Annotated in this window: 81 protein-coding genes, 1 tRNA gene and 3 pseudogenes; 33 read left to right on the forward strand and 52 right to left on the reverse strand. The window is 37.4% G+C overall.

Annotated elements, in window-relative coordinates:
• Positions 1 to 20 precede the first annotated feature (20 nt).
• Together tatC and A7A78_RS04590 are read right to left on the reverse strand one after the other, a co-directional pair.
• The gene (gene tatC / locus A7A78_RS04585) at positions 21 to 863 is read right to left on the reverse strand and encodes a twin-arginine translocase subunit TatC (RefSeq protein WP_068761280.1); all 843 of its coding nucleotides are present in this window, start codon (positions 861 to 863) and stop codon (positions 21 to 23) included.
• A complete protein-coding gene (locus A7A78_RS04590) occupies positions 863 to 1,828 on the reverse strand; it encodes a KpsF/GutQ family sugar-phosphate isomerase (protein WP_068761281.1) in 966 nt (321 codons plus the stop codon). The genes tatC and A7A78_RS04590 overlap by 1 nt, the downstream gene beginning before the upstream one ends.
• Before the next feature lie 203 nt (positions 1,829 to 2,031).
• Here A7A78_RS04590 and recQ point away from each other — a divergent pair, with 203 nt between their 5' ends.
• On the forward strand, positions 2,032 to 4,224 hold the full coding sequence (gene recQ / locus A7A78_RS04595) for a DNA helicase RecQ (RefSeq protein ID WP_068761282.1): 2,193 nt from the start codon (positions 2,032 to 2,034) through the stop codon (positions 4,222 to 4,224).
• A gap of 26 nt (positions 4,225 to 4,250) precedes the next feature.
• Here recQ and A7A78_RS04600 read toward each other — a convergent pair whose 3' ends face one another.
• From A7A78_RS04600 to A7A78_RS04640, 9 genes are all read right to left on the reverse strand, one after another.
• Positions 4,251 to 5,309: a nucleoid-associated protein gene (locus A7A78_RS04600; RefSeq protein WP_068761283.1), complete on the reverse strand. Its 1,059-nt coding sequence runs from the start codon at positions 5,307 to 5,309 to the stop codon at positions 4,251 to 4,253.
• A 95-nt stretch (positions 5,310 to 5,404) separates the two neighbouring features.
• On the reverse strand, positions 5,405 to 5,917 hold the full coding sequence (locus tag A7A78_RS04605; RefSeq protein ID WP_068761284.1) for an IS1096 element passenger TnpR family protein: 513 nt from the start codon (positions 5,915 to 5,917) through the stop codon (positions 5,405 to 5,407).
• Between the two features lie 75 nt (positions 5,918 to 5,992).
• Positions 5,993 to 7,006: a COX15/CtaA family protein gene (locus A7A78_RS04610; RefSeq protein WP_068761285.1), complete on the reverse strand. Its 1,014-nt coding sequence runs from the start codon at positions 7,004 to 7,006 to the stop codon at positions 5,993 to 5,995.
• A 12-nt stretch (positions 7,007 to 7,018) separates the two neighbouring features.
• Positions 7,019 to 7,402 carry a hypothetical protein gene (locus A7A78_RS04615; protein ID WP_068761286.1) on the reverse strand — a complete coding sequence of 128 codons (384 nt, stop codon included), beginning with the start codon at positions 7,400 to 7,402 and terminating at the stop codon, positions 7,019 to 7,021.
• Between the two features lie 34 nt (positions 7,403 to 7,436).
• Positions 7,437 to 8,855: a CCA tRNA nucleotidyltransferase gene (locus A7A78_RS04620; protein ID WP_068761287.1), complete on the reverse strand. Its 1,419-nt coding sequence runs from the start codon at positions 8,853 to 8,855 to the stop codon at positions 7,437 to 7,439.
• 2 nt (positions 8,856 to 8,857) lie between these two features.
• Entirely contained in the window at positions 8,858 to 9,418 is a 561-nt protein-coding gene (locus A7A78_RS04625) for an L-threonylcarbamoyladenylate synthase (RefSeq protein ID WP_068761288.1), read from the reverse strand.
• Between the two features lies 1 nt (position 9,419).
• Positions 9,420 to 10,319: a glycosyltransferase family 2 protein gene (locus tag A7A78_RS04630; RefSeq protein ID WP_068761289.1), complete on the reverse strand. Its 900-nt coding sequence runs from the start codon at positions 10,317 to 10,319 to the stop codon at positions 9,420 to 9,422.
• Between the two features lie 94 nt (positions 10,320 to 10,413).
• Positions 10,414 to 11,478: a glycosyltransferase family 4 protein gene (locus A7A78_RS04635; RefSeq protein WP_068761290.1), complete on the reverse strand. Its 1,065-nt coding sequence runs from the start codon at positions 11,476 to 11,478 to the stop codon at positions 10,414 to 10,416.
• Between the two features lie 11 nt (positions 11,479 to 11,489).
• On the reverse strand, positions 11,490 to 12,251 hold the full coding sequence (locus A7A78_RS04640; RefSeq protein ID WP_068761291.1) for a glycosyltransferase family 2 protein: 762 nt from the start codon (positions 12,249 to 12,251) through the stop codon (positions 11,490 to 11,492).
• Between the two features lie 59 nt (positions 12,252 to 12,310).
• Here A7A78_RS04640 and A7A78_RS04645 point away from each other — a divergent pair, with 59 nt between their 5' ends.
• Positions 12,311 to 13,015, forward strand: a complete 705-nt coding sequence (locus A7A78_RS04645; protein WP_068761357.1) for a polysaccharide deacetylase family protein — start codon at positions 12,311 to 12,313, stop codon at positions 13,013 to 13,015.
• Positions 13,016 to 13,104: 89 nt separating this feature from the next.
• Here A7A78_RS04645 and A7A78_RS04650 read toward each other — a convergent pair whose 3' ends face one another.
• The gene (locus A7A78_RS04650) at positions 13,105 to 13,842 is read right to left on the reverse strand and encodes a glycosyltransferase family 2 protein (RefSeq protein WP_068761292.1); all 738 of its coding nucleotides are present in this window, start codon (positions 13,840 to 13,842) and stop codon (positions 13,105 to 13,107) included.
• A 55-nt stretch (positions 13,843 to 13,897) separates the two neighbouring features.
• On the opposite strand from A7A78_RS04650, the gene A7A78_RS04655 reads away from it, so the two are divergent.
• The 3 genes and pseudogenes from A7A78_RS04655 to A7A78_RS04665 form a co-directional block, all read left to right on the forward strand.
• Positions 13,898 to 14,857, forward strand: coding sequence for a class I SAM-dependent methyltransferase (locus A7A78_RS04655; RefSeq protein ID WP_068761293.1), 960 nt, complete (start codon positions 13,898 to 13,900; stop codon positions 14,855 to 14,857).
• A gap of 18 nt (positions 14,858 to 14,875) precedes the next feature.
• A pseudogene (locus A7A78_RS15200) lies at positions 14,876 to 15,694 on the forward strand (glycosyltransferase family 2 protein); the annotation flags it as partial.
• A 33-nt stretch (positions 15,695 to 15,727) separates the two neighbouring features.
• Positions 15,728 to 16,537 (forward strand): annotated as a pseudogene (locus tag A7A78_RS04665) (glycosyltransferase family 2 protein); the annotation flags it as partial.
• A gap of 3 nt (positions 16,538 to 16,540) precedes the next feature.
• On the opposite strand, the gene A7A78_RS04670 reads toward A7A78_RS04665, so the two are convergent.
• Both A7A78_RS04670 and A7A78_RS04675 read right to left on the reverse strand, forming a co-directional pair.
• Entirely contained in the window at positions 16,541 to 17,125 is a 585-nt protein-coding gene (locus A7A78_RS04670) for a class I SAM-dependent methyltransferase (RefSeq protein WP_068761294.1), read from the reverse strand.
• Positions 17,100 to 18,194 carry a glycosyltransferase family 9 protein gene (locus A7A78_RS04675; protein ID WP_068761295.1) on the reverse strand — a complete coding sequence of 365 codons (1,095 nt, stop codon included), beginning with the start codon at positions 18,192 to 18,194 and terminating at the stop codon, positions 17,100 to 17,102. The genes A7A78_RS04670 and A7A78_RS04675 overlap by 26 nt, the downstream gene beginning before the upstream one ends.
• A 48-nt stretch (positions 18,195 to 18,242) precedes the next feature.
• Between A7A78_RS04675 and A7A78_RS04680 the strand changes: the two genes are divergently transcribed.
• Positions 18,243 to 18,995 (forward strand): lipopolysaccharide kinase InaA family protein, encoded by a 753-nt coding sequence (locus tag A7A78_RS04680; protein WP_068761296.1) that lies wholly within the window; start codon positions 18,243 to 18,245, stop codon positions 18,993 to 18,995.
• 281 nt (positions 18,996 to 19,276) lie between these two features.
• Here the strand turns inward: A7A78_RS04680 and A7A78_RS04685 are convergent, their stop codons facing one another.
• Entirely contained in the window at positions 19,277 to 20,092 is an 816-nt protein-coding gene (locus tag A7A78_RS04685; RefSeq protein WP_068761297.1) for a 2,3,4,5-tetrahydropyridine-2,6-dicarboxylate N-succinyltransferase, read from the reverse strand.
• Positions 20,093 to 20,257: 165 nt separating this feature from the next.
• Here A7A78_RS04685 and ruvX point away from each other — a divergent pair, with 165 nt between their 5' ends.
• The 4 genes and pseudogenes from ruvX (at position 20,258) to mazG (ending at position 22,768) form a co-directional block, all read left to right on the forward strand.
• Positions 20,258 to 20,668, forward strand: coding sequence for a Holliday junction resolvase RuvX (gene ruvX / locus A7A78_RS04690; protein ID WP_068761298.1), 411 nt, complete (start codon positions 20,258 to 20,260; stop codon positions 20,666 to 20,668).
• A 4-nt stretch (positions 20,669 to 20,672) separates the two neighbouring features.
• Positions 20,673 to 21,263: a peptide deformylase gene (gene def, locus A7A78_RS04695; RefSeq protein WP_068761299.1), complete on the forward strand. Its 591-nt coding sequence runs from the start codon at positions 20,673 to 20,675 to the stop codon at positions 21,261 to 21,263.
• Between the two features lie 65 nt (positions 21,264 to 21,328).
• Positions 21,329 to 21,748 (forward strand): annotated as a pseudogene (locus A7A78_RS04700) (DUF5606 family protein); the annotation flags it as partial.
• A gap of 243 nt (positions 21,749 to 21,991) precedes the next feature.
• Positions 21,992 to 22,768, forward strand: a complete 777-nt coding sequence (gene mazG, locus A7A78_RS04705; RefSeq protein WP_068761301.1) for a nucleoside triphosphate pyrophosphohydrolase — start codon at positions 21,992 to 21,994, stop codon at positions 22,766 to 22,768.
• 58 nt (positions 22,769 to 22,826) lie between these two features.
• Here mazG and A7A78_RS04710 read toward each other — a convergent pair whose 3' ends face one another.
• From A7A78_RS04710 to A7A78_RS04760, 11 genes are all read right to left on the reverse strand, one after another.
• A complete protein-coding gene (locus A7A78_RS04710; RefSeq protein ID WP_068761302.1) occupies positions 22,827 to 24,965 on the reverse strand; it encodes a DUF349 domain-containing protein in 2,139 nt (712 codons plus the stop codon).
• A 102-nt stretch (positions 24,966 to 25,067) separates the two neighbouring features.
• A complete protein-coding gene (locus tag A7A78_RS04715; RefSeq protein WP_068761303.1) occupies positions 25,068 to 25,799 on the reverse strand; it encodes a shikimate dehydrogenase family protein in 732 nt (243 codons plus the stop codon).
• Complete coding sequence (locus A7A78_RS04720; protein WP_068761304.1) at positions 25,792 to 26,814, reverse strand: DUF368 domain-containing protein; 1,023 nt, start codon at positions 26,812 to 26,814, stop codon at positions 25,792 to 25,794. Before A7A78_RS04720 ends, A7A78_RS04715 begins: the two co-directional genes overlap by 8 nt.
• Positions 26,815 to 26,851: 37 nt before the next feature.
• Positions 26,852 to 27,829 carry a DUF368 domain-containing protein gene (locus A7A78_RS04725; protein WP_068761305.1) on the reverse strand — a complete coding sequence of 326 codons (978 nt, stop codon included), beginning with the start codon at positions 27,827 to 27,829 and terminating at the stop codon, positions 26,852 to 26,854.
• A 35-nt stretch (positions 27,830 to 27,864) separates the two neighbouring features.
• On the reverse strand, positions 27,865 to 29,265 hold the full coding sequence (locus A7A78_RS04730; RefSeq protein WP_068761306.1) for a tetratricopeptide repeat protein: 1,401 nt from the start codon (positions 29,263 to 29,265) through the stop codon (positions 27,865 to 27,867).
• A 146-nt stretch (positions 29,266 to 29,411) separates the two neighbouring features.
• Entirely contained in the window at positions 29,412 to 30,590 is a 1,179-nt protein-coding gene (locus tag A7A78_RS04735) for an aspartate aminotransferase family protein (protein WP_068761307.1), read from the reverse strand.
• 70 nt (positions 30,591 to 30,660) lie between these two features.
• Positions 30,661 to 32,433 carry an OstA-like protein gene (locus A7A78_RS04740; RefSeq protein WP_068761308.1) on the reverse strand — a complete coding sequence of 591 codons (1,773 nt, stop codon included), beginning with the start codon at positions 32,431 to 32,433 and terminating at the stop codon, positions 30,661 to 30,663.
• Positions 32,434 to 32,462: 29 nt separating this feature from the next.
• On the reverse strand, positions 32,463 to 33,734 hold the full coding sequence (locus A7A78_RS04745; protein WP_068761309.1) for an adenylosuccinate synthase: 1,272 nt from the start codon (positions 33,732 to 33,734) through the stop codon (positions 32,463 to 32,465).
• A 6-nt stretch (positions 33,735 to 33,740) separates the two neighbouring features.
• Entirely contained in the window at positions 33,741 to 34,211 is a 471-nt protein-coding gene (locus A7A78_RS04750; protein WP_068761310.1) for a Fur family transcriptional regulator, read from the reverse strand.
• Positions 34,212 to 34,238: 27 nt separating this feature from the next.
• Positions 34,239 to 36,443, reverse strand: coding sequence for a RelA/SpoT family protein (locus A7A78_RS04755; protein ID WP_068761311.1), 2,205 nt, complete (start codon positions 36,441 to 36,443; stop codon positions 34,239 to 34,241).
• Positions 36,444 to 36,574: 131 nt separating this feature from the next.
• Entirely contained in the window at positions 36,575 to 37,012 is a 438-nt protein-coding gene (locus A7A78_RS04760; protein ID WP_068761312.1) for a hypothetical protein, read from the reverse strand.
• Positions 37,013 to 37,152: 140 nt separating this feature from the next.
• Between A7A78_RS04760 and A7A78_RS04765 the strand changes: the two genes are divergently transcribed.
• Together A7A78_RS04765 and A7A78_RS04770 are read left to right on the forward strand one after the other, a co-directional pair.
• The gene (locus A7A78_RS04765; protein WP_068761313.1) at positions 37,153 to 38,541 is read left to right on the forward strand and encodes a M16 family metallopeptidase; all 1,389 of its coding nucleotides are present in this window, start codon (positions 37,153 to 37,155) and stop codon (positions 38,539 to 38,541) included.
• Position 38,542: 1 nt separating this feature from the next.
• Positions 38,543 to 39,928 (forward strand): M16 family metallopeptidase, encoded by a 1,386-nt coding sequence (locus A7A78_RS04770; RefSeq protein ID WP_068761314.1) that lies wholly within the window; start codon positions 38,543 to 38,545, stop codon positions 39,926 to 39,928.
• Positions 39,929 to 40,026: 98 nt separating this feature from the next.
• Here A7A78_RS04770 and A7A78_RS04775 read toward each other — a convergent pair whose 3' ends face one another.
• From A7A78_RS04775 to A7A78_RS04790, 4 genes are read right to left on the reverse strand one after another with little or no spacing between them, the layout of a single operon-like run.
• Positions 40,027 to 40,383, reverse strand: coding sequence for a hypothetical protein (locus A7A78_RS04775; protein WP_068761315.1), 357 nt, complete (start codon positions 40,381 to 40,383; stop codon positions 40,027 to 40,029).
• A gap of 60 nt (positions 40,384 to 40,443) precedes the next feature.
• A complete protein-coding gene (locus A7A78_RS04780) occupies positions 40,444 to 40,848 on the reverse strand; it encodes a hypothetical protein (RefSeq protein ID WP_068761316.1) in 405 nt (134 codons plus the stop codon).
• Positions 40,849 to 40,907: 59 nt separating this feature from the next.
• Complete coding sequence (locus tag A7A78_RS04785; RefSeq protein WP_068761317.1) at positions 40,908 to 42,074, reverse strand: M28 family peptidase; 1,167 nt, start codon at positions 42,072 to 42,074, stop codon at positions 40,908 to 40,910.
• Positions 42,075 to 42,132: 58 nt separating this feature from the next.
• Positions 42,133 to 44,670, reverse strand: a complete 2,538-nt coding sequence (locus A7A78_RS04790; RefSeq protein ID WP_068761318.1) for a DUF559 domain-containing protein — start codon at positions 44,668 to 44,670, stop codon at positions 42,133 to 42,135.
• A gap of 89 nt (positions 44,671 to 44,759) precedes the next feature.
• On the opposite strand from A7A78_RS04790, the gene A7A78_RS04795 reads away from it, so the two are divergent.
• The 5 genes from A7A78_RS04795 (at position 44,760) to A7A78_RS04820 (ending at position 50,656) form a co-directional block, all read left to right on the forward strand.
• Complete coding sequence (locus A7A78_RS04795; RefSeq protein ID WP_068761359.1) at positions 44,760 to 46,808, forward strand: M1 family metallopeptidase; 2,049 nt, start codon at positions 44,760 to 44,762, stop codon at positions 46,806 to 46,808.
• On the forward strand, positions 46,805 to 47,719 hold the full coding sequence (locus tag A7A78_RS04800; protein WP_068761319.1) for a patatin-like phospholipase family protein: 915 nt from the start codon (positions 46,805 to 46,807) through the stop codon (positions 47,717 to 47,719). The genes A7A78_RS04795 and A7A78_RS04800 overlap by 4 nt, the downstream gene beginning before the upstream one ends.
• Before the next feature lie 186 nt (positions 47,720 to 47,905).
• The gene (locus A7A78_RS04805) at positions 47,906 to 48,586 is read left to right on the forward strand and encodes a hypothetical protein (RefSeq protein ID WP_068761320.1); all 681 of its coding nucleotides are present in this window, start codon (positions 47,906 to 47,908) and stop codon (positions 48,584 to 48,586) included.
• Between the two features lie 572 nt (positions 48,587 to 49,158).
• The gene (locus A7A78_RS04815) at positions 49,159 to 49,980 is read left to right on the forward strand and encodes a sensor histidine kinase (RefSeq protein WP_341271716.1); all 822 of its coding nucleotides are present in this window, start codon (positions 49,159 to 49,161) and stop codon (positions 49,978 to 49,980) included.
• Between the two features lie 43 nt (positions 49,981 to 50,023).
• Positions 50,024 to 50,656: a response regulator transcription factor gene (locus tag A7A78_RS04820; protein WP_068761323.1), complete on the forward strand. Its 633-nt coding sequence runs from the start codon at positions 50,024 to 50,026 to the stop codon at positions 50,654 to 50,656.
• A 3-nt stretch (positions 50,657 to 50,659) separates the two neighbouring features.
• On the opposite strand, the gene A7A78_RS04825 is transcribed toward A7A78_RS04820, so the two are convergent.
• From A7A78_RS04825 to A7A78_RS04835, 3 genes are all read right to left on the reverse strand, one after another.
• Positions 50,660 to 51,184, reverse strand: a complete 525-nt coding sequence (locus A7A78_RS04825) for a DUF7935 family protein (RefSeq protein WP_068761324.1) — start codon at positions 51,182 to 51,184, stop codon at positions 50,660 to 50,662.
• A gap of 128 nt (positions 51,185 to 51,312) precedes the next feature.
• Positions 51,313 to 52,929, reverse strand: a complete 1,617-nt coding sequence (locus A7A78_RS04830) for an FMN-binding glutamate synthase family protein (RefSeq protein ID WP_068761325.1) — start codon at positions 52,927 to 52,929, stop codon at positions 51,313 to 51,315.
• A 141-nt stretch (positions 52,930 to 53,070) separates the two neighbouring features.
• Positions 53,071 to 53,535 carry a hypothetical protein gene (locus A7A78_RS04835; protein ID WP_068761326.1) on the reverse strand — a complete coding sequence of 155 codons (465 nt, stop codon included), beginning with the start codon at positions 53,533 to 53,535 and terminating at the stop codon, positions 53,071 to 53,073.
• Positions 53,536 to 53,769: 234 nt separating this feature from the next.
• Here A7A78_RS04835 and A7A78_RS04840 point away from each other — a divergent pair, with 234 nt between their 5' ends.
• The gene (locus tag A7A78_RS04840) at positions 53,770 to 56,088 is read left to right on the forward strand and encodes an ATP-dependent helicase (RefSeq protein ID WP_068761327.1); all 2,319 of its coding nucleotides are present in this window, start codon (positions 53,770 to 53,772) and stop codon (positions 56,086 to 56,088) included.
• A 67-nt stretch (positions 56,089 to 56,155) separates the two neighbouring features.
• On the opposite strand, the gene A7A78_RS04845 is transcribed toward A7A78_RS04840, so the two are convergent.
• The gene (locus A7A78_RS04845; RefSeq protein WP_068761328.1) at positions 56,156 to 57,028 is read right to left on the reverse strand and encodes an alpha/beta hydrolase; all 873 of its coding nucleotides are present in this window, start codon (positions 57,026 to 57,028) and stop codon (positions 56,156 to 56,158) included.
• A gap of 112 nt (positions 57,029 to 57,140) precedes the next feature.
• Here A7A78_RS04845 and A7A78_RS04850 point away from each other — a divergent pair, with 112 nt between their 5' ends.
• Positions 57,141 to 57,758 carry an L-threonylcarbamoyladenylate synthase gene (locus A7A78_RS04850; protein ID WP_068761329.1) on the forward strand — a complete coding sequence of 206 codons (618 nt, stop codon included), beginning with the start codon at positions 57,141 to 57,143 and terminating at the stop codon, positions 57,756 to 57,758.
• A 12-nt stretch (positions 57,759 to 57,770) separates the two neighbouring features.
• Here A7A78_RS04850 and A7A78_RS04855 read toward each other — a convergent pair whose 3' ends face one another.
• The 5 genes from A7A78_RS04855 to A7A78_RS04875 form a co-directional block, all read right to left on the reverse strand.
• Complete coding sequence (locus A7A78_RS04855; protein WP_341271717.1) at positions 57,771 to 58,268, reverse strand: nuclear transport factor 2 family protein; 498 nt, start codon at positions 58,266 to 58,268, stop codon at positions 57,771 to 57,773.
• Positions 58,265 to 58,600 (reverse strand): hypothetical protein, encoded by a 336-nt coding sequence (locus tag A7A78_RS04860; protein ID WP_068761331.1) that lies wholly within the window; start codon positions 58,598 to 58,600, stop codon positions 58,265 to 58,267. The genes A7A78_RS04855 and A7A78_RS04860 overlap by 4 nt, the downstream gene beginning before the upstream one ends.
• 135 nt (positions 58,601 to 58,735) lie before the next feature.
• On the reverse strand, positions 58,736 to 59,596 hold the full coding sequence (locus A7A78_RS04865) for an OmpA/MotB family protein (protein WP_068761332.1): 861 nt from the start codon (positions 59,594 to 59,596) through the stop codon (positions 58,736 to 58,738).
• A gap of 106 nt (positions 59,597 to 59,702) precedes the next feature.
• Positions 59,703 to 60,695 (reverse strand): glycosyltransferase family 2 protein, encoded by a 993-nt coding sequence (locus A7A78_RS04870; RefSeq protein ID WP_068761333.1) that lies wholly within the window; start codon positions 60,693 to 60,695, stop codon positions 59,703 to 59,705.
• A 38-nt stretch (positions 60,696 to 60,733) separates the two neighbouring features.
• On the reverse strand, positions 60,734 to 61,177 hold the full coding sequence (locus A7A78_RS04875) for a type I restriction enzyme HsdR N-terminal domain-containing protein (RefSeq protein WP_068761334.1): 444 nt from the start codon (positions 61,175 to 61,177) through the stop codon (positions 60,734 to 60,736).
• A gap of 72 nt (positions 61,178 to 61,249) precedes the next feature.
• Here A7A78_RS04875 and holA point away from each other — a divergent pair, with 72 nt between their 5' ends.
• Positions 61,250 to 62,254 (forward strand): DNA polymerase III subunit delta, encoded by a 1,005-nt coding sequence (holA, locus tag A7A78_RS04880; RefSeq protein WP_068761335.1) that lies wholly within the window; start codon positions 61,250 to 61,252, stop codon positions 62,252 to 62,254.
• A gap of 32 nt (positions 62,255 to 62,286) precedes the next feature.
• On the opposite strand, the gene A7A78_RS04885 is transcribed toward holA, so the two are convergent.
• On the reverse strand, positions 62,287 to 62,664 hold the full coding sequence (locus A7A78_RS04885) for a DoxX family protein (protein ID WP_068761336.1): 378 nt from the start codon (positions 62,662 to 62,664) through the stop codon (positions 62,287 to 62,289).
• Between the two features lie 119 nt (positions 62,665 to 62,783).
• On the opposite strand from A7A78_RS04885, the gene menA reads away from it, so the two are divergent.
• The 5 genes from menA (at position 62,784) to A7A78_RS04910 (ending at position 67,640) form a co-directional block, all read left to right on the forward strand.
• Positions 62,784 to 63,719, forward strand: coding sequence for a 1,4-dihydroxy-2-naphthoate octaprenyltransferase (menA, locus tag A7A78_RS04890; protein WP_068761337.1), 936 nt, complete (start codon positions 62,784 to 62,786; stop codon positions 63,717 to 63,719).
• A 13-nt stretch (positions 63,720 to 63,732) separates the two neighbouring features.
• Complete coding sequence (locus A7A78_RS04895) at positions 63,733 to 64,413, forward strand: metal-dependent hydrolase (protein WP_068761338.1); 681 nt, start codon at positions 63,733 to 63,735, stop codon at positions 64,411 to 64,413.
• A gap of 93 nt (positions 64,414 to 64,506) precedes the next feature.
• A complete protein-coding gene (locus A7A78_RS04900) occupies positions 64,507 to 65,550 on the forward strand; it encodes an o-succinylbenzoate synthase (RefSeq protein ID WP_068761360.1) in 1,044 nt (347 codons plus the stop codon).
• A gap of 57 nt (positions 65,551 to 65,607) precedes the next feature.
• Positions 65,608 to 66,579 (forward strand): CPBP family intramembrane glutamic endopeptidase, encoded by a 972-nt coding sequence (locus A7A78_RS04905; RefSeq protein ID WP_068761339.1) that lies wholly within the window; start codon positions 65,608 to 65,610, stop codon positions 66,577 to 66,579.
• 8 nt (positions 66,580 to 66,587) lie between these two features.
• The gene (locus A7A78_RS04910) at positions 66,588 to 67,640 is read left to right on the forward strand and encodes an AMP-binding protein (RefSeq protein ID WP_242649251.1); all 1,053 of its coding nucleotides are present in this window, start codon (positions 66,588 to 66,590) and stop codon (positions 67,638 to 67,640) included.
• Positions 67,641 to 67,654: 14 nt separating this feature from the next.
• Here the strand turns inward: A7A78_RS04910 and A7A78_RS04915 are convergent, their stop codons facing one another.
• Positions 67,655 to 67,858 (reverse strand): helix-turn-helix domain-containing protein, encoded by a 204-nt coding sequence (locus tag A7A78_RS04915; protein WP_068761341.1) that lies wholly within the window; start codon positions 67,856 to 67,858, stop codon positions 67,655 to 67,657.
• 3 nt (positions 67,859 to 67,861) lie between these two features.
• Positions 67,862 to 68,416, reverse strand: coding sequence for a DUF2975 domain-containing protein (locus A7A78_RS04920; RefSeq protein WP_068761342.1), 555 nt, complete (start codon positions 68,414 to 68,416; stop codon positions 67,862 to 67,864).
• 221 nt (positions 68,417 to 68,637) lie between these two features.
• Here A7A78_RS04920 and A7A78_RS04925 point away from each other — a divergent pair, with 221 nt between their 5' ends.
• On the forward strand, positions 68,638 to 70,497 hold the full coding sequence (locus A7A78_RS04925; protein ID WP_068761343.1) for a vWA domain-containing protein: 1,860 nt from the start codon (positions 68,638 to 68,640) through the stop codon (positions 70,495 to 70,497).
• Positions 70,498 to 70,611: 114 nt separating this feature from the next.
• Here the strand turns inward: A7A78_RS04925 and A7A78_RS04930 are convergent, their stop codons facing one another.
• Entirely contained in the window at positions 70,612 to 72,255 is a 1,644-nt protein-coding gene (locus A7A78_RS04930) for an acyl-CoA carboxylase subunit beta (RefSeq protein ID WP_068761344.1), read from the reverse strand.
• A 227-nt stretch (positions 72,256 to 72,482) separates the two neighbouring features.
• Between A7A78_RS04930 and A7A78_RS04935 the strand changes: the two genes are divergently transcribed.
• From A7A78_RS04935 to A7A78_RS04945, 3 genes are all read left to right on the forward strand, one after another.
• A complete protein-coding gene (locus tag A7A78_RS04935; protein WP_068761345.1) occupies positions 72,483 to 72,665 on the forward strand; it encodes a CAL67264 family membrane protein in 183 nt (60 codons plus the stop codon).
• 70 nt (positions 72,666 to 72,735) lie between these two features.
• The gene (gene ettA / locus A7A78_RS04940; RefSeq protein WP_068761346.1) at positions 72,736 to 74,427 is read left to right on the forward strand and encodes an energy-dependent translational throttle protein EttA; all 1,692 of its coding nucleotides are present in this window, start codon (positions 72,736 to 72,738) and stop codon (positions 74,425 to 74,427) included.
• A 3-nt stretch (positions 74,428 to 74,430) separates the two neighbouring features.
• The gene (locus tag A7A78_RS04945; RefSeq protein ID WP_068761347.1) at positions 74,431 to 74,874 is read left to right on the forward strand and encodes a hypothetical protein; all 444 of its coding nucleotides are present in this window, start codon (positions 74,431 to 74,433) and stop codon (positions 74,872 to 74,874) included.
• An 82-nt stretch (positions 74,875 to 74,956) separates the two neighbouring features.
• On the opposite strand, the gene A7A78_RS04950 is transcribed toward A7A78_RS04945, so the two are convergent.
• From A7A78_RS04950 to hutI, 7 genes are all read right to left on the reverse strand, one after another.
• Entirely contained in the window at positions 74,957 to 77,515 is a 2,559-nt protein-coding gene (locus A7A78_RS04950; RefSeq protein WP_068761348.1) for a T9SS type A sorting domain-containing protein, read from the reverse strand.
• A 22-nt stretch (positions 77,516 to 77,537) separates the two neighbouring features.
• On the reverse strand, positions 77,538 to 78,338 hold the full coding sequence (locus A7A78_RS04955) for an MBL fold metallo-hydrolase (RefSeq protein WP_068761349.1): 801 nt from the start codon (positions 78,336 to 78,338) through the stop codon (positions 77,538 to 77,540).
• Between the two features lie 60 nt (positions 78,339 to 78,398).
• Positions 78,399 to 79,145: a LytR/AlgR family response regulator transcription factor gene (locus A7A78_RS04960; RefSeq protein WP_068761350.1), complete on the reverse strand. Its 747-nt coding sequence runs from the start codon at positions 79,143 to 79,145 to the stop codon at positions 78,399 to 78,401.
• A 2-nt stretch (positions 79,146 to 79,147) separates the two neighbouring features.
• Positions 79,148 to 82,051, reverse strand: a complete 2,904-nt coding sequence (locus A7A78_RS14855) for a sensor histidine kinase (RefSeq protein ID WP_165593548.1) — start codon at positions 82,049 to 82,051, stop codon at positions 79,148 to 79,150.
• A gap of 131 nt (positions 82,052 to 82,182) precedes the next feature.
• On the reverse strand, positions 82,183 to 82,674 hold the full coding sequence (locus tag A7A78_RS04970; protein ID WP_068761351.1) for a hypothetical protein: 492 nt from the start codon (positions 82,672 to 82,674) through the stop codon (positions 82,183 to 82,185).
• Positions 82,675 to 82,879: 205 nt separating this feature from the next.
• Complete coding sequence (locus A7A78_RS04975; RefSeq protein WP_068761352.1) at positions 82,880 to 83,884, reverse strand: formimidoylglutamase; 1,005 nt, start codon at positions 83,882 to 83,884, stop codon at positions 82,880 to 82,882.
• Positions 83,881 to 85,119, reverse strand: coding sequence for an imidazolonepropionase (hutI, locus tag A7A78_RS04980; protein WP_068761353.1), 1,239 nt, complete (start codon positions 85,117 to 85,119; stop codon positions 83,881 to 83,883). The genes A7A78_RS04975 and hutI overlap by 4 nt, the downstream gene beginning before the upstream one ends.
• 220 nt (positions 85,120 to 85,339) lie before the next feature.
• On the opposite strand from hutI, the gene A7A78_RS04985 reads away from it, so the two are divergent.
• From A7A78_RS04985 to A7A78_RS04995, 3 genes are all read left to right on the forward strand, one after another.
• The gene (locus A7A78_RS04985; protein ID WP_068761362.1) at positions 85,340 to 86,506 is read left to right on the forward strand and encodes a trans-sulfuration enzyme family protein; all 1,167 of its coding nucleotides are present in this window, start codon (positions 85,340 to 85,342) and stop codon (positions 86,504 to 86,506) included.
• Between the two features lie 10 nt (positions 86,507 to 86,516).
• Positions 86,517 to 87,233: a bacillithiol biosynthesis deacetylase BshB1 gene (gene bshB1 / locus A7A78_RS04990; RefSeq protein ID WP_068761363.1), complete on the forward strand. Its 717-nt coding sequence runs from the start codon at positions 86,517 to 86,519 to the stop codon at positions 87,231 to 87,233.
• Positions 87,234 to 87,321: 88 nt separating this feature from the next.
• Positions 87,322 to 87,397: transfer RNA gene (locus tag A7A78_RS04995), tRNA-His, on the forward strand.
• A 66-nt stretch (positions 87,398 to 87,463) separates the two neighbouring features.
• On the opposite strand, the gene A7A78_RS05000 is transcribed toward A7A78_RS04995, so the two are convergent.
• Positions 87,464 to 88,474, reverse strand: coding sequence for a M28 family metallopeptidase (locus A7A78_RS05000; RefSeq protein ID WP_068761354.1), 1,011 nt, complete (start codon positions 88,472 to 88,474; stop codon positions 87,464 to 87,466).
• An 18-nt stretch (positions 88,475 to 88,492) separates the two neighbouring features.
• Positions 88,493 to 88,825 carry a hypothetical protein gene (locus A7A78_RS05005; protein ID WP_068761355.1) on the reverse strand — a complete coding sequence of 111 codons (333 nt, stop codon included), beginning with the start codon at positions 88,823 to 88,825 and terminating at the stop codon, positions 88,493 to 88,495.
• A gap of 142 nt (positions 88,826 to 88,967) precedes the next feature.
• Between A7A78_RS05005 and A7A78_RS05010 the strand changes: the two genes are divergently transcribed.
• Positions 88,968 to 90,353, forward strand: a complete 1,386-nt coding sequence (locus A7A78_RS05010) for an MBL fold metallo-hydrolase (protein WP_068761356.1) — start codon at positions 88,968 to 88,970, stop codon at positions 90,351 to 90,353.
• The last annotated feature ends 46 nt before the right edge of the window (positions 90,354 to 90,399 follow it).

A 90,399-nucleotide genomic window follows, 5' to 3' on the forward strand; every position in this document is an offset into this window, starting at 1 on the left:
CATTGAACATTGAACATTTTCTATTGTCCTTCTTCTTTCTTCTTTCTTCTTTCTTCCCTCAACTGATTCCTAATCACAATTTTTGAAATATAAATACTCACTTCATAAAGAATAAGAATCGGTATGGCAACGATGATCTGACTAACAATATCCGGTGGCGTGATTACTGCCGAAAGTATTAAAACAATAATCAAAGCGAATTTTCTGTATTTCCGAAGTATTTCTGGTGTAACCAAACCAATCTTTGTTAGTATATACATCAATATTGGTAATTCAAAAACGATTCCACAGGCCAATACCGATGTGCGCACCAAGGAAATATAACTGTCCAAATCGAACTGGTTTATAACTTCTTCGCTTACTTGATAATTCCCCAAAAAGTTGATGGATAAAGGGGTTATAAGGTAATACCCAAAAAGAACCCCTAAAAAGAAAAGTACGGAGGCAATCAAAATAAAACCGCGACTAGACTTGCGCTCCTTTTCTCTTAAACCTGGGCTAATAAATCGCCAAAATTCATAAAGAATGTACGGAAAGGCAACAATAATTCCGGCATAGATAGACGTCCACATATGTGCGGAAAACTGTCCAGCCATTGTTCTACTTTGAATTTTAAACGGCATTTCCTGAAAACAAAAGGTATCCATTCCCAAATAGCGTGAGATTTCACAAAACATTGCATATGTAGGAAATTCTGGTTTTGTGGGCCCAAAAATAAGAACATCAAAAATAAAATGTTTGAAAATAAATGCCAAACCAGCTAAAACTACCACAGCAATAGTAGAGCGGATGAGATGCCACCGCAGTTCTTCCAAATGGTCCAAAAAGGACATTTCTTTTTCGGGGGAAGCTGTTTTCTTCATTAAATAATTCCCTCTTTGGTAAGATTGTGAATATGCACAACGCCACTGTATTTGCCTTTATCTTCGGCAAGAATCTGTGTTATGCCATAATTGTCCATCATTTCCATGGCTTCAACTGCCATGGCATTGTTGGCTATTTTTTTTGGATTTTTGGTCATAATATCCTTTGCGGTCAACCCTGCAAAACTATCTGTTCTCGTTAACATACGCCTTAAATCACCATCGGTAATTATCCCTACAATTTCATCGTTTTCAACAACAGCAGTAACTCCGAGCATTTTTTCGGAAATTTCCACAATCACTTTTTTAACATCAGTATCCGGGCTTACTTGTGGTTTTTCATTCAACGAAGTAAGGTTGCTTACCCGCAAATATAATTTTTTCCCCAGAGAACCTCCTGGGTGAAATTTAGCAAAATCCTTGCTGGAAAATCCGCGTAGATCCAGAAGACACATTGCCAAAGCATCGCCAATAACCAATTGTGCGGTAGTACTAGTAGTTGGTGCAAGATTATTGGGGCAAGCTTCTTTTTCAACATAAGCATTCAAAACAAAGTCTGCCTGTTGCCCTAAAAAGGAATCCCGGTTTCCGGTAATGGCTATTAATTTATTGTCAATAGCTTTAATTAGTGGTACAAGCACTTTTATTTCGGGCGTATTTCCACTTTTTGAAATACAGATAACCGTATCGTTTTCCTGAATGGTCCCCAAATCTCCATGAATGGCGTCTGCAGCGTGCATAAAGATTGCAGGCGTGCCGGTAGAGTTTAAAGTGGCCACAATTTTAGTAGCGATATTTGCACTTTTGCCTATTCCGGTAACAATTACCCTTCCCTTGGAATGATAAATAAAATCAACAGCTCCCGCAAATTCATCGTCCACAAGATGGGCGAGGTTTGCAATGGCTTTACTTTCAGTTTCTATGGTGTTTTTCGCTACGGAAATAATTCTGTCTTGCTTGTTCAAAATTTTAATGCTTTTGAATGTTTGTAACTGTTTCAGAAATTAGTATATTTAGAATAGAATTTAACACAATTCAGTAATCTTAATATAGATACCTTTCTTTTTAAGATGCAGTCAACTTAATACGGTTGCAAAATTACAATTGTTAATCTGTAAAACAATGTATTGTTGGCTAAAACTGAATTATCCCTAAAAACCCAAGCAGCGTGGCAGAGATTGACATTTACGCAGCCCTAAAAAAATATTTTGGATTTACCCGCTTTAAAGGCCTACAGGAGGAAGTGGTAAAAAGTATCCTAAACGGTAACAATACCTTTGTTGTTATGCCTACGGGCGGCGGAAAATCTCTTTGTTACCAACTTCCGGCGCTTATGCAGGAAGGTACGGCAATAGTGGTTTCGCCACTTATTGCGTTGATGAAAAACCAAGTGGACGCCCTGCGTTCGCTTTCTTCGGAAGAAGGAATTGCGCATGTACTGAATTCTTCCCTCAACAAAACTGAAGTAAAAAAAGTGAAGAGCGACATCGCCAATGGAGTGACAAAATTGCTCTACGTTGCTCCCGAATCGCTCACCAAGGAAGAGTATGTAGATTTTCTGCAAACCCAAAAAATTTCCTTTATGGCTATTGACGAAGCGCACTGTATCAGTGAGTGGGGGCACGATTTTAGGCCAGAATACCGAAATCTTAAAAGTATTATCCAACGCATAGGTACCGATATCCCTATAATCGGCCTTACCGCTACTGCAACTCCAAAGGTGCAGGAAGATATTCTGAAAAACCTCAATATGCAGGATGCAAATACCTTTAAAGCATCCTTCAACCGCCCAAATCTCTATTATGAAATAAGACCGAAAACCAAAAATGTTGATTCGGATATAATTCGTTTTGTAAAACAGAATGAGGGCAAAAGCGGAATTATTTATTGCTTAAGCCGAAAAAGGGTAGAAGAGCTCGCACAAGCTTTGCAGGTAAACGGAATAAAAGCAGTGCCCTATCACGCCGGTCTCGACGGCAAAACCCGCGTAAAGCACCAAGACATGTTCTTGATGGAAGATGTGGATGTTGTTGTTGCAACCATAGCTTTCGGAATGGGAATTGACAAACCGGACGTTCGTTTTGTAATCCATAACGATATTCCTAAAAGCATTGAAAGCTATTACCAAGAAACCGGACGGGCTGGCCGCGACGGTGGCGAAGGTCATTGCCTAGCTTTTTACAGTTATAAGGATATAGAAAAACTTGAAAAATTTATGAGCGGTAAGCCCGTTGCCGAACAGGAAATTGGCCACGCACTATTACAGGAAGTTGTTGGTTTTGCAGAAACTTCCATGTCCCGAAGAAAATTCATCCTTCATTATTTTGGGGAAGAATTTGATAATGAAACTGGTGATGGCGGGATGATGGACGATAATATGCGCCATCCCAAAAAGAAACATGAAGCCAAAGAAGATGCAAAACATCTTTTGGAAATTGTTTCCAAAACCAATGAACAGTATAAAAGCAAAGAAATAGTAAATGTACTGATAGGGAAAGTAAATGCCTTAATAAAGTCCCATAGAACCGATGTACAGGAATTTTTTGGCTCTGGTTCAGATCACGATGGAGCCTACTGGATGGCATTGCTTCGCCAGCTTTTGGTTGCAGGCTATTTGAAGAAAGATATTGAAACCTATGGCGTAATTCATTTAACTGATGCTGGAAAGAAATTTATTAAATCGCCAGTTTCTTTTATGATGACTGAAGATCATTCCTTTAAAGATGCCAATGATGATGTGATTGTAGGCGCCAATAAAGGGGGTGATGTAGCTGATGAAAATCTTTTCAAACTTTTAAAAGCGGAACTTAAAAAAGTGGCGCACGATTTGGACCTTCCGCCATTTGTAATTTTCCAGGAACCTTCCTTGGAAGATATGGCGCTTAAATATCCAGTAACTATGGAGGAACTTTCCAACGTTCACGGGGTAGGAGAAGGGAAAGCGAAAAAATACGGCAAATCTTTTTTAAAGCTTATACAGGATTATGTTGAAGAAAACGACATAATTAGGCCGGAGGATTTTGTAGTTAAATCTACAGGAAGTAATAGTTCCCTAAAATTATATATCATCCAAAACGTAGACAGAAAACTTGCTTTGCCCGATATTGCCAGTGCAAAAGGACTAGAAATGCCTGAGTTTATAAAGGAAATGGAGGCCATAGTTTACAGTGGCACCAAGTTGAACATAGATTATTGGGTAGATGAAGTATTGGACGAAGACCAACAGGAAGAAATCCACGAATATTTTTTAGAAGCCAAATCTGATAAAATAGAGGAAGCGATGGAGGAATTTGATGGAGATTATGATGAAGAGGAATTGCGGTTATACAGAATAAAATTCATCAGCGAAGTTGGGAATTGACCGTAGAAACCCACGGCCGTGCGTCTCTACGATTTTTGTTCTTTATTGAAATACACTAAATAATAATACATCTGCTTTTCCTCGTCCCAGCCTTTTTCTACAAATTTTTCGGCACTTTCGGGATTGATGAAATCTAGCTTTATTTGAATATTTGTATCCAGATTTATTACATTTTTTATTTTCTTTCGTGCTGCTGTTACAGCAGTATTTGCGATTGGAAATGTGGTTAAATCCTCAATGCTGTATTTTGGTGCTTTTTCACTTTTGTAATGACGAAACTCTGGCAATAAATCTGGATTGTCAATCACTTCATTCATAAAGGCAGTTTCCTCAAAATTGTCGTTTTTCGCGAAATGGTTTACCGCACGGTTCATAAACATCACCTCCTGCTTTTTGTCTTCAGCTGGTAAAACCACATCCTTCGCAAAATCCTGACAAAATTTTAGATACTTTTTTGTGTAGAAATTATCATCAGCAAGTGCTTCAACTCCTAAAAAACTTTCCAACCAATAACGCGCATCATAACGATTGCTATCAACAGAAAGAATTTTATATCCCTGTTCTTTTCCTGAATTGAAAATAATACAGCCTTTGTCCAATTTGTTCAAGCTAACTCCGTGTTGCAACATTGCTTCCAATTGGTTTCCTTCCTCTGCAAACTGAAGAAAATCCTGTTTCAACTCACTCTTAAAAATACCGATGGCGTCCATTTTTACGTTATCCAACTGCACGTTTTCAAGATAGGCAACATAAACTTCGCCGCTTTTTATATGTGGGTGTTCAGATTGATTATAAAGATAAGATGCTATTTTTCTACTCTCTTCATGAATTTCTTGCGGATTGTCAAAAATCTTCGAAGCACTATTAAAAAGTTCGTGAAACTCCAAATCAGCTTCGTGCGAAAATTGAAAATAATTCTCTTCCTTATCACGGAATGGTTTCAGAAAAAACTCTTTCAATAACGGAGTTATTTCATCGTCCATTTTATAAGGTTCCTCAGAAAGAAAAATAGCTTCGTTTCTGCTTTTGTTACCCACTCTGTGAATGGAAAGGGATGCAATGTGGGTATTGAAAAGGTTAATCATATTTGAAATGGGAAGTTAGAAATTAGAAATACGAAATTAGAAATGTGAAATATTTTTTTTTACTGACTACTGACTACTGACTACTGACAACTGAATCAATTCCAGTTTTCATCAAAATCGAGGTTGTCATAATCTTCCGGATCAAGGTCGAATTCTTCATCGAAATCATCTTCTTCAATTTCTTCGGCTATGAATTCCTTTTCGGGAGCTTCCTCGGGAATTTGTCCGTGTGAGTACATTAAGTTTGGATAGATTGTTCCAGTTTCGGCTTCAGCAATATCGGCAAGTTCCACCATAAATGTCCACATATTCAAGAAATCGTAAACGTAAAGTAGTCTGGTGTTTTCTTCATCAACCACATTTTCCAACATAGTTTCGCCCATAATGCGGATGCTTCCGGGCTCGTCACTCACGTCAAATAGTGGTATTTCCTCGTCTTCTTCCCAAAGCTCGTTGCTGGTATAAAAAGAAGCCATTTCCTGCCCATCAAACCCGAAGGCCTGCGTAATGGCATTGTGAAAATCTTCCAAAGTGTTCGAAGCTTCTATTTCGATGTCGCGGAAAACGTCTTCGTGTGTATCGAGGATTATTCTGAAACGGTAAATCATTTTAAAAAAAATTAGGGTGCAAAGTTATTAAAAAGTAGGCAGTATTCAGGTGCAGTTTACATTTTTGATTGTGCATTATTTTGAAAAACGATGCAAAACAAAAGTCATTGCTGCAAGCAGGAAAAATGCAGTTACTTGATGCAGAACTCCTAAAACTACGGGTACTTGCAGGATAAGCGTGAAAATGCCCAAAATAAATTGCACTAAAACCAAAACCAACAATACATTTATCCCGTTTTTCTGCGGAAGGGTAAGCTGTAATTTTCGTGTTTTGTACCAAATGAAAAAGATCATTCCCACCACAACATAAGCCATATATCTATGTACGAATTGTACGCCGCTTTTGCCTTCCACAAAATTTTTCCAAACAGGAACTTGTTCTGTATAAACGGTTTCGTGAATTAATTTTCCTTCATTCATCAACGGCCAGTGGTTGTGAATCCAGCCAGCATCCAGCCCTGCCACGAATGCCCCCCAAATAATTTGGATAAGCAAAATTGCCAATCCAAAACGGATTATATTTCGAATGTGTTTGTTAATTTCCTTTTTAACCGGATACCAAAGATCCATCGCCACCCAAAAGGTGTATGCAAAAGTTATAAAAGCGGTTGTTAAATGCATCGCAAGCCGATAATGGCTTACGTCCGGACGGTCCACCAAGCCGCTTTTCACCATATACCAGCCCAGAAATCCTTGAAATGCGCCCAAGCACATTAAAATTATTGCTTTTTTAATTGTAGGTTTTGTAAGTTGTTTTTTAAGAAGAAAGTAGAAAAATGGAATAATGAAAACCACGCCCAAAAGTCTGCCCAACAGGCGGTGCAACCATTCCCAGAAATAAATATCCTTAAAATCCTGCAAGCTGAAGTGATTGTTGAGCTTTTGATACTCAGGAAATTGTTTGTAATGATTAAACTCTGCAATCCATTGTGTTTCATTCATTGGCGGCAAAGTGCCAGAAATAAGTTTGTAGCTTGAAATGGAAAGCCCAGAATGTGTAAGTCGCGTAATTCCGCCAATTACTACCATTATGAAAATCAGGAAACATCCTGCGAAGAGCCAGTAGATTACTTTTTTGTTGTCTTTCACTTTGGATGAATTTTAATTGAACAGATTATTATATTGTTCTATGTGATGAGGGAATTCTTTATTTAATAAGGTGGAGGGAATACCAGAAATCGTTATTTCATATTCTTGGGTATCCATTCCTGATATTTGATTACCATTTCCCATAATTTCAATTCCATTTTCACTAGTAACTTTTAATTGAGCAATTGACATCGTAGAGATCATTTTATCCTTTGGGAAATCATATACGAGTTCAATTTTATTTTCTAAACAAAATTTTTTAAAAAAATCATATCCGAACTTATCGTCAATCCAAGTAATTTTACCAAATACAACACCCATTGGTACGTCAGCTTTTTCTAGTCTAGAAGTCCCGATGAAAATCTCTTTTAAATATATTTTATAGATTTTATTCACTTTGAAGTAATTTTTAAACTTCTACTTTTAGAATTTAATTAACTGTTTTCAATCCTATCTCTGCTGCTTTTTTAAGCATAAATTCCTTCGCAGCTTCATATTCATTTGGAATTTCACCTTCAAGAATTGCTTCTTTAATGGCATCTTTAATAATACCAATTTCACGTGAAGGTTTTAAGTTGAATGTTTCCATAATTTCCTCACCGGTAACTGGCGGTTGGAAATTCCTAACTTGATCACGTTCTTCAACTTCCACAATTTTATCGCGCACCAATTGAAAATTGGCGTGATATTTTTTAAATTTTTTAGGGTTTTTTGTGGTAATATCTGCTTCACAAAGTGTCATTAAATCTTCAACATTTTCGCCTGCGTCAAAAATCAAACGGCGAACGGCGCTATCAGTAACTTCACTTGCCAAAACGATAGGGCGGGAGCTCATTAAAACCATTTTTTGGACAAATTTCATCTTTTCATTCAAAGGCATTTTTAACCTTTTGAAAAGTTTGTAAACCATTTTTGCGCCTACAAATTCGTGTGCGTGAAAAGTCCAACCCAATTTTTTATCAAATCTCTTTGTTGGCGCTTTTCCAATATCGTGAAGCAATGCAGCCCAACGTAGCCAAAGGTCATCTGTGGCTTTTGAAATATTATCAACCACTTCCAGCGTATGCCAAAAATTGTCTTTATGAGTTTGGCCTTCTTTTTCGTCTATGCCTTGTAACGCAATCAATTCTGGTAAAATAAAGGGTAATAAACCTGTTTTGTGCAACAAGGCAAATCCTTTTGAAGGAACATCCGATAGCAGAATTTTGTTCAGTTCGTCAACAATCCGTTCTTTGGAAATAATTTTTATGCGTTCAGCATTTCTGGTAATTGCTTCCAACGATTCTTTTTCAATTATAAAATCTAACTGTGTTGCAAACCGAATGGCGCGCAGCATGCGCAATGGGTCGTCACTATAGGTAATATTTGGGTCTAAGGGAGTTCGGATTATTTTTTTCTGCAAATCTTCAATTCCGTTGAATGGGTCTAGCAATTCGCCAAAGTTCTCATCGCTAAGGCTTAAAGCCAAAGCATTTATGGTAAAGTCCCTTCGGTTTTGGTCGTCTTCCAAAGTACCGTTTTCCACGGCGGGATTTCTGCTTTCCTCGGAATAGGATTCTTTGCGAGCACCAACAAACTCAAGTTCTATTCCACCACTTTTCAACATCGCTGTTCCGTAGGTTTTAAAGACTGAAACTTTCGGTTTTCCGGGTAATAGTTTTGATACTTCTTCAGCCAAATCAATTCCGCTGCCAACGGCAACTATATCAATGTCTTTCGCATCACCTCTTTTCAAAAGAAAATCGCGCACATAACCGCCAATAACATAGCTTTCCAAGTTTAAATTTTTGGAAGCTTTGAAAATGGTCCTAAAGATTGGATTTTGAAGTGCTGTTGGGTATTGTGGCATTTTTATTGTCTGATTACCTTAACCGAACCATCATTTTTTAACTTGATAATAGCCGAAGGTTTTCCTGATTTTTTTTCGTGGTGCAAATTTACAACATAGTCCACGCCTTCCAAAATTAAAGGGTCTATTTCGGCATAACTTTGCGGGGTATTTTCCCCGGAAATATTTGCCGAAGTAGAAACTAACGGTCTTCGGAATCTCTGAATTAGTTTTTTACAGAATTCATCTTTCGTTACCCGAATGGCGAGAGAATTATCCTCGGCAATAATATTTTCAGCAACCCGTATTGGATCGTCATAAATGATTGTGGTTGGCTTTTTGGCATATTTTAAAATATCATAAGCCACTTCCGGTACGTTTTCAACATATTCATTCAGCATTCTAAAATCGTGCACCAAACAAATCAGCGATTTTTCGTCACTTCGTTGCTTTAGCTTAAAAACTTTGTCCACGGCTTCAGGGTTGGTAGCATCGCAGCCAATCCCCCAAACGGTGTCTGTAGGGTAAAGAATTAGTCCACCTTTCTTTAAAACGGTAATGCAATTTTCAATTTCAGTCTTCATCTTAAAAAGTGATTTTTTGTTTTTGTTTTAAGGATTGCGTTTGGTTATTGCTTTTCAGAATAATGGGCAGCAAATACCATTTTTTGGGTTTCAGTAATAGAGCGATGGACAAATAAATTCTGATAAAAATGTATTTTCCAAAACCGTAATTCTTCCGAAGTACGTATAAATAGGAAATATAACTTTCCCTGTTCATTGCTTTTGAAGTGCCCGTGCTTACGCCTTGATGGTGCAAAATTTGCGCTTCGGGAATCAACCAACTTTCGTAGCCAAATTTTTTAAGGCGATGACAAATGTCCATTTCTTCCCAATACAGAAAAATGTTGGTGTCAAAACCGCCTACTTCCGAAAATGCCTTGCTATCAAAAAAAAGAAATGCGCCGTTTACCCAATTTACTTTTAATGGTTCGGAATATTCCTTTTTGCGTTTTGGGTATAATTCCGGATTGTTTTTTTCGAGGAAACTTCTTCCAAAAAGCAGTCTCCGTATGCCTTTGTTATGATCAAATGAAGCAACAAATCTATTGTTTTCGTCAAAATTTTGAGCAGTTGAAACACCTACTTTTGGATTCGCTTTCATAAATTCCAGCAAAATACTGAGACTATCATTTAGCAGCATCGCGTCGTTATTTAAAAAAAGCAAATAATCAGCTTTTGCAAATTGAGCCCCAAACATATTTCCGCCGCCAAAGCCTGTGTTTATAATACTTCGGTGTAATGAAATGTTGTTTTTTTTCGGAAAGTTTTCTTCAAGAATTTTATATTCTGAAGGTGTTGAATTGTTGTCAACCACGATTATTTGATACTTTATCGCCTCCGAAGTTTTTTCAATCACGGTATTTACGCACTCCAAAGTATATTTTGAAGAGTTGTAATTGATAATGATTACGGCTACATCCATCAAATAAATTTTAATCGCGAAATTTTTCCGACTGATTTTGGCAAAGATACAATTACTGTCTGTGGGAGTTTGCCCAAAGTTTTAATAAAGTTATTTAGAGCAAACTTTTATAAACCTCCAGATATTTTTCAGCAGTGGTTTTCCAGTTGAAACTTTGGGCGCGAGCAGTGTACCAATTTTCATAAAACAGCCTATTATTATTGAATTTTTCCATTCCGTCTTTCAGCATTTTTGCCATATATTCTGGATCGTAATGATTCCAAAAAAAACTGTGTTCGCCGCCAATTTCTGGTAGGGAAGTGTTGTTTGAAAGAAAAACAGGTTTCCCAAAACGCATCGCTTCAATAGGTGGAATTCCGAAACCTTCCCGCAAGGATGGAAAAACAAAGGCTTCGCAATTTTGCAGGTAATATTGTTTGTCCAAATCTGCTATTTTTCCAGTTTGAAAAACCCTGTTTTCAAAACCGTAACGTTTAACCATTTCGGTAAGTTTTTCTGCATAACTGGAAGTATTGCTGCCCGCGAGCACCAAATTATATTCCGGCAGAAAGCGCAACATTTCCACAAGGCTCATAAAATTCTTTCGTTCGCTGAAATCGCCAATGGAAAAAAGATAGGGTTTTTGCGGTAAAAGTGACGGTTTATAGTCCTTCGGAAGTGTGATTTCTGTAATCGTATTTCCGTTATAAATTACATATTCCGGAATGTTGGGAACATCAAAATGTGCGTGTGTATCCTGTTTTGCAAACTCTGAAATATAGGCGATTGCGCTGCTTCTTTTCAATTTTTCGTTGAATTGTTTTTTCAGTTTTTGCTGTAATTCTGGGGAACCTTCCGTAACAAAATGTACATCGTGAACCGTCAATAAATAAGGGATATTGAAGAAGGGTTCAATCTTTATATTTTGGTTCAAACAATGCCAAAGATTGTATTTTTTCTTTATTCGGAAGGGTTTATGGCGGGTTAGCGAATTGTATTTTCGGTATTTGAAAGCAGCTCCGAATTCCTCTTCAAGCTCTGAAATATTTTTCGCATTCAAAACAATCTCGAAATCGTTTTTGGGAAAATCCGCCAACGCTTTTATAAAGTGATAGTTAAACTGGCCAAAGCCCGAATAACGGTTTTTTAAATTGTGCGATTCTAAAAAAACTTGTTTCACTTTACGGATTGTTAATTAATCTTTCTATACAAAAGCCAAAGGTTTACATATCTTTTAAAGACTGAAAACGCACTTACATAAGCGAGAATAAAACCTTCTTTCCCATCTAAAATACCCAATCTGAAAATAAACTGGTTCCAAAATCTATAAAACGGACGGAATAAAAAATGGTAATAGTTTGGCTTCTTTCCTTTTTTATAGAGCATTTGTGCTTGCAACGCACTGTATTGGTGCATTTTGGCGGTGTAATCGTCAAAAGATTTGTAAGTGTGGTGTGGCAGGCTATTCTTTAAATTTTCGGTTTTGCCGTCGGCTTCCAGGGTTTCGTGGACCAAATTTGCATTGTATTGGCAATGGTTTTTATTAAAAAAACGAATTATGTAATCATTCTGCAAACCACTGTATTTAATGCGCTTCCCCATAAAATAGAAATCGCGTTTTACAAAATAGGCAATGGCTTTTGGATTTTTAAATTTTTCTAAAATTTCATCGGTGAGTGCTGGGATAATTTCCTCATCCAAATCAAAAAATGTAACCCAATCGTTTTTCGCCTTTGAAATAGCGAAATTCTTTTGCGCAGAAAAATTGTCAAAAGCCCTTTGGTAAACCGTTACATTTTCGTGTTTTGAGGCCAAATCCACCGTTTCATCGCTGCTGAATGAATCCACAATCACAATTTCATCCGCAAACCAAAGGCTTTTTAAATAGCCTTCAATATTGGCGGCTTCATTGAGCGTGATGGCAAGGGCGGTGATTTTTACAGGGTTTTCCAAAAACAGCTTGTAGTTTGCGTAAAAGTAATAATTTTACAGGTATAAATTTGAAAACCGTTATGGCGAAGCTTCCTATTTTAATGTACCACCACGTTACTGCTGAAAAGGGGAAAGGATTGACCATTTCCGTAGAAAAACTTGAAAAGCAGTTTAAGCATCTGGCTGAAAATGGTTATAAAACCTACCATTTCGGGGAATTGGCAAAACAGAAATCATTGCCAAAAACCAAAAATATCATTATCACTTTTGATGATGGCTATGTGAGCCAAAGGGAATTGGCGCTTCCGCTGCTAAAAAAATATAAATTGAAAGCCACATTTTTTGTCCCTTTAAACTTTTTGGGAAAAACCGATAGTTGGAACACTTCTTCTTTGGAAATAATGACTTCTGAGCAATTAAAAACCCTCGATCCAAAAATTGTTGAACTCGGTTTCCATTCTTTTTATCATAAAAAATACACGGAACTTTCCAATACAGAAATTGAGGAAGATACCCATCTTTGCAAGGAATTTGTTACAGAAAACAAGTTAGACTTTTCACCAGTTTTGGCTTATCCCTACGGTAAATTTCCAAAGGAAAAAATGCTGAATGAAAGCTTTAAAAAAACACTTTCGGAAAACGGAATTAATTTTGGGCTACGCATTGGTAACAGAATAAATCATTTTCCGTTTAAAAAACCTTTTGAAATCCAGCGAATTGACGTGAAGGGAGAGTTTTCAATGTTAAAGTTTCGGCAGAAAATTCGGTTTGGAAAACTTTTTTGAATATACTTTGTCAGGTCAAGCGCAGTCGAGACCTCCTTTGGTGTTCAAATTTATAAGGTTCACGACTGCGCTCGAACAGACACCTATTTCTATTTCATCCCTTTTTGAAGCAGCATCAACTTTACGTAACGTTCAAAAACGCCATAAGCATTCACGGCCGCAACCGTCATTCCAGGAACGCCATCGCGGAAACCACCTTTTAAAATAAAGGAACGGAAAAAGCGATAGGCAGGTTTAAAAAAAAGATGGAACCAAGTAGCTTTTTTACCTTTTTCAAACTGTTGCTGCGCCTGAAACCAAGCATACGATTCTTTTTTTGAAATGTAATTATCTAAGCCTTTATAGGTAAAATGGAGCATTTTGTTTTTCAGTTTTCCAATACTGCCTTCGCATTGAAGTTTTTCGTGAACCGAGCCAGAATATTCCGCACCATCACGTTTTACAAGCCGTAGCACGTCATCACTGTGATGATAGAGAAAACGGTTCATATAAAAATGTGGAAAATTAATTTTATAGCCACCGTGCTTTGGATTTTGAAGCGTTTCCTTTATTTCTGCTTCCAAGGAATGTGTGACACGTTCATCGGCATCCAAAAATAAAATCCAGTCGCCAGTTGCTTCTTTTAACGCGAAATTTTTTTGGTTTGAAAAATTGTCGAATTTTCGTTGTAGAAATTTTGTAGCGTACTTTTTAGCAATTTCAGGGGTTGCATCTGTACTGAAGGAGTCAATAACTATAATTTCATCAGCAAAGGCAACGGAAAACAGCGCATCCTCTATATATGCTTCTTCATTGAAGGTTGGAATAATTACGGAAAGTCTTGCCATTCAAGCAAAATTAGTAAATAACTTTATCTTTGGTGCCTAAAACTATTTTCGCTTTATGGCAAACACTTGCAGAATTTGTGGCAATTCCAAAGAAAACAAAACATTTGTAGCAAAGGAAATGATGTATGGGTTGCGCGAGCAGTTTGAATTTTTTCAATGTTCCAAGTGTGAATGTTTGCAGATTAGCGAATTTCCTTCAGATATGTCTAAATATTATCCGGGGGATTACTACAGTTTTGATACTTATGATGGAAAGAAATTTGAAGGAACAAAAGGTGCCATAAAAAAGAAACAGTACGAATATGCTGCAATTGGCGGTACCATTTATAAAAATACGTTTGCCCATTTAATTGGTAAAAAGGAATATGAAATTTTCAATGAACTTGATGTAACAAAAGAAACAAGCATTCTTGATGTAGGCTGCGGAAATGGCCGAAATTTTCTGTATCCGTTAGCCGAGGTTGGTTTTAAAAATGTAATGGGCTGCGATCCTTATTTAAATGAAACAATTCAATATGAAAATGGCCTAACAATAAAGAAAAGCAGTGTGTTTGATATGGAAGGAACGTTCGATATTATAACCTATCATCACGCCTTTGAACATCTACCAGATCCTTCGGAAAATCTTCAAAAAGTTTACGAACTTCTTTCTCCCGGAGGTGTTTGTATAATCCGTATTCCTACCGTTTCATCATATGCTTGGAAGCATTATGGCGTTAACTGGGTGCAATTGGATGCGCCGCGGCACTTTTTTCTTCACTCCCAAAAAAGTATGCAATTACTTGCGGAAAAGACCAATTTCGATTTGTATAAAATTGAATATGATTCCACTCATTTTCAGTTTAGTGGAAGTGAAAAATATCTTCAAAACATTCCGCTTTCTGCGCCAAAATTGAAAGGATTTTCAAATTCCCTACATCGAAAAACCCAGAATTTCCAGTATGGGCAAAAAGCAAAACAACTGAATAAGGAAGGGCGTGGTGATCAGGCTGCCTTTTATTTACGAAAGAAATAGCTTTATCTTTGCCACACTATGACAGTGATTGATACTTCCATAATAATCAGTACCTACAATTCCTGCGAATGGCTGGAGAAAGTTTTGTATGGTTATAACAATCAAACTTACAGGCATTTTGAGGTTGTAATTGCAGATGACGGCTCCAATGACGAAACGCGACAGTTGCTGAATAGATTGGAGGCCGAAATGTTTTATAAAATCGTCCACGTTTGGCACGAAGATAAAGGTTTCCAAAAATCACAGATTCTCAATAAAGCTATTCTTCAATGCAGTACTGAATATATTATCATGAGCGATGGCGACTGTATTCCGCGAAAGGATTTTGTGGAACAGCACGTTAATTATCGCGAAGAAGGTTATTTTCTTTCAGGCGGTTATTTTATGTTGCCCATTGAAATTTCAAAGGAAATTACCAAAGAAGATATTTATTCTGAAAAATGTTTCGACGTTTCTTGGCTGAAAGAACATGGATTGCAATCTTCTTTTAAAAACAATAAACTGTATTCGGGGCCATTGAAAGCATTTTTGCTTAACTCGTTCACCCCAACAAATGCCAGTTGGAATGGCCACAATGCTTCTGGCTGGAAAAAAGATATTATCGCTATAAATGGTTTTGACGAACGCATGCAATACGGCGGGCAGGATCGTGAACTTGGCGAGCGTTTGATAAATCTGGGTATAAAAAGCAAGCAGATTCGTTATAATGCCGTGGTTTTACATTTGGACCATCCACGTGGGTATAAAAACCAGGATTCCATCAATAAAAATTTGGCAATTCGGAAGCAGACACGCGGGTTAAAGAAAAAATGGACTCCCTTCGGAATTGTTAAAGATGAAGATACAGCTCCATTTGTTTCGGTAATCGTTAGCACATACAATCAACCCGAATGGCTTCAAAAAGCACTTTGGGGTTTTGAGCAGCAATTGGAACGGAATTTTGAGATTATAATCGCTGACGATGGTTCAACTGAAGAAACTAAGAATTTGATTGATGATTTTAAAAAAAAATCATCTTTAAGAATCACCCACGTTTGGCAGGAAGATCACGGTTTTCAAAAAACGAAAATTCTCAATAAGGCCATAAAAGCTTCAAAAGGCGAATATTTAATTTTCACTGATGGCGACTGTATTCCGCGGAATGATTTGGTTTCAACCCATTTGGGCCTTAGTCGTCCGGGCTGTTTTCTTTCCGCTGGATATTTTAAGTTGTCCATGAAAATTTCGAAACAGATTACCAAAAACGATATTGAAACACAACGTTGTTTCAATGCAAAATGGCTTTTAAAACACGGTTTGAAAAAAACCTTTAAGCTGAACAAACTTACTTCCTACGGTTTAAAGGAAGATATTTTGAACACCTTTACACCAACCAGCGCTACATGGGACGGCAATAATGCTTCCGGTTGGCGGAAGGATATACTGGCCGTAAATGGTTTTGACGAACGCATGCAATACGGCGGCGAAGACCGTGAAATGGGGGAGCGGCTTATGAATTTTGGAATTAAGCCGCAACAAATAAGATATAGCACCGTAACCCTCCATTTGGATCACGAACGCGGTTATGTGAAAAAAGAAATGTTTGTGAACAACAAGGCTATTCGGAAAGTTACCAAAAAAGAAAAAAGGGTGTGGACAGACTACGGAATTGTTTCAAAAGTAAAAGCTGCGGTAGATTAAAAACTATATTAGCTTTTTATAAACTCCAATTTTCCAATATCGAAATACTTCGTCGGTTGTAACGGTTATAAAGTCTAATTTTTCAAGCCTGCTGTCTTCATCAAAATATTCCCAACAACCATGGCCTTCACGATAAATTGAGGTTATAATAATGCCTTCTTCCGTTAAATTTGCCAGCATACGGTCCAATACATTTTGTTTTTCGGTTTCGTGAATGTAATAAAACGCTTCGTTGAAAATGATTATATCAAATTTTTGTTTTGGCTTAAATTTTACTGCATCCGCGGCAAGAAATTCAGCCTTGGGCAAATTTTTATTGGACGCTAGTTTTATCGATTCCTTTGAAAAATCCAAACCCAAAAAGTAAGAATAATCTTCTGGCTTCATCCTTTCCGTAAGCAATCCATCGCCACAGCCAATATCCAAAATACTTGGATTTTTAGGCGAAAAGCGAAGTATGAATTCAATTATTTTGTAATAACGGATCGCTTCTATTTCATTCTTTAAACTTTCCCATCTGCCCGTTTTGTATTGCCGGTCCCATCGTTGCTTTCTCCGCCAGTTATGAAATTTGTCCAGTAGATTCATGGTTGGTTTTTTTAAGATGGTGCGCCAAAAACGGCTTTAGTTTAAAAAGTATCATTTCTGGGGTCAATTCTTTGTATAATGAATGCGGATCTTGCTCAATTCGCCTTCTTTCTTCCAAAGTAAAACTGCTGAAAAGATCGGGCTTTTCTTCCAATAAATGTATGGAATCGTGCTGGTCGCCATCCTCAAAACTGCACCAATGCTCTTTGTTCACATAAGGCGAATAAATAGTGAACGTAGGCTTTTCAAGCGCTTTTGTAATGTGAACACTTCCGCCTTCGTTGGAAACCAAAAGGTCACATTGGTTCATCAATTTTATAAATCCGCGGATGGAATCTTCGTAAATATCGAGGTTGATTTGGCTTTTATTTTTGCATATTTCATATACTTTCAACGCTTCTTCTTTTTGATGCGGTGCATAATTGAAAAGAATTGTGCCGTGATAATTTGAAGTGATATAATCAATTATTTGAACCATATATTCATCGGGCATCGATTTTTGGGGCGTGCTGCCCAAAATGCCCAGCATAATCACTGGTTTTTGAAGGGAATCGATTCGGTTGTATTTTTTTTCTTCTTCGGTCAAAAATATTTTTGGCGCGTACTCGGGTTCTTTTAAATCAAAAACCGAAGCAATCATATTTATTCTATCTTCAATAGCTTTACCGCAGTTTTTGGAGCGGTGTTCCAAAAAACTGATTGGGTGTGTGTAAAACGGAAGTTTCAATTCCTTGTGTGCGCGTTTCAGCCCAATTCGGTATTCAGCCTTTGAAAACAGGCAGATCATCCTACTTTGAAACTTTGAATACGGATCAAAAATGATGTCGTATTTTTCCTTTTTTATTTTTGAAATAGTCTGTAAAAGCTTCGGAAATTTCTTTAGTTCCTTTTCTTTTACCGAAATAATATGGTCAATATTCGGGTTGTTTTCCAAAACCCCCGTTGTGTAATCATAAACAAAATAGGTTACTTCGCTTTGCGGAAAAACCTTCTTTATATTGTTGGCAATAACGGAGCTTATGAGCACATCGCCAATTCTTTTGTTTTGTATTACGAGTATTTTCTTCATATAGATTACCTTCGCAAAATACCTTTTTTAAAAGTATCTTTTTTATAAATGCGCGAGAATTTTGTTATCAACCCCAAATATTCCCACTTGGCTGAAAAGCTTAAGGAGGTGCTCCACAATTTTTCCAAAAAAGGGGAATATGTTACCAAAGGCGAGCGCAATGTGATAAAAATGGTACAGCTTGAGGGAATTGCTTTCAATATTAAAAAATTCAAGACTCCGAACGTTTTTCAAGCTTTGGTGTATCAACATATTCGGAAAAGTAAGGCGAAACGCTCTTTTGAATACGCTTCAAAATTGATTGAGCTGGACATAAAAACGCCTTTTCCCGTGGCGTATTTGGAAACATTTTCGGGAGGATTGAAGGAGAGTTTCTACGTGAGCGAACACATTAATTATGATTTTGATTTTCGCGAATTAATACACAACCCAAGATTTAAAAAGCGTAATGAAATTTTAAAGCAGTTTACGAAATTCACGTTTAAGCTTCACGAAAACGGTGTAAACTTTTTGGATCATTCCCCTGGAAATACTCTAATAATGGACAATGGGAATAATAACTACGAATTCTATTTGATTGACTTAAACCGCATGCGTTTTGAACCCATGGATTTCAATACACGGATGCACAACTTCCGTAGACTCTGGCTATCAAAAACGATGATGAAAGTAATGGCGGAGGAATATGCCAAGCTTTACAACAAATCTGTTGATGGAACCTATGCGCTGATGCTGCACTATGGTAGGGCTTTTCAGAAGAAGATTAATAGTAAGAAACTTAGGAGAAGGAAAGCAAATTGACAAATAATGCTTTTATTAAATTAGTATATGTTGATATTTTCTATTTTACTTTTTTTATTATCTATTTATATTTTTCTATCATATTTTTATGAATGGGAACACTCTAAAAAGCATTGGCAGAAAGGCATTCCATATTCCAGATATGATAAAATTTTAGGTATTGTAATGGCTTCAATTCTATTTATTTTATCATTATTTATATTTATGAAAACTTTTTAAAGCTTCACACTTACTTTTTATGATGTTTCTTAGAAATTGATTTATCGAAATAGATATAGTTCTTACACCGCCACCCCATACTCCCGCAAAGCATCGTTCAAAGAAGTTTTAAGATTTGTACTTTCTTTACGCACCCCAATAATCAACGCACATGGCACTTGGAAGTCGCCTGCAGGGAATTTTTTGGTATAACTTCCGGGAATGACCACGGAACGTTCAGGAACGTATCCTTTTATTTCTACTGGGTTTTCACCCGTAACATCAATAATTTTTGTTGAAGCGGTAAGCACAACATTTGCGCCCAAAACCGCTTCTTTACCCACGCGAACGCCTTCAACCACTATGCAACGCGAACCTATAAAAGCACCGTCCTCAATAATAACCGGCGCTGCTTGCAAAGGTTCCAAAACACCGCCAATGCCCACGCCACCGCTTAAATGTACATTTTTACCAATCTGAGCACAACTGCCCACGGTTGCCCAAGTGTCCACCATCGTACCTTCATCTACATAAGCGCCTATGTTTACATAGCTTGGCATTAAGATAACGCCTTTAGAAATATAAGCTCCGTGACGTGCAACTGCATTCGGCACTACGCGAATTCCCTTAGCTTCATAACCTGATTTTAGTGGAATTTTATCGTGATACTCAAAAATACCAGCTTCCAAAGTGCGCATTTTTTGAATGGGGAAGTAGAGCACGATCGCTTTTTTCACCCATTCGTTTACTTGCCAGCCATTAGCCGTTGGTTCTGCGCAACGCAGGGTGCCTTCGTCACAAAGGTTTACCACTTCGCGAATGGCAACGATGGTTTCGGTTTCGGAAAGAAGGGAACGATCTTCCCAGGCTTTTTCAATGGTTTGTTTTAGTTCGGTCATGTTTTTGATACTATTGATTCTGTTGATACTATTGATACTGTGGATGCTATTGTTTTTTATCTTGGCTCTTGGCTCTTACGTCATTCAGCAAATATAAAACCTCAATTCCAAATAACTGCCCATTTGTAGCATACTATTTCCGAAACCCTTATTTTTGCAGTCGGTATGGGAAGAATTTTAGCACTGGATTACGGAAACAAACGCACGGGAATCGCCATTACGGACGAACTGCAGTTGATTGCTTCAGGTTTAACAACGGTTGCTACTTTTGAATTGATGGATTTTTTAAAGAAATATATCGCTTCGGAAAAGGTGGAGTTGGTTTTAGTGGGCGAACCAAAACAGAAAGATGGAACCCATTCCAACATTGAAGAAGAAATTCAGAAATTTTTAAAGAAATTTTCCGAAGTTTTTCCCGACTTAAACGTAAAGCGCGTTGATGAACGTTACACAAGCAAAATGGCTTTTCAGACAATGATTGACAGCGGCTTGAAAAAGAAACAACGACAGAACAAAGCACTGGTTGATGAAATTAGTGCGACGATAATTTTGCAGCAATTTTTATATAATAAATAGATTAATGATACTACCTATTGTGGCTTACGGAGATCCCGTATTGCGAAAAGAAACGGAAGAAATAACCAAAGAATACCCAAATTTGGATGCGGTGCTCGAAAATATGTTTGAAACAATGTATGAAGCACGCGGCATTGGTCTTGCCGCACCGCAGGTAAATATTCCCATTCGCCTGTTTATAGTTGATGCAACCCCATTTGAAGATGACGAAGACCTTTCCGAAGAGGAACAAAAGTTTGTTTCTACTTTTAAAAGAGCTTTCATCAATGCCCGGATTGTTGAGGAATCTGGTGATGAATGGGCTTTTAACGAAGGCTGTTTGAGTATTCCTGACGTGCGCGAGGATGTTTTCCGCAAACCAAACATTGTGATGGAATATGAAGACGAAAATTTCAAAAAACATAAAGAATCTTTCAGCGGAATTGTAGCGCGAATTATTCAGCATGAATATGACCACATTGAAGGTGTTCTCTTTACCGATAAGCTTTCCCCGTTGAAAAAGCGATTGATAAAAGGCAAGTTGGAAAATATTTCCAAAGGAAAAGTGAGCATAGAATACCGGATGAAATTTCCAAATGCAAAAAAGAAACGTTAAGGCGCTTGTTTATATAAACCAAACCAAAGATATTTGCATCCGTTAAAACATTTTAAAAGTAGTTTATGAGTTTAGAAAAAGTGCTTTCCATTGCCGGCAAACCCGGACTTTATAAATTAAAAACCCAGACCCGCGCAGGTTTTCTTGCAGAATCGCTGTTGGACGGAAAAACCATAAACGTAAGTGGGCGCCACAACGTGAGCTTGCTTTCTGAAATTGCTATATACACTTTGACGGAAGAAGTTCCGCTTCGTAAAGTTTTTGAAAAAATTTCTGAAAAAGAAGGCGGGAAAGAAGCCATTGGCCATAAAGCGTCCAAAGAGGAACTTGAAGAGTATTTCTTCGGTGTTATGCCTGATTATGATGAAGATCGCGTGTATGCAAGCGATATTAAAAAAGTGGTGCAATGGTACAATCTGCTTGTAAAAAACGGTATGACCGATTTTTCCGAAGCAAAAGAAGAAACCAAGGAAGAGGAAAAAGAGGGCGGTGAAAAAGCAAAAAAAGCCACTGTTAAAAAAGTAACAGCTCCAAAAGCTGCTGCTCCCAAAACTGCAAATCCGAAAGCTTCCTCAACCAAAAAAGGAGGAGCTACTAAAAATGCAGCTTCCCGCAAAACCTAATATTCAAATTTTAATGAATAATAAAAATCCCGAAAGTTTCTGCTCTCGGGATTTTTTTGTTACTTCCGTTTAAAAAGCGAAAAGCGAAACCTGAAACTTGAAACAATGAAAAATTCCAGAAAAGACCAATTACAAGCTTTCGATAGACTTTTAACCATTATGGACGAACTGCGCGAGCAGTGCCCTTGGGACAAAAGGCAGACCATGGAAACGTTGCGGCATTTAACCATTGAGGAAACCTATGAATTGGGCGACGCTATTCTTGACAATGATTTAAACGAAGTAAAAAAGGAATTGGGCGATGTGTTGTTACACATTGTTTTTTATGCAAAAATAGGCAGTGAAACCAATGATTTTGATATTGCTGATGTATGCAATAATATTTGTAAAAAACTCATTTCCCGCCATCCGCATATTTATGGGGACGTAAAAGTGGCTGACGAGGAAGAAGTGAAACGAAACTGGGAAAATTTAAAGTTAAAAGAAGGGAAAAAAAGTGTTTTGGAAGGCGTTCCAAATTCGTTGCCAGCTTTGGTAAAAGCCAGTAGAATACAGGATAAGGTTGCCGGAGTAGGTTTTGACTGGGAAGAGCCACAACAGGTTTTTGAAAAATTGCAGGAAGAATTGGGTGAACTACAGCACGAAGTAAACGAAAACAATCAGGAAAAGATAGAAGCCGAATTTGGCGATGTGCTTTTCTCGATGATAAACTACGCAAGATTTCTAAAAGTAAATCCCGAAAACGCGTTGGAGCGTACCAATAAAAAATTTATTAAACGTTTTCAGTATTTGGAAGGCAAAGCCATGGAAATGAACAAATCCTTAAAAGATATGACGTTGGCGGAGATGGATGTTTTTTGGAACGAGGCTAAATTACAGTAATCAGTTTTCAGTCGCAGTATGCAGTTCTAAAATCTAAAATCGTAAATCTAAAATCGCTTTAATCCTCCCGAACTTCCTTTATTTTTGAAAGTTTTGCCTTCCAAACTTCAAGCTGCTCTTTTTGGCGTTCAATATTTTTATGGACTTCTTTTACCAATGGATTGTTCTCGTCAACGTGATGGAAAAAGCCCAAATTGTTCTCCAACTGTCTAATTTCATCCTTGGTTTCATCAATCTTTTTCGAAATAAAGAAATGTTCGTTTTGAAGTTTGCGATCATCTTCCCTGTTTACGAGAGTATTCAACTTATTGTCGAATTTTATAAGTTCTGTTTCCTTTTTCCCCAAATCGAGTTTTGAAAATAGACCATCCAATGTCTTGTTGAATTTCTGTTCAATCTGGCGTTTGTTATAAGGAACACGACCAATATTTTTCCAAGAAGTTATATGCTCTTTTATAGCTTTCACATCGGCTTTATGGTCGCCGCTTAATTCAAAAGAAGCTAATTTATCAAGCATTGCTTGTTTGGTTTCAAAATGGACCATCTCTTCTTTGTTGGCCTCATTTTTCTGTGCGTGAAGTCTGTCAAAATAATGATTACAGGCTTTTTTAAACTGTTTCCAAATCTTGTCGCTATCTTTTCTCGGTACGTGCCCAATGTTTTTCCAATCGTCTTGAATTTTTTTCATCAAAGCAGTTGTAGCGTCAAAATCTTCACTGTCCTTGTTTTCTTCGGCAATTTTTATAAGCTCCCTTTTTTTCTCAAGGTTAGTGTACTGTTCCTTTTTCTGGTTTTTATAAAAATTGTTTTTTTGATGGTTAAAATTGCCGGTAGCATCTTTAAAGGCTTTCCAAATTTCTTTGTTGTTTGCACGTGGAACGCGGCCTGTGTTAAAGAAAGTATCGCGAAGTTCCTGTATTTTTTTGATGCCGTTTTGCCAAGCTTGATGGGACGGTTTTATTTCCTCAGTGGTTTTCTTGATTTCTTCAACCAATTGTTTTTTTGTTTCATAATTGATTTCAAAATCCTTTTCAAGACTCTGAAGTTGCTCTTGGCGCTTGTCGTGGATTACCTTAGTCGCATCGCTGAATTTGTCCCAAACTTCATCGCGATATTCCTTTGCAACAGGCCCAATATCTTCTTTCCACATTTTATGCAACATTTGAAGCTCGCGGAATGCTTTGTTTATATCTTCTTCCTGCGTTAGCTCCTCTGCGCGGGTAATAAGTTTTAGCTTGCTATCCAGATTGTGTTTGAAATCTAAATCCCGGAACTCCCTGTTTAAATGCAGAAAATCGTAAAAATTCTCAACGTGATGATGGTAGGTATTCCAAACAGTGTTGTATTTATCGCGCGGAATTGCCCCCGCAACATGCCATTTTTCTTGAATTTCCTTAAAATGCTTATAGGTTGTATTTATATTTTCCTCGGCACTTAAAAGCCCTTTTAACTCTTCAATTAATTCCCAACGTTTATCGAGATTGGATTGTAAATCTTTTTTAAGATTTTTATAATGGTTGTTCCGCTTTTCTTTGTAGTCGAAATAAAGCGAATTGAATTCCTTTTTTAATGGGGTAGTGTAGTGGAAGTCAATAATATTGCCACCTTCCGCAAGAAATTCCTCTTTTTTGTGCTCAAGTTCTTCGTTGAATTTACTGTTAAATTCAGAACGTATCTCTTCAACGTCGTGTTTTAGTTCCTGAATTTTCTTGGTTTTTAGCAATCTTTCAAGCTCTGCAACCAATTCTTTTTCAGAAAGTGTACTGTAGTCTTTTTGTGCCTCATTTTCGTGATCTTCCTCTTCTTCGTCTTCTGAAGATTTCACTTCTTCTTCATCTTCGCCCAGTTCTCCATCGTCATCCGAAGCTTTAGCGGAGGATGGATCGTCATCAGAAGCTTCAATCTTTTCATTTGAAGTTGCCTCAATATTTTCTTTTTCCTTCACAGATTCCTTTTCGGCAAGCATCGCTTCTTCCACGGCGTTTTCTTCAGAAGTGTTTTTTTCTACATCATTCCCAGCTACGCTTTCGTTTTCGATTTCCGAAGCGGAATTTTCTTCCGAAGAATTCTCAACCACGCTTTCGTGTTCAGTTTCGGTTTCGGTTTCGATTTCCGAAGCGGAATTCACATCTTCAGCAGTATCGGTTGTTGGAATTTCTTTTTCGTTTTCTTCCTGCGGCAATTTTTCGTCAGACATTTGTTTCAATGTTTAGGTTCGTTTTTCTTGGAGGGTCAAGATACTAACAACTGCGCAATTGGCAAAGCACACAGCGTTTTTTTGAAAGTTTTTGGGTGAATTTTATGAATTCCAGATTTCCCAAGCTTTTTCTGCTTGTAATTCCAACATTTTCAGTCCGTTGGCTGTTTTTGCCCCTTGAATTTTCCCCTGTTTTAAAAATTCGGTTTCGGCAGGATTGTAAATCAAATCGAATAAAAGATGGTTTTCTGTAATAAACGCATAAGGAATTGGGGGATATTCGTGGATATTTGGAAAGGTTCCCAAGGGCGTGCAATTAACAATTAATAAATGGTTTTCAATTAATGCTTGGTTTAAGGATTGGTAATTAATTGAATTTGAATTATCCTTTCGGCTAACAAACTTAAAATCGAAACCCAAATTTTCCAAAGCATAGGCTATTGCTTTTGAAGCGCCCCCAGAGCCTAAAATAAGCGCGGTTTTTTTCTTTAACGGAAAAAAATTTTCAATCGATTTTTGAAAACCGTAAAAATCTGTATTGAAACCTTTAAGTTTTCCGTTTTCAGAAATTTTGATGGTGTTTACGGCGCCAATTTTTTGGGCAGTTTCATCCAAATCATTTAGAAACCTAATTACTTCTTCTTTGTAGGGAATAGTAACGTTTAACCCTTTTAAATTAGGGGTTTCGGAAATTATTTTTGGGAATTGTTCAATGGAAGGAATATCAAAATTTTCATAGGAATGGAATAGGTTTTCCCTTTCAAATTTTTCGGAAAAATATGTTTTCGAAAAAGAGTAATCTATGTTTTTCCCTATCAACCCGAATTTAGACACGTTGTTTCTTTTTAAAATTATCGTACCAATCCAAGCTCAAAACGATAAAGATGCCAACAATAATAAACACAATGGCTAACGTGGTTTCCATCCCAAACTCTGAAGGAAAAAAACGATTATAGCCTGTAATAATTTCCCTGCCATTGGCATCAAAACGGATTTGGCCCAATGCGTCAAGGGAATATTTTTTTTCTTTCCAAGGCCAAACCACACCCAATGAACCTGCAATAAACCCAATGATTACTGCATAAGTTGCCTTTTTAAAACGCTTTAAAACATACGCCAAAAGATGCGAAAGCGAAACAAGACCAACCAAAGAACCCAAAGAAAAAACGGCCAAGACTTTTAAAAGTTCTATGCGTTCGGGGTCATGAATCCAACTGAAATCCCACTGAAAAATATTTGCAAACGTATCAAAAAGTGCGTTTACCGAATCTACCAAAAGCAAAACATAATTGCCAAAAAGTATCAATATGAAAGAGCCCGAAAGCCCGGGCAGCGTCATTCCCGAAACGCTTATAATTCCGCAGAAAAACACAAAAAAGAGATTGCTGTTTTCCTTCGCGGGTTCCAAAAAACTAATGGCCACACCTGCAATTATTCCGCAAAGAAGATAGGCAACATATTTTCGGTTCCAATCGCCGAAATCTTTTGCTATAAAGTAAATGGAGCCGATTATCATTCCGAAAAAGGCACTCCAAACGTAGAGTTCATAATGTACAATCAGATAATCCAGCAATTTTGAAATGCTAAAATAACTGATTACCATTCCCAAAATCAACAAACTGAGGAATTGACCATTGGTATAACGGTACAAACTTTTATAGCGTCTGCCAATGAGTAGTTTAAAAGCTTTCCTATTTATTTTTTGAAGTGAATAAATAAACTCTTCATAAAATCCTGCAACAAAAGCCACAACTCCGCCTGAAACTCCGGGAACCTTATTGGCTGCGCCCATTCCAAGACCTTTCAGAACGAGCCAAAGTTTATCGGAAAAGGAGCGGTTTTCGTACACTGTTAATTCAGGATTTAAAATTCAAGATTATTCGCTTTTATGTGTTTGGGGTTTTCTTCTTCACTGCAATCATTTCCAACAAGAAAATTGTTAAAAAACCAATGATGGCAAATATTATGGCATATAAAATTTGTGGATTTCCATCGTAATTTTGTGGAAGAATACTTCTTTCAATAAACGGGATTTGTTCCCCAGCGTGGTTCATTCTATACTGCAAAACCTCTTTCCATGGCCATATTTTGTTGAGGGCACCAATCATAAAACCCGTAAGTACAGCAAGTGTTAAATTTTTATGATGCTTAAACATCCAGTTCAAGACTCGCGAAAACATTTTTAAACCTAAAACTGCACCGATTCCAAAAATTAAAAGCTTGCCTAGTGCGCTTAAAAACAACGAGCTGTTTAAAGTGGTAATTCCTTCACCCAATTGGGTTACAATGCCAATAACAGCAGTGTAAGCACCCAAAAGTAAAAGAATGAATGCACCTGAAATTCCCGGAAGTATCATCGCGATTATAGCGATAAAACCAGCTAGAAAAAGAAACCAAGTACTTTCCGGAGACCCGATGGGGTCTGCAATTGTGATTAAGTAAGAAAGCAGGGAAGCGATAATTAATGCGACAATTACACCCAACCTCCAATTAGTTATTTGTTTGCCAACATACACAATACTGGCGATTACCAACCCAAAGAAAAAGGACCAAACCATTATGGGATAGACTTCCAAAAGCCAGGTTATAAGTTTTGCAAGCGAGATGATACTTATAAAAACCCCTGAAAAAAGCGCCAGTAAAAAAGAAAGATTATAATGTTTCCAAGCTTTTGAAAAACCTTCCTTCTTCCAGATTTTGAAGAAGCCTAGATCAATGTTGTGAATGGTTTCAATAAGCTCTTCGTAAATTCCAGAGATGAAGGCAATTGTTCCGCCTGAAACTCCGGGCACAACATCCGCAGCACCCATTGCAAGTCCTTTTGCGGTTACTATTAAATATTGGAGAAAATTTCTTTGAGGCATAGATTTAATTTGCTAAAACCCCAAAAATACAGAAATTAAAGCGAAGGATTTTTGTGCTGCCCTATTATTTCCTTTACGTTTTTCATTTCAAAAACTAAAGGGAAGAGTTCCTCGATTATCATAACATATTCTGGCTCAGATTTTAAGGCATTTTTTAAATGGAAAGCCCCTTTGTCAGTTTCACTCAAAGTATAATATAGTCCAGATAGACGATACTCAACTTCAGCGTTTTCTGGGTAAAATTCCAATGCTTGGTTAAAATTGTTTACGGCAGCTTCATATTCGCCTAAATTGATAAGAATATCACCCCGTGTTAGCCAAGATTCCATTTCATAATTGCCCAATTCCAAGGCTTTTCTGTAGCCAACTTCAGCTTCCTCAAAAAGATTTAACCGGTTGTTTATTTTCGCATATCGTTTCCAATAAAGCACGTTTTCGCTGTCAATATTTATTGCTTTTTCTATATAATAAAGCGCTTTTTGAAATTGTTTGCTTTTATAATAAAAATCGGTAATAGCTATCCAGCCTTTGTCCAGCAGGGAATCTTCTTCTACACATTTTGTAAAAAATTGTATAGCCATTTCAGCATTTCCAAGTTTTTCATAACATTTTCCGATGCGCAACAATGCATAGGAAGTTGGATCGTCCAAGCCTAAAGTGATGGAGTAGCTTTCAATAGCTTCTTCATATTTTTTCATTTTTTCCAGCACCTTTCCTTTTTCAAGGTATGCGCCAATAAAACTATCATCACTAATTATTGCGAAATCAAATGCCGCAAGGGCTTTTTTGTAATCTTTAAGCTCGTAATATTGCTTGCCCACTTGATGCCAAGCTACTTCGCAATAAGGATTTTTGTTTAGAAAATCATTCAAATAATCTATTGCCGCTTCATATTCGTCAAGATATTCGAAGCAGTAAATAATGTTGTAAAGCGCGGAATAATCCTCTTCATCTTCTTCCAAACACTTCATAAAATAGTATTTGGCATTTTCGTAATCTTCTATAAAAAGATACTCCATTCCCAATAATGACAGTACGTCTGCTTCATCATCGGTTATTTCCAGAGCTTGCTCCAAAAGCGTGATGGCTTCTTTGTGTTTATCGCGACGCGAAAAAATGTTTGCTTTTTGAATGTAGATTTCCTCGTTGCTCTGTTCCAATTGGTAGAGTTCGTCCAAGAGTTCATCGGCGATGTCCAATTGGTTTTCAAAAATGTACATTTCTATTTGGAAAAGCTTCAAATTTGTGGAAGACGGATGTTGCTCAAGACCTAACTTTGTAGCCTTTTTGGCCAGTGCAATTTTTCCGTTTTCAAGATAGTGGTGAACTATCTCTTCAAATTCCTCTGAGTCGAAAAAAAGAACGCTGTTGGTTTTCAGCATAGATTCGAATCTTTCCAGCGAGAAGTTGTTATGCTCGTTTGAACTTAATTGCATACGCACGGTTTAACGGTTTCTTCTATTTTAAAGATAATAATGTATAAATAAGTTCAATAGTTATGCCGTCTTTGTTGTTAACGGACTTATCAACAGAAAGGTAGCGCTTAAATTCCTATTAATAAAGGGGTTGCGCGAAATTGACCTCATTTGACTCTATTTAACACGATTTGAAGCAATTTGCATCCTTCTGCAATTTCGTCATTGCTGATTGTTAGTGGTGGTGTAATGCGGAGTGCACGCCCTTCAAAAAGTAGCCAAAAAAGTATCAAGCCTTCCTCTTTGCAAGCGAGGATAACTTGAGAAGCGATTTCAGGAGTTTCCAGCATTGCTGCGAGCATCAAACCTCTTCCGCGTACTTCCTTTATTAACGGATGTTTTAAAAGATTTCTGAAAAGTTTTTCCTTTTCCAGCGTTTGCTGAATAATGTCAGTCTCCGTCAATTCCTGAAGTGTTGCCAAAGCGGCAGCCGCAATCACGGGATTTCCGCCAAAAGTGGTAATATGTCCAAGTTTTGGATTGTCCTGTAACAGGGCCATAACTTCGTGTGAAGCTGTAAAAGCACCAATCGGCAAACCGCCGCCCATTCCTTTTCCCATTACCAAAATATCTGGTACAATTCCGAAATGTTCAAAGGCGAAGAGTTTTCCGGTGCGTCCAAAACCGGGTTGTATTTCGTCCAAAATCAGAAGTGTTCCAGTTTCATCGCAGCGCTGGCGCACTTTTTTTAAATAATCATTTTCCGGCTGGATAAAGCCAGCGCCTCCTTGAATAGTTTCCAAAATAATGGCCGCTGTTTCCGAAGTTATTTTTTGAAGATCTTGCTCATTATTGAAATCTACAGGGAAACAATCCGGTACCAAAGGTTTGAAAGCATTTTTACGCTCCTCAAAGCCCATCACGCTCATAGAGCCCATAGTATTGCCGTGATAAGCATTATTTGCATAAAGAATCTGCGTTCTTCCCGTTGCGCGACGAGCTAGTTTTAATGAACCTTCAATGGCTTCGGTACCACTGTTTACCAAATAAGTGGTGTTTAAATTTTTTGGAAGATTTTCTGAAAGCAACTTTGCCAATTCCACGGCAGGCTCCTGAATATATTCGCCATAAACCATTACGTGCAAATATTTATCAACCTGATTTTTAATAGCTGAAACAACTCGCGGATGGCAATGGCCAAGCGTACAAGCCGAAACACCAGCTACAAAATCCAGATGCTTTTTGCCCGATGTGTCATAAATATAACTTCCTTCGGCGTGCGAAATTTCTAACGCCAAAGGGTGAGGGGTGGTTTGCGCTTGGTATTTGTAGAAATCGTTTTTCATTTAGTTCGCTGTCAGGTTGAGCGCAGTCGAAACCTCAATGAAGTTCTCGACTGCGCTCGAACGGACACTATTAATTATTGTTTGGAAGGGAATCATTTTGTTTCTGCTGAATTGAATCCCGTTTCGCTTCGCTTTCCAAAGTTTCGGGTTGGGGGTCGTCGGGCCTATTTTGCAGATCTTTCGGACTTAATTTTGATTCTTCGGGCAGTTCAATTTCATCTTCGGGAATATCCTCAAAAAATTGTCCTTCGTCTTTTGGAAGTGGTATTCCGGTTATTTTTGGAAGCACGGGGGCGGGTTTCCCTTTAAATAAATCTTCCACTGAATACAATCGTTCCTCGCCCCGCCATTGAAAACCGGGAAGAATCCTCGCGTTTTCCGGAAACATTGATGGCGGATAGAGTTTTCCTTCGGCCTTTTTAATAAAACGGATTCCTGTGATTTGCTGTTCTTCCAAATACATTTGGATGGAACTGGAGCGGGTATTATTTATACCAATTAATTCGTCATTATCATTTCGAGGATAATAAATTACCTGTGCATTTTTATTGATGTTTACAGTGTCCAATTCATTGTTTGTGAAGAGTCCAATGAGCCGTTCGCCCTTTACTTGGTTATATCCAAAACTATCTTTTTGCACCAAAAAAGCATTATTGAAAACTTTGAGGGTGTCAAGTTTATCGGTAATCGTGTCTGAAAGAATGTGGATTGTATCACCGATCATTTGGTTTTCACCGCTCCAAAGCACGGGGTTTCGAAGTAATTTCGTAATTCCGCGTTTTTCATTCACATAAATGGAATCACATTTTCCACTGGTGGGATCGTCACCAACTTTTCCCGGTTTAAAAAGCCTCGCTTTGTAAAAACCTTTCATAATTCTATGTTCCGGCTTTCCAGTAATTTGCAGCGTATCTGCGTGAACATAAATGGAATCATTATCCCGAACGGTAATCGCAACAGCCCGTTTTGTAATAAATACCGAATCTTTTTCCCTAAAAACTTCGGCATAATGGCCCCGAACTACACTTTTATTAATTGTGTCCAAAACCCTAATATTGTTGGTGGCGGAAGCAAAACTTTTGTTTCGGTCAAAATAAATACTATCGCCGTAAAGGGTTCTGTTTTCGTAATCTATTTTTGAGTTTTTCACAAAATAGCCCGTGTCGCCGCGAGTGTCATAATAACCCCGTTCGCAATAAACAGTGCTGGTTTCGCTTACAATTGTGGAAGGGCCGTAAAGATAGGCCGCCCCCGTTTCCGAATAAAAATCGAGTTGGTTGCTGTTTACAACATATTTTGGGTTAACGATTTTTACATTTTGAAGAAACTGATATTTTTTCGTTTCCGCAAAATATCGCCCGGAACGGCTGGTCAAAACGCTCGCCGTGTCACGAACGGTTCCGCCAGTCCTGTAATAGGCTTGCTGTTTTATTCTGTCGAAATAAAGTGTATCCGTTGTAAGGGTTGTTTTTGGCTCGGTTAAAACCACATCGCCGCTGGCAAAGGCAAACTGCGTGTTTCCGTTGTATTCGGCATATTTGCTGTCCATTGAAACAGTGTCGCCCTGCATAATCCTTACTTTTCCGTAGGCTTTTACAAAGTTGCTTTTCAAATAAACAAAAGCTTGATCGCACCACATTTCAATGCCTTCATGGACAATATAAACCTGTCCGGTTTCGTCTTTGGTATAAATGGCAGCGTCTGGGAACTCGGGTCGCAATTCAAGATAACCCGATTGTATATCGACTTTTTGTTTTTCCTGTGCGGAAACATTTATTCCGAAGAAAAGAAAAACGCAAACAACTATGAAAGATGATATTTTCAAAAAAGATTTATTTATCATTAGCAACGAAAATATCAACAAAAAATTGATTACCGATGAATAGTCTGCTTTCTGTCTGGCCCTACGGAAACGATTTTGATTGGCACTTCCAATTCTTTTTCAAGAAAATCGATATAGTCATTCAAAGCCTGTGGCAATTGGGAAGCTTCGCTCATTTTGGTTAAATCTGCCTTCCAGCCTTTCATTTCTGTAAAGATTGGCGTTACGTTTTCGGCTTCAATATTATACGGTAAATGGTGAATTGTTTCGCCTTTGTAATTATATGCAGTACAAACCTTTAATTTTTCAAAACCACTTAAAACATCAGCCTTCATCATTATTAGTTGGGTAACTCCGTTCACTTGAACAGCATATTTTAATGCAACCAAATCCAACCAACCACAACGACGTGGGCGGCCTGTTACGGCTCCAAATTCGTTTCCAACTTTCGCCATTTTTTCACCGTCCTCGTCAAAAAGTTCAGTGGGGAAGGGGCCACTTCCAACACGGGTTGTATATGCTTTAAAAATTCCGAAGACATCTTTTACCTTGTTCGGCGGCACACCCAAACCTGTGCAAGCTCCCGCTGCAGTTGTGTTTGAGGATGTTACAAAAGGATAAGTCCCGAAATCAATATCTAACAATGAACCCTGTGCACCTTCAGCCAAAATAGTTTTTCCATCTTTCTGTGCTTGGTGCAAATATTCCTCGCTATCAATAAAAGTAAGGGTTTTCAATGCCTCAACAGCTGCAAAAAATTCTGCTTCTAAATCTGCCAAATCATATTGAACATCCACATTATAAAAAGCTATCATCGCCTCGTGTTTGTCAGCCAAAGCGCGGTATTTATCCTGCCAATTTTCCAACTCCAAATCGCCAATACGAATTCCGTTTCTACCGGTTTTGTCCATATAAGTTGGACCAATTCCTTTTAAAGTAGAACCGATTTTTGCCTTTCCTTTTGAAGCTTCCGAAGCCGCGTCAAGCAAACGGTGCGTTGGCAAAATAACGTGTGCTTTTCTTGAAACGATTAGGTTTTTCTTAAAATCTATATTGAATTTTTCCAGCGCTTCCAATTCTTTCACAAAAACTACTGGGTCAATAACAACGCCGTTTCCGATAATGTTCACGGAATTTTTGTGAAAAATTCCAGAGGGAATTGTTCTTAAAACGTGTTTTATTCCGTCAAATTCCAAGGTGTGGCCTGCATTTGGACCGCCTTGAAAACGCGCGATTATGTCATAGTTCTTTGTGAGTACGTCAACAATTTTTCCTTTGCCTTCGTCGCCCCATTGTAATCCAAGTAGTAAGTCTACTGCCATAATATTTTAAGAATTGTCCGCCTTAACGTTTTTGGCGGATTTTTTATTTCCGTAGAAATAAAGTGAATGGTTGGTTATTTCAATATCGAAAACTTCTTCGATGGTTTTTTTGATGCTTTGTATTCGGGGGTCGCAAAACTCAATCACTTCTCCGTTGGAAAGGATTACGTGATCGTGGTTGCGGTCAAAATATGATTTTTCGTAATGTGCTTGGTTTTGCCCAAACTGGTGTTTGCGCACCAAACCACATTCCAAAAGCAATTCAATAGTGTTGTAAAGCGTGGCACGGCTAACGCGATAGTTTTTATTCTTCATATTTATATACAACGATTCAATATCGAAATGGTCGTCGTGATCATAAATTTCCTGAAGAATGGCATAGCGTTCCGGCGTTTTACGGTGTCCTTTTTCCTCAAGAAAACCCGTGAAAACGTTCTTTACAATTGCCTGATTGTTTATATCTGTTTTTGAACTCATAATTAAGGTTGCAAAGTTACTCAAATTTTACACTCTGGTAACTTTATCAATTCCGTTTATTTTTTTGATGTTTTCAACCAGGTTATTAAGAATGGATTTGTTTTTTACAACCACCACAATTTTTCCTGTGAAAACACCGTCATTACTGTCAAAGTGAACACTCTTCATATCTATATGAAGGTTGTTTGATATTACTTTTGTAACGCCGTTTACCAAACCTATGGTGTCAATACCCGAAATTTCCAAATTGGCCTTAAACTCCCGCTGCGTAGAATCAATCCATTTGGCAGGCATAATTCTATAACTGTAATTGCTCTGAAGTTGCAGCGCATTCGGGCAATTTGTTTTGTGAACTTTGATGCCTTCGTTAACCGTAACAAAACCAAAAACATCGTCACCCGGAATTGGATTGCAGCAGTTTGCCATTTTATATTCCAGCTTATCCTCGTTTTTCCCAAATACAAGCTGGTCAAACTTTTCGGTTATTTCTTCTTTATGTACATCTTCGGGTTTATCCGGCTTTCGGATTCTGTTTTTGAAGAAACTTATAAATGCATTGCTTCGCGAAGCGGCAAAATCCTTTAGCTTTTGGTTGTCAATAATTCCAGCACCCACGCGATAATATAAATCTAAACTTGTTTTCACTTTAAAAAAAACAACCAGTTGGTTCACCGTACTTTCGTCTAGATTTATTTTTAAAGATTTAAGTTTTCGGGCCAGGATCTGTTTTCCTTCTTCTGCAAGTTGCTTCTTTTCATCTTTAAGGGAAGATTTAATTTTGGAGCGCGCACGTCCTGTTGTGGCATAGTTAAGCCAGTTGGCAGTAGGCTTTGCGTTTTCCGAAGTAATTATTTCCACCTGGTCGCCACTTTTAAGTTCGTGGCTCAAAGGAACCAGTTTTCCGTTCACTTTGGTGCCACGTGTGTGCATCCCGATTTCTGTGTGAATGTGAAAAGCGAAATCCAATGCTGTTGCGCCTTTTGGAAGGGAATACAAATCGCCTTTTGGTGTGAAGACAAAAATCTCCTTTGCGTAAAGGTTCAATTTAAATTCCTCAACAAAATCTACTGCGCTAATTTCTGAATTTTCAAGCGTGTCCTGCAGTTTGTTCAGCCAGTTTTCAAGTCCGCCGTCGTCTTTTTCCTTGTTTTTATATTTGTAATGCGCCGCGAAACCTTTTTCAGCAATTTCGTTCATCCTTTCGCTGCGAATCTGTACTTCAACCCAACGCCCTTTTGGTCCCATTACAGTAATGTGCAAAGCTTCGTAACCAGTTGATTTCGGGGAAGAAATCCAATCGCGAAGGCGTATCGGGTTTGGGCGAAAATGGTCCGTAACAATAGAATAGATTTTCCAAGCGAAGAATTTTTCGTTTTCGGGTGTGCTTTTATAAATAATTCGCACCGCAAATTTGTCATAAACCTCATCAAAGCTCACATTTTGCGCGAGCATTTTTCTGCGGATTGAAAAAATTGATTTTGGTCGGCCTTTTATTTCATATTGTAATTCCTCTGCATCCAATGAATCTTTTATCACTTTGTTAAATGCTTCAATATAGGCGTCCTGCTCTTCCTTGCTTTCCTTTATTCGACTCAAAATATCTCCATAAACTTCCGGTTCGGTGAATTTTAAGCCCAAATCCTCAAGTTCGGTTTTTATGTTGTAAAGCCCTATGCGGTGGGCGAGGGGTGCGTAAATATAAAGCGTTTCCGAAGCTATTTTTCGCTGTTTATCCGGCGGCATGCTGTCCATTGTTTGCATATTGTGCAATCGGTCCGCGATTTTTATGATGATTACACGAATGTCCTCATTCAGCGTAAGCAACATTTTTCGGAAGTTTTCAGCTTGCATCGAAACGTCCTCGGACATATTGATATGGGCAATTTTGGTAAGCCCATCCACAATGCGCATTACCGGAGTGCCGAACATACGTTCAATATCTTCTAAAGAATAGGTTGTGTCCTCAACCACATCGTGCAAAAGCGCAGCGGCGATTGAAGTTGCGTCCAAACCAATCTCTGAGGCTACAATTTTTGCAACGGCAATGGGGTGAAAAATATAGGCCTCGCCACTCTTGCGGCGCTGCTCTTTGTGAGCATCAACGGCAAGGTCAAAAGCACTGCGAATCAGTTTTTTATCTTCCTTGCTAAGGGTGCGATAACTGATCTTTAGCAACTGTTTGTAGTGCTTGGCAATTTCTTTTTTCTCTTCTTCTAGAGCGGCTTCTGTCATAAACCTAAAAGTACTGATAAGTAATTTAATTGGCAAGAAAATTAATGGGGTGGGTTAGGAGGTGGGTCAATTTAAAATGAAGGGAAAGCGAAGTAAAATTTATGAAGAAGATTATTTCTTTTATCCCATTTCTATGTTGGAGAATTTTTTGATTCAATTAAATTTTTAGTCAGAGTCAAAATATATTCTGCGTTAAATTTTTTCATTTCTTTATTCAGTTTATCACAATCTTTCTGTTCTGGTTTTCTTAAATTTAGTTTTTTACAAATTCTATAAATCAATTCAATATCGTCTAAATCCTTAATTCCGTATATTTTATGAATATCATCTTCGGGATAAATTGAGAAATTATTTACGCGAATAAAATCTCGGATTTCGTCATAAACAACTTCAACATGTTGCATATCAAATCCGCTTTTTACAAGTCGGTTTATAAATTCAGTTCGGGTAAGATTTGGTCGACTTATATTTAATTTCTGCAAACGGTTTTTATCACGTTCATTTTGAATATATCCGAGAATAACGAATATAAAAATGATTATTCCAATTATGATTATTGTTATGTTCATAATTTATACTTCTGCTATATATCCGCAATCTACCAAAAAAAGACCTTATGTAATAGTTTAAAATTTCTGTAACATTTTTATCAATAGAAGGTCTATTAGATTACATTATCTTTATTTTTCTTAACAAAAAACCACCATCTATGAAAAACAAACTGCTGCTGCTTTTGTTTTTGGCAACCGGAATTGTTGGGTTTGGCCAAAAAAATAACGCACAAAAATCGAAAACCACGGAGTTTAACGTGCCTGTGGAATATTACAAACTGGACAATGGCCTTAAAGTAGTTCTATCACAGGATAAATCTTCGCCAACGGTTATTGTTGCTGCCTATTACAATATAGGTTTCCGCATTGAACCAAAGAATCGTACGGGTTTTGCGCATCTTTTTGAGCATATGATGTTTCAAGGTTCCCAGAATTTGGGCAAGATGGAATTTATTAAACTTGTTCAACAAAACGGTGGGATTTTAAATGGTTCCACTCGTTTTGATTTTACTAATTATTTTGAAATCGTTCCTTCAAATAAACTGGAAACCATGCTTTGGGCAGAGGCGGACAGAATGAAGGGGCTTGACATTACACAAGATAATCTTACAAATCAACAGGGAGTAGTAAAAAATGAAGTGCGCGTAAATGTTTTAAACCAACCCTACGGCGGTTTCCCGTGGCTTGATATGCCACAGTATGCGAACACCAATTGGTATAACGCCCACAACTTTTACGGGGATTTAAAAGATTTGGACGCTGCAAATTTGGAGGACGTGGAAAGCTTCTTTAAAACCTATTATGCGCCAAACAATGCTGCAATTTCCGTTGTTGGTGACTTTGAAATGGGCGAAGCAAAAGCGTGGATAGAGAAATATTTCGGTGGGATTCCTGCTGTACAGATCCCTGCGAAGCCGGATATTTCTGAACCACGACAGGAAAAGGAAAAAGAGTTCACTAAAAATGATTCTTTGGCAAACAAGCCAGCATTGGCTGTTGCGTATCATATGCCTACGCGAAATACGCCCGAATATTACGCGATGGGTCTTTTGGACCAGATTTTAATCCAAGGTGACAATGCGCTGCTTCAGAAAAAATTGGTGGATGAAAAAGGATATACTTCATACGTGAGTGGAGGCATCAATTATTTGGGGAATATGTTCAATTACAATGGCCCAATGCAACTGATGTTTGACGTAACTTATGATACCGAAACTTCAAAAAAGCAAGTGATGGATGCGGTTGATGAAGTGATTGATGGGCTTTCAACTAAAGTAAACCAAGAAATGATCGATAATGCCATTGTGAAAATGCGCTCGCAATTATATGATGATTTGGGCGGGAATTTTGGTTTTGGCCGTGCTGATTTGCTTTGCAGTTTTGCACTTTTTGACGACGACCCTTCCCGCATAAACACTTTGGAAGACGAATTTAAAAAAGTGACACCGGAAATTGTGAAAAAGACCATTTCAGAATATTTGAGAAAGACAAACCGTACCATTTTGGTAGTAAACCCACTTTTGGCAAACAACGAAAAAACAAACTAAAATGAAAACTTCAATATATACATTTTTAATAGCCTTGTTAATCGCCGTGCCAAGCATCGCGCAAAAACAGGAACCACCAAAGGGCGCTGCCCCAAAAGATTTTAACCTTCCGCAAAAAGAAGTTGTGGATTTTGACAATGGCCTGCAATTGGTTATGGTTCCCTACGGAAGTATCCCGAAAGCAACCATAAGCATCACCTTAAAAACGGGAAATATCAACGAGACCAAAGATCAAGTTTGGCTTGCGGATTTGTTGGGAGATTTGATGAAGGAAGGCAGTACTGCGGATTATTCGGTAAAGGATAAACTTGCCGGAATGGGCGGAAACCTTAATATTGGCGTAAGCTCGCACAACACTTCTTTAAGCGCCAGTGTGCTTTCTGAATTTGCTCCCGATGCTTTAAAAATACTTGCAGATGTTTTGGAAAACCCAAAATTGCCACAAAGCGAATTGGACCGTCTTAAAAATAATATGAAACGAAATCTTACGGTTTCATTGTCCACTCCGGGCTCGCAAGCTAGAAAAGATTTCTTTGCTGAAGTATATCCCAATCATCCCTACGGAAGGCTTTACCCAACTTCGGAACAAGTGGATTCCTATACATTAGAGGATGTAAAATCTTTTTACGATGCCAACTTTGGCGCACAAAGAACAACAATTTACGTAGTAGGGAATTTTGATGCTGAAAAAGTGAAAGCAATTGTAAAAAGCCAACTGGGCGATTGGCGCAAGGGGCCAAAGGAAAATTACCCTATTGCCCAAGCACAATCCAATGGAAAGATAAAAATAATCGATCGTCCCGGTGCGCCGCAATCTACCATTTATTATGGGCTTCCGGTGGCTGACCCTTCAAGCAAGGATTATATTCCGCTGGATGTTATGAACACGCTTTTGGGCGGTTCGTTCGGATCGCGAATAACCAGTAATATTCGTGAAGACAAGGGCTATACTTATTCTCCGGGTAGTGCATTGGTGGCCAATTACAAAAGCGGACTTTGGTATGAAAGTGCCGATGTAACTACCGAATTTACAGGTGCATCCATTGACGAAATTAAAAAGGAAATTGTGCGCTTGCAGACCGAAGCGCCAAGCAAAGCGGAATTGGACGGAATGAAGAATTACAAATCCGGACTTTACGTTTTGCAAAATTCTACGCCTTATGGAATTATCAATCAGTTGAATTTCTTGAATGTCCACAATTTGGATGAATCGTTTTTGGTGAACCAAGTGAAAAACATAAATGCAGTAACCCCGCAACAGGTTCAGGAAATGGCGAAAAAATATATTCAGCCAGATAAAATGACGCTAATCGTGGTGGGCGATAAGGAAAAAATAAAAGACCAAGTAAAGGAAACCATTGCGCAGCCCGCAAAAAAGGAACAATAATTAATTAGTTTGATTTTTGTTAAAAATGAAAAGCCCAACGAGAGTTGGGCTTTTTTTTATTTTCCAGTTAAAAATTAATTTGAGAAGGATTGTTTTGTTTAGTTTGACTCTTCGTTGTCCGAAACAGTGTTTTTCGCTAAAAGTTTATTGGAAACTTTATAGGTCGCGGAATACGAAAGTCCGGGTTGGCGGGATTTAGATGTTAAAAATGCTTTTTTGTACCACTTTGGGTCGGTGGCTTTTTTTTTGAAATCGTCGTGAGCGACAATTTCCGAAACTTTGCCGTTTAACCTTGTTTCAATTTTATAAACTCCAATCCCGAAATGCTCTACGCGTTGAAGAACAGTATCAAAATCTGACTCAGAAAAATAGTGAACGGTGGCTTTGTCAGCTTCTTTATTCAAGTTTTTCAGATCAGTAAATACATTTTTTTCTAAGAATTCTGGTTGTTCCATAGGTTTGTATAAATTTTTTTAAGCTGTTTTTCCTCAGTTTTTTGTTGTGCTTAGTGTTTTTTATTTCATAAATAACTTCACTTCAATATTATCCCTTTCTGATTTTTGAATAGGTTTTAAATTCTCATATTCATCTAAATAGCCAAAAAAGTATAAGCGTTCAGTAATTGTCATACTTTTTACTATTTTTTTAATTAAGTCATTTAGTTTCCAATAATCTGTTTCACATTTTTCTTCTTCCGGATTTTCAGGAAAAGACCAGCCAAATCGTCTGCTTTCATAATTTAAATATTCAATTAGCATTCTATAATTTTCAGGTTTATTTCCCTCAATTTCATTTAAAATTTCAGAAGTTCTATCGATGTGTTCGATTACTTTTTTTGGTAAATCTTCTCTTAATCCAATTTCTTTGATTTTCTCAAAATGGGATTTTAGACTATTTTTTATGTTTTCGAAGTATGTCATTTTACATTAAGCAAAACATGCGATTAAATACAACAATTGCATTCATTCCTATTATATATTTAATTCAAAACAATCTTTTTAGTAACCAAATTCTCACCATTTTTAAAAACTCCTTCATAAATTCCCGCCTGTAAAAAGCTTAAATCCAAAGTATTGTTTTCATTCTTCAATGTAGTTTTATAAACTATTTTTCCCAAAACATCAAAAACTGTGAGCTCAATATTTTCTTCGGGAAATGAGTTTAAATCTATCGTAAATTTTCCGTTCGAAGGATTTGGATAAAAAACAATAGTTGATGCAAAACTGTTTTCCGAAACTCCAAGTGGTTCACGCGCAACCGCAAAATGTAATGCCGAACCCAAAGCACCTTTGGTAACTTCAAAAACATACTCTGGGTCCATATTTTCAATAATATCGTTTGGTGAATGCGGATAGGGCGATTCGTTGGCTTCGTATAAACCGGTAATCACTTCGCCATTATTTTCAAAAGGAATATAATCAGAAGCATAAGCGTTTGAAATTTGGGTCTGCAAATTTGAATACAGCCCAAAACAGTTCGCCATTTCCTGAGTTGCCTGTGCCGATGGGGCATTGTTAGAGCTAGGCGGCGAATCTTCATCACGCTCGCAAACAATAGTATTATTGTTCATTCCAGCAACCCCGCCAACTTCATCTATATTTAAAACCAATTTGATGTCCAAATTTTGTGGGTTTACGGTATGGGTTACGTAATAATCACTGCCAATCAGCCCTTCTTCCTCGCCACTAAAGTGGATAAATTTGATGGAGTATTCGGTATCTACATCTTTCAGCAATCTTGCAAGTTCCAGTATCAGCACGGTTCCGCTACCGTTATCGTTGGCACCGGGACCGTTTATGGTATCGTAATGGCCGTCAATTATTAGAAAGGTATTTGGATAAACACTACCAGTTTTTGTAATGATGATATTGGAAGTTGTTTGCCCAGAAACATTGAAATCCTGTGTTTCAATAGCTGTGTACCCCAGGCTTTGGTAACGTTGAATTATCCAATCTTTGGCGTCTTCAATTTCGCTGCTTCCGGGTTCTTTTACTCCAAAATCAACTAGTGTTTCTAAATCATCGAGAAGGTTAGAGGCGGAAACGTTTTGAACAATTCCATCATAATACGGGTTGTAAACCTGTGAATTGGTACTTAAAAATGTAAAAAGACAAAGTAAAACTGCTAATTTGGGAAATGAATTCATCGAAAAATTTATTTTTTGTGAAAGTATTGCTTTTTGATTGAAAATGGGAAAAATCTGATTATGAAATATAATTCCAAATATTCCGATACTTTACAAGTTGTGCATAGGTATTTTTTATAGGAATATTCTCTTCGGAAGTTAGATTGGGATCTGCCTTTAGGGTTTGCATTGCATAACTTCGGGCAATCTTCAAGATTTCGGAATCTTTTATTATATCAGCGATGCGAAGGTTTAGCACTCCGCTTTGTTGGGTGCCCATCATATCGCCGGGACCGCGGAGTTTTAAATCTACTTCGGCTATTTCAAAACCGTCGCTGGTTCGTACCATGGTTTCCAATCGGGTTTTGGCATCTGCCGAAAGTTTGTGGCTGGTCATTAAAATACAATAACTCTGTTCCGCGCCACGGCCAACCCTTCCACGCAGCTGGTGCAATTGTGATAAGCCGAAACGTTCTGCACTCTCAATAATCATCACGCTGGCATTTGGCACGTTTACGCCAACTTCAATTACGGTTGTGGCAACCATAATTTGTGTTTCGCCTTTAATAAAACGGTTCATTTCATAATCCTTATCGGCAGATTTCATTTGCCCATGAACGATTGAAACTTGATACTTCGGCAAAGGAAATTCGCGCACAATACTTTCGTATCCGTCCATCAAATCTTTGTAATCCATGGTTTCACTTTCCTGTATTAATGGGTACACAATATACACCTGTCTGCCCTTGCTAATTTCGTCTTTTATAAAGCGAAAAACCTTCAGTCTATTTGCGTCAAAACGATGCACGGTTTTGATGTCTTTTCTGCCCGGTGGAAGTTCGTCAATTACGCTAATATCGAGGTCGCCATAAACGCTCATAGCAAGGGTGCGGGGGATGGGGGTGGCGGTCATAACGAGGATGTGTGGCGGAATGGCCCCTCCAACCTCCCCGGAGGGGAGGCTTTTTAAAATAGTTTCAATTGTTTTTAAGGAAGCATCGAGGTTGCCTATTATTTCTTCGTTTGTAAACCGTAGGACTTTATACTTTAGTTCTTTTAAAATCTGGGTTCTTAGTTCATCAGCCTCTTTTTGTTGCGGGTGGTTGTGATATCCTCCATCTACTTCAATAACCAGTTTTTTTTCAAGACACACAAAATCAACAATAAAATCATCAATAACATGCTGTCTTCTAAATTTATAATTAAGTTTTTTGGTTCGTAAACACTCCCATAAAATAGCTTCGGCTTGGGTGGGTTTTTTCTTGTTTTTTTGTTGAAGCTCCTTCAATAATTTGTAGGCAGAGGGTCTGGCCGTCATGTATTTTTTACGCACTTCAGCTTCCTCCCTTTGGGAGGATTGAGGAGGGCTTCCTTTGTGCCATAATTTGCTCCTTTGCTCCACTCCAAAACGATGTTGTTCATCCACAATTGCAAGCCCTAAATTTTTGAATTTTACCTTATCTTCGAGTAGGGCATGGGTGCCAATTAGGATGTCTAATTCGCCATTTTCCAGTTTTTCGTGAATTTCTCGTCTCTTTGAAGTTTTAGTTGATCCAGTTAGCAATTCAATACTGGTGTTCAGTTTATTACATAATTCAACCAATCCATTATAATGCTGTACTGACAAAATTTCAGTCGGCGCCATTAAACAGGCTTGAAAACCGTTGTCAATGGCTATTAACATTGACATTAGCGCTACGATGGTCTTGCCGGAACCTACATCGCCCTGCAAAAGTCGGTTCATCTGTGCGTTGCTGCCCAAATCGTTGCGGATTTCCTTGATGACCCGCTTCTGTGCTTCGGTCAATTCAAAGGGTAAATGTTCCGAAAAAAAGGTGTTGAAATTGTGCCCAATTTTATCAAAAGGATAGCCTTTAATTTTGGATTTATGGATGAGGTTTTTCCGAATTAATTGCAGTTGGATATAGAACAATTCCTCAAATTTTAATCGGTATTGTGCACGTGCTAAATGGGCCTGACTTTTTGGAAAATGTATGTTGAAAAGTGCCTCCTTTTTTGAGACCAATTTTAGCTGTTCCAAAAGTGGTTTTGAGAGTGTTTCGGCGAAGGCATTTTTGCTCTCCAAAAACAGCTGTTGCATCAGACCATTTATTACCCTATTTGTGATACCGCTGTTCCCCAATTTTTCGGTGGAAGGATACACGGGTTGCATGGCAGAACGGATGCTTTTTTCGTGTGCATCCAGCAATTCCATTTCGGGGTGCGGCATTGAGAAGCTGTTGTTGAAATAATTCGTTTTTCCGAATATTACATAGGGAACATTCAACTTTAAATTTTCCCGAATCCATTTTTGGCCTCGAAACCAAACGAGTTCCATCGACCCTGTTTCGTCAATAAAAGTGGCGACCAATCGTTTTCCACGTTTTTGTTCAACCGTTTTTATATGTGTTATTTTCCCAATAATCTGAACTTCGGCATTGGTTTGCTGCAATTGCGCGATTTTATAGTATTGTGTTCTATCGAGATAACGATTCGGAAAAAGATTCAGCAAATCCTGAAAAGTATGGATGCCAAGCTCCTTTTTCAGCAAATCCGCCCGGTTTGGGCCGACGCCTTTTAAGTAATCTATTGGAGTTTGCAGGAAATTGGCATTCATAAAACGAAAATACAAATTTGGTTGCGAGCGGAAAGCATTGGTTGAAAATTTGTAATTTGCTTTCGCTAATTAAATTGCCCTTCACTAAAATGAACAAGTTTCTTATTGCGTTTCTTTTTTCAGGTTTTACGGTATTTGCACAGCAGACTGATGTTGTGGATTTTTTGAAGATTGAAGCTTTAATTAGGCCCGATGTTTTAGAAAAAAAAATAGCAGGGCGATATTTAGCCACATTCGAAGTTTTGAAAGAAACCGATTCAATTTTTTTGGATGCGGTAAATATTATTATCGACGAAATTAAGAGTAAAGAATTCAAAATATCAGCTGATGAAAAGAAGGTTTGGTTTGTTGGCAAATTTGAAAAAGGTAATACTTACGTAGCAGATTTTTATTATGAGATGAAACCAAAGCAAACCCTTTATTTTTTTGAAGATCAAATTTGGACGCAGGGCCAAGGCAAATACACTTCACATTGGTTGCCCAGTATTGATGACATTAACGATAAAATTGAGTTTGATTTACTTCTATTTGCTCCAACTGATAAAGCTGCGATAGCAAATGGAAAATTAATGAATGTGGGCGAGATTCCAGAAGTACGGCATTTCGATATGAAAGAACCCATGTCTAGCTATTTGGTAGCATTTGCCATAGGTGATTTCAACAAAAAAGACCTCGTTTCAAATTCTGGAATTCCAATTGAATTGTATTACAAACCTTCAGATTCTCTAAAAGTAGAACCCACGTATCGCTACAGTAAACAAATTTTTGACTTTTTGGAAAGTGAAATCGGAGTGCCGTATCCGTGGCAAAACTACAAGCAAGTTCCCGTACGGGATTTTCTGTACGCCGGCATGGAAAATACAACCGCCACTTTTTTCTCAGAGGCGTTTGTGGTTGATTCCATAGGTTTTAACGACAGAAACTACGTAAACGTAAACGCCCACGAGCTCGCCCATCAATGGTTTGGCGATATGGTTACCGAAAAAGCAAGTGAGGATCATTGGTTGCAGGAAGGCTTTGCAACCTATTATGCTTTACTGGCTGAAAAAGATATTTTTGGTGAAGATTATTATTACTGGCAATTCTACCAAACCGCAGAGCAATTAAAGGCAATGAGCGATGAAGGAAAAGGCGAATCATTATTAAACCCAAAGGCAAGTTCGCTTACATTTTACCAAAAAGGAGCTTGGGCGCTTCATATTTTGCGGGAAAGGATAGGGGATGAGGCTTTTAAAACGGCAATCAAAAACTATTTGGAAAAATATAAATTCAAAAATGTTTCTACCGATGATTTTTTAAATGAAGTGAAAGTCGTTTCTGCAATTGATATTTCAGATTTTGAGAGGGAATGGTTGCAACAAAGCGCTTTTAAAGGGGAAGAAGCATATCAATCTTTATTGAAATCTGAGTTTATAAAAAAATATTTTGAAATCTCTGCGCTTCGGGCAACGCCTTTGGCAGATAAAAAAATCCAGCTAAAAACCGTGCTGACCTTTCCAAATGATTTTATTGGGCAGGAAGCGGTTTATCAATTGGCGGGCGAGCCGCTCTCTGAAATACTTCCGCTTTATAAAAGCGCTTTTGAGAGTAATAATCTGTATGTTCGACAAGCTGTAGCACTTTCGCTTCAAACCATTCCGAAAGAACTTCAAAAAGAATATGAAAGTCTGCTAAATGACGATTCCTATGTAACGTTGGAATCCGCGCTGTATCAATTATGGATGCAATTTCCAGAGAAAAGAACCCAATATCTCAACAAAACAAAAGGAATTGAGGGTTTTCAGAATAAAAACATTCGACAACTCTGGTTGACGTTGGCTTTGATTACAGAAGATTATGAAAACTCTGAAAAGGAAAATTATTTAAAGGAATTGAAAAATTATACTTCCACAGATTATAGTTTTGAGATCCGTGAAAAGTCTTTTGAATACGTAAACGAGCTTCAACTCTGGGATTTGGAAACGCTTAAAAATTTAGCGGAAGCCTGCGTGCATCCCACGTGGCGCTTCTCAAAACCTTCCAAAGAAATGTTGAATGAACTGCTTCAAAATGAAAAATATTACGAGCAAATAAAGGTTTTGGGCAGACAAGTTTCAGAAAAAGCGGCTAATTATTTAAACTCAATTATAAAGGAATGAGAGCGTTGGTAATTTCGGGCGGAGGAAGTAAGGGCGCGTTTGCGGGCGGCGTGGCGCAGTATTTAATGGAAGAGTTGCATCATAAATATGACCTTTTTGTGGGAACTTCAACGGGTAGTTTGCTTATTTCGCATTTGGCTTTGGATAAGGTTGAGAAAATTAAGGAGGTTTATACTTCGGTTAACCAAAAAAGTATTTTTAACAGTTGCCCGTTTGTGATAAAGGAAGATAAATTCGGCGGAAAACAGATTGGCATTGACCATTATACCGTACTTCTGAATTTTCTGAAAGGGAAAAAAACGTTTGGGGAAAGTTTGAACCTTCGGAAATTGATTGAAAAAACCTTGACCGAGACGGAGTTTAATAATTTGAAAGCTTCCGAGAAGGAAGTGGTGGTAACGGTTTCAAACCTTTCGCTTAACCAAGTGGAGTACAAATCAGTAAATGATTTTGAGTACAAGGATTTTTGTGATTGGATCTGGATTTCTTCAAATTTCACCCCCTTTATGAGCTTGGTTAAAAAAGATGGCTGCGAATATGCTGATGGTGGATTTGGAAGTATGGTTCCCATTGAAGAGGCTATAAACCGTGGCGCAACCCACATTGATGTAATTGTTTTGGAAACTGAGGTTACCTACTACAACCGGCTGCCTTCAAAAAATGTGTTCTCATTGCTAACAAATATGCATAGTTATATGGCAGACCGGATTGAAAAACAAAACATTCGCATTGGGAAATTTGTGGCTGCCAATAAAGATGTTATAATAAACCTGTATTATACGCCAACGGTTTTAACTACCAATTCGTTGATTTTTGATAAAGAAATGATGGGCAAATGGTGGGGACGGGGTTATGAATATGCCAATCAAAAAAACAGTGAGCTGAACGAAATAAAAACGAATGATGTTTAAATTCACCTTTTAGGGGGATTTCCCCCTTTTTTTAAGTGTTTTCCCCTTTTTTTACACAAAATATATTTATAATTATATTAATATCAGCATTTTAAAAGTATCTTCATATTTTACTTTAAAAAGCATGTTTTTAAATTCCTGCTTTTGTAACTACATTTATACCACAACCATAAAAACCAATTCATTATGACTGCAAAAATCACCATTCGTTTAGCATTTTTAAGTTTTATTAGTTTGCTGCTCTTTAGTTGTGAAAACACAACACACACTCCTCCACTTGTGGATCCTCCAAAACAAATAATTTCGACCGAACGGGCTAAAGAAATGTATGATACTTATACAGACCGAAGAGTTTCAATTATTAGCAAATATGAAGATAGCATATCTGCTGATGGTTCAGTTTATACACCCACACGTTATGCCGAGTATGATTTGGAAACAATAAAAAACTATATAGCATACATTGAACAAGAATCAAAAAAAGCAAATGTTGATATTAAAACATTACGCTTTTATCTTTCCGGCTATCCAAAGAGCGATAAATTTCAGAATGGAGATGTGGTGAAATATCCGCGGAGAAATACAATTTTTGTATTGCCAACAATGGAATATGAAGGAAAAAATGTAGGTTTTTCAGTTGAAGAAACAGGTGGAAAATATACTGCAGTGCCAATCAATAGAAATAACCCAATGCAGGATATAAAACAGGAAAAACGTCAAGCTGATTCTACAGGACAAATGAATGAAGCAGGATTTTTTATACCTAACAATACAGCTGCCCAAGGCGGTGGAAGTTCTAGTTTGATTTTGAACGATAGCAGTTTATCACCTCCACCTAGTTCTAATGATTTTGGAAACAATAATTAGAGAATATAATTATTGAAAGCAGTTTTAGAGATATTCCAAAATGTACATATGGCATTGTATGCCATCGTATTTATTTTATCTCTTATAAAATATCCAGTCTATAAAAATACGTCTTTAAAATTTTTGCCACTAATTTTCTTATTAACATTGGTAGCGGAATCTATGGGAATGTTCATTAACAAAGTTTATGAATCTCCGAATAGTGTTATTTACAATATATATTATTTTTTTTATTTTACGTTTTTCTTTTATCTTTTTATGAAGGTCATCAATGTAAAGAAATATAAAAATTATATTAAAATTGGTATTGTAATTTTTTGGCTGTTTTATTTAAGAGATCTGTTTTTTACTGATATTTTTAATGAATCTTTCATAGAATCCTATATTGTTGGAGCCGGTTTGTTGATTTATTGTATCATACTTTATTATATAAGTATTTTACAATCTTCTAAGGTTCTTGTTATAAAAAACGATTTGTTGTTCTGGATTAGCGTTGGCCTATTTTTGTTTTATATTGGGTATCTTCCAATAAAAATAATACGCAGCTGGTTCTATAAAGAAAATAGTTTTTTTTGGATTTTGTTGATAATCCAGTTTTCGCTGGTTATCGTTATGTATTTGTGCTTTTTGACAGGATTTTTATGGATGAAAAAGAAATCATAATAATAGCGGCAATTGCTATTCCAATATCACTTGTAATTATAGTTATTGTGTTGTTTAGCGTATTTGCCCGAAGAAAGAACCGCATGTTGCAGGAACAGGAAGAGGCCAAAAAAGTGTTTGACCGAGAATTGGCAGAATCGCAGATAGAAATTCGGGAAGAAACATTGCGCAATATAAGTTGGGAACTGCACGACAATATTGGCCAATTGATGACACTGGCTAAGATACAGGCCCAAATGGCGCAGGAAAAACCCGAAATGATGACAGAGGTTTCCGAAACCATTGGCACAGGCATTGACGAATTGCGGGCGCTTTCAAAATTGATAAATCCCGAGGCCTTGAAAAGCCTTAGTTTGAAAGAAGCTGTAAGCCTGGAAATTGAACGGTTCAATAGGTTGAAATTTATTGAGGCCAAATTGACCATTAATGGATCGGTGATGCCTATTGAAGCAAATACCCAAATTATTCTTTTTAGGATTTTACAGGAATTTTTTTCAAATACCATAAAACATTCCAAGGCATCCACCTTAAAAGTAGTACTCAATTATTCCGAGGAGGAGTTAAGCATTACTGCGGAAGACAATGGAGTGGGTTTTGATAAAAGTGATGATTTTTTGGGTATTGGATTGAAAAATATGAAAACCCGTGCCCAGCTAATCAATTCAACATTGAGAATAGATTCTGAAGAAGGTAAAGGCACTGCATTGACTTTAAAATACAAATTTGTGTAAAATCAAATCCAAATAATTTAAAATTTTAAAAATAAATTCCAAGATGAACCATTCCGTAGTTGTTGTTGATGACCATTTTTTATTATCCCAAGCAATCGGTGGATTGGTTCAGGAATTTAAAGATTTTGAAGTTTTATATTTATGTAAAAATGGGCAGGAACTTTTGGATAAATTTGAAACCCCTAAAAACGTTCCCGATTTGGTTTTGATGGACATAAAAATGCCTATTTTAAATGGAATAGAAACAACGGAACTTCTTAGAATTAATTATCCAAAAGTAAAAGTACTGGCCCTTTCCATAGAAGAGGATGAGTACACTATTTTAAAAATGCTTCGCGCCGGTGCCAAAGGTTATTTAATGAAAGATACCAAAAAAGACATTCTTGAAGAAGCACTTTTGCAGGTTATGGAAACTGGTCATTATTATACAAATACAGTTTCACAAATATTGATGGAATCTCTGGAAAAGGAGATTGATACAGAGCTAAAGGAAAAAGAGATTGAATTTATAAAACTTGCCTGTACAGATATGAATTACAAGCAAATTTCTGAAGCTATGTTCTGCAGTTACAAAACAGTTGAGGGCTATCGGGATGCACTGTATAAAAAACTGGGAATAAAAAACAGAATAGGGCTTGTTCTCTTTGCCATTCACCATAATATGTTTACGCCATAAAAATTAAAAAAGCTCGCCCACTTCTTTTTTAACGTATGCCAAAGCCTTTTGTGAAGGAGAAACTTCTTCCATAAAATTCTGCAAAAGCCATTCCCTCATCTTGTCAACATTTCCATCTTTTTCGTGCATCGCCCCTTGCCGTATAACGTGTATAGTAGCATTTTTCGCAGCGTTTACCAAATTCCAGCATTCTGGGGTAACATAGATCTGTTGCGTAAGGTTGTGTTCGTATTCCTGCTCAATATTTTTTATCAGTAAATTTTCATAATCGTCTTTTGAATCTGAAAACGGTTTTACTCGAATTAATAATTTGTTTGGATCAATCCGTTCCAAAAACAATGTTATGCGTTCATAAGCCTGCAAACGAAGCGGTAATACCTGCTTTTGCGCTTCTTTTTGAATCAAATATCTGCGGCGGCCTTCTTCATTTGCGGTGTGCCCCTTAAAGAAAAAATAGGCAATTACGCCCACAACAATAGCGGGCAAAAGGTAGGCTAAATAACTAATAACTTGGGTTGCTTCTTCCATTTTTTTTAAGTGTTCAGTGTTCAGTGTTGAGTAATAAATAAAAAGTAATCAGTAATCATTGTCATTAATCAGTATTCAATTTGCTGTAATGCATCCCGCACTCAGCAACTGTCTTCCAGCCTTCAAAATCAATATCGAACCTTGTTTTCTTTTTTCATTGCCTTTACTTCCTTTTTGGCTTCTTTTTCGTGATAATTTCCTCCAAGATGTGGGCAATTGGAAAGTGCTTTCACACTTTTAAAAGGAACAGCACATTTGTGGTACATAAACGATTCTGCTAATGTTTTAATGAGGTTTTTATCACCAACGGTTAAATCTACATCGTCCATCGTAAATTGGCAGGGATGTTCATAACCGCAGGCGTGGGTCATTTCCAAAAGTTCTTTTCTGAAATTTTTAAAGTAGAAATGGGCCCGCACGGATTTATCCTCAATATTTATTCCCCGTTGCAACCATTTATTCTGCGTTGCAACCCCGCTCGGGCATTTGTTTGTATGGCATTGTTGTGCTTGAATACAACCGATGCTCATCATTGCTTCACGAGCCACGTTAACCAAATCGGCACCCATGGAAAAAGCCATGGCCGCTCTTGCGGGAAAGCCTAATTTTCCACTGCCAATAAAAACTATTCTATCGCAGATATCGTGTTTTTTAAAGATTTTATACACTTCCGCAAAACCAAAAAGCCACGGCAATGAAACGTGATCGGCAAAACTTGGTGGCGAGGCCCCAGTTCCGCCTTCACCTCCGTCAATCGTTATGAAATCGGGTCCCTTACCAGTTTCTTTCATAATTTTTGCAAGCTGCTCCCATTCGCCCAAACGGCCCACTGCAGATTTTATTCCCACGGGCAAACCTGTAGCTTCAGCAATACTTTCCACAAATTCAACCAAGCCTTTAACGCCTTCAAAAGCCGAATGGTTTGGTGGGGAAAGCACATCTTTCCCTAAAGGCACGTGCCGTATTTCAGCAATTTCTTCGGTTATTTTTGCTCCCGGCAAAACACCGCCTTTTCCAGGTTTTGCACCTTGGGAAAGTTTTACTTCAATGGCACGCACTTGCGGATTGTCATTCACAAGCTTTACAATTTTTTCCATCGAAAATTCACCGTTTTCATCACGCACGCCAAAATAACCAGTCCCGAAATGAAAAACTACATCAGCACCTGTCTTGTGATAAGGCGAAAGTCCGCCTTCACCGGTATTGTGGTAACAATACGCAAGGCCGCAACCTTTGTTTAAAGATTCCACCGCACGGGCAGATAATGATCCAAAACTCATTGCAGAAACGTTAATTACTGAAGTTGGCCTGTACGGTCTTCTTCTTTTGTGATATCCGCCCATCAATTTGGCACAAGGAACGAAATATGGGTTTTTATAGTTTGGATTGTCTTTTTCAACTTTATATGGAAGAAGTGAATTGTTTATGAAAATATAGTTTGGTTCATAAATGTCTCTGTCGGTTCCAAAACCTTCATAGTTGTTTTCGTTTTTCGCGGAAGCGTAAATCCAGCCGCGCTCAATTCTATTGAAAGGAAGTTCTTCGCGGTTGTTCGCCACAATATACTGCCGAAGCTCCGGCCCAATACTTTCCAGCATATACCGAATGTGCCCGATAATGGGAAAGTTGTGGCTAACCGCATGGCGTTTGTTAAAAAATATGTCGCGAATGGCAACAATTAAAAGGAAAAAAAGAACCCAAGCCCACCAAGGAACTTCTGATAGAAAATCAAGAATTGAATCCATAGAATTTTTTTTATAAAGGTATTTAAAATTATATGGTTTTCGAAAATTGTTTAAAGAACCTTTGGAGAACTTTGGTTTTTAAATACATAAAGAAAAAGCCATACTTTTTAAAAGCAAACAGGCTGAAGCTTATTGACAGTTCTATAATTTTTGATATCCCTTTCTCTTAATAAAATTAAAAAACCTTTTGGGACTTATCCAAATGTTACGAAGACCCCCTAATTCTCCATTTGAGTAATAGTAGGTTATATTTCTATCTTTAATATCTAAAATTATGGTATCTCCTTTTTTCAAGCCACCGGGATGTTCATAAATCTCAGCTTTTCTATTTTTTATTAGACAATAATAGTTTGCTTGCTTATTTCGAGGATCATAATCATCCATATTAGATTTGATAATGTTTACCCGAATAATACCTCTGGCGTGGTATCCTTCCATTTTATTCATAACCTGTTGAATTGAAATAACTGTTCCAACAAGATAAAGGTTTTCAATTCCCTGAAAATCATTAACATCAACAACATTTTGTCCGTCATCTTCAAAAAAATTACAGGAAAGTAGTATCAAAGAAAGAGAATATACAATTAAGATTATTTTATACTTCATTTTGTTATGAATTGATAAAATATTTAGATAATCATAGTTATCCTTTGTTATTTCTTTTTAATGGTTTTATAAAGATATTTAAATTTTTCATGGTTGAAGATGTATGGTTAAAATTAAGGATTATTCTGAAAATTGATATATTACGGAAGAAATGCATTGTTTATAATTTCCCATAAAACCTTTCCCATAAAAGTTTGATAATAGTTATTTTCACAGCTTGAAGAAAATGAAGTTTTGGAAAAATATTTAGAACAACTTAACGATGCCCAGCGTGCGCCAGTGCTGCAAAAAGACGGTGCGATGATCGTTATTGCCGGCGCGGGTTCGGGCAAGACGCGTGTGCTTACTTTTCGTATTGCGTATTTGATGTCGCAGGGAGTTGACCCATTTAATATTTTGGCGCTCACGTTTACAAATAAAGCGGCGCGCGAAATGAAAAACCGTATCTCAAAAATCGTTGGCGCCAGCGAAGCCAAAAATCTTTGGATGGGAACTTTCCACAGTATTTTTGCGAAAATACTTCGCTTCGAAGCTGACAAACTTGGCTATCCTTCCAACTTCACAATTTATGATACACAGGATTCGCAAAGTGTGATTCGCGCCGTGATTAAGGAAATGAATCTCGATAAAGATATTTATAAATACAAGCAGGTTTATTCGCGCATTTCTTCCTATAAAAACAGCTTGATTACCGTAAAGGCGTATTTCAATAATCCAGAATTAATTGAGGCAGATTCAATGGCGAAAATGCCGCGTTTGGGCGACATTTATAAATCGTATGTTGATAAGTGTTTCAAAGCCGGTGCAATGGATTTTGATGATCTTTTGCTGAAAACAAACGAATTGTTAACCCGTTTTCCAGAGGTTTTGGCGAAATACCAAAACCGTTTTCGCTACATTTTGGTGGACGAGTACCAAGATACAAACCACAGCCAATATTTGATTGTGCGTGCGCTTTCAGATAAATTTCAGAATATATGCGTTGTGGGCGATGATGCGCAAAGTATTTACGCTTTCCGCGGAGCGAACATCAACAATATTTTGAATTTTCAAAAGGATTACGAAGAAGTAAAAGTGTTCCGTTTGGAACAAAATTACCGTTCCACCAAAAACATCGTGAATGCCGCAAATAATATCATTGAAAAGAACAAAACCCGACTTGAAAAAGTAGTTTGGACAGCCAATGATGAAGGCGATAAAATCCTCGTAAACCGAACAATGACCGATGGTGACGAAGGGCGTTTTGTAGCGAGTTCCATTTTTGAGAACAAAATGAACCATCAACTTAAAGATGGCGATTTCGCAATTTTATACCGAACCAATGCGCAAAGTCGCGCCATGGAAGATGCGCTTCGGAAGAAAGATATTCCGTATAGAATTTACGGCGGTCTCAGCTTTTATCAGCGAAAGGAAATAAAAGATGTGTTGGCGTATTTACGTTTGGTGTTGAACCCAAAAGACGAAGAAGCGCTGAAACGCGTCATTAATTACCCAGCACGGGGAATTGGCGAAACTACAATTGAACGCTTGATTGTTGCGGCAAATCATTACAATCGTTCAATTTTCGAAGTGATGAAAAACATCGAAAAAATTGATTTGAAAATAAATTCGGGAACCAAAAATAAGCTGCAGGATTTTGTGACGATGATAGAAAGTTTTCAGGTTTTGAATAACAATTACGATGCTTTCACTATAACAGAACACGTTTCAAAGAAAACGGGATTGCTTCAGGAATTAAAAAAAGACGGTACTCCGGAAGGAATTGCCCGAATCGAAAATATTGAGGAATTACTGAATGGGATGCGCGATTTTGTGGAAGAGCAAAAGGAAATTGCGGATGCAACCGGCTCGCTTGCTGAATTTATGGAAGATGTGGCGCTCGCAACCGATTTGGACAACGACAAAGGCGATGATGACCGTGTTGCGCTAATGACCGTTCATTTGGCAAAAGGATTGGAATTTCCGTACGTGTATATTGTTGGGATGGAAGAAGACCTTTTTCCCAGTGGAATGAGTATGAATACCCGCAGCGAATTGGAAGAAGAAAGAAGGCTTTTTTACGTTGCTTTGACGCGTGCCGAAAAGCAGGCTTATTTAACTTACACACAATCGCGATACCGTTGGGGAAAATTGATTGATGCCGAACCAAGCCGTTTTATTGGGGAAATTGACGAAAGCTTTTTGGAGTATTTAACGCCGATTACTGAAAATCGGTATAAACCTTTGCTGGATGCAGATATTTTTGACGATGTAGACCATAGCAAACTCCGTCTTAAAAAACCTGTTGCGGGCAAAGCACCAATGGGCCCAACAGAAGAACAACTGAGAAAATTGCGGAGATTGAAACCCGTAACCAGTGATTCTGATAAAAACTTCAATGCCAAAGATGCCAACTTAAATGTGGGAACAATGGTAGAGCACGTTCGATTTGGAAAGGGAAAAATTCTTAAAATTGAAGGTGTGGGCGCAGACACCAAAGCGGAAATAGATTTTGAAAATGGAGGTTTGAAAAAACTACTGCTCCGTTTTGCAAAACTGAAAGTTGTCAATTAGCGAATTTTTCAATTAGCGGATTAGCTGATCAGTTGCAAATTGACAAATTAACTAATTCGCCAATCCGCTAATTGTCAACTTCCAAATAAGTATCTACATAAGCACTTATCTGTGCTTTCATATCTTCAATATCTACATTTGCCCAATCGCCGTGACCGCCTTCATAAATATTCAAAGTATGGTCTATTTGTGAATTGTCAAGAGCAGAATTTAATGTTGTTGCATTAGAAAGCGGCACCAATGGATCAGCATTTCCGTAGAAAAGTAGGGTAGGGCTACTATTGTTGGAAACACGAAGTGCTGGGCTCAATACTGCTGCATAATTTGTTCCGGGAGGATAGGCATTTTCATCGACCAATGCAGCTATTAAAAATGGAAAATCAGGGTTTTCACTGTAAAAGGGGTCCGTAAAATCTGACGGTCCCACAATGTCACCAACCAATTTTACTTGATCGTCTGTGTCATAAGCATAATCATACATCAAAGAAATATGTGCTCCCGCACTAGCACCAATTAGAGCAAACTCTGGTAAAATGTGCAATTCGTCTTTTTCTGAAGTCAGCTTGTTGATTACAGCGTCCAAATCTAAAAACTGGTTTGGAAATGCAGGCGTATTTATATCTGCGAGCACGTAGTTTATATTCACTATCGCGTGGTCCGGATGCCTAAGTTTGATGTATGGAATCAGAAAATCCATATCTGCTTTATCGCCACCGGTCCAACCTCCGCCGTGAACCAGCACGATTACTTTCGTTTTTTCTGTAGAGCGGTTTTCGGGTAAATAAAGATCATATTTTTCTTGGGCGTTATTTCCGTAGGAAACGTTTAAAAAAGTTTCGGCAGTTAATGGTTGTTCTGGGCTGCTGTCATTATCTTTTGAACAGGAAACGTAACCAAATTGAATTCCGAGGAATAGAATTATAACGAGGAGTTTTTTCATAGAAATTGTTTGTTAAAACTAATAACGGTAAAAAACGCTGTTTATGTTATGTAGTGCCAACGAAGTTGTTAATTCTCTTAAAATGACATATATTTAAAATTAAAATACCGCTATGGCTGAATTCATAAAGATTTACGAAGAAAACCCAAACCCAAAGGAAATTAAAAGGGTTGTGAAGATTCTTCGCGACGGTGGCGTCATTATTTATCCAAGCGATACGGTTTACGCTTTAGGTTGCGATATAAAAAACAATCGCGCAATGGAACGTGTAGCGCAGCTACGTGGCGTGAAACTTGAAAAGGCCAATTTTTCTTTTGTCTGTGAGGATTTAAGCAATCTCAGCGATTATGTGAAGCAAATTGACACACCAACTTTTAAATTATTGAAAAGAAACCTGCCTGGCCCTTATACATTTATTCTTCCCGGGAATAACAACCTGCCCACTGTTTTCAAAAAGAAAAAGGAAGTGGGAATTCGTGTCCCAGACAATTCGATAACACGTGCTATTGTTCAGGAATTGGGAAATCCAATTATTTCAACTTCCATAAAAGATGAAGATGAGGTGATAGAATATACCACAGATCCGGAGCTTATTTTGGAGAAATGGGACAGTTTGGTAGATCTTGTTATTGATGGCGGTTATGGCGGAAACATTCCTTCCACGGTAATTGATTTGACGGGAGCGGAGCCAGTAGTGATTCGTGAAGGTAAGGGTAGCTTAGAGCTTTAGGGTTTATTTAGTTTACTTCTTTTGAAATTCTGAAAGTAGAAATCGGGTTTGTTGGTTAAGTTTTTTCTTGAAAAACGCCGTCCATCCTACCAAAAAACCTTTAAATCCCATTGCTTGTTTAGACCATCGGTACAGGCTGAATTTATCAACGTGGTTTATGATTTTGCCATCCTTGAATTTAAAAGTAGCATTTATTATATTATGGACTTTTCTGCCTGTTTTTGTGAAGGTGTAATAGGCTTCCCAACGCGCTTTTCCCGCTTCGGGCGTGTATTCAATATTTGAGGTTATAACTTTAAAATCTTTTCCTTTTTGTGAATGGCAAAGCATTCGCCACATATTTTTGGCTTCTTCGCCGCGTAAAATTCCAAAAGCGGGATCTTCAAAAGTAATATCGTCATGGTACCATTCCACCATCCGCTCAGCATCTAAATGTGTAAATGCGTCGTAAAACTTTTCAATTATATTTAATTCGTCTTTGCTAATGATTTCAATATTTAAAAGACTTATTTAAGCAAATGCTGAAGACCTCGATAAATGTTTTCTTCAAGAATATCTATTGAACCATCGGTGAGAAACATTTTTTTAATATTCATAAAAAGACGGTCTATTTCGTGCTTGGAATAATTGAAACGCTCTACGGTAGATTGAATTTTTTGAATGCGTTGGTAATCGTTATCCTTATCAAATTCTTTGTGGACTTTTCGGTATTTTTCTTCGCCTACTTTAGATTTTATAAATTCCTTTTCTTCTTTGGTTTCAATAAAATTGGCATTTGCGCAGTATAGTAAAATATATGCTTTCAGTTCTTCGCGGCTCCAATTGGTTTTGAATTCTTCCATATTTTTAAGGTATTATAGCTGGTTTTGTTTTCTAATCTAAGATACGAAAACCTATCCAAAGATTCTTTTGATACTGCCAATAAAAAACCCGGCCTTTTTTGGACCGGGTTCTTTTTATTTTTAAAGCTTTAGAGATTATTTTCCTCCAGCTTCAAGGTTTTTCATTTCCTTTTCAATCATATCATAAAACTGATCGATTTTTGGAAGTACCAATATACGTGTACGTCTGTTGGTAGCTCTGTTTTCAGCAGTAGTATTAGGCACCAACGGTACGTAATCTGCACGACCGGCAGCAACCAAACGCGATGGTGCTACACCAAGTTTTTGCAATTCACGCACAATAGCAGTGGCTCTTTTCACACTCAAATCCCAGTTGTCAAGCAACAAACCATTACTGTAAGGCACGTTATCTGTATGCCCTTCAACCATCGCTTCAAAATCAGGTTTTCCGTTGATTACTTTGGCAACTTTACCTAAAATTTCGCTAGCTCTGTTCGAAATCTGGTAGCTACCGCTTTTGAAAATTACTTTATCAGAAAGTGAAATGTAAACTACTCCTTTTTCAACATTTACTTCAATGTCTGGATCATTTACACCAACTTCTCTTTTAAGACTGGTAACAAGTGCAAGGGTAACACTGTCCTTTTTGTTAAGTGCATCCTGCAAACGAGTAATCTTAAGATCTTTTTCTTTTAAACTTTCCAAAGATTTTTCAAGGTTTGTAGCCCCTTTAGATGTCAACATTGTAAGTTCTTTTGAACTTTGAATAAGGTCTGCGTTTGTTTTTTTCATATCAGCCAAACGCTCTTCCAGTTCTTTAGCTCTTGCTGATGCAGCTGCTCTTTCTGCAAGACAGTCGTTAAGTTTAACGGTTGCTGTGTTCAATAAATCCTGTGTGTTTTTCTGTTTTGCTTCAAGTTCAGCATACTTCTTCTTCGAAACGCAAGAGGTAAATACCAAACCAGAACACATTGCTAGAATCAATAGTTTTTTCATAATTTGTAAGTGTTATATTAGATTGTCTGTTTCAATAATTCTGAACCAAAATTATTAAAATACCATTCAGTCAAGAAACGATTAACAATACTTTAAGTAAATTAAATTAAAGTTCGTTAAAAACTTTTTTATTCTTTATAAAATACTGAAATACAATAGATTTGATTGAAAAGTAAATTAAGTTTGAAGCAAATTTTTTCCTCTTTTGAAGAAATTTTGGAATGAAGCCATAAAAACTGAAGTGCGCTTTCAATACAGCGAAGAAATGTTTTGGTTTTCCCTGTGCCAAAAACTGAAATGCAGCAATGGCGTCCAATACCATTCTTATGAAAATTGCGGTGAAAGCTTTAGTTCCGCTTGCATTTTTCAACAGATTTAAAAGTGAATTCCGGAAGTTGTAGAAAGTTTTTTTAGGGTTTAGAGAAGCCAAGGTTGCGCCACCCACGTGATACACTTTTGAAGTACCAACGTAAAGTATTTTTCCACCTTTAGCCTGTAAACGCCAACAAAGATCTATTTCTTCTTGATGAGCAAAATAATCTTCATCAAGCGCACCGGCTTGCCAAAAAGCATCTGCCTTTACAAAAAGGCAAGCTCCTGATGCCCAAAATATTTCAGAAACATCATTGTATTGTCCTTCATCTTTTTCAACAGTATCGAAAATTCTTCCACGACAAAAGGGATAACCATATTTATCAATAAAACCGCCCGCAGCGCCAGCATATTCAAAATAGTCCTTGTTTTTATAATCTAGTATTTTTGGCTGTGCGGCAACCATGGAAGCGTCTTTTTCAAATTCAGAGATTATTGGTGGCAGCCAGTTTTTGGTCACTTCCACATCGCTGTTCAACAAAACGAAAATATCTTCAGAAAGATTTTTTAAAGCATCATTATAGCCTTTTGCATAGCCGCCATTCACTTTGTTTTGGATGATTTTTACTTTGGGAAAAAATTCTGAAACGTATGAAACCGAAGTATCGGTGGAAGCATTATCTGCCAAATAAATAGTGGCTTCGTGAGAAAATTTCACTACTGAGGGAAGAAATTTTTCCAACAAATCTTTTCCGTTCCAATTCAGGATGACTACAGCTACTTTCACGGGTATAAAGATAGATTTTTGAAGTGTTTTTTCAGGACTTATTTATAATTTGGAATTTCTTTCAAAAAAACATAGCGCTCATTTTCAAAATCCATTTGGCAGTAATAATGTTCCAAACCATTGCTGACCATTAAATATTCAGCTTCCAATGCTAAATTATATCGGGCAATCTGATCAAAAGTAATTTGTGAAATTTCGATTGAGGGCGCTTTGCATTCCACAATTAAAAAAATACTGCCATCATTGTTAAAAACCACGATATCATATCGTTTTACGGTATTGTTAAGCTTTAGCTGTTTTTCAACGTTTATAAGGCTTTTGGGATATTTTTTTTCTTTCAAAAGAAATTGAACAACGTGCAGACGAACCCATTCTTCGGGAGTGAGTACGACGAATTTTTTTCTAATTTCATCAAAAACCAACGTTTTATTTTCGCTACTTTTGAAGCGAAACGAATATTCGGGGAAGTTGAGTTTTTGCATTTACAAATATTCAAAATTTAATATTCAAAATTCAAAATTAAGTTCCTTCAATCTAAAATCGTAAATCGTCCAATGCCGCTCGACAAAGTAAAATCCATAATCACTGATATTAAAAACGGAAACACAAAACCCATCTATTTTTTGATGGGCGAGGAGCCGTATTATATTGACGGCATTTCAAAATATATTGAAGAAAACGTTTTGTCTGAGGAAGAAAAAGGGTTTAATCAAATGGTGCTTTACGGCCGCGACGTTACTGTGGAAGACATTATCAGCAACGCCAAACGCTACCCGATGATGGCGGAAAAGCAGGTGGTGATTGTAAAGGAAGCACAAGATCTTTCGCGAACCATAGAAAATTTGGTTAGTTATGCAGATAATCCGCAGCCCACAACAGTTTTGGTGTTTTGCTACAAATATAAAACGCTGGATAAACGAAAAAAGCTAGCCAAAACGGTTGCAAAGACAGGCGTTCTTTTTGAAAGTAAGAAACTGTATGAAAACCAAGTTCCCGATTGGATAAAGCGTGTTCTTGCTGGAAAAGGCTATACAATTACACCAAAAGCTGCGCAAATGCTGGTTGAGTTTCTTGGGAATGATTTGAGTAAAGTGAACAATGAGTTAGAGAAATTACAACTCATTTTAAAACCCGGTGAACAAATTACACCCCAAATTATTGAAGAGAATATTGGTATAAGTAAGGATTTCAACAATTTTGAACTTCAAAATGCAATAGGCGAAAAGGATATTAAAAAAGCTTTTGCCATTATTCAATATTTTTCGCAGAATCCGAAAAACAATCCATTGGTGATGACGGTAGCTTTGTTGTATAGTTTCTTTTCAAAATTGCTGAAATATCACGCGCTTTCCAATAAGGGGGATGCTGCAAAAGCGTTGGGCGTAAATCCTTATTTCGTAAAAGACTATCAAACCGCAGCCCGAAATTATCCAATGAAAAAGGTGAGTGCCATTATTGCAGCAATCCGTGAAGCGGATATGAAAAGCAAAGGTGTGGGAGCCGCCAATCTTTCGCAAGGCGATTTGCTAAAGGAATTATTGGTAAAAATTTTTAATTGAAATTACTGCTAACTGCAACTGCGACTGAAAACTCATTTTTTATCAACTGAATATTTCCCCGCACCCAACAATGCAATTGCAATAAAACCGATTAAAAAAAGAATTGCTTTTTCTTTGGTTCCTAGTGGATCAGCGGCGTGAACAATAAACGCTGCAATAGCCATTGTAATAATTACTGGAATTGAAGACAGTCGCGTTTTAAATCCAATAACAACTAAAATAGGGAATAGCACTTCGCTTAAAACGGCCAGGACCAATGAAGCGGGTTCGCCAATGCCAATGGGATCTCCAAAGGAAAAATCCCCCGAAAGCATCTTTAAAAGTTTGGGGATTCCGTGGGTCAGCATCATTCCGCCGAAACCCACGCGAAGCAAAAGTAATCCTAGATTGTAATTGGTAGAGTTGTTCATAATTCTCGGTTTTCATTTAAAAGAAACGAATATAGGAAAACAAACTAGATGATGCCACCTGCCAAAAAATTGTTTCCGCTCTTTTTAAAATGTATTTTTACAGCTTCAAAAAAAATTGAATGACAAAAATTAAAGCTTGGGTTGCCGCAGCGAGATTGCGAACGTTACCGCTTTCGGTTTCGGGGATTATTGTTGGAGCTTCTTTTGGAAATTTAGATTCTCTATTTGGGAAATCTTTTACGTGTTGTTTTGGGTGTCCAGCCGTTTGGCAGTCTAGTCTTTTCTGGCTCGCAATATTGGTTACGATCGGCTTTCAAGTGTTATCAAATTTCGCAAACGATTACGGCGATGGCGTTCGTGGAACCGATGCTAAAAGAGAAGGCGAAAAACGAATGGTAGCTTCTGGAATTATTTCTCCGAAGCAGATGAAAATCGGGATGATTATTACTGGAATCATTACTTTCTTTTTGGCTACAATTTTAATTTTCATGGCTTTCGGGAATGAAAACTTTATCATTTCGTTTGTCTTTTTCAACCTCACAATTGTTTCAATAATCGCAGCGGTAAAATATACAGTTGGTAAAAAGGCATACGGATATTCAGGTTTGGGAGATGTTTTTGTGTTTCTGTTCTTCGGATTGTTGAGCGTTTTGGGAAGTTATTATTTGTTCACCCATAATTTACATTGGCTTTTATTGTTACCCGCAATGGCGATTGGATGTTTTAGCACAGCAGTGCTAAACTTAAATAATATGCGCGATATTGAAAATGATGCAGCAACTGGAAAAAACACTTTGGTTGTAAAATTGGGCTCGAAAAAAGCAAAAAAATATCATGTATTTCTATTGCTTTTAGGAATGGTTTGCGCAGTGATTTATACAGTTATAAATTATCGGGAACCTTGGCAATTTGTTTACCTAATTGCTTTTGTTCCTTTCCTCTTAAATATTAAAACCGTTTTTAAAAACAAATCACCAATGCTACTTGATGGCGAATTGAAAAAGGTTGCACTGAGCACTTTTTTCTTTGCAATCTTGTTTAGTATATTTATGTGATAAAAATTGCAATATGAAAATCACTTTTTACGGACAAAATAGTCTTGGCATTGAAATAAAGGGAAAACACATTTTGGTAGATCCTTTCATTTCTGGAAATCCGCTTTCCAAAGAGAAAATTGACATAAACGATTTAAAAGCAGATTTTATCCTTTTAACCCACGCACACCAAGATCACACATTAGATGCCGCAGCTATTGCAAGAAGGACAGGAGCAATAATAGTTAGCAATTATGAAATCGCAAACCATTACGAAGCAAAAGGAATCGAGGTTCACCCAATGAACCACGGTGGAAGTTGGAAGTTCGAATTTGGCAAAGTGAAATATGTACACGCAATCCACACAAGCTCTTTTCCCGATGGCAGTTATGGCGGCCAACCCGGGGGCTTTGTAATTGAAGGCGAACACAAAAACATTTACATTGCCGGCGATACCGCATTAATGATGGATATGAAACTCATCCCCATGCATACAAAACTGGATTTGGCAATACTCCCAATAGGCGATAATTTCACAATGGGAATTGACGATGCAATAATAGCAAGTGATTTCGTGCAATGCGATAAGGTTTTGGGCGTGCATTACGATACTTTCGGTTATATTGAAATTGACCACGAAGAGGCAAAACGCAAGTTTTATGATGCCAATAAGGATTTGATGCTTCTTGAAATTGGGGAATCCATAGAACTTTAAAAATCACAAATCACAAATCACAAATTTCAAAGAGGACATTTTTTGGAATTTGGAATTTGTGATTTGGTGCTTCATTCTTAAACTAACAATATGATGATCGCCACTTTTCAAAAGAACATTCTAAACTTCAAACGTCCCAGCGGAACATCCCGTGGCGTTATGAATTCAAAAGACACCTATTTCCTTATTCTGAAAACTGAAGAAGGTTTCGGAGTGGGCGAGTGTGGCTTACTTCGCGGTTTAAGTATTGATGACCGCCCAGATTACGAAGAAGAACTTGCAGGTGTTTGTGAAAACATAGAATTGGGCGTAACTGAAGTAGATTTATACGAAGCATTACAGGAATTTCCCTCGATACAATTTGGAGTGGAAACGGCTTTTAAATCTTTGCTATCAGAAAATCCGTTCGAATTATTTCCATCGAAATTTACGCGGGGCGAAGCTGCAATCCCAATAAACGGTTTGGTTTGGATGGGCGATAAGGTTTTTATGAAAGAGCAGATTTCAGAAAAACTGAAACAAGGTTTTACATGCATCAAAATGAAAATCGGTGCTATCGATTTCAAAACCGAATTGGAACTTTTAAAATCCATCAGAAAGGAATTTTCAGATTCCGAAGTAGAATTACGCGTAGATGCTAACGGTGCATTTTCCCCAAAAGAAGCTTTGGAAAAACTAAAAGTGCTTTCAGATTTGCAATTACATTCCATTGAACAACCCATAAAACAAGGCCAATGGCAGGAAATGGCGCAGCTTTGTGAAGAAACTCCGCTGCCCATTGCTTTGGATGAAGAACTGATCGGCATTTTTTCGGAAGAAGAAAAAAGTAAATTACTCGATACCATAAAACCACAATTTATAATCCTAAAACCCTCATTGATTGGCGGTTTCCGTGGAAGTGATAGTTGGATAAACCTCGCCGATAAATACAGCGCAGGTTGGTGGATTACTTCCGCTTTGGAAAGCAATGTTGGTTTAAACGCTATTTCGCAATATACCTTCACAAAAAACAGTAAATTGCCGCAAGGTTTGGGCACGGGCAGCCTTTACACAAATAATATTGATAGTCCGCTGGAAGTTTCAAACGGCGAATTAAAATACAACCCGAATAAAGTCTGGAATTTTAATTTTAAATAATTTTCACAAACCACAAACCACAAACCACAAACCACAAACCACAAACAATCAACAAAAATGTACATAAAACAAGCTTTTAAATCCCTGCACGAATGGTGGCGCTATTTGGTTGGTTTTCTTATAATTTTTATCGCTAGTCAAATTGGTTCAATTCCTCTATTAATTGCCGTAATGTTTAAGGTAATGTCCAATGGAGGAAATATAGAATCCATTCAGGATCCAAATGTGATGATGACGGTTCTGGATTCAAACCTCACGCTGTTTTTGATGTTGCTCAGTTTTGCAATAGGTTTATTAGCAATTTATCTTGTTGTGAAATACCTTCACAGACAAACTTTTGTTCAACTTACAACTTCACGTAAAAAAACCGATTGGGGCCGTGTGTTTTTTGGTTTTGGACTTATTACAGTTACAACCTTGGTTGTTACCACATTGGACTATTACAACAATCCACAGGATTATGTGTTGCAATTTGATTTAGTTCCGTTTTTAATTCTCGCAGTGATTGCAATCATTATGATTCCGCTGCAAACCAGTTTTGAGGAATATCTTTTTCGGGGTTATTTGATGCAGGGCATTGGTGTTTTGGCAAAAAATAAATGGCTTCCGTTGATCATTACTTCGGTGGTTTTTGGAGCGCTCCATTTGGCAAATCCAGAGGTAGATAAATTCGGGAATATTATTATGGTTTATTACATCGGAACAGGTTTCTTCCTGGGAATTATGACGCTGATGGACGAAGGAATGGAACTTGCCCTTGGTTTTCACGCAGGAAATAATTTGATTACTGCATTGTTAGTAACGGCAGATTGGACTGTTTTCAAAACAAATTCGGTCTTTAAAGATATTTCAGAACCCTCCGCTGGTTTTGATGTAATTGCACCCGTTTTAATTCTTTATCCTATTTTCTTATTGATTATGGCATGGCGCTATAAATGGCGCGATTGGAGCGGAAAGCTTTTTGGAAAAGTGGAAGAACCTATTGTTTTAACTGAAGAAAAGACATCGAATCCAACTTTTATTGAATAGTGAAACCATTGTTGCATCCCAAATTCAAATTAAACGGCGAAGCATTTCCTTCTGCGGAAAATTTAAAAATTCACGCAAAACATTTAATTGAAAAAGGAAAGGATAATGAAGTTGCCATTGGAAAATTTATTTTGGAATGGTTGGACGAAAATGATTTTATCACGGTAAAAACCTCAGGTTCCACTGGAACTCCCAAAGAAATTAAACTTCAAAAAAAGCATGTTTTCAACAGTGCAAATGCTACGGTTACTTATTTCGATTTAAGGGAAAATACAAAAGCATTGCTGTGTCTTTCTTCGGAATATATAGCCGGAAAAATGATGCTCGTTAGGGGAATGATTGTAGGATGGGATTTGCATACAACCTCCCCCGAAAAAAATCCGCTTGAAAATAGAGACGAAAATTTCAACTTTACGGCGATGGTCCCTTATCAGGTTTTTCATTCTTTGAGAGATTTGCACAAAGTGAAAAAGCTAATCGTTGGAGGCGGAGCTGTTCCTTCGGAATTGGAACAACAACTACAAAAAGTAAATACCCAAGTTTTCGCAACTTACGGAATGACGGAAACTATTAGCCATATTGCGGTTCGTCCTTTAAACGGTAGCGAGAAATCTGCAGTATTTTCTGCGCTTCCGAAGATAAATTTTTCCCAAACTGAAAATGGTTGCCTGCAAATTCATGTTCCAGAAATTTCTGAAGAAACCGTTGCGACAAATGATGTTGTTGAACTGCTTTCACCCACTTCCTTCAAATTTTTGGGAAGAATAGATAACGTAATAAACACCGGTGGCGTAAAAGTGCATCCCGAAGTTATTGAAGAAAAAATTTCCCTTCATTTAAAACAGCCATTCTTTATTGCTTCAGAAAAAGATAATGCTTTGGGCGAACGTGTCATTTTGATAATTGAGAGTGAAAAGCAGTTGCAATTGGAAGATTATTCCGAAGTTTTTGAAATGCTCTCAGCTTATGAAAGGCCTAAAAAGATCTACTCAATTCCGCAATTTTTTTACACGGAAACTAGAAAAATAAAACGGGCTGAGGTCTTGAAAAAGATATTTTGAAATTTGGGAATAAATCATTCCACAAATTCCAAAATATCCCCCGGCTGGCATTCCAAAACCTTGCAAATTGCTTCCAAAGTACTGAACCGTATGGCTTTTGCTTTTCCCGTTTTCAATATGGAAAGGTTGGACAGCGTTAATTCCACTTTTTCGGAAAGTTCATTTAATGACATTTTCCGCTTGGCCATCATTACGTCTAAATTTACAACTATCGGCATGGCTTATATGGTTAGTTCATTATCGTTCTGCATTTCAATTCCACGCTTGAAAATTTGGGAAATCACCAATAAGATTACGCCCATAAAAAACCAAACATCTGGTCCGCCCAATCTCAGATATTCCAGGTCTGGCATTGTTACGCCTTTGGTTGAAAGCCAAGCGGAATATTGCATTCCCATTTTGGAAAAGAGGCCAATCCCAAGCGCTATATAAGCTACCAAAGAAATAAAATTTCTGAATTCTATAGTAAACGGATGGGATAAATCCAGTTTTTTGCCGTGTAAAAGCCTTATGAATAAATAGAATATCAATGCTCTCAAAACCGCAACAATTATCATATAAAATGTGATAACAAGGAAGTAACCCTGGTCAAAATTGTAAAGACTGGAAAGGTCGAGACCGTTCCAATAATTTTCAGCCCCCATGGGATTTAGTACCATTGCATAAAATGTGTTGAAGATAAAACCGCCAGCTTCAATACAAACGCCGATAAAAATTATCCATGAAAGGATATACAAAAATTTTAAAATCTGTTTGGTTCCAATTTTAATTTCCATAATTGATTAAGTTTAAATTCATTTGGCAAATATCAATAATATTTTATTGATAAACAATAAATATTTTATTTTTTTTGATAAATTTATTTTTAAAGGAAAAATCTCTGATAGAAAGCTATTCAACTTTCCCTCACCCAAAAGCTCCGTTCCCTCAATCGTTGTTTTTCAGCCTCGATATGTGAGGTAGTTTTACTTCAAGTTTAACACTAAAACCACACATTATGAAATCACTATTCACACTTTTAGTCGTTGCATTGCTGGGTTTTCAGCTTCATGCACAAACAGTTACTATTTCTGGAAAAGTAACAGATGAAACAAGTCTTCCGTTACCTGGTGCAAATATTATTATAAAAGGAACAGCAACGGGAACCCAAACTGATTTTGATGGAAATTACAGCATCAATGCACAAATCGGACAAACATTGACTTATTCTTATGTTGGCTTTAAAACGAAAGAAGTAAAGATTAAAAATGCTGGCGAAATAATTGTAAGTTTAAAACCTAGTGCCTCTTTAGATGAAGTTGTGGTTACAGGCTATTCCGAAAATAATGACGTCATTCGAAAAGCAATGGGATATGGAATTAGCAGAAATAATAATTACTCTTCTTCAAAAAAAGAAAGAAAACAAAAAAATATAACCCAATCCTACACTCCTGCGCCTATTGTTGGAAATCGTGTTTCCGAAAACGAATCCTACGGCAGAATAAATGAAAATATATTTAAAAGCGTAAGCACAGCGCCACTTTCCACGTTCTCAATTGATGTTGACAAAGCGGGTTACAGCAATCTTCGTCGTATGCTGAACAATGGACAGGAAGTGCCGGAAGATGCCGTAAAAATTGAAGAAATGGTGAATTATTTTACCTACAATTATCCACAGCCAACGGGCAAAGATCCATTTTCAATTACTGCTGACGTTGTAAATTCACCTTGGAACCAAGACGCAAAATTGGTCAGAATTGGATTAAAAGGAAAAGATATTTCTTTGGAAAATGTGCCGCCATCAAACCTTGTTTTCTTGCTTGACGTTTCCGGTTCAATGGAAGATCCCAACAAACTGCCTTTACTAAAAGCAGCGTTGAATGTTTTAGTTGATAGATTGAGGGAAAAGGATAAAGTTTCAATTGTAGTGTATGCGGGCGCGGCTGGCTTGGTTTTGCCCCCAACTTCTGGTGCAGAAAAGCAGAAAATTCGCGATGCAATTGACAATCTTAGCGCAGGCGGTTCAACTGCGGGCGGCGCAGGAATTGAACTGGCTTATAAAATTGCAGCCGAAAATTTCAGTAAAGGTGGAAACAACCGTGTGATTCTAGCTACCGATGGCGATTTCAACGTAGGTTCTTCAAGTGATCGTTCTATGGAAAGTTTGATTGAAGAAAAGCGCAAAACCGGAGTATTTCTAACTTGTCTTGGCTTCGGAATGGGAAATTACAAAGACAGCAAATTGGAAACTCTCGCAGACAAAGGCAATGGAAATCACGCTTATATCGATACAATGCAGGAAGCACAAAAAGTATTGGGTACAGAATTTTTCGGAACGCTTTATACAATCGCAAAAGATGTGAAAATTCAAGTGGAATTCAATCCTGCAAAAGTTCAAGCTTACAGATTGATTGGTTATGAAAATCGTTTGTTGAACGACGAGGATTTTAAAGACGACACCAAAGACGCAGGCGAATTGGGCAGTGGCCACACAGTTACCGCTTTATATGAAATAATTCCTGTGGGCGTAAAAAGCAAATATTTAAAGGATATTGACAATCTTAAATACACAAAACAAACCAATCAAAATTTTACGGATGAAATGCTAACGGTAAAATTCCGCTACAAAGAACCGGATGGCGATGTGAGTAAACTGATTGTAAAAACTGTGAAAGATGAAAATAAATCGATTGAAAATGCAAATGACGATCTAAAGTTTTCAGCAGCGGTGGCTCTTTTCGGAATGCAACTTCGCGATTCTGAATTTATAAATACCAAAAAGAAAGAAGATGTAATTGCGCTCGCCGAAGCAGGAAAAGGGAGCGACAAAGACGGTTACCGCGCTGAGTTTATCAGACTGGTGAAAAGCAGCAAATAAATTTTCAAACTATGTTTTTTGAGGTGGTTTGGTTTTTTTGAGAAGAAGGGCACGAGAGTGCCCTTTTTTATTTTACTATCAACTATCAACTATCAACTATCAACTATCAACAAATTAAACCTGAATAACCCCAAGATTAAAAGGCTTTTCAATAGGAGCGTGGTTTGCAGCTTCAATACCCATTGAAATCCATTTTCGTGTATCCAAAGGATCTATTACTGCGTCTGTCCAAATTCTTGACGCTGCGTAATAGGGAGAAATTTGTCTATCGTATCGGGCTTTTATTTTATTATAAAGTTCGGTTTCTTCCTCTTCGGATATTTCTTTTCCTTGTTTTTTAAGCGAAGCAGTTTCAATTTGAAGCAAAACCTTTGCAGCGCTGTTTCCACTCATAACAGCAAGTTCAGCACTTGGCCACGCAACAATCAATCTTGGATCATACGCTTTTCCGCACATTGCATAATTTCCGGCACCGTAACTGTTGCCAATCACAATCGTGAATTTTGGAACAACACTGTTGCTAACCGCATTCACCATTTTTGCGCCATCCTTTATAATCCCGCCGTGCTCGCTTTTGCTGCCAACCATAAAACCGGTAACATCCTGTAAAAATACCAACGGAATTTTCTTTTGGTTGCAATTTGCAATAAATCGAGTTGCTTTATCAGCGCTATCGCTATAAATCACGCCGCCAAATTGCATTTCGCTAGGCTTTGTTTTTGATTTTGTGGTTTTTACCAAAGTGCGTTGATTGGCAACAATTCCCACGGCCCAACCTTCAATTCTGGCATAACCCGTTAAAATTGTTTGTCCGTAGCCTTCTTTGTATTCTTCAAAATCGCTGTCGTCCACGAGGCGTTTTATAATTTCGCGCATATCGTATTGTTCAGCTCTTGATTTTGGAAGAATTCCGTAGATATCTTCTTGTTTTTCCTTTGGCTTCAATGACTTTTCTCTGTTGAAACCAGCTTTGTCAAAATCGCCAATTTTTGAAATAATGTTCTTTATTTTGTCGAGGGCATCCTTGTCGTCTTTCGCTTTGTAATCGGTAACGCCGCTAACTTCACAATGTGTTGTCGCACCGCCTAATTCCTCGTTATCAATACTTTCGCCAATTGCAGCTTTTACCAAATAACTTCCCGCGAGAAAAATACTTCCAGTTTTGTCAACAATCAAAGCTTCGTCACTCATAATTGGAAGATACGCGCCGCCAGCAACGCAACTGCCCATCACCGCTGCAATCTGGGTGATGCCCATACTGCTCATTACGGCGTTATTCCTAAAAATCCTTCCGAAGTGTTCCTTATCGGGAAAAATTTCATCCTGCATTGGCAAATAAACGCCAGCGCTATCTACCAAATAAATTATAGGCAAACGGTTTTCAATGGAAATTTCCTGTGCGCGAAGATTCTTTTTTGCAGTAATAGGAAACCAAGCGCCCGCTTTCACGGTAGCGTCATTCGCCACAACTATGCACTGTTTTCCTTTCACAAAACCAATTTTTACAACCACACCACCACTGGGGGCACCGCCTTGTTCCTCATACATGTCATCGCCCGCAAAGGCGCCGATTTCAATACTTGGTTTTTTTTCATCCAATAAATAAGCTATGCGCTCTCGGGCGGTAAGTTTGCCTTGGCTATGTTGTTTGTCAATACGTTTTTGCCCGCCGCCTAGTTTTATTTTTGCCAGTCTATTTCTTAAATCTGAAACCAGCAGTTTATTGTGATCTTCGTTTTTGTTGAAGTTTAAATCCATCTAAAAAGTATATTTGCGCTAAAATACAAAATGCTTCAAAGTTTTGGGTTGAAAGTTCAAAGTTTAAAGTTGAAAGCTGATATATTAAAATTATTTGCAATTTCCTTTTCGCTAACTCCTTTAAAAACTATGACATTTTGTTAACGAAAATCTATTTTATAATACCGATATTTGTTTTTGCTCGTAAATTTGCGACTTGAAAAAAATCAACAAAACAAAAATAAATTATGGGAATGAATAAAAACACTGTACTTGCCTGGGCCACATTTATAATGATTGTTGTCGGGGTGGTACTCATTGGGATGGGAGCTTTCCGCTATGACGATGTTGCTGGATGGGGCTTTGCTGCCGTAGGCATTGGTTTCTTTGCCATTGCGTGGGTTTTTAATGCGCTAAAAGGGAGAGTCTAGCTCTTAAACTCCAAAGGTGGAATTCCACATTTATTAAATAACTCAATAACAATTAACTCTTTTTTTAAAAATGTCCGACGATAAAAAAGTAATTTTCTCTATGTCTGGGTTGACCAAAACCTATCAAAGCGCCCAGACTCCTGTACTTAAAAATATATATTTAAGCTTCTTTTACGGTGCCAAAATTGGAATTCTTGGTCTCAATGGAAGTGGTAAATCTACTTTGCTTCGCATAATTGCAGGCGAAGAAAAAAACTATCAAGGCGATGTAGTTTTCGCGCCAGGCTATACAGTTGGCTATCTTGAACAAGAACCAAAATTGGACGAAACCAAAACAGTTTTGGAAGTAGTAAAGGAAGGCGTGCAGGAAGTAGTTGATATTCTTGATGAATACAACAAAATAAACGATATGTTCGGCTTGCCAGAGGTTTATGAAAACCCTGCAAAAATGGACGAATTGATGGAAAAGCAAGCCAAGCTCCAAGATAAAATAGACGCTACAAACGCTTGGGAACTTGATACCAAACTTGAAATTGCAATGGATGCACTTCGAACTCCAGAACCCGACAAATTGATTGGCGTTCTTTCCGGAGGTGAAAAAAGAAGGGTTGCGCTTTGCAGATTACTTCTTAAAGAACCAGATGTATTGTTGCTCGATGAACCAACAAACCACTTGGATGCCGAAAGTGTTCATTGGCTGGAACATCACCTTTCAGAATATAAAGGAACGGTGATTGCCGTAACCCACGATAGATATTTCTTGGACAACGTTGCGGGTTGGATTTTGGAATTGGACAGGGGAGAAGGTATTCCGTGGAAAGGGAATTACTCGTCTTGGTTGGATCAAAAATCGAAGCGATTGGCACAGGAACAAAAAACAGCTGGAAAACGTCAAAAAACTTTGGAGCGAGAGCTTGAGTGGGTTCGTCAAGGAGCAAAAGGAAGACAGACAAAACAGAAAGCGCGTCTTCAGAATTACGATAAACTTTTAAGTCAAGATCAAAAACAACTCGACGAAAAGCTTGAAATATATATCCCGAACGGGCCACGTTTGGGGACAAATGTTATTGAAGCGAAAGGCGTTTCAAAAGCTTTTGGCGATAAATTACTTTATGAAGATTTAAACTTTAAACTTCCGCAAGCGGGAATTGTTGGAATTATTGGGCCGAACGGTGCCGGTAAAACCACTATTTTCAAAATGATTATGGGCGAGGAAACGCCTGATAAAGGTACTTTTGAAGTGGGCGAGACTGCGAAAATTGCTTATGTTGACCAAGCGCATTCAAATATAAATCCCGACAAAACCATTTGGGAAAACTTTAGCGATAGTCAGGAATTGATTATGATGGGCGGTAGGCAAGTGAATTCCCGTGCATATTTGAGCCGATTCAACTTTAGCGGAAGCGAGCAAAATAAAAAAGTTTCGATGCTTTCCGGTGGGGAACGAAACCGTTTGCATTTGGCGATGACTTTAAAGGAAGAAGGAAACGTGCTTTTGCTGGATGAGCCAACGAACGATTTGGACGTAAACACACTTCGTGCTTTGGAAGAAGGTCTTGAAAATTTCGCAGGTTGTGCCGTGGTTATTAGTCACGACCGTTGGTTTTTAGATAGAATCTGTACGCATATTCTTTCTTTCGAAGGAAATAGTGAAGTCTATTATTTTGAAGGTGGTTTCAGTGATTATGAAGAAAATAAAAAGAAACGTTTGGGCGGCGATTTAATGCCAAAACGAATCAAATACAAAAAATTGATACGATAATTTATGTGGAAAAATATATTGATACTTTTATTGGTAATAACCATTTCTTCCTGCGGAAGTAAGAAAAATGTGATTGATGCTTCAAAGGATTCAAAAGAAGTTGTAAATGAAAAGGATGCAAATGTCGCTTATGAAAGCTTGGGAAATGATGTTGCAGAGGTAAAGCTTTATTTAAAAAAGAATGGATCCTTTCAGTTAAACTTCAAAACCCTAGAAGCGCCGGTAGGGCAGGATGATCCAGTAAAATTGGTTTATAAAGGAAACTATACTTCTACTGAAACTGACGGTTGGAAAACATTAACTTTTACCCATCCGGATTTTGTAGCAAATGGAGTTTTTGATTCAAGAAAGGACCAGGGTATTCAAATTATTAGTGATAAAATTGTTAAAATAAATACTGACAAAAACACCCTTTCAATGTGGGGTTTGGTTTGTGAAAAGCAATAAAAATTAAGTTTTAAACTAAAAACCCGATTCAGTTCTTGAATCGGGTTTTTTTATTTCTAAATCATTTTATTTCTAAATCATTTTATTTATTGATTACCAATTTCTTCGTAACAGATTGTTTTCCACTATTCACTTTTACTAAATAAATTCCCGCCGCAATTCCATTTGTTTTTACTGTGATATTTTTATTTGTTCCAAAATTACCGCTAAATAAATTCTTTATTTTTTTCCCCGAAATATCATAAAGTTGAACCGTTCCTTCCGCAGAAAGATTTTGCGAAATAGTAAATTCTGAAGTCGCAGGATTTGGATAAATTTTGATGGAATCTGAAGCCAATTCATTTTCACCCACATTTAAAATATCACTCACGTCATAACTGTGCATTCCTCTTCCAAAAGTTCCCGCATAAAGTGTTTTAGTGGGTTCGTGGAATTTTAAGTCCATAATTACAGTAAACGGAAGATTATTTCCTAAAATAGTCCAATTGGCACCATCGTCTTTGGAATACCAAACGTTTAAATCTGTTGCAACGAATAGTATATTTTCGGCTGGATACGTAATAATATCGTTTACAGGAATGTTGGGAAGATTGGATGAAATATCTGTCCAATTTTGTCCCCCGTCAGTGGTTTTGAATACACGCGGAGTGTAATCTAAATATTTAAACCCGGAAACGGTAACATAAGCAATCATATCATCACTCGGAACCATCGCGATGGAAGTGATATATTGATCTGGCAAGCCAGCGCTAACGTCTGTCCACGTTGTACCGCCGTCAAAAGTTACATTTACGTTTCCGTCGTCGCTTCCTGTGTAAATTACATCAAGATTATTATAGGATGCAGCGATTGCAGTAAGTGTTCCGAAAGCCAAAGAACCGCTAGGGTGAAGGCCGTCTGTTAAATCTGGGCTAATTGCGGTCCAAGAAACCGCTCTACTAGAGGTGTATAATTTGTTACTTCCGTAAAACATCATTTCTGGATTGAAAGGCGAAAGAATAACAGGAGTATTCCAATTTACACGATCGCTTCCACTTATACCGTTAGTTCCATTTTGAAAAGAGCTTCCGCCATTTGTTGAGCGACGAAGGTTACCGTATTGCGATTCTGCGTAAACAAAACTATTATCAATTGGATCTACATTCACGTGAAAACCATCACCCCCAATAATTGAATTCCAATCATTTGCGCTACCTGTAAGTGTGCGTATTGTATTGTTATCTTGAGTTCCACCATAAAGTCTTTCAGGGTGCTGATAATCAACTTCTATATTATAAAATTGGGTAATGGGAAGATTTTCAAAATGCGTCCAACTGTTTCCGCCGTTATTTGAAATATAAGCCCCGCCATCATTTCCGGCGAGCATAAAACTGCTGTTCGTTCGTGAAAAATCTAACGCGTGGTGATCAACGTGCATTCCGTTCAGCGTATTCCAAGATGAGCCGCTATTGGTAGATTTCGCAATGTCAAAACCTACAATATAAACTTCCGAGGAATTTGTTGGGTTTACGCGAACATTTCCAAAATACCAGCCAAAGTTGGCGTCTATTCCGCTCAATGCTCCCGCTGAGGTTACTAAAGTCCAATTATCTCCATTGTCTGTAGATTTATAAAGACCATTGAATTCATTGGTAATTTCATTTGTTGTGAAACGTGCATAAACTGTTGATGGGTCAGATTCTGAGACCGCAATTCCAATACGTCCGGTTTGCGCATTTGGAGCGGGAAGACCGTTGGAAACACCAAGTTCAGTCCAAGTTGTTCCCCCATCCATAGAACGGTGAATTGTGGAAGTTACTCCGCCATAATCACGTTGCCAAGGTTTGCGGGTGCGTTCCCACATTGCTGCGTAAATAATATTTGTATTTGCAACATTCATTGCAACATCAATTGCTGCGGTTGAATCAGTTACAAACAACACCTTTTCCCAATTTGTTCCGCCATTTGTAGTTCTATAAATTCCTCTTTCCACATTTTTACCATACAATTCCCCAGTAGCGGCAGCAAAAACACGATCAGGATTTGTGGGGTCAACTACAATTCGGCCGATGTGGTTGCTTTCGGGCAGACCAACGTTTGTCCAAGTATCACCAGCATCATCACTTCGGTAGATTCCATCGCCAAAATAGGCACCGTCTGTTGCGCTTCCGTTTGCTTCCCCGGTTCCTGCATAAATACGTTGTGCATTTGAAGGGGCAATCGCGATATCTCCAATGGATGGTTTTGTTACTTCATCAAATATAGAAGTCCAGTTTGTACCGCCATCGTAGCTTCTGAAAATCCCACCAGTTGCCGTAGCCACATAAAGATGGTCGTCGTTATCTGGTGCAATCGCAACATCTGTAACGCGTCCACCAGTGTTCAATGGTCCAATAAAAGTCCATTCTCCAGCTGCTTCCGGAGCTCTGTTGGCAAGAATTTGTTTCGATTGGGCAATAGCTTCTTTATAAGCTTCTTTGTTGATGTAGTTATTTGGATAGGCTCGCTGGTTGTACATCCATTCTGCTGGATATTCCATCTTTCCAGTTTCTTTTTCTTCGGAATTTTCTTCCGAACTGTTTTTACAACTTGAAACAAAAAATGCAGAAAAAAGTAAAAGAGCAAGTGTAGATTTAAAGTTGGGCGTGTAGTTTTTCATCATATATATTTAAAAATTTGAGAAATTATTTTTTCGGATACCAATCCAATTGAGTAACCTTAATATCTTGGTTTCCAGTTTCAACCAATGATTTGAATTTGGCAACATCGCTCAGACCTTCCGTACCTCTATAATGATAGGGATAAACGGTTTTTGGTTTGAATGCCAGCACGGCTTCGGCTGCTTTTTCAACGGTCATTGTATAGGGAATATTCATGCAAACAAAGGCTATGTCAATATTTTTAAGATTACGCATTTCGGGAATATCTTCGGTGTCGCCGGAAATGTAAATACGCTTTCCATTTCTTTCAAGCAAATACCCATTTCCTCTTCCTTTTTCGTGAAATTTTAGAGCTTCGGGACGAAGATTGTACATGGGTATTGCCTCAATTGTCATTTCAAAATCGTTGGTAATTTCGCCATTATTAATGACTTGTGTTTTGTTTTGCAGACTTTCAGGCATTTTTTCAAAAACTGCTTTTGGGGCATATATTACGGTGCCATCATTAACAATTGATTCAAGAGTAGGAATATCCATATGGTCACCGTGGATGTCTGTAACCAAAACCATATCTGGCTCTGTATAATCGGAAAATGCTTCTTTTCCGCCCACAGGATCTACATAAATTATGGTTCCATCCCAATTGAGGACCATGCTGGCGTGTTCTATAGGATTAATAATAAAACCTTTTTCAGTTACCGCTGGTCCACGATTTATAACTTGTATTGGCGGATCAGTCGTTGCTTCGAGCTCCGTTTTTTCTGAAGTGTTTTTGCAAGCTGTAAATACGATTGCCAGAAATAAAATGTGTGCTAGATTCTTCATAAAAAAAATTTTAATGAAGATACTAAGAATGCTTTTGTTTTTTAGCCTTTTAAAAGCTTTTTAACTGTTTTTAAAAGTTTTAAGAAAATCTGCTCTTCTATTTCGGGAAACAGGTACTTTATGGTTATTGCTCAAAATTAAAGTTCCTTCGTTGAGGTATTTTTGAATATGGTCTAGGTTTATGAGATGTGATTTGTGAACCAAAAAAAAGTCACTGTTTTTTAAAAGTTTATTGAAATGGCCAATACTGTTTGAACTTAAAATAGATTTTCTGTCATCAAAATGTATTTTGGTATAACCATCAGTACCTTCGCAATGGATTATGGAATCTATTTTTACAAATTCCAGACCCTCTTGGCTGGGAATGACCATTTTTCGATCTTGAAAAGATTGGACGCCCAAGTTTTCGATAAGCAGTTTGTTTTTCTCCAAGGCAGTCTTCGCTTCAATGTTTTTTATAGCCTTTAGCACTGTAGCAATGAGTGATTGGTTATCTACAGGCTTCACCAAATACCCAATAGCGCAATGGTTTAGTGCATCTACAGCATAACTGTCAAAAGCAGTTACGAATATAATTTCAAATGTGGGGTTTGGGATTTTGGCAAGTAGATCAAACCCGCTCATTTCTGGCATCGCTACATCTAAAAATACCAATTGAGGGTTCAATTTCTCAATTAAAGCTAAGCCTTCCACCGGACTTTGGGTTTCGCCAATTACCACAATATTGGTGCAAAAGCGCTCCAGTTTGTTTTTTAGAATAGCTAATGCTTTTCGCTCATCATCTATTAATAAGGCGGTAAAACTCATAATTATAGGGATTGGTTAAAGGTTAGGGTAACACAGGTTCCGGTTTTTTCTATATCTATTTCTGAGCAGTCCTTAATAGAATATTCAATATTCCAATTTGTACTTTGGTTAAGCAACTCAATTCTTTCTTGTAAAACTAAGGAAGAATTTGATCGATAATTTTTTGATGATGTATTGAAAAGTTTTTTCGCTTTAATTACTCCAATTCCGTCATCTTCTACAAGTACTTCATAGGAAGAGTCATTAATAAATATGAACTTAATTGTAACAATTCCACTTTCCTTTTTATGGAATAATCCGTGATTTACGGCATTTTCGACAATGGGCTGCAACAGCATAGAGGGAATGGTTTGTTCTTCAACATCAATTTTTTCCGAAACGACAATATTAAAATTCAATTTTTCTTCAAAGCGTAACTTTTCAATTTCAAGATAATTTTTGAGCAAGCTTAGTTCTTCTTTGATTGTAACAGTTTGTAAACGAGAGTATTCAAAAAACAACCGAATGAGCTGTGAGAATTTTGACAAATAATTTTCGGAAAGTTCCACTTCGTTTCGTTGAATGAAATACTGAATTGCATTTAGTGAGTTGTGAACAAAATGTGGATTCATTTGGCTTCGTAAAGCTTGCAGTTCCAAACCGGCCAATTTTTTTTCGTGCTGTGCTTTTGTTTCTTCTTTTTTTCTGATTCTTGTTTTTAAAATTTTGAAAAATAACCAAAGACAAAAAAGCGCCAATAGTCCAAAGCCAATTTTAGCAATTAAGGTTTGGTACCAAGCAGGAATTACGTGTAAATATTGTTTGGAAATAGTTTCGTTAAAATGCTGATCGGTAGCTTTTACTTCCAGTGTATAGAGTTTTGGTGAAAGATTTGAAAAATTAAGAGTTTTTGTAGTTGTAGAAACCCATTCTTTTTGAATAGGCAATAATCTATATTGATAGGTAATTTGCTTTTGATTTACATAATCAAGCGTTGAAAACGAAATAGTAATTTGATCGCGCTCCCCATTTTTAAAGAATAAAGTGTCGTTTTGTGAATTGAAATATAATTTTGGTTTTTTCTTATAGCTTTTACTATTAATATTTAAAACTGCTAAGCCGTCATCGCTGGCAGTATATAACAAACTATCCTTTATAAAAATATCGTTGGTGTTGTCTTGCCAAAGCCCGTCTGCTGTATAAAAGGCGTCTATAATTTTGGAATCTTCTATATTTTTTTGGTCCAACGCTATTTTTTTCACCCCCTTTTGGGTCGCCAGCCAAAGTACTTTTTCTTTTTTTATAATCCGCTGAATGCTTAAACCATCTGTTTCTTTTAAATGGAAAATTTTTTCAGAATCATTATAAAGATAAACTCCGCGGCCATCTGTGCCCACAAATAAGTAATCATTATCTGGCATTAGCGTTGAAACTGAAACGCTCAACAAGGGATCTTGACTCTTAAACGTTACTATTTTATCACCCACAATTTTGTGCAATCCATCGCTTCCGGCTGTATATAATTGGTTTTTGAAAATCTCGGCAAGTAAAAGCCCATTTTTAAAGACCATAAATTCTGATGGTTCACCCTTGTTTTTATTTAGGATTATAGCGCTATTGGTAACTATGTAATCAAAACCGTTTAGTGTAGCAATATCCTTAATTCCCGCAACTTTATCTCCCGTGCTTTTCAATTTTTCATAGTGTAATGGCTTCAAAAGAGATTGTTCTATTATAAAGGAGTTTCCTGCTGAAATGAAGTATTTAATGTGATTGGCCCTGTTTTTTTTAATTTGATATATCTCTGCATTCTGTTTGGTAAAATGATTTATTTTTTTGAAGTTATCCTCGGAAACCACATATTGGAAAAAGCCGTCATCATTTACGCCCGCATATAGAATACTGTCCATTATATTGATTTTTTGGATCTTTTTATTCTTTAAATAATACTTCGTTTGCTGAATGTTTTTCGGAATCATTGATAGACCATTTGAAAGGTCTGCAATCCAAAGATTTCCATTATTGTCCTTAAAACTCAGCTTGCTCATATCCATCGGGAAGGAATGAGTTTCCTTTAAATTTAATTCATTGTCAAAAATTATAAGATTGCCGGGAATACTTACTTGAATTTTATCTTTTTGGCTCGTACATCTAAAATATTTAACTTCCTCAACGTTCACCAATTCATTAAAAGATTTATAAATAGTGTGATAGGTTTTGAAGTCAATGAACAAAACTCCTTTTCCCATGGCGAAATACCCTATTTGATTGTACAATAGTCCTTGGTTTTCTATCATTTTATTTTCAAATTCCAAGGGAATATTTACCGTTATTTCTTTTTTAAAACTTAAATTCCAATCATAAACCAATAATTTATCCTTTTGAAAAAATAAAATATCATTGGTTTCGGGATTAACAAAAATAGGCATGGATAATTTACTATTATAACCATACTTTTTTTGAATTTCCAATAAATTCATATTAATTGAATCGAGGTTTGAATGATTGAAAAACCCAGCATCAACTATATTGTCCTTATTAAAAGTTTGCACTCCAGATGTTCCATTGAACCACAAACTATCTTTCGATTTATAGATAAATCTAGGCGATATAACTTCATTTTGCTTGGTTGCAAACGTATGTATACTATCATTTTTAATATAACCTTGTCGCTGGCTTTTTGAAAAAAACCAAAGCCTTCCCTTTAAATCAGGCTCCAAAAGCCAAGTGTCGTTGTTGGGCAGGCCGTCTTTTATGGTAAAAACCTTAAATGATTCCCCATCATATTTTACCAAGCCTTGTTTTGTGGCAAACCACATAAAGCCGTCAACGTCTTCTGCTATGTCATAAATATGATTGGTGGGCAGTCCTTGTTTTGTGGTAAAACGTAAAGGTTCCTGGGCAAAGGTAATTGCCCAGGAACTCAAAAAAATAATTATGGTTAGTTTGGCTAGCACATTTAAAGATAGGTTTTCTAATTGTTTTTGGTTGAAATACCCATTAAATAGAAGTTGAAACTTTCAGTCTTAAAGTGGGTATATTTATTTTAATCCAACAATTATAAAAAGGAAGAAACCTCTTTAAGTATTTCTATTGCTGAATCAACCCAACAACCGGCTCTACATGCTCCTCTTCCTCGTATTTTATTACCTTTATCATCTGTATATCTATCAAAACAATTATTGACACAATCAGCGTGTCCTCCATCTCTAGCGAAGATATTATAATCATCGCCCATAGATTTTCGTAAATATGAATCAACTTTTTGAAAATTAGTTTTAAAATCCTTGTAAAATTGAGGATCGATTTTATAATTAAAATTGCTTTCGTCTTTATCATTAAAAGTAACACTTATACTATATGTTTTTCTCGTTTTTTTATTCGTAAATGTTTCCGCAATTATATTTTCACAACCTTGTTCAGAAGAATCATTTTTAAGTGACTCTTTTTTTACCACGCTGTTCTGGTTTAAAGCTTGTCGTGATTTTTTAATTTGGGCATTACAATTTGCAGATAAAACGATTAACATAATTAGAATTAAATTTTTCATATTAATTGAATTTTAAATATTTGCCTACTCTATACACTTTTCGGCTACCGTGTTTGTTAACACAAATATTTAGAATACACTCGATTAATAATATAGCAGATTCACTAACCGCTGATTTCGGTCCACAAACGGTTTGTTTTAATGTATGAAATAAAAAACAGCACGATTTTAAGGCTGTTTTAATTTTTACAATGAAGATTTATATCTATTTGGTAAGGGAATCACTAACCAAATAAGCAATTACTTTACCCACTTGATTCGGAAAAATCCCCGCAGATGGCGATCCTTCACAAATATGAAGATATTTAGCATTCTCAATTTTTGAAAAATAGGAAACAAATTGTCGGGCTTCGGTCAAAGTAAATCCGCTGGGTGAAATGGCGCTGCTTCCCATAAATTCTATAGCGTCCATATCCAGCTCAATTCCAAAGTTATTTTTGCAGCAGAAATTTTCAGAATCTTTCATTGCTTCGGAAAAAGACAGTTTTTGTTTCACCAAAATATCCTCAAAAAGATTGAATTTTACCCTTTCTGAATTTTTTTTAATTGAATTGAAAACCGCTTCCGAAGTATAATTTCTATGGAGTCCGAAGATGAAGTATTTATCCAAAAAACCTTCCTCAAAAGCATACGAAAATCCGTTACCGCTATGACGATGCTCCAAAGCTCGAAAATCTGTATGCGCATCAAAATTGATGCAATTAATACGCTTTTTCAACGCTTCCGAAGTGCCTTTTAAATTCCCAAAACTGTTGTTATGTCCGCCGCCTATGATGATTGGAAACTTACCAGCTTCCACAATTTTTTTTATAACTTCGGAAACTTTGTGGTCAATTTGAGTAACAAGTTCGCCAAGCTTTTCAACTGAATGTGGTTCTTCTTTTGAAATTTCTTTAGCCTGTTTCATTTGGGTTTCGCAATCTATTTCACCCAATAGAATCACGTTTTCAGCGTTCGTTAAATGGTTATGCTGAATATTCAAAAGACTTCCCAAAGCGGCTTCCCAAGCTTTTGAAGTTCCTGCATTTCCATAATTTGCGCGAACGCCAATATCTTCGGGAATTCCTAAAAGCACATATTTTGCAGGGTGATTTTTTAAATTTTCGAGCGTTTCAACAAAGTTTACTTTTTCACCAAATTTGGATTCCCCAGCTCTCTTTTTTATAAAGGAAGCAATGTCTTTTTCTGAATATATTTTCAAAAGACTCATTTTACTTCCTTGCCATTAATGATTACTGAATCTATTAAATTACTACCAAAAGCATAGGGCAAATATCCGTAGGAAGGAATTTCTTTTGTAATGATAAGATTTGCCATTTTCCCTTTGGTAATGCTGCCGTGGGTTTTGCTCAACCCCATTGCGTATGCTCCGTTTATAGTTGCAGCATTTATTGCTTCTTCGGGCGTTAAACGCATTTTTATACAGGCTGTTGCAACCACAAAATTCATATTTCCGCTGGGCGTGGAACCTGGGTTGTAATCTGTGGCGAGCGCCAATGACAAACCTGCATCAATAATTTTTCTGCCCGGCGTGTATGGAATACTCAAGAAGTAAGAGCAGGAGGGAAGTGCCACGGGCATAGTTATACTATTTTTCAATACTTCCAAATCTTCATCGGTCAAAACTTCCAAATGGTCCACGCTTAAAGCGTTGTGTTTTACCGCAGCGGCAATTCCGCCGATACTGTTGAATTGGTTTACGTGAACTTTAGGAATGAGGTTATGTTTTTTTCCTTCGGAAAGAATTCGTTCCATATCTGCAACTGAAAAATAACCCTCTTCGCAGAAAATGTCCACGTAGTCAGCGAGCTTTTCTTCCGCAATTTTTGGAAGCATTTCGTTGCACAACAAATCCAGATAACCGTCTTTATTGCCTTTGTATTCCGTTGGAATTGCGTGCGCACCTAAAAAAGTGGTTTTGATTGTTATGGGATATTCTTCCGAAAGTTTTTTAGCAACGCGTAGCATTTTCAATTCCGCGTCAGTTGTAAGTCCGTAACCACTTTTTATTTCAATGGCACCAGTGCCGAGGCGCATCACTTCTTCCAAACGTGCCGCAGATTGATGATACAAATCTTCTTCTGAAGTTTCTTGCAATTTTTTGGCACTATTTACGATTCCGCCGCCTTTTTCAGCGATTTCTTGATAGCTTAAGCCATTAATTCTATCCACAAATTCCTGTTCCCGATTTCCTGCATAAACTATATGGCTGTGACTATCGCACCACGCTGGCAGCACCATTTTTCCGCTGCAATCCAAAGTCTTAAAACCTTGGTGTGGCCCCATTTTATCCATAGTTCCGTAATCTTCAATCACGCCATGGTTTATAAAAACCCAAGCGTTTTTTAAGGTTGGAAGCACTTTCATTTCTTCTCCGCTGAGTTTTGCGGGGCAGTTTTCACGGACTTGAAGCAATTCTTTTATGTGAGTTAACAGTAATTTCATTTTGAGAATTTAATAGCGATAATTTTTTATAAAGATAGGAAAAGTAAATCCCAATAATGAAATCCCAAATTCCAATTAAAAAGTAAATCCTAATAAATCAATATCGAAAATGTTTGCTTTAAAATTTCCAATCTGAGATTTATTTGGGATTTGGTTTTTGAAATTTGGGATTTTCTTCCCAGTTATTTATACCTTTAAGCACCTTGAAAAATTTTATTTAATGAAATCAAAAAATATAGGAATTAACACCATCTGTACACACATTGGCGAAGTAGAGGACAAGCAATTTAAAGGGGCTGTTTCGCCTTTGTATATGTCTAGTAGCTACGCTTATGAAGATGTTGATGTAAAGCGCTATCCGCGTTATTTCAATACGCCAAACCAAGAGGCGCTTTGTAAAAAAATAGCAATGCTTGAAAAAAGTGAAGCCGGACTTATCTTCGGAAGTGGAATGGCGGCCGTGAGCACCACGATGCTAGCGTTTTTGCATAAAGGTGATCACGTAGTACTTCCGCAGACTTTGTATGGTGGAACCTATAATTTCGTGGTTGAAGAGTTTCATAAATTCGGAATAGAATATTCTTTTGCCGAAGGTTTTTCTGAAGCTGATTTTTCTGAAAAAATTCAGAAGAATACCAAGGTTATCTTTGTTGAAACACCTTCAAATCCGTTGATGCGAATCACGGATTTGGAAATGATTTCGCGCATAGCAAAACAACGAGGCATTGTAACGATGATAGACAATACCTTTGCTTCCCCAGTAAATCAAACCCCGGCCGATTTCGGAATAGATATTATGATTCACAGCGCCACAAAATATATGGGTGGGCATAGTGATATTTTGGCGGGAGCGGTGGCCGCAAGTGAAGAACACATTAAAATAATCTGGAACCTTGCAAAAAACTTAGGTGGTAGCTTGAGTGATTATACAGTTTGGCTGTTGGAGCGCAGCATGAAAACAATGGTTCTTCGCGTTAAAGCCCAAAACATGAACGCCAAAAAAATGGCGAAATGGCTTGATAAACATCCGTTGGTTGAAAAAGTTTACTATCCAGGCCTAAAAAGCCATCCTGATCACGAGCTTGCAAAAAAGCAAATGAACGGTTACACAGGGATGCTTTCTTTTGAAATAAATGAATCATTAAATGTTGGAGATTTTTTAAAAGCTTTGAAAATGATAAAACCATCAATGAGTTTGGCGGGAGTGGAATCTACTATTCTTTCGCCTGCAAAAACTTCGCACGCTTTGCTTTCCGCTGAAGAAAGGAAACGCCAAAACATAAGTGATGGTTTGCTTCGTTTTTCAGTGGGAATTGAGGAAACGGAAGATATAATTGCCGATTTGGAAGAGGCTTTTCAAAAAGTTTCAAAAATGGAAAAAATTTAAAATAGATTTTATGAAGATTGACATATTAGCCATTGGCGCACACCCAGACGATGTAGAATTGGGATGTTCAGCAACACTGGCGAAGGAAATTGCAAACGGAAAAAAAGTTGGGATTTTAGACCTTACAAGAGGCGAACTCGGAACCCGAGGCACAGCTGAAATACGCGATGAAGAAGCTGCAAATGCGGCAGAAATTTTAGGCGTAAAGTTTCGGCATAATCTTGAATTCTCCGATGGTTTTTTGGTAAATAACGCTGCATCCCAATTGGAAATAATTAAAATCATTAGAAAATACCAACCAGAAATAGTGCTTTGCAACGCTATTGATGACCGCCACATTGACCACGGAAAAGCCAGCAAACTTGCCAGCGATGCTTGTTTTTTAAGTGGTTTGCAAAAAATTGAAACCATACAGGACGGCAATCATCAAAAAGCTTGGCGACCAAAACACGTTTACCATTATATTCAATGGAAAAATATTGAACCCGATTTTGTAGTTGATGTAACTGGTTTTTTGGAGAAAAAATTGGAAGTGGTATTTGCATATAAAAGCCAATTCCATCAAAAAGAAGCAGATGAACCAGAAACGCCGATTTCTTCAACCAATTTTAGGGATAGTATAACATACAGAGCACAGGATTTGGGCAGGCTTATCGGCACTGAATACGGAGAAGGTTTTACAGTGGAACGCTATGCTGCTGTGAATTCAATTTTCGATTTAATTTAATTTTCTTCAAAGTTAGTATTGCGCAACCGTTATAATTGATTTATATTTGCGTCCGCTTAGCGAAGTTGTGTTTTAAAACACAATAAATGGTGGTTGTAGCTCAGCTGGTTAGAGCGCTTGATTGTGGTTCAAGAGGTCGCCGGTTCGAAACCGGTCTTCCACCCGAAAATAAAAATCCTCCCTTTTTGGGGAGGATTTTTTCGTTTAAAACACTTCTTTGTTTTTAAATATTATAATTTATCAGCAGTAATTCTTTTATCGCGATTGGCAATTTCCCAAGCAGTGTAAAAAATTAACTGAGCTCTTTTCGCCATTAAATCATATTCAATTTTATCGGGTGTGTCCGTCATTTTATGGTAATCTTCGTGAACGCCATTGAAATAGAAAATAATTGGAACATTGTTTTTCGCGAAGTTGTAATGGTCGCTTCTATAGTAAAAACGGTTTGGGTCGTTGGGATCGTCATATTTGTAATCCAATTCCAGTTTTGTGTATTTGTTGTTCACCTCAGTAGAAACGTCCTGCAATTCTTGGCTCAGTTTGTTGCTCCCTATTAAATATATATAGTTTGGATTTTCCTTTTTGTTAGGGTCAATTCTTCCTATCATATCTATGTTAAGGTCACAAACAGTATTTTCCAATGGGAAGATTGGATTTTCTGTGTAATATCTTGAGCCATATAAGCCAATTTCCTCACCTGTAACATGTAAAAATAATATGGAGCGTTTTGGGCCATTCCCGTCTTTCACAGCTTGCTGAAATGCTTGTGCTATTTCCAAAATTGAAACCGTTCCACTACCATCGTCGTCGGCACCATTAAAAACATTTCCGTCTTTGTCTGTCCCCACATGGTCTAAATGCGCTGAAATTATTACAATCTCGTCCGGTTTTTCTGAGCCTTTAATAAAGGCCACCACATTTTCCGAGGGCTGAGGGTCTCTTCTGCCACCGAAAAAACTGGCTGGGATGTTTTGGTAATAATTATTTTTTTCTATTGGAGATTCTATACCTTCATCCATATAAAAATTACGAAGATACTCTGCAGCCAATCTTTGCCCCTTAGTGCCGGTCATCCGGCCTTCCATTTCATCGCCTGCGTAAATATAAAGATGCTTTTTAAGGTCTTGGGCTGTTATGGTATTTGCGTAATCAACATTGGTTTTTTTAATTTCTGAGGTATGTTGTGTGGAATTACACGAAAAAATAAAAGGCGAAAAAAGAAAAAAAAGTATAATTTTCATAGAAATGCTATCGTGTATTTATTCAAAAGAAATTAGTTCGTAATCCTCAGGAGCCAATCCGCCTTCACCAATTTTTTTATAATTCATGGTATGGGTTTTCACTATTTCATTTCCTTCGCTGTCCTGTGATTTTATTGTGATCTTAATTAAATAAGTAACTCCCAACGAAGCTTCTCCGGTACTGGTTTCTTTAACTTCAATATTTTCATCGCTGAATTTTGTGCCTTCCGGAAGTTGTAATTTTTCAACAAGATCTTTTTTGGCAAGTTCGCGAACTACTTCTTCCTGCTTGTTTTCTGTAGAGCAGGAAACGATAAGCAGTGTTATTAGTATGTATGCTAGTTTTTTCATAATTAGTTAATTTAAGTTACCGGGTAAAGATAAAATAAGTTAAATGTCTTAATGCAAAAGTTTTGTGAAAATAGAATTTTTGGACATTCCTTCTGAAAGTTATAGCTAATACAATTGTTATATTTGCTGAAAATAGAAAACAATGAAGGTTGAACAAATTTATACAGGCTGTTTATCACAAGGGGCATATTATATTGAAAGTAATGGCGAAGCTGCTATTATAGATCCTTTACGCGAAACGAAGCCCTATTTGGAACGTGCAAAAAATGACAATGCTACCATTAAATATATTTTTGAAACACATTTTCACGCAGATTTTGTGAGTGGGCATTTAACCCTTTCACAGCAAACGGGAGCACCTATTGTTTATGGGCCGCACGCCAATCCATCTTTTGATGCATTATTGGCAAAGGATGAAGAGGTATATAAATTGGGTGATGTTACTATTACTGCAATTCACACACCCGGTCACACCATGGAAAGCACAACATATTTGTTGAAAGATGAAAATGGGAAGGATTATGCAATTTTCAGCGGTGATACCTTGTTTTTAGGAGATGTGGGCCGTCCAGATCTTGCACAAAAGTCGAATGAAATTACACAGGAAGATCTTGCGGGAATATTGTTTGACAGCCTTCGCAACAAATTAATGCCTTTGGCGGATGATGTTATTGTTTATCCAGCCCATGGCGCCGGTTCTGCCTGCGGAAAAAACATGATGAAAGAAACCGTGGATACTTTGGGAAACCAAAAGAAAATGAATTACGCCCTACGCGCAGATATGACCCGTGATGAGTTCATTAAAGAAGTAACGGATGGTTTGGCTCCACCACCACTTTATTTCCCGATGAACGTAAAAATGAACAGAGAAGGATATACTTCTTTCGATGAAGTTATTGCCGAAGGAACAAAACCGTTGGATCCCGAAACCTTTGAACGAATTGCAAATGAAACCGATGCAATTGTACTGGACGTTCGCAATCAAATCGATTTTATTGACGGTCACATTCCACGTTCTATTTTTATTGGACTTGATGGCGGTTTCGCCCCCTGGGTAGGCGCACTGCTGGCCGATGTTGAACAAAAAATACTTTTGGTAGTTTCTCCCGGAAGGGAAGAAGAAGCGGTAACCCGTTTATCGAGAGTTGGGTTTGACAGAACTTTAGGGTATTTAAGTGGGGGAATTGAATCCTGGAAAAACGCAGGTAAGGAAATTGATACCTTAGAATCGGTTTCTGCGGAAACATTTAAGGAAGAATTGGAAAAGAGCGTTCCGGTTTTTGATGTCAGAAACGATGGAGAATACAAAGGAGCGCATATTCCAGAGGCAAAACATGCGCCTCTTGGATTTTTAAACGATTATTTAAATGATTTTCCTGCTAACGAAAAATGCTACATACATTGTGCGGGTGGTTATCGCTCGGTTATCGCTGCTTCCATTTTGAAAAGCCGAGGAATTCATAATGTTGTTGATGTTGCTGGAGGTTTTGCGGCAATTAAAACTGCAGGGATTTCTATAGAAGCATAATTTAAAATAGATATAAAATTGAAAACCCTTGGATTTAAATCCAAGG

This window comes from Aequorivita soesokkakensis, assembly GCF_001641085.1.
Classification (GTDB): Bacteria; Bacteroidota; Bacteroidia; order Flavobacteriales; family Flavobacteriaceae; genus Aequorivita; species Aequorivita soesokkakensis.

Coding starts and splice junctions, on each gene's coding strand:
- tatC (WP_068761280.1), bottom strand. CDS start 863: ATGAAGAAAACAGCTTCCCCCGAAAAAGAAATGTCCTTTTTGGACCAT.
- A7A78_RS04600 (WP_068761283.1), bottom strand. CDS start 5,309: ATGATTAACCTTTTCAATACCCACATTGCATCCCTTTCCATTCACAGA.
- A7A78_RS04605 (WP_068761284.1), bottom strand. CDS start 5,917: ATGATTTACCGTTTCAGAATAATCCTCGATACACACGAAGACGTTTTC.
- A7A78_RS04620 (WP_068761287.1), bottom strand. CDS start 8,855: ATGCCACAATACCCAACAGCACTTCAAAATCCAATCTTTAGGACCATT.
- A7A78_RS04625 (WP_068761288.1), bottom strand. CDS start 9,418: ATGAAGACTGAAATTGAAAATTGCATTACCGTTTTAAAGAAAGGTGGA.
- A7A78_RS04630 (WP_068761289.1), bottom strand. CDS start 10,319: ATGGATGTAGCCGTAATCATTATCAATTACAACTCTTCAAAATATACT.
- A7A78_RS04645 (WP_068761357.1), top strand. CDS start 12,311: ATGGCGAAGCTTCCTATTTTAATGTACCACCACGTTACTGCTGAAAAG.
- A7A78_RS04650 (WP_068761292.1), bottom strand. CDS start 13,842: ATGGCAAGACTTTCCGTAATTATTCCAACCTTCAATGAAGAAGCATAT.
- A7A78_RS04655 (WP_068761293.1), top strand. CDS start 13,898: ATGGCAAACACTTGCAGAATTTGTGGCAATTCCAAAGAAAACAAAACA.
- A7A78_RS04670 (WP_068761294.1), bottom strand. CDS start 17,125: ATGAATCTACTGGACAAATTTCATAACTGGCGGAGAAAGCAACGATGG.
- A7A78_RS04675 (WP_068761295.1), bottom strand. CDS start 18,194: ATGAAGAAAATACTCGTAATACAAAACAAAAGAATTGGCGATGTGCTC.
- A7A78_RS04680 (WP_068761296.1), top strand. CDS start 18,243: ATGCGCGAGAATTTTGTTATCAACCCCAAATATTCCCACTTGGCTGAA.
- A7A78_RS04685 (WP_068761297.1), bottom strand. CDS start 20,092: ATGACCGAACTAAAACAAACCATTGAAAAAGCCTGGGAAGATCGTTCC.
- ruvX (WP_068761298.1), top strand. CDS start 20,258: ATGGGAAGAATTTTAGCACTGGATTACGGAAACAAACGCACGGGAATC.
- def (WP_068761299.1), top strand. CDS start 20,673: ATGATACTACCTATTGTGGCTTACGGAGATCCCGTATTGCGAAAAGAA.
- mazG (WP_068761301.1), top strand. CDS start 21,992: ATGAAAAATTCCAGAAAAGACCAATTACAAGCTTTCGATAGACTTTTA.
- A7A78_RS04710 (WP_068761302.1), bottom strand. CDS start 24,965: ATGTCTGACGAAAAATTGCCGCAGGAAGAAAACGAAAAAGAAATTCCA.
- A7A78_RS04725 (WP_068761305.1), bottom strand. CDS start 27,829: ATGCCTCAAAGAAATTTTCTCCAATATTTAATAGTAACCGCAAAAGGA.
- A7A78_RS04730 (WP_068761306.1), bottom strand. CDS start 29,265: ATGCAATTAAGTTCAAACGAGCATAACAACTTCTCGCTGGAAAGATTC.
- A7A78_RS04735 (WP_068761307.1), bottom strand. CDS start 30,590: ATGAAAAACGATTTCTACAAATACCAAGCGCAAACCACCCCTCACCCT.
- A7A78_RS04740 (WP_068761308.1), bottom strand. CDS start 32,433: ATGATAAATAAATCTTTTTTGAAAATATCATCTTTCATAGTTGTTTGC.
- A7A78_RS04745 (WP_068761309.1), bottom strand. CDS start 33,734: ATGGCAGTAGACTTACTACTTGGATTACAATGGGGCGACGAAGGCAAA.
- A7A78_RS04750 (WP_068761310.1), bottom strand. CDS start 34,211: ATGAGTTCAAAAACAGATATAAACAATCAGGCAATTGTAAAGAACGTT.
- A7A78_RS04755 (WP_068761311.1), bottom strand. CDS start 36,443: ATGACAGAAGCCGCTCTAGAAGAAGAGAAAAAAGAAATTGCCAAGCAC.
- A7A78_RS04760 (WP_068761312.1), bottom strand. CDS start 37,012: ATGAACATAACAATAATCATAATTGGAATAATCATTTTTATATTCGTT.
- A7A78_RS04765 (WP_068761313.1), top strand. CDS start 37,153: ATGAAAAACAAACTGCTGCTGCTTTTGTTTTTGGCAACCGGAATTGTT.
- A7A78_RS04770 (WP_068761314.1), top strand. CDS start 38,543: ATGAAAACTTCAATATATACATTTTTAATAGCCTTGTTAATCGCCGTG.
- A7A78_RS04775 (WP_068761315.1), bottom strand. CDS start 40,383: ATGGAACAACCAGAATTCTTAGAAAAAAATGTATTTACTGATCTGAAA.
- A7A78_RS04780 (WP_068761316.1), bottom strand. CDS start 40,848: ATGACATACTTCGAAAACATAAAAAATAGTCTAAAATCCCATTTTGAG.
- A7A78_RS04785 (WP_068761317.1), bottom strand. CDS start 42,074: ATGAATTCATTTCCCAAATTAGCAGTTTTACTTTGTCTTTTTACATTT.
- A7A78_RS04790 (WP_068761318.1), bottom strand. CDS start 44,670: ATGAATGCCAATTTCCTGCAAACTCCAATAGATTACTTAAAAGGCGTC.
- A7A78_RS04795 (WP_068761359.1), top strand. CDS start 44,760: ATGAACAAGTTTCTTATTGCGTTTCTTTTTTCAGGTTTTACGGTATTT.
- A7A78_RS04800 (WP_068761319.1), top strand. CDS start 46,805: ATGAGAGCGTTGGTAATTTCGGGCGGAGGAAGTAAGGGCGCGTTTGCG.
- A7A78_RS04805 (WP_068761320.1), top strand. CDS start 47,906: ATGACTGCAAAAATCACCATTCGTTTAGCATTTTTAAGTTTTATTAGT.
- A7A78_RS04820 (WP_068761323.1), top strand. CDS start 50,024: ATGAACCATTCCGTAGTTGTTGTTGATGACCATTTTTTATTATCCCAA.
- A7A78_RS04825 (WP_068761324.1), bottom strand. CDS start 51,184: ATGGAAGAAGCAACCCAAGTTATTAGTTATTTAGCCTACCTTTTGCCC.
- A7A78_RS04830 (WP_068761325.1), bottom strand. CDS start 52,929: ATGGATTCAATTCTTGATTTTCTATCAGAAGTTCCTTGGTGGGCTTGG.
- A7A78_RS04835 (WP_068761326.1), bottom strand. CDS start 53,535: ATGAAGTATAAAATAATCTTAATTGTATATTCTCTTTCTTTGATACTA.
- A7A78_RS04845 (WP_068761328.1), bottom strand. CDS start 57,028: ATGAAAAAACTCCTCGTTATAATTCTATTCCTCGGAATTCAATTTGGT.
- A7A78_RS04850 (WP_068761329.1), top strand. CDS start 57,141: ATGGCTGAATTCATAAAGATTTACGAAGAAAACCCAAACCCAAAGGAA.
- A7A78_RS04860 (WP_068761331.1), bottom strand. CDS start 58,600: ATGGAAGAATTCAAAACCAATTGGAGCCGCGAAGAACTGAAAGCATAT.
- A7A78_RS04865 (WP_068761332.1), bottom strand. CDS start 59,596: ATGAAAAAACTATTGATTCTAGCAATGTGTTCTGGTTTGGTATTTACC.
- A7A78_RS04875 (WP_068761334.1), bottom strand. CDS start 61,177: ATGCAAAAACTCAACTTCCCCGAATATTCGTTTCGCTTCAAAAGTAGC.
- holA (WP_068761335.1), top strand. CDS start 61,250: ATGCCGCTCGACAAAGTAAAATCCATAATCACTGATATTAAAAACGGA.
- A7A78_RS04885 (WP_068761336.1), bottom strand. CDS start 62,664: ATGAACAACTCTACCAATTACAATCTAGGATTACTTTTGCTTCGCGTG.
- menA (WP_068761337.1), top strand. CDS start 62,784: ATGACAAAAATTAAAGCTTGGGTTGCCGCAGCGAGATTGCGAACGTTA.
- A7A78_RS04895 (WP_068761338.1), top strand. CDS start 63,733: ATGAAAATCACTTTTTACGGACAAAATAGTCTTGGCATTGAAATAAAG.
- A7A78_RS04900 (WP_068761360.1), top strand. CDS start 64,507: ATGATCGCCACTTTTCAAAAGAACATTCTAAACTTCAAACGTCCCAGC.
- A7A78_RS04905 (WP_068761339.1), top strand. CDS start 65,608: ATGTACATAAAACAAGCTTTTAAATCCCTGCACGAATGGTGGCGCTAT.
- A7A78_RS04915 (WP_068761341.1), bottom strand. CDS start 67,858: ATGCCGATAGTTGTAAATTTAGACGTAATGATGGCCAAGCGGAAAATG.
- A7A78_RS04920 (WP_068761342.1), bottom strand. CDS start 68,416: ATGGAAATTAAAATTGGAACCAAACAGATTTTAAAATTTTTGTATATC.
- A7A78_RS04925 (WP_068761343.1), top strand. CDS start 68,638: ATGAAATCACTATTCACACTTTTAGTCGTTGCATTGCTGGGTTTTCAG.
- A7A78_RS04930 (WP_068761344.1), bottom strand. CDS start 72,255: ATGGATTTAAACTTCAACAAAAACGAAGATCACAATAAACTGCTGGTT.
- A7A78_RS04935 (WP_068761345.1), top strand. CDS start 72,483: ATGGGAATGAATAAAAACACTGTACTTGCCTGGGCCACATTTATAATG.
- ettA (WP_068761346.1), top strand. CDS start 72,736: ATGTCCGACGATAAAAAAGTAATTTTCTCTATGTCTGGGTTGACCAAA.
- A7A78_RS04945 (WP_068761347.1), top strand. CDS start 74,431: ATGTGGAAAAATATATTGATACTTTTATTGGTAATAACCATTTCTTCC.
- A7A78_RS04950 (WP_068761348.1), bottom strand. CDS start 77,515: ATGATGAAAAACTACACGCCCAACTTTAAATCTACACTTGCTCTTTTA.
- A7A78_RS04955 (WP_068761349.1), bottom strand. CDS start 78,338: ATGAAGAATCTAGCACACATTTTATTTCTGGCAATCGTATTTACAGCT.
- A7A78_RS04960 (WP_068761350.1), bottom strand. CDS start 79,145: ATGAGTTTTACCGCCTTATTAATAGATGATGAGCGAAAAGCATTAGCT.
- A7A78_RS04970 (WP_068761351.1), bottom strand. CDS start 82,674: ATGAAAAATTTAATTCTAATTATGTTAATCGTTTTATCTGCAAATTGT.
- A7A78_RS04975 (WP_068761352.1), bottom strand. CDS start 83,884: ATGAGTCTTTTGAAAATATATTCAGAAAAAGACATTGCTTCCTTTATA.
- hutI (WP_068761353.1), bottom strand. CDS start 85,119: ATGAAATTACTGTTAACTCACATAAAAGAATTGCTTCAAGTCCGTGAA.
- A7A78_RS04985 (WP_068761362.1), top strand. CDS start 85,340: ATGAAATCAAAAAATATAGGAATTAACACCATCTGTACACACATTGGC.
- bshB1 (WP_068761363.1), top strand. CDS start 86,517: ATGAAGATTGACATATTAGCCATTGGCGCACACCCAGACGATGTAGAA.
- A7A78_RS05000 (WP_068761354.1), bottom strand. CDS start 88,474: ATGAAAATTATACTTTTTTTTCTTTTTTCGCCTTTTATTTTTTCGTGT.
- A7A78_RS05005 (WP_068761355.1), bottom strand. CDS start 88,825: ATGAAAAAACTAGCATACATACTAATAACACTGCTTATCGTTTCCTGC.
- A7A78_RS05010 (WP_068761356.1), top strand. CDS start 88,968: ATGAAGGTTGAACAAATTTATACAGGCTGTTTATCACAAGGGGCATAT.